At 67.1% G+C, this 112697-nt stretch carries 100 protein-coding genes and 1 pseudogene (2 of these 101 only partly in view); 50 read left to right on the plus strand and 51 right to left on the minus strand.

What is annotated here, in order from left to right; translation table 11 throughout:
- The 3 genes from AB4Y92_RS08050 to AB4Y92_RS08060 form a co-directional block, all read left to right on the plus strand.
- Positions 1–1180: the 3' portion of a M20/M25/M40 family metallo-hydrolase gene (locus tag AB4Y92_RS08050; RefSeq protein ID WP_441819143.1), read on the plus strand. It extends 749 nt beyond the left edge of the window; the window shows 1180 of its 1929 coding nt (coding positions 750–1929); the start codon falls outside the window, past its left edge; its stop codon occupies positions 1178–1180.
- A 179-nt stretch (positions 1181–1359) separates the two neighbouring features.
- Positions 1360–1998, plus strand: coding sequence for an outer membrane beta-barrel protein (locus AB4Y92_RS08055; protein ID WP_441819144.1), 639 nt, complete (start codon positions 1360–1362; stop codon positions 1996–1998).
- Positions 1999–2161: 163 nt separating this feature from the next.
- Positions 2162–4576, plus strand: coding sequence for a M66 family metalloprotease (locus tag AB4Y92_RS08060; RefSeq protein WP_441819145.1), 2415 nt, complete (start codon positions 2162–2164; stop codon positions 4574–4576).
- 144 nt (positions 4577–4720) lie between these two features.
- Here the strand turns inward: AB4Y92_RS08060 and AB4Y92_RS08065 are convergent, their stop codons facing one another.
- Positions 4721–7222 (minus strand): peptidoglycan DD-metalloendopeptidase family protein, encoded by a 2502-nt coding sequence (locus AB4Y92_RS08065; protein ID WP_441819146.1) that lies wholly within the window; start codon positions 7220–7222, stop codon positions 4721–4723.
- 53 nt (positions 7223–7275) lie between these two features.
- On the opposite strand from AB4Y92_RS08065, the gene AB4Y92_RS08070 reads away from it, so the two are divergent.
- Entirely contained in the window at positions 7276–7611 is a 336-nt protein-coding gene (locus AB4Y92_RS08070) for a hypothetical protein (RefSeq protein ID WP_441819147.1), read from the plus strand.
- A gap of 355 nt (positions 7612–7966) precedes the next feature.
- On the plus strand, positions 7967–10846 hold the full coding sequence (locus AB4Y92_RS08075) for a protein kinase domain-containing protein (RefSeq protein WP_441819148.1): 2880 nt from the start codon (positions 7967–7969) through the stop codon (positions 10844–10846).
- Between the two features lie 31 nt (positions 10847–10877).
- On the opposite strand, the gene AB4Y92_RS08080 is transcribed toward AB4Y92_RS08075, so the two are convergent.
- Positions 10878–11531 carry an ECF-type sigma factor gene (locus AB4Y92_RS08080; RefSeq protein ID WP_441819149.1) on the minus strand — a complete coding sequence of 218 codons (654 nt, stop codon included), beginning with the start codon at positions 11529–11531 and terminating at the stop codon, positions 10878–10880.
- A gap of 756 nt (positions 11532–12287) precedes the next feature.
- On the opposite strand from AB4Y92_RS08080, the gene AB4Y92_RS08085 reads away from it, so the two are divergent.
- Both AB4Y92_RS08085 and AB4Y92_RS08090 read left to right on the plus strand, forming a co-directional pair.
- Positions 12288–12668, plus strand: a complete 381-nt coding sequence (locus tag AB4Y92_RS08085) for a helix-turn-helix domain-containing protein (RefSeq protein ID WP_441819150.1) — start codon at positions 12288–12290, stop codon at positions 12666–12668.
- A gap of 224 nt (positions 12669–12892) precedes the next feature.
- Positions 12893–13189 carry a hypothetical protein gene (locus tag AB4Y92_RS08090; RefSeq protein WP_441819151.1) on the plus strand — a complete coding sequence of 99 codons (297 nt, stop codon included), beginning with the start codon at positions 12893–12895 and terminating at the stop codon, positions 13187–13189.
- A gap of 91 nt (positions 13190–13280) precedes the next feature.
- On the opposite strand, the gene AB4Y92_RS08095 is transcribed toward AB4Y92_RS08090, so the two are convergent.
- The 5 genes from AB4Y92_RS08095 to AB4Y92_RS08115 all read right to left on the minus strand — a co-directional run bounded on the left by AB4Y92_RS08095 (position 13281) and on the right by AB4Y92_RS08115 (position 20388).
- Positions 13281–13610 carry a hypothetical protein gene (locus tag AB4Y92_RS08095; RefSeq protein ID WP_441819152.1) on the minus strand — a complete coding sequence of 110 codons (330 nt, stop codon included), beginning with the start codon at positions 13608–13610 and terminating at the stop codon, positions 13281–13283.
- A gap of 218 nt (positions 13611–13828) precedes the next feature.
- Positions 13829–15196 (minus strand): peptidyl-prolyl cis-trans isomerase, encoded by a 1368-nt coding sequence (locus tag AB4Y92_RS08100; protein ID WP_441819153.1) that lies wholly within the window; start codon positions 15194–15196, stop codon positions 13829–13831.
- The gene (locus AB4Y92_RS08105; RefSeq protein WP_441819154.1) at positions 15193–16233 is read right to left on the minus strand and encodes a hypothetical protein; all 1041 of its coding nucleotides are present in this window, start codon (positions 16231–16233) and stop codon (positions 15193–15195) included. The genes AB4Y92_RS08100 and AB4Y92_RS08105 overlap by 4 nt, the downstream gene beginning before the upstream one ends.
- 92 nt (positions 16234–16325) lie before the next feature.
- Entirely contained in the window at positions 16326–18722 is a 2397-nt protein-coding gene (locus tag AB4Y92_RS08110) for a glycoside hydrolase family 3 N-terminal domain-containing protein (protein ID WP_441819155.1), read from the minus strand.
- Between the two features lie 244 nt (positions 18723–18966).
- Positions 18967–20388, minus strand: coding sequence for a carbohydrate-binding protein (locus AB4Y92_RS08115; RefSeq protein WP_441819156.1), 1422 nt, complete (start codon positions 20386–20388; stop codon positions 18967–18969).
- A 447-nt stretch (positions 20389–20835) separates the two neighbouring features.
- Here AB4Y92_RS08115 and AB4Y92_RS08120 point away from each other — a divergent pair, with 447 nt between their 5' ends.
- Positions 20836–21120, plus strand: coding sequence for a hypothetical protein (locus tag AB4Y92_RS08120; protein WP_441819157.1), 285 nt, complete (start codon positions 20836–20838; stop codon positions 21118–21120).
- Positions 21121–21296: 176 nt separating this feature from the next.
- On the opposite strand, the gene gcvA is transcribed toward AB4Y92_RS08120, so the two are convergent.
- Positions 21297–22241 (minus strand): transcriptional regulator GcvA, encoded by a 945-nt coding sequence (gcvA, locus tag AB4Y92_RS08125; RefSeq protein ID WP_441819158.1) that lies wholly within the window; start codon positions 22239–22241, stop codon positions 21297–21299.
- Between the two features lie 136 nt (positions 22242–22377).
- Between gcvA and AB4Y92_RS08130 the strand changes: the two genes are divergently transcribed.
- Positions 22378–23202 carry an MBL fold metallo-hydrolase gene (locus AB4Y92_RS08130; RefSeq protein WP_441819159.1) on the plus strand — a complete coding sequence of 275 codons (825 nt, stop codon included), beginning with the start codon at positions 22378–22380 and terminating at the stop codon, positions 23200–23202.
- Positions 23199–24074, plus strand: a complete 876-nt coding sequence (locus tag AB4Y92_RS08135; protein ID WP_441819160.1) for an MBL fold metallo-hydrolase — start codon at positions 23199–23201, stop codon at positions 24072–24074. Before AB4Y92_RS08130 ends, AB4Y92_RS08135 begins: the two co-directional genes overlap by 4 nt.
- Before the next feature lie 26 nt (positions 24075–24100).
- Here the strand turns inward: AB4Y92_RS08135 and AB4Y92_RS08140 are convergent, their stop codons facing one another.
- The 5 genes from AB4Y92_RS08140 to AB4Y92_RS08160 all read right to left on the minus strand — a co-directional run bounded on the left by AB4Y92_RS08140 (position 24101) and on the right by AB4Y92_RS08160 (position 32569).
- Entirely contained in the window at positions 24101–25783 is a 1683-nt protein-coding gene (locus AB4Y92_RS08140; RefSeq protein ID WP_441819161.1) for an AMP-binding protein, read from the minus strand.
- Between the two features lie 4 nt (positions 25784–25787).
- Entirely contained in the window at positions 25788–26969 is a 1182-nt protein-coding gene (locus AB4Y92_RS08145) for a lipid-transfer protein (protein WP_441819162.1), read from the minus strand.
- A complete protein-coding gene (locus AB4Y92_RS08150; RefSeq protein ID WP_441819163.1) occupies positions 26966–30034 on the minus strand; it encodes an SDR family NAD(P)-dependent oxidoreductase in 3069 nt (1022 codons plus the stop codon). The genes AB4Y92_RS08145 and AB4Y92_RS08150 overlap by 4 nt, the downstream gene beginning before the upstream one ends.
- Before the next feature lie 28 nt (positions 30035–30062).
- On the minus strand, positions 30063–31214 hold the full coding sequence (locus tag AB4Y92_RS08155) for an acyl-CoA dehydrogenase family protein (protein WP_441819164.1): 1152 nt from the start codon (positions 31212–31214) through the stop codon (positions 30063–30065).
- Positions 31215–31339: 125 nt separating this feature from the next.
- A complete protein-coding gene (locus AB4Y92_RS08160) occupies positions 31340–32569 on the minus strand; it encodes a CaiB/BaiF CoA transferase family protein (protein WP_441819165.1) in 1230 nt (409 codons plus the stop codon).
- Between the two features lie 96 nt (positions 32570–32665).
- On the opposite strand from AB4Y92_RS08160, the gene AB4Y92_RS08165 reads away from it, so the two are divergent.
- The 5 genes from AB4Y92_RS08165 to AB4Y92_RS08185 all read left to right on the plus strand — a co-directional run bounded on the left by AB4Y92_RS08165 (position 32666) and on the right by AB4Y92_RS08185 (position 37319).
- Positions 32666–33769 carry an AraC family transcriptional regulator gene (locus AB4Y92_RS08165; protein ID WP_441819166.1) on the plus strand — a complete coding sequence of 368 codons (1104 nt, stop codon included), beginning with the start codon at positions 32666–32668 and terminating at the stop codon, positions 33767–33769.
- Positions 33770–33831: 62 nt separating this feature from the next.
- Positions 33832–34560 carry a hypothetical protein gene (locus AB4Y92_RS08170; RefSeq protein WP_441819167.1) on the plus strand — a complete coding sequence of 243 codons (729 nt, stop codon included), beginning with the start codon at positions 33832–33834 and terminating at the stop codon, positions 34558–34560.
- A gap of 75 nt (positions 34561–34635) precedes the next feature.
- Complete coding sequence (locus AB4Y92_RS08175) at positions 34636–35457, plus strand: AraC family transcriptional regulator (RefSeq protein ID WP_441819168.1); 822 nt, start codon at positions 34636–34638, stop codon at positions 35455–35457.
- 147 nt (positions 35458–35604) lie between these two features.
- Positions 35605–36111, plus strand: a complete 507-nt coding sequence (locus AB4Y92_RS08180; protein WP_441819169.1) for a GNAT family N-acetyltransferase — start codon at positions 35605–35607, stop codon at positions 36109–36111.
- Between the two features lie 158 nt (positions 36112–36269).
- Complete coding sequence (locus AB4Y92_RS08185) at positions 36270–37319, plus strand: saccharopine dehydrogenase family protein (protein ID WP_441819170.1); 1050 nt, start codon at positions 36270–36272, stop codon at positions 37317–37319.
- A gap of 1 nt (position 37320) precedes the next feature.
- Here the strand turns inward: AB4Y92_RS08185 and AB4Y92_RS08190 are convergent, their stop codons facing one another.
- From AB4Y92_RS08190 to AB4Y92_RS08240, 11 genes are all read right to left on the minus strand, one after another.
- On the minus strand, positions 37321–38652 hold the full coding sequence (locus tag AB4Y92_RS08190) for an ATP-binding protein (protein WP_441819171.1): 1332 nt from the start codon (positions 38650–38652) through the stop codon (positions 37321–37323).
- Entirely contained in the window at positions 38649–39389 is a 741-nt protein-coding gene (locus AB4Y92_RS08195) for a response regulator (protein ID WP_215060219.1), read from the minus strand. Before AB4Y92_RS08195 ends, AB4Y92_RS08190 begins: the two co-directional genes overlap by 4 nt.
- Before the next feature lie 107 nt (positions 39390–39496).
- The gene (locus AB4Y92_RS08200) at positions 39497–40054 is read right to left on the minus strand and encodes a thioredoxin family protein (RefSeq protein ID WP_441819172.1); all 558 of its coding nucleotides are present in this window, start codon (positions 40052–40054) and stop codon (positions 39497–39499) included.
- 19 nt (positions 40055–40073) lie between these two features.
- Positions 40074–40796, minus strand: coding sequence for a cytochrome c biogenesis CcdA family protein (locus tag AB4Y92_RS08205; protein WP_441819173.1), 723 nt, complete (start codon positions 40794–40796; stop codon positions 40074–40076).
- A gap of 3 nt (positions 40797–40799) precedes the next feature.
- Positions 40800–41591 (minus strand): alpha/beta hydrolase, encoded by a 792-nt coding sequence (locus tag AB4Y92_RS08210; protein WP_441819174.1) that lies wholly within the window; start codon positions 41589–41591, stop codon positions 40800–40802.
- Positions 41592–41905: 314 nt separating this feature from the next.
- Positions 41906–42562 (minus strand): ferric reductase-like transmembrane domain-containing protein, encoded by a 657-nt coding sequence (locus tag AB4Y92_RS08215; RefSeq protein WP_441819175.1) that lies wholly within the window; start codon positions 42560–42562, stop codon positions 41906–41908.
- Positions 42559–43353, minus strand: a complete 795-nt coding sequence (locus AB4Y92_RS08220; RefSeq protein ID WP_441819176.1) for an HvfC family RiPP maturation protein — start codon at positions 43351–43353, stop codon at positions 42559–42561. Before AB4Y92_RS08220 ends, AB4Y92_RS08215 begins: the two co-directional genes overlap by 4 nt.
- Entirely contained in the window at positions 43346–44203 is an 858-nt protein-coding gene (locus tag AB4Y92_RS08225) for an HvfB family MNIO-type RiPP peptide maturase (protein ID WP_441819177.1), read from the minus strand. The genes AB4Y92_RS08220 and AB4Y92_RS08225 overlap by 8 nt, the downstream gene beginning before the upstream one ends.
- Before the next feature lie 67 nt (positions 44204–44270).
- Entirely contained in the window at positions 44271–44696 is a 426-nt protein-coding gene (locus AB4Y92_RS08230) for an HvfA family oxazolone/thioamide-modified RiPP metallophore (protein WP_441819178.1), read from the minus strand.
- Between the two features lie 116 nt (positions 44697–44812).
- A complete protein-coding gene (locus AB4Y92_RS08235; RefSeq protein WP_441819179.1) occupies positions 44813–45499 on the minus strand; it encodes an HvfX family Cu-binding RiPP maturation protein in 687 nt (228 codons plus the stop codon).
- A gap of 89 nt (positions 45500–45588) precedes the next feature.
- Positions 45589–45804: a hypothetical protein gene (locus tag AB4Y92_RS08240; RefSeq protein ID WP_441819180.1), complete on the minus strand. Its 216-nt coding sequence runs from the start codon at positions 45802–45804 to the stop codon at positions 45589–45591.
- Here AB4Y92_RS08240 and AB4Y92_RS08245 point away from each other — a divergent pair.
- Positions 45803–46414, plus strand: coding sequence for a 3'-5' exoribonuclease domain-containing protein (locus AB4Y92_RS08245; protein WP_441819181.1), 612 nt, complete (start codon positions 45803–45805; stop codon positions 46412–46414). The genes AB4Y92_RS08240 and AB4Y92_RS08245 overlap by 2 nt on opposite strands.
- Positions 46415–46452: 38 nt before the next feature.
- On the opposite strand, the gene AB4Y92_RS08250 is transcribed toward AB4Y92_RS08245, so the two are convergent.
- Positions 46453–47082 carry a LysE family transporter gene (locus AB4Y92_RS08250; RefSeq protein ID WP_441819182.1) on the minus strand — a complete coding sequence of 210 codons (630 nt, stop codon included), beginning with the start codon at positions 47080–47082 and terminating at the stop codon, positions 46453–46455.
- 64 nt (positions 47083–47146) lie between these two features.
- On the opposite strand from AB4Y92_RS08250, the gene AB4Y92_RS08255 reads away from it, so the two are divergent.
- Complete coding sequence (locus AB4Y92_RS08255) at positions 47147–48064, plus strand: LysR substrate-binding domain-containing protein (RefSeq protein WP_441819183.1); 918 nt, start codon at positions 47147–47149, stop codon at positions 48062–48064.
- Between the two features lie 13 nt (positions 48065–48077).
- On the opposite strand, the gene AB4Y92_RS08260 is transcribed toward AB4Y92_RS08255, so the two are convergent.
- The gene (locus AB4Y92_RS08260) at positions 48078–49013 is read right to left on the minus strand and encodes an AraC family transcriptional regulator N-terminal domain-containing protein (protein ID WP_441819184.1); all 936 of its coding nucleotides are present in this window, start codon (positions 49011–49013) and stop codon (positions 48078–48080) included.
- A gap of 231 nt (positions 49014–49244) precedes the next feature.
- On the opposite strand from AB4Y92_RS08260, the gene AB4Y92_RS08265 reads away from it, so the two are divergent.
- On the plus strand, positions 49245–49988 hold the full coding sequence (locus AB4Y92_RS08265) for an SDR family oxidoreductase (protein ID WP_441819185.1): 744 nt from the start codon (positions 49245–49247) through the stop codon (positions 49986–49988).
- A gap of 124 nt (positions 49989–50112) precedes the next feature.
- Here AB4Y92_RS08265 and AB4Y92_RS08270 read toward each other — a convergent pair whose 3' ends face one another.
- Positions 50113–51639, minus strand: a complete 1527-nt coding sequence (locus AB4Y92_RS08270) for a TIGR04222 domain-containing membrane protein (RefSeq protein ID WP_441819186.1) — start codon at positions 51637–51639, stop codon at positions 50113–50115.
- A 445-nt stretch (positions 51640–52084) separates the two neighbouring features.
- Positions 52085–52897, minus strand: a complete 813-nt coding sequence (locus AB4Y92_RS08275; protein ID WP_441819187.1) for an isocitrate lyase/PEP mutase family protein — start codon at positions 52895–52897, stop codon at positions 52085–52087.
- Positions 52898–53376: 479 nt separating this feature from the next.
- Between AB4Y92_RS08275 and AB4Y92_RS08280 the strand changes: the two genes are divergently transcribed.
- The gene (locus AB4Y92_RS08280; protein WP_057943263.1) at positions 53377–54024 is read left to right on the plus strand and encodes a response regulator; all 648 of its coding nucleotides are present in this window, start codon (positions 53377–53379) and stop codon (positions 54022–54024) included.
- A 142-nt stretch (positions 54025–54166) separates the two neighbouring features.
- Here the strand turns inward: AB4Y92_RS08280 and AB4Y92_RS08285 are convergent, their stop codons facing one another.
- A complete protein-coding gene (locus AB4Y92_RS08285; protein ID WP_441819188.1) occupies positions 54167–57799 on the minus strand; it encodes an Rne/Rng family ribonuclease in 3633 nt (1210 codons plus the stop codon).
- Between the two features lie 498 nt (positions 57800–58297).
- On the opposite strand from AB4Y92_RS08285, the gene AB4Y92_RS08290 reads away from it, so the two are divergent.
- Entirely contained in the window at positions 58298–59254 is a 957-nt protein-coding gene (locus AB4Y92_RS08290) for an RluA family pseudouridine synthase (RefSeq protein ID WP_441819189.1), read from the plus strand.
- A 16-nt stretch (positions 59255–59270) separates the two neighbouring features.
- On the opposite strand, the gene AB4Y92_RS08295 is transcribed toward AB4Y92_RS08290, so the two are convergent.
- The 3 genes from AB4Y92_RS08295 to AB4Y92_RS08305 are packed head-to-tail and all read right to left on the minus strand — an operon-like array spanning position 59271 to position 60630.
- A complete protein-coding gene (locus tag AB4Y92_RS08295) occupies positions 59271–59813 on the minus strand; it encodes a hypothetical protein (protein ID WP_441819190.1) in 543 nt (180 codons plus the stop codon).
- Positions 59814–59840: 27 nt separating this feature from the next.
- On the minus strand, positions 59841–60281 hold the full coding sequence (locus AB4Y92_RS08300) for an energy transducer TonB (RefSeq protein WP_441819191.1): 441 nt from the start codon (positions 60279–60281) through the stop codon (positions 59841–59843).
- Between the two features lie 7 nt (positions 60282–60288).
- Complete coding sequence (locus tag AB4Y92_RS08305) at positions 60289–60630, minus strand: 4a-hydroxytetrahydrobiopterin dehydratase (protein ID WP_057943258.1); 342 nt, start codon at positions 60628–60630, stop codon at positions 60289–60291.
- A 143-nt stretch (positions 60631–60773) separates the two neighbouring features.
- Between AB4Y92_RS08305 and AB4Y92_RS08310 the strand changes: the two genes are divergently transcribed.
- Together AB4Y92_RS08310 and AB4Y92_RS08315 are read left to right on the plus strand one after the other, a co-directional pair.
- Positions 60774–61370: an NfuA family Fe-S biogenesis protein gene (locus AB4Y92_RS08310; RefSeq protein ID WP_057943257.1), complete on the plus strand. Its 597-nt coding sequence runs from the start codon at positions 60774–60776 to the stop codon at positions 61368–61370.
- A gap of 19 nt (positions 61371–61389) precedes the next feature.
- Positions 61390–63147 carry a hypothetical protein gene (locus tag AB4Y92_RS08315; RefSeq protein ID WP_441819192.1) on the plus strand — a complete coding sequence of 586 codons (1758 nt, stop codon included), beginning with the start codon at positions 61390–61392 and terminating at the stop codon, positions 63145–63147.
- Between the two features lie 331 nt (positions 63148–63478).
- Here the strand turns inward: AB4Y92_RS08315 and AB4Y92_RS08320 are convergent, their stop codons facing one another.
- Together AB4Y92_RS08320 and AB4Y92_RS08325 are read right to left on the minus strand one after the other, a co-directional pair.
- Positions 63479–63937: a c-type cytochrome gene (locus tag AB4Y92_RS08320; RefSeq protein WP_441819193.1), complete on the minus strand. Its 459-nt coding sequence runs from the start codon at positions 63935–63937 to the stop codon at positions 63479–63481.
- Positions 63938–63945: 8 nt separating this feature from the next.
- Positions 63946–64335: a c-type cytochrome gene (locus AB4Y92_RS08325; RefSeq protein ID WP_057945472.1), complete on the minus strand. Its 390-nt coding sequence runs from the start codon at positions 64333–64335 to the stop codon at positions 63946–63948.
- A 373-nt stretch (positions 64336–64708) separates the two neighbouring features.
- On the opposite strand from AB4Y92_RS08325, the gene AB4Y92_RS08330 reads away from it, so the two are divergent.
- The 3 genes and pseudogenes from AB4Y92_RS08330 to AB4Y92_RS08340 all read left to right on the plus strand — a co-directional run bounded on the left by AB4Y92_RS08330 (position 64709) and on the right by AB4Y92_RS08340 (position 72542).
- On the plus strand, positions 64709–65869 hold the full coding sequence (locus AB4Y92_RS08330) for an efflux RND transporter periplasmic adaptor subunit (protein ID WP_441819194.1): 1161 nt from the start codon (positions 64709–64711) through the stop codon (positions 65867–65869).
- Between the two features lie 108 nt (positions 65870–65977).
- Positions 65978–69436: pseudogene (locus AB4Y92_RS08335) on the plus strand (efflux RND transporter permease subunit); the annotation flags it as partial.
- Between the two features lies 1 nt (position 69437).
- Positions 69438–72542, plus strand: a complete 3105-nt coding sequence (locus tag AB4Y92_RS08340; protein WP_441819195.1) for an efflux RND transporter permease subunit — start codon at positions 69438–69440, stop codon at positions 72540–72542.
- Between the two features lie 487 nt (positions 72543–73029).
- On the opposite strand, the gene AB4Y92_RS08345 is transcribed toward AB4Y92_RS08340, so the two are convergent.
- Together AB4Y92_RS08345 and AB4Y92_RS08350 are read right to left on the minus strand one after the other, a co-directional pair.
- Positions 73030–74235: a TraB/GumN family protein gene (locus tag AB4Y92_RS08345; protein WP_057943251.1), complete on the minus strand. Its 1206-nt coding sequence runs from the start codon at positions 74233–74235 to the stop codon at positions 73030–73032.
- 105 nt (positions 74236–74340) lie between these two features.
- On the minus strand, positions 74341–74943 hold the full coding sequence (locus AB4Y92_RS08350) for a TetR/AcrR family transcriptional regulator (RefSeq protein WP_441819196.1): 603 nt from the start codon (positions 74941–74943) through the stop codon (positions 74341–74343).
- 156 nt (positions 74944–75099) lie between these two features.
- Here AB4Y92_RS08350 and AB4Y92_RS08355 point away from each other — a divergent pair, with 156 nt between their 5' ends.
- Complete coding sequence (locus tag AB4Y92_RS08355) at positions 75100–75744, plus strand: glutathione S-transferase family protein (protein ID WP_441819197.1); 645 nt, start codon at positions 75100–75102, stop codon at positions 75742–75744.
- A gap of 144 nt (positions 75745–75888) precedes the next feature.
- On the opposite strand, the gene AB4Y92_RS08360 is transcribed toward AB4Y92_RS08355, so the two are convergent.
- The 4 genes from AB4Y92_RS08360 to AB4Y92_RS08375 all read right to left on the minus strand — a co-directional run bounded on the left by AB4Y92_RS08360 (position 75889) and on the right by AB4Y92_RS08375 (position 79139).
- Positions 75889–76815 carry an alpha/beta hydrolase gene (locus AB4Y92_RS08360; RefSeq protein ID WP_441819198.1) on the minus strand — a complete coding sequence of 309 codons (927 nt, stop codon included), beginning with the start codon at positions 76813–76815 and terminating at the stop codon, positions 75889–75891.
- A gap of 20 nt (positions 76816–76835) precedes the next feature.
- On the minus strand, positions 76836–77450 hold the full coding sequence (locus tag AB4Y92_RS08365) for a TetR/AcrR family transcriptional regulator (RefSeq protein ID WP_215058066.1): 615 nt from the start codon (positions 77448–77450) through the stop codon (positions 76836–76838).
- Between the two features lie 223 nt (positions 77451–77673).
- Complete coding sequence (locus tag AB4Y92_RS08370) at positions 77674–78255, minus strand: GNAT family N-acetyltransferase (RefSeq protein ID WP_441819199.1); 582 nt, start codon at positions 78253–78255, stop codon at positions 77674–77676.
- Positions 78252–79139: a carbon-nitrogen hydrolase gene (locus AB4Y92_RS08375; protein WP_441819200.1), complete on the minus strand. Its 888-nt coding sequence runs from the start codon at positions 79137–79139 to the stop codon at positions 78252–78254. The genes AB4Y92_RS08370 and AB4Y92_RS08375 overlap by 4 nt, the downstream gene beginning before the upstream one ends.
- Before the next feature lie 45 nt (positions 79140–79184).
- On the opposite strand from AB4Y92_RS08375, the gene AB4Y92_RS08380 reads away from it, so the two are divergent.
- The gene (locus tag AB4Y92_RS08380) at positions 79185–79760 is read left to right on the plus strand and encodes a hypothetical protein (RefSeq protein ID WP_441819201.1); all 576 of its coding nucleotides are present in this window, start codon (positions 79185–79187) and stop codon (positions 79758–79760) included.
- 85 nt (positions 79761–79845) lie between these two features.
- On the opposite strand, the gene AB4Y92_RS08385 is transcribed toward AB4Y92_RS08380, so the two are convergent.
- The 3 genes from AB4Y92_RS08385 to ykgO all read right to left on the minus strand — a co-directional run bounded on the left by AB4Y92_RS08385 (position 79846) and on the right by ykgO (position 81522).
- On the minus strand, positions 79846–80883 hold the full coding sequence (locus tag AB4Y92_RS08385) for an agmatine deiminase family protein (protein WP_441819202.1): 1038 nt from the start codon (positions 80881–80883) through the stop codon (positions 79846–79848).
- Positions 80884–80887: 4 nt separating this feature from the next.
- Positions 80888–81217 carry a hypothetical protein gene (locus tag AB4Y92_RS08390; protein ID WP_441819203.1) on the minus strand — a complete coding sequence of 110 codons (330 nt, stop codon included), beginning with the start codon at positions 81215–81217 and terminating at the stop codon, positions 80888–80890.
- Positions 81218–81396: 179 nt separating this feature from the next.
- Positions 81397–81522: a type B 50S ribosomal protein L36 gene (gene ykgO / locus AB4Y92_RS08395; RefSeq protein WP_010342887.1), complete on the minus strand. Its 126-nt coding sequence runs from the start codon at positions 81520–81522 to the stop codon at positions 81397–81399.
- A gap of 290 nt (positions 81523–81812) precedes the next feature.
- Here ykgO and cmk point away from each other — a divergent pair, with 290 nt between their 5' ends.
- The 8 genes from cmk (at position 81813) to galU (ending at position 90432) form a co-directional block, all read left to right on the plus strand.
- Complete coding sequence (gene cmk, locus AB4Y92_RS08400) at positions 81813–82505, plus strand: (d)CMP kinase (protein ID WP_441819204.1); 693 nt, start codon at positions 81813–81815, stop codon at positions 82503–82505.
- A gap of 206 nt (positions 82506–82711) precedes the next feature.
- On the plus strand, positions 82712–84397 hold the full coding sequence (rpsA, locus tag AB4Y92_RS08405) for a 30S ribosomal protein S1 (RefSeq protein WP_057943243.1): 1686 nt from the start codon (positions 82712–82714) through the stop codon (positions 84395–84397).
- 246 nt (positions 84398–84643) lie between these two features.
- Positions 84644–84946 carry an integration host factor subunit beta gene (locus tag AB4Y92_RS08410; protein WP_057947915.1) on the plus strand — a complete coding sequence of 101 codons (303 nt, stop codon included), beginning with the start codon at positions 84644–84646 and terminating at the stop codon, positions 84944–84946.
- 178 nt (positions 84947–85124) lie between these two features.
- Positions 85125–85412, plus strand: coding sequence for a lipopolysaccharide assembly protein LapA domain-containing protein (locus AB4Y92_RS08415; protein ID WP_441819205.1), 288 nt, complete (start codon positions 85125–85127; stop codon positions 85410–85412).
- Positions 85413–85414: 2 nt separating this feature from the next.
- Positions 85415–86590, plus strand: coding sequence for a lipopolysaccharide assembly protein LapB (lapB, locus tag AB4Y92_RS08420; protein WP_057943241.1), 1176 nt, complete (start codon positions 85415–85417; stop codon positions 86588–86590).
- 3 nt (positions 86591–86593) lie between these two features.
- Entirely contained in the window at positions 86594–87586 is a 993-nt protein-coding gene (locus tag AB4Y92_RS08425) for a lipopolysaccharide biosynthesis protein (protein WP_441819206.1), read from the plus strand.
- 36 nt (positions 87587–87622) lie between these two features.
- Positions 87623–89533 (plus strand): polysaccharide biosynthesis protein, encoded by a 1911-nt coding sequence (locus AB4Y92_RS08430; protein WP_057943239.1) that lies wholly within the window; start codon positions 87623–87625, stop codon positions 89531–89533.
- Positions 89533–90432, plus strand: coding sequence for a UTP--glucose-1-phosphate uridylyltransferase GalU (gene galU, locus AB4Y92_RS08435; RefSeq protein WP_441819207.1), 900 nt, complete (start codon positions 89533–89535; stop codon positions 90430–90432). The genes AB4Y92_RS08430 and galU overlap by 1 nt, the downstream gene beginning before the upstream one ends.
- Before the next feature lie 19 nt (positions 90433–90451).
- On the opposite strand, the gene AB4Y92_RS08440 is transcribed toward galU, so the two are convergent.
- Entirely contained in the window at positions 90452–90973 is a 522-nt protein-coding gene (locus tag AB4Y92_RS08440) for a hypothetical protein (RefSeq protein ID WP_441819208.1), read from the minus strand.
- Between AB4Y92_RS08440 and AB4Y92_RS08445 the strand changes: the two genes are divergently transcribed.
- The 3 genes from AB4Y92_RS08445 (at position 90966) to AB4Y92_RS08455 (ending at position 93178) form a co-directional block, all read left to right on the plus strand.
- Complete coding sequence (locus AB4Y92_RS08445) at positions 90966–92261, plus strand: NAD(P)/FAD-dependent oxidoreductase (RefSeq protein WP_441819209.1); 1296 nt, start codon at positions 90966–90968, stop codon at positions 92259–92261. The two genes, AB4Y92_RS08440 and AB4Y92_RS08445, sit on opposite strands and share 8 nt — an antisense overlap.
- A complete protein-coding gene (locus tag AB4Y92_RS08450; protein ID WP_441819210.1) occupies positions 92258–92632 on the plus strand; it encodes a tRNA-binding protein in 375 nt (124 codons plus the stop codon). The genes AB4Y92_RS08445 and AB4Y92_RS08450 overlap by 4 nt, the downstream gene beginning before the upstream one ends.
- Positions 92633–92881: 249 nt before the next feature.
- Positions 92882–93178, plus strand: a complete 297-nt coding sequence (locus tag AB4Y92_RS08455) for a hypothetical protein (RefSeq protein ID WP_441819211.1) — start codon at positions 92882–92884, stop codon at positions 93176–93178.
- A 245-nt stretch (positions 93179–93423) separates the two neighbouring features.
- Here AB4Y92_RS08455 and AB4Y92_RS08460 read toward each other — a convergent pair whose 3' ends face one another.
- The 5 genes from AB4Y92_RS08460 to AB4Y92_RS08480 all read right to left on the minus strand — a co-directional run bounded on the left by AB4Y92_RS08460 (position 93424) and on the right by AB4Y92_RS08480 (position 99240).
- Positions 93424–94158: a methyltransferase family protein gene (locus AB4Y92_RS08460; protein ID WP_441819212.1), complete on the minus strand. Its 735-nt coding sequence runs from the start codon at positions 94156–94158 to the stop codon at positions 93424–93426.
- A 98-nt stretch (positions 94159–94256) separates the two neighbouring features.
- A complete protein-coding gene (locus tag AB4Y92_RS08465) occupies positions 94257–94649 on the minus strand; it encodes a hypothetical protein (protein WP_441819213.1) in 393 nt (130 codons plus the stop codon).
- A 43-nt stretch (positions 94650–94692) separates the two neighbouring features.
- A complete protein-coding gene (locus AB4Y92_RS08470; RefSeq protein WP_441819214.1) occupies positions 94693–95898 on the minus strand; it encodes an acetyl-CoA C-acyltransferase in 1206 nt (401 codons plus the stop codon).
- A gap of 174 nt (positions 95899–96072) precedes the next feature.
- Positions 96073–98448 carry a 3-hydroxyacyl-CoA dehydrogenase/enoyl-CoA hydratase family protein gene (locus AB4Y92_RS08475; RefSeq protein ID WP_441819215.1) on the minus strand — a complete coding sequence of 792 codons (2376 nt, stop codon included), beginning with the start codon at positions 98446–98448 and terminating at the stop codon, positions 96073–96075.
- A gap of 171 nt (positions 98449–98619) precedes the next feature.
- Positions 98620–99240: a TetR/AcrR family transcriptional regulator gene (locus AB4Y92_RS08480; protein ID WP_057943231.1), complete on the minus strand. Its 621-nt coding sequence runs from the start codon at positions 99238–99240 to the stop codon at positions 98620–98622.
- 398 nt (positions 99241–99638) lie between these two features.
- On the opposite strand from AB4Y92_RS08480, the gene ndk reads away from it, so the two are divergent.
- The 12 genes from ndk to aroQ all read left to right on the plus strand — a co-directional run bounded on the left by ndk (position 99639) and on the right by aroQ (position 111482).
- Positions 99639–100064, plus strand: coding sequence for a nucleoside-diphosphate kinase (ndk, locus tag AB4Y92_RS08485; protein ID WP_441819216.1), 426 nt, complete (start codon positions 99639–99641; stop codon positions 100062–100064).
- Between the two features lie 139 nt (positions 100065–100203).
- A complete protein-coding gene (rlmN, locus tag AB4Y92_RS08490; protein ID WP_441819319.1) occupies positions 100204–101391 on the plus strand; it encodes a 23S rRNA (adenine(2503)-C(2))-methyltransferase RlmN in 1188 nt (395 codons plus the stop codon).
- On the plus strand, positions 101378–102241 hold the full coding sequence (pilW, locus tag AB4Y92_RS08495) for a type IV pilus biogenesis/stability protein PilW (protein ID WP_441819217.1): 864 nt from the start codon (positions 101378–101380) through the stop codon (positions 102239–102241). The genes rlmN and pilW overlap by 14 nt, the downstream gene beginning before the upstream one ends.
- Positions 102238–103083 (plus strand): helix-turn-helix domain-containing protein, encoded by an 846-nt coding sequence (locus AB4Y92_RS08500; protein WP_441819218.1) that lies wholly within the window; start codon positions 102238–102240, stop codon positions 103081–103083. The genes pilW and AB4Y92_RS08500 overlap by 4 nt, the downstream gene beginning before the upstream one ends.
- A 135-nt stretch (positions 103084–103218) precedes the next feature.
- Entirely contained in the window at positions 103219–103848 is a 630-nt protein-coding gene (locus AB4Y92_RS08505; RefSeq protein ID WP_441819219.1) for a YfgM family protein, read from the plus strand.
- A 17-nt stretch (positions 103849–103865) separates the two neighbouring features.
- The gene (bamB, locus tag AB4Y92_RS08510; protein WP_441819320.1) at positions 103866–105083 is read left to right on the plus strand and encodes an outer membrane protein assembly factor BamB; all 1218 of its coding nucleotides are present in this window, start codon (positions 103866–103868) and stop codon (positions 105081–105083) included.
- 466 nt (positions 105084–105549) lie between these two features.
- Positions 105550–106950, plus strand: coding sequence for a ribosome biogenesis GTPase Der (der, locus tag AB4Y92_RS08515; RefSeq protein ID WP_441819220.1), 1401 nt, complete (start codon positions 105550–105552; stop codon positions 106948–106950).
- 37 nt (positions 106951–106987) lie between these two features.
- Positions 106988–107548, plus strand: coding sequence for an NADPH-dependent FMN reductase (locus AB4Y92_RS08520; protein WP_441819221.1), 561 nt, complete (start codon positions 106988–106990; stop codon positions 107546–107548).
- Between the two features lie 107 nt (positions 107549–107655).
- Entirely contained in the window at positions 107656–108246 is a 591-nt protein-coding gene (gene mobA / locus AB4Y92_RS08525; RefSeq protein WP_441819222.1) for a molybdenum cofactor guanylyltransferase, read from the plus strand.
- Positions 108247–108295: 49 nt separating this feature from the next.
- Positions 108296–109516 carry a molybdopterin molybdotransferase MoeA gene (locus AB4Y92_RS08530; protein ID WP_441819223.1) on the plus strand — a complete coding sequence of 407 codons (1221 nt, stop codon included), beginning with the start codon at positions 108296–108298 and terminating at the stop codon, positions 109514–109516.
- A gap of 153 nt (positions 109517–109669) precedes the next feature.
- Positions 109670–110806 (plus strand): molybdopterin-synthase adenylyltransferase MoeB, encoded by a 1137-nt coding sequence (gene moeB / locus AB4Y92_RS08535; RefSeq protein ID WP_441819224.1) that lies wholly within the window; start codon positions 109670–109672, stop codon positions 110804–110806.
- A 136-nt stretch (positions 110807–110942) separates the two neighbouring features.
- On the plus strand, positions 110943–111482 hold the full coding sequence (gene aroQ, locus AB4Y92_RS08540) for a gamma subclass chorismate mutase AroQ (RefSeq protein WP_441819225.1): 540 nt from the start codon (positions 110943–110945) through the stop codon (positions 111480–111482).
- A gap of 410 nt (positions 111483–111892) precedes the next feature.
- Here aroQ and AB4Y92_RS08545 read toward each other — a convergent pair whose 3' ends face one another.
- Both AB4Y92_RS08545 and AB4Y92_RS08550 read right to left on the minus strand, forming a co-directional pair.
- Entirely contained in the window at positions 111893–112261 is a 369-nt protein-coding gene (locus tag AB4Y92_RS08545; protein ID WP_235114476.1) for a RidA family protein, read from the minus strand.
- A gap of 109 nt (positions 112262–112370) precedes the next feature.
- Positions 112371–112697 carry the 3' portion of an alpha/beta hydrolase gene (locus tag AB4Y92_RS08550; protein WP_441819226.1) on the minus strand. The gene runs 453 nt beyond the window's last position, so only the last 327 of its 780 coding nucleotides appear in the window; its start codon lies beyond the right edge, outside the window; the stop codon is at positions 112371–112373.

Here is a 112697-nt window from a genome sequence, read left to right on the forward strand (position 1 = left end):
GGGCGCCGACGACGATGCCTCCGGCGTGGCCACCCTGACCGAGGTGATCCGCGTCGCGCTGGCGAACGGCTGGAAACCCAAGCGCACGGTCAAGTTCATGGCGTATGCGGCGGAAGAAGTGGGCCTGCGCGGCTCCAACGCCATCGCGCAAAAATTCAAGACCGATGGCGTAAACGTGGTGGGCGTGTTGCAGCTGGACATGACCAACTACCGCACCGGTACGCCGGAGACCATGCAGCTGGTGACCGATTACTCCAACGCCGACCTCAAGACATTTGTCACCGACGTCTTCGATGCGTACCTGGCGCCGCTGGGACTGACCCGCGGCACCATCACCTGCGGCTACGGTTGTTCGGATCACGCCTCCTGGACCAGCGCGGGATTCCCCGCGGCGATGATGTTCGAGTCCGGCACCGATGCCGGCAAGAACACGCCGGCGTTCAAGGGCTATAACCCGTATATCCACAGCAGCGGGGATACGCTGGCCAACATGGGCGAGTCGGCGGTGCCGAGCGTGCCGCTGGCCAAGCTGGCCCTGGCCTTCATGGGCGAACTGGCCAAGACCGGCAGCGCCGCACCGGCCAACACGCCGCCGGTGGCGAATTTCACCAGCACGGTGAGCGGGCTGAAGGCGACCTTCACGGACAAATCCACCGACAGCGACGGCTCCATTGCCTCGCGCAGCTGGAATTTCGGCGACGGTACGAGCTCCACCGCGACCAACCCGAGCAAGACCTACACCGCGGCCGGCACCTACACCGTCACCCTGACGGTCAAGGACGACGACGGCGCCAGCCACACCAAGACCGCCTCGGTCACCGTAACCGCGGCGCCGTCCCCGGTGACTTACCGCAACGACGGCGACTACGCGATCAACGACAACACCACCGTGGACAGCCCGGTCACGGTTTCCGGCCGCACCGGCAACGGCCCGGTCGATGCTTCGGTGACCGTGAACATCGTGCACACCTACATCGGCGATCTGAAGGTCGACCTGGTGGCGCCGGACGGCTCGCTCTACAACATCCACAACCACACCGGCGGCGGCACCGACAACATCAACAAGATCGTGACGCTGAACCTGTCCAGCGAAACGTTGAACGGCACATGGAAGTTGCGCGTGAACGACAACGCCGGCCAGGACATCGGCAAGATCGACAGCTGGAGCCTCAAATTCTAACGGTGCGAGCGTAGTAGCGCCGCGGCCCGGTCACGGCTTATCCCCCCGTGACCGGGTCTTTTGTTCCCGCGCCCTGCATGAGCATTGATTTCCTGCTCCCTGCAGGGACGCGAAAGCGATGTGTGCCGGGCGATGACTTCCCTCGAAACCCCTGAGCCATTCACGCTATGAAAAACTGTTTGACGACACTTCTTGTGCTGACCGCGGTTGCGACATCGTCTGTCGCCGCCGCGCAATCGCGCAGCTACACCTATCTGGACGCGGGATACGGAAAGCAGTCGATCGAGTCCGCCAACTCGGATCCGCTGCTGCGGCTGGACGACATCGAGGCGACCGGCGGTTACCTCGCCGGCTCGACAGACCTGGGGCGCGGCGTATTTCTGAGCGGCGGCATCCATAAAGGCAACGGCGATATCAAGTTGAGATCCGGGCCGCAGGTGTTGACCAAGTTGAACGTGGACGTGCAGCAAGTCGTCGTCGGCCTGGGATACCGGCGCGAAATCAACGAACGCCTGGATTGGACCGCTGAATTGGCTTACCTCGATACCCGTTTCGAGTATGAGAACCGCGCGATTTTATTCACGGATAAACAAGATGGCGGCGATGCCCGCCTGGCGATCGGTCTGCGCGGCGAATTGACCGAGCGCCTGGAGGCGTGGGGCAAGCTCAGGTACACCGACGGCGATACCTACGAGGCAGAGGCCAGCGTAGCGGCAGGCGCGTTGCTGAAGTTCAACGACATGTGGGGATTGACCGCTGAAGCCGAGGCGGGCGCCGGCAACAGCCAATACAGCGTCGGCGTGCGGATCGCTTTTTAAGCAGGCACTCGCAGGCGTTGGCGGCGTGCCGCAGGCCGAGTCCGTCACCCGCGGCATGCCAGGACGAAAAAGGGGCGGGCATGGGGACGCGGCTGGCAAGCCATTCCGACGATTGCATCGCGCAGGCCACGGCGCCTGCGCCTTTACTCGGCAGAACTACCGAATGTCCAGATTCGATTTCAAGGGGAAATGCATGAACGTTCCGCGTTTTAACATTATCGCGCTGTCCATTCTTTCGGCGTTGCTGGTTACCGGTTGCGGCGGCGGCGGCGGGGGCAAGCAAAAGTCGCCGGGCTCCGGAAATCCGGGGAATCCGGCGCCCGGGGCATCGGTGCCTGCGGCGCCCGCCGGATTGGCCGCCACCGCAGGTGTCGGCAAGGTCACTTTGTCGTGGACGTCCGTATCGGGGGCGACGACATACAACGTCTATCAAGGGCTGTCGCCCGGGGCCGAGAATTCGGTGCCGGTGCAAAGCAACGTCGCGGGTCTGAGCGCCACGGTGACGGGACTGACGCCCGGCGTCGCCTACTATTTTGTCGTGCGCGCGGTAAACGCGGCCGGCACCAGCGCCGTGTCGAATGAGGCGAGCGCTACGCCGCAGGCTCACGAGCCCACCACTGCATTGGAGGTCAAGTCGCTGGAGCTTGCGCAGACGCACGTGCTGCCGGCCAATGGACGTAGCTGGACCTTGAGCGCGGCGAGCGAGAGTTATCACGCGATCGGCGGCCGCGCCGCGCTGGCATTGCTGCGCCTGTCGGCGGCCGATGGGGCCAACGTGCGTGTGGAAGGGTGGGCGAACAAGGCTTCGCTCGGAACCGTACCGGTTGCGGCGCCTTCCTCGCTGCCGCCGACCGAGTCCGCCGGGCCGCGCTATGCAAGCGATGCATACAGCGCCGAGATCCCCGCCTCCTGGATGACCCCGGACCTGCAACTGCGCGTGGTCGCCGACAACTATCAACCCGGAGCCTGGACGTCCGCGCTTGTCGGCGCCGACAGTGAGGCGGTACTTCGTGTGTTGCCGTTCTACTTGTACGGCGCTAACCCGGACAATTCGTTCCCCCTTGCGAAGGTGGGCGTGCCCAGCCAAGACAGCATCAATGAAATCTATGCCGTATGGCCCGTGGCCCGTGTGACAGCGAAAAATCATGGGGCGAAGGCCATCGTCTGGCCGACGATGGTGATCGGTCCTCGCGAGGGGCATGCCGCGTACGTGGCCCATAGCAGAGACGATCAACTCGATGGCTACGCCACGATGTCGTCGGTACTCAATGTTCTGGGCGGACTGCTCGACGCCAACGGCGAAAGGCCGGCTTCCGTGCAGTATTACGGGCCTTTGATCATGTTCAATGCCGCGGGAACCTACGAGGGGCCGGGAGGCGGACTGGGCGGCGGAGAAGTCGGTACGGGCGACCCCAGCTACACCGGAGTTTTTATCCACGAGCAAGGTCACGCCATGGGCCTGCCGCATCAGGGTGGCGCCTACACCGACGGGAAATATCCGTACGTGGTGGGCAGCCTGGCCGGATCGCTGTGGGGCTACGACCAGATCAACAAACGTTTTCTCGGCACGTTCGTGCCCACCAGCGCATCGCGCTACGCCAAGTGTCGCGGCGATACCTTCAACGGTAGCACCCCTCGCCAGATCGACGGCCAAGGGCGCTGCGTGAGGCAAGATCCGATGGAAGGCGGGAGCGGCGATCAGGCGGCCGGAAACAGCTTCACGATGTTCTCCGATTACAGCACCGGCATGCTCCAACGACACTTCGAAGGCCGCACGACCCTCGACACCTCGGGCGCACACTCCTACAGCGGCGGCGGCATCATCGAGGACGCTTCCTTCCCGGGCGGTTACCGCCGTTGGGACACGATCGATCGGCGTTGGGTGAATGTCGAAGCGGTCACTACCGACCGCGGAATCTTCGGCCTCGACGGCAATTTGCCGCAACAGCGAAACGTGCCTGTGCACGCGATCGTTCTGACCTACAGCTATGCGGGCACCACGGGGGTATCGCAGTTCTATCCGACCTTGTCGTTCACGGGCAATCTGCTTCGGTACATCGACCCGACCGACGCGACCCAGCGCGCCAGCATCGTACCCGGTCGCGGAACCTATCCCTGGTATTGCTCGAATGGAGGTTGCGACTACACCATTCGCGTCACTTATTCGGACGGAAAGCAGCGGCACGTACTGATCCAGGACGGCTTCAGGCCGTTCAACCAGGACAGCGGTGCGCCGCCGGCCAGCGCGAGCGATCCTTTGAAGAGCGACAGCTACCGGACCTGGGTCGTCAACGTTCCGGCCCCGCAGGCGATCCGCAAACTGGAATTGCTGGATACGCCCAAGGTGTGGGAGGGCATGCCCGCCTCGCCGCGCGTGCTGGTCACAAGGGATTTTCCGGCTCCGCTGGCGCCCAAATCCATGCAGTCGGCCGCTTGCGGCGAACTTGCGACGGTAACCGCACCGGCTGAAGCCCAAGCCGCTTCGCCTTGTCCGATGGCAGCGGCCGCATTGCCCGCGCAGACGCTTGAACTTCAAGAGCAAGCCAAGCGGCTGATTCGGAGCAGGGGAAAGCGTTGATCGCCCGCGGATCGCGCTGAGTTTCGACAAGGCCGGCTCCACAAGGCCAGAAGCTACCGTCGCAGCGGTAGCTTCTGGCTTCATCGAAGACTGCGGTGCCCGGCCGCTGAGCTGGCCTGAAACCGGAGCAGATCGCCGCCTCGTTTAAGCCATCCTCAAGGCTCCGCGCGTCTGCTGCTGGATCTGCTCATCGTCCTGCGGCGGATTCTGCCGGTCGGCGTCATGCAGCCTGTGCAAACTGTCCGGCAACGGCTGCCGGGCCGCCTGCGCCTTATCGACGTTGGCATGCACGACATCCACCGGATTGCCGGGATTGGTCCATACCGCGAACAAGTTTCCGTTCGTCGGGCTGGCGACCACGTCGTGGATTTCCTTGATCGGCGGCACGCTGTTCCTCGCGCTCAAAGCCAGCGCGCCGGCGATGCGCTCTTTTTCGTCTTCGTTGCGATAGCCGCCGGCCTCCGGGCCCAGCTTTTCCAATCCGCGCATCGCCTGCGCGAAGAGGGGATGCGCTTGTTCCGCCTTGGGACCGGGGCCGCGCTGCTCCTGCGCTCGGCCGGCCATGCCTGGATTTTCGGAATCGTACGGGGAGGCGCCGCGGCTTGGCGAGAAAGTATTCGGCAATGCCTCCGACTGCCTGGAAGCGTAGTCGGTATCCGATCGGCGATTTTGCGGCTGACCTTCGCTGGCCGCGATGGTGTCGGGCTTGGATTGTTTATCGAAGCGGCCGTCGTTGAGATCGGTGACCCATTTGTCCGTCACGTCCTTGGGCGCTTCGATGTGGACGTGAGCGCCTTCGGAGTCGCCGGTATTGCCTTGCTTGCCCACGACCTGGCCGTATTCGACGCGGTCGCCTTTTTTAACGTCCACTTCGGACATGTGGTACATGTAAGCCAACTTGCCGTCGTCGCCTTTGATAACCACCGAGTTGCCGGCACCGCCGCCGTACTCGCCAGCGACCATCACTTCGCCCGACATCGGCGCGGGAATCTTCTGTTGCTCGGCATTGGCGGAATTCCCCAACACGACATCGTTCACGCTGAGCTCTTGCGGCACCCCGTACTCGCTGCCGCGCGTGCGCGACACATCGCCGTCGTGGTGCGGCTCCAGTTTCCCGGGTTCGGTCAGCGGCGTGCCTGAGCTGTTTTTGACTTCGTAGGGCGCGTACGTGGGAACGTCCTGCGGTGGCGGCGCATCGTCCATCTGCCGCGGCGTGCCCTTCGTCTGCACCGGGCTCGGCGGTTGAGCGGTTTCCGCGGTCGATGTCGCCGCGCCGTCGGAGTTCTCGGACGATCCAGGAGTTGCGACTTTCGCCTGCGGATTTTCGGGTGATTCTTGCTGCTTGGCCTGAAGATGCTGATCCAGCGCGGAACCGGGCGTTACCAACGGCGGCGGGTTCTGGCTCTGCGCTTCCGCGGTCGGAGACGCGGCATCGGGTTTTTGTGGTGTCCGTCCTTCACGCCAAACCTCGGCGAACCCGGTCGGGTGTTGGCCGGAATTTTCATTGGAAAATTTTTCCAGCTCAGCCGGCGTCATGCTGGTGATCTGCGGCCGCGCGGGATCGCCGACGAGGAAGTTGCCCTTGTCGTCCCGGCCCGCGACATAGATGAAGTGGCCGCCGCCGCCGGGCAGTCCGCCGTTGAGTACGACGCTGTGACCGCGGTCGACCGCCGCGCCCACCGCGGCCGCGGAACCGTCCGGATTGAACTTGGACTCCATTCCGGCTTCCTTCGCCGCATTGGCGACCAGCGAAGCGTTGCCCGGGACGCCGTCGTTCGGATTGGCGCCGGTCAACTTCACCATTTCATCCAAGGTCGCATCATCCGCGGGCCGCATTCCCCATGAGGCCATCGCCATCGTCAGCGAGGTCGGACCGCATTGCCAATTACCGGGCTGCGGCTTGTACCACTGGTTGTGATCGAGATTCGGGCCGGCGACTTCATCGACCGCTTTCGCTTCCGTCGCCTCGCCGCTGCCCGGTTTGCCGGGCGTGAGCGTGGGGCCGCCGACATGGGGAGTCGGGGAGGGCGACGGATTCTCCTGCGCTTTCTCGGACAAGGAAACGCCTTCGCCTACCGCGCTCTGGGCGCGGCCTTGGTACGCGCGCCGGTCATCGATGCCGGTGAGCCCGCCGTTGATGCGCCGGGTGACTTCTTCGAAGTCGCCCGCATCGGCGGCGGAATTGATATCGCGTTTGTTCCAGTACCACGCCGCCGCTTTCGCCGCGACATTGGGATCGCTCGCCAGTTCCGGATTGCCCACCAGGTCCAGGCCCAGCGCCTGACCGGCCGCCTCGTAGTTGGAACGGCCCGTCAGCTGGATGAAGCCGCGTCCCTTGAAGCGCGCGCCGTCGCCCGGTTCGGTATTGCCCAGGTCCTTGCGGCCTTCGTACTGGGTGCCGTCGGCATATTCCTCCAGCGTATTGAAACCGTCGGTTTCCTGCGCCAGTTGCGCCAGGAACATGGATTGGCGTTGCGGGGTATTGGCATCGGCCGCGGTCATCGCCTGAGTCAGCGGACCGGCCAATTGGGTCGCGCGCTCCAGGCTGAGAGTGGGCGCGATCTGCCGCACTTGCTCCGGCGTGAGCCCGCCGATGGAGGGAGCCGGCGACATCGCGATATCGGGTGATTTGTACTGGACATTCATGGCGGAACCTCTAAGGTTTCGGGCAAATGTGGATTCACCTTCTGGAGAACGACATGACTATCGTGCGCAGAATGATGGCGTTACTGGTGCTGATGACTCTCGGCAATTCGGGCTTCGCCGCCGAGCCCGCATGCGCGAGCGAGGCTCGCGCGCAGGCGAAACGGCTGCTGACTTTTCACGTCGGGGAAGACGACCGCATCTCGATCGATTCAGCGGTCAAAAAGCGCACCTCCATACGCAATCCTGCTAACGCGAAGCAGCAATTCGCGGTTCTGGAGGTGTGGGGGCGCGTCTACAAAGGTTCGTACCGGATGCGTTTGATCTATAGCGAGGCAGGCCAGGGCTGCACGCTGATGGGGCAGGAAATCCTCGAACACGCGAGCCTGTAAGCGATCCATACTTCGCCTGGTGTTGTTATCGATACCCTTGCTTCGTAACAAGGCGGATCGACAGGACATCGCCGCGACGCGAGATCGCCCGGAAGTGATTCGTGAACGATGAAATGTGACGCGGTCGAAGTTTCAGGCGCTGCCGGCGGTTCGCAGCGCGTCATCGGCCCTCACGGTGCCTCCGGCGCGCGTGTCCTGTTTCACGCGGGTATCGCGAACTGGATAAGCACGAACCCCGACGTGCCCGGCGCACGCCGCGATGCCCGGCTACATCGGCTTCGCGTTGTTCCGGGATGACCGGGGGCCGTACCCTGCCGCGGCGGTGCCGTGGTCCTGTTCCCTTATCGGAATGCGCATGTCCTCTCTCGAAGTCCGCGCTCTGGCCGAATTCGATGCCGTGGCCGATCTGGATGCGGCGCATCGCAAACAGGCGCTGGAGGTATTGCGCGCCAACGATCCGGAATTGTTCCAGGCGGTGAGTTCGCTGCTGCGCGCCGACGCGCTGGAGGGCGCGCTGGAAACCTCGCCGCTGAACATCCTGGCCCAAAGCCAGCCGGCCCGCGGCGGGGCTGACGATGCGTCGCAATCGGATCAGCGCATCGGACAGTCGCTCGGCCCCTGGCGCATCGAAGCGGTGCTGGGCACCGGCGGCATGGGCACGGTGTACCGCGCGCTTCGCGACGACGGGCAGTACGCGCAGGCCGTCGCGATCAAATGCGTGCGCAGGGAAATCTCCTCGCCGGTGCTGGCCGAATCCATCCGCAACGAACGCGATGCGCTCGCGCGCCTGGATCATCCCAACATCGCGACCTTGCTCGACGGCGGCATCGACGCCGGAGGGTATCCGTGGCTGGCGATGCAGTTGGTCGATGGCCAGCCGATCGACGCCTACTGCGATGCGCGCCAACTGGACACGCGCACGCGCGTGACGCTGTTCGATCAGGCCTGCGAAGGCGTCGCCTATGCGCATAGCAAGGTCACGCTGCATTCGGACATCAAGCCGTCCAACATCCTGGTCGGCGCCGGCGGGCGCCCGATGCTGATCGACTTCGGCCTGTCTTCGCTGAACCTGGGCGCCGCCGGCGCGGCGCGTCCGGGCGTGGCGATGACCTGGGGTTACACCGCGCCGGAGGTGATGGCGGGCGAGGGCTACAGCGTCGCCAGCGATATCTACGCGCTGGGCGCGGTGTTGTACCGATTGCTGTGCGGGCGATGGCCGCCGGCGCAGGCCGAACTGCGCGCCGCGGGAATAGCGAGGTTCGACACGCAACAATCGCCGAGCCGGCTCGCCAGCGAGGCGACGATCGACGCGGCGAAACTGCGTTCCTGCGATACGGTCGCGGCCTGGGCGCGCGAGTTGTCCGGCGATCTGGATCGCATCGCGATGGCCTGCGTCGATCCGGAACCGCGACGGCGTTATCGCTCGGTGGCGGAGTTGCAGATCGATCTGCGCCGCTGGCTGCAGACCCGTCCTCTGCTCGCGCGCGAACGCGAAGCCGGCTATCGCGCGCGCCTGTTCCTGCGCCGCAACCGCATCGCGGTCGCGGTGTCGGTGGCGATGATCGCCGCGCTGGGCGCGGTGTCCGGATTGGCCTACAAACACAGCCTTCAGGCCGCGCACGAAGCGCAATCCACCCGCGAAGTGCAGCGCCTGTTCGAAGACACCCTGGGCGAAATGACGCTGACCAGCCTCGGCCATTCGCCGCTGGTGTCGGGCGACATGCTGCACGTCGCCGAACGGCGTTTGCGCGAGCGCGGCAGCGCCGACCCGGCCTCGGTGCGCGCGCGCGGCCTGATCGCGCTGGCCAAGAGTTACACCACGCTGGGCGATTACCAGCGCGCGTTGAACCTGGTCAAGGAAGCGCGCGCGCTCGGCATGGACGATCCCGAGCAACGCGCCTTGACCCAGGCCACGCTGGCCCATCTGTTCAATGTCCAATCCCGTTATGCGCAGGCCGAGCAGGCGGTGCGCGAAGGTTTGCTGGACGCCAGCGCGGCCGATCTGAACGGCCGCGCGCACGTCGTATTGGCCCTGGACGTGGAACTGGCGCGAGCGCAATGGGGCAGGGCGCAGCTCACCGAGGCCAACGCGACCTTGAACCGCGCCCTGGGCATGGCCGAATCGCTGGCCGCGCGCAATCCCGTGCCTTTGGCCGAGTTGCTGACCCAGCGCGGCGAATGGCGGACGCAGTTGTTCGAATTCGAATCGGCGCGCAGCGACCTGCAGCGCGCGGTCGCCCTGGCGGACGGGCGCGACGCGGTCGTGGCCGACTCGGCGCGCGCCGAACTGGAACACACCTTGTTCGCCATGGACGAGCGCGCGCAGGCCCTGGCCATCGCCCAGCGCCTGCTGGCGAACCGGCGCCGCCTGTTGGGTCCGGCCCATCCGGAAACCGGCAAGGCCTGGGCGGTGCTGGCCGAGGCGCAGTACGCCAATGCGCAGCTGGCGCCATCGCTAGAGTCCGCCCAGACCGGCGAGCGGATTCTGCGCGATGCGCTGGGGTCGCAACATCCCGAGGTAGCCGATGCGATGCGCATGGTCGCGGCGGTGCATTCGCAGACCGGCGAAACCCAGCTGGGTATCGATGAAGCTCGCAGAGCGCTGTCGATCATGCTGCGCGCGCATGGTCCGTCGCATCAGCGCAGCATCCGCGCGATGATCCATCTGGGCAGCGCGCTGGCGGTCAAGGCACTGGAAACGCCGTCCGAACGCCCCTGGCACGAAGTCGTGGACCTGTATCAGCGCGCGGTGACCGAAGGCGAGAAGCAGGGCCTGCCGATGCTGGTGTATCGGGTCTATCTGATCCGCGCGCAATTGCGCATCGGCCGCACGCAAGGCATCGAAGCAGAACTCGGGCGGGTGATCGCCGGGCTGACCCGCGCGCGCGGCGCCGGCAACGATCGCGTTCTGCAGACGCGCTACGTGCTGGTCGAACTGCTGCTGCGGCAGAAACGCGACAGCGATGCCGGACGCGAGCTGACGGCCTTGCTGCGCGACGCCGACACGGCGCCGCCGAGTCTGGCGGTGGATGTGGTGCGCTTCAACAGCCACGATGTGCTGGGCGATCTGGCCTCATCCGCGGGGCAGATCGCGAGTGCGCGTGAACACTGGCAGCGCGCTTACGAGATCGGCTTGCGCATCGCCGGGCCGAAGGAGGCGTCGATCCGTCAGGTGGGAGAGAAGCTGGCTCGGCTCACCTCCGGCGCCGGCGCGCAGGCGCTGGCCAAACACTGAACCGGCGCGCGGCCGTCGCTCGATACGCGGCCTAGATGGTGATGTCGCCGCCCTCGTGCCCCAGCCGCATCAGCAGATAGGCGCGTGCGCGCCGCCAGTCGCGGCGCACGGTGCGCACGTTGAGCGAGAAACCATCGGCGATCTCCTGCTCGCTCAAGCCGCCGAAGTAACGCAGTTCCACGACCTGGGCCAGACGCTCGTCGAAGCCGGCCAGGGAGTCGAGCGCCTGATCCAGTGCCAGCAACTGCTCCAGGCGGGCTTCGGAACCGGACTCGGCATGATCGTTCAGGGCGGTGAAATCGATCGCGCTGCCGCGTTTGTCCGCCAGGGTGCGGCGCGCTTCGTCCAGCAGCACGAAACGCATCGCGCGCGCGATCAGCGAGGTGAGGTGCGCGCGGCTTTCCACCGGCAGCTCCGAATGCGCCAGACGCAGCCAGGTTTCGCTGATCAGCGAGGTCGGCGACAGGCGGGGCCCGCCCTGCTGGCGAATCTGCGAACGCGCGATGCGATGCAAATCCGCGTAGAGCAGGCTGTAGATGCGCTGCCAGGCATCGGCCCGTCCGTCGTGCGCGGCGGCCAACAGCGCGGTGACGCTGTCGCCGCCGTCGGCCGGCGGCAGCGCCGTTGCGGCAGCGTCGGCGCGGTTGGCCGGATGCGCCAAGGGAGAGTGATCGCTTGCGATCATGTGGTGGACTTGCCTCGTTCGTAAAAAAGAGCGGCGGGCGCATTTCGCCGGGACCGCCCATTCCTGTCGTCTCGCCGGACATCGCCCGCGGGCATTCGCCGTTTATAGCGAACCCTGAGCCTGTCGTACTTGTCCCCCATGACCATTTGGCCATCATCACGGTCGTCGATACCGGTGTTTTGTGCGATGGTCCGCGAAAAACCACGGGCAGGATCACACTTCCCCGATAAATATCAGCAGATCGGCCGTCCGATTCTCTCGGCCGGCGATTTTCAAGCCGTTGATCGTGCGCCGGGCGAATGAGGCTGCGTGAGAGGTCCCGTCCGTCGATCGCCGGCATCGAACAAGCGCAGATCCAGTCGCAGGCGAGTCGCGATGAAGCGCAAGCGCATGCGACTGCGCTGATTTTCCAGCCGCGGCTAACGTTCCCTAACACTCGCTCACCGCGGTTTGCTTGTTGCCTCAAGTCATCGCGTCCCGATTCGAAGGCGAACGTGTCCAATACGGCCGCGCGAATCGCAGCGAACGAAGCGATGCGGATCGCGGGCTAGGGCGCATGCCGACGATATTCGCTCAGCAAAAACAGCGACATACGAACCGGCAGGTTTCGGAAAGGCGACCGGACGAAGCGAAGGGCACCGTGATCGCGACGGATCAATGACGATCCGCGCGACTCCCGCGGTTCGTCGAACCATCGCGCAATGCGACAGCGACGACGCGGGACATTTCGGCAAGCCCTACACCCGAGGCTCTTCCATGGACGACTCCACCACACCCGATCAGATCGCAGGACCCGAGTTCTACGCCGTATCCGTCCTGAGCAGCGCAAGCCTGCAGGACGAGGAACCCATCGCCGCGACCGACCACCGGGTCGGATTGTTGGACCGCGGCCAGGTCGTGTTGGACGGCGCGGTGCTGCGCCGGTTGCGTCAGGATCGGTTGCTGAGCCAGCAGGATCTGGCCGACGAATGCTGGCGGCGCAATATCCGCGTTTCCATCGCCACGATAAAACGGGCCGAATCCGGCCGCGCCGTGCGTTTTCGCATCGCTCACGCATTGGCGCGCTGCTTCGAAGTCCCGGTCATGCAGATCGTTCGCTGCGAGACGACTCCTGTGGCCACGGCGATCAACGGCTAGGCCTGCGAAAAGCGCCCGAACTGATACGCGACTGCGCCGGCAATGACGCTGTTTATCCGACGGGCGAGGCGAATACTGCGATGGCGATGCGGACCTGCAGCAACGGCATCCGCTCGCAGCATCGCGCAATCGGAATCTCCTGTCGGACCGGTAACCGTGTTCCTTCTGAGCCGATCGCATCGTTCATCCGCGCAACATCATCCACTTCGGAAAAGGATTCCCCAATGGCTACGCCCATTAAAGTCACCGCCTGCGACAACGAGCTCTACATCATCGCCTCGACGCCGGCCGGTTCGTCCGAAATCTGCCACATCAGCTCCGGCAACAACGATCCGGTCAGCTACGCCGTCAATCTGGGTTCGGTGCTGGCGCCGGGCAAGTACAGCCTGACCCTGGTCGGCATCAACTGGGGCGGCCCGGCCGCGTTCAACGTCATGGTCGGCACGACGCCGCTCACCTTCAGCAATCCGAACGCGCCGATCGGCGTGGTCTGGAACCAGACGGTGGCCGTCACCGTCTAAACGACGGTACGTCAACCTGTGATTCAACGCAGCCGGCCACGCACGTGGGCCGGCTGCGTCGCGTTGCGCGTGTGAAACGTCGCGGCCGCGATTATTTCGGTTGCGAGTCGCGCGATGCTTCGCTGCGCAATGCGATCTGCCGTGCTTCCAGGTGGCGGATCTTGTCCCGCGCCTCATTGATGGCGGCCGGCGGCGCACCGGCCGCGATCGCCTGGGCGAGCAGGGCTTTCCACTTGGGCAGCTCCTGCTCGGCGGCCATCAGGTAATCCTCGCGAAGCCGTCGCTGGCCGCGCAGTTCGTACTCGCGGTAGCGGGCCGGATCGCTGAGATCCCACGCGGTGGCGCCGGGCGCCTGCGATTCCGGCGTGGGTCGCTCGATCGGTGGCGCGCGATCGTCGCCGTGCTCGCGCGCCGCGGCCATCGTCTGCCAAGCCGGTTGCGGCTGCGGCGGGATCGGCGCTGCGGAGGGTTGGGCGAAGTCCGATAGCGAGGCGGATGCAATCTGCGCGCTTGCGTGCGCCGACGGATCGATCGTTGCGGACGGTTCCTGCGAGGGCTCGCCTGCGACGGGCGCGTTCGGCCTGATCAGCCACCACGCCGCGCCGGCGATCAGCAGTGCCGCACCGGCCAGAGGCCATTTCACGGCCCGCCGTCCAACATCTTCGGCGCGGCGCGCAGGCCCAGCGCATCCAGGTTGATATCGACACGCGCTTCAGACAAAAGCCGCGCGCTCAGACCGGCGAAGTTCGACGCGGCGCGCTGCCGCGCAATGGCCTCGCTGGCCGCGAACCGCACGGTTTCGCTGTCGGCCGGATGCAGGCCGGTCACGCGCCGGTCCACCTTGACGATGACCCAACCCGGCGCGGCCGTTCCGGCTTCCGGCTCGCGGATCGGCGGCGACGCGGCGCCGGGCGGTTGCATGAAGGCGAGCTGCGCGATCCACGAACGGCGGGTGGCATCGCTGTCGATCCATTTCGCGATGCCGTCGCCGGCGCCGCGTTGCCGCGCCAACTCCTCGAAGCGCGCGCCTTGCGCGAGCTTGACGGCGACGGCGCGCGCCTGGGCCTCATCGGCGAAACGCACCGTCCGCGCCAGCACCTTTTCGGTACGCGTGAACTCGGCCTTGTGCGTGTTGTAGTAGCCGGCAATAGCCGATGGCTCGACGCCGCGCTGCAGGCGCTCGACTTCGGGACTGCTGTAATGCGGGTCTTCGCCGCTGCCCAGCAGACGCGCCAGGGCATTGCGGCGATTGCGATCGGCCACCAGTTGCCGCAGCTGCTCCACGCCATCGTCGCCGAGGCCGCTGTTCTGCCGGGCCCAGCCCAGCACAAACCGGTCGCGCGCCAACTGCCGGGCCTGCTCCATCGCGAATCCGACATCGAACCGATACAAGGCATTGCGCCCTTGCACGTCCTGCCGTTCCCAGATGTCGTGCAGGGTGACGCGATACGACTGCGTACCCACGCGGCCGTCGATCAAGGGCACCTCGCGCAACTTCGCTTCGCGCGCGGCGGGCAGGCGATCGTCCAGGCGCAGCTTGCCGCCGGTGTCGAGCAGGGCGACCAAGCGTTCGCGCGTAAGCGGATGGCGTTTGACGATGAAGCTGTCGGCCGCCCCCATCGCCTTCGTCAGGGGCTCGCGAAACGCCGCCTGCAAGGTCGTCACCAGCGAAGCCTCGACGGTAGCCTGCGGAGAAAATCGTACACGCTCGCCGGCGAACAACTTCGCATCGTCGTACTGGCGCCGTGCATAGGCGCCGAGCACGCGATCCTGCGCCGCGGCCGCCGCCACCTGCGCCGGCGTGACCTCGGGTTTTTGCTCGCGCACCACGCGCAGCAGCGCGTCCAGCGCGGGCCTGGACAAGGTCCAGTCGTTGACCCGCAGCGCGACGCGCGGTTGCGTCAGCGTGCCATCCACCGGCACGCCGGGGGCCGCGAACGCCGGCGCGGCGAAGAACGCCGCGCCGGCAACTGCTGTGATGAGCGCATTCGCCCAAGACGACTTCACGGCGACAGACGCTCCGCGGCGCGGTCGAGCACGCGTACCACCATCGCGATGGCGTGCGGAACCGTCTTGCGCGACACCTCGAGGCGATCGGCGTAGGCGGTGGAGGACAGCACCACCGCGCCGTTCTGGTAGGTGTACGCGCCGAGCTGATACATCAGCGGACGCACATCGGTGGCGGTGGCCGGGAGCGCGGATATATCGTTCAGCGCCAGCTTCACCAGCGCCGGATCGTTGAGCTTCTCGGTGTAGTAGTAGTTCTCCACCCAGCCTTCGTAATCGGAGTGGTTGTTGCCCGAGGTCGACCACGTATGCTGCGGCACGCTGACGTCGGTGGTGTGCAGCACGAAGCCCAGCGACTGCGCGGTGGGGCTGGCGAGGAACTGCGTGAACCAGTATTGGCCGAGGTTGGAAATCGGCTGGAACGGCATCTTCTGGAAGTCGGCGTACATCGACGCGCTGGAGGTGCTGCCGATGCGGTACTTGCTCTCGGTCACGCCGTAGGTGTTGTAGCGGCTGGTTTCGCCGAACCAACCCTTCATGCCGCCGCTGCCGTCGTCCAGATGGTCGTTCCACAGCCAGTCGGCGGCCAGGTTGTCGATGTCGCCCTTCATCACGCTGCGGTCGTAGTTGTAGCCGCCGTAGGTGTTGCCGTGCACGTCGCGGCTGTTGGCGTGATCCTGGAAATGCCAGTACGAGGTGTAGTTGACCAGCGACGCGGTGGTGCCCCACAGCGGCGCCTTCACGCAGTCGCCGGTGAGCGCGCCGCAGATGTAGGTGTCGGAGAAATCGTCGACGTCGTAGGCGCCCTGGCCGATCGCGGTGGCGAAGCTGTCGATGGTGTAGCCCGCCGCCTGCACGCCGGCCAGCAGCCGGTTGTAGTTGGTGATGCTCGGATTGGCCTTCATGAAGGCCACGGCGTCGAGGACGATACGGCGGTGGACTTCCTGCTTGTGCGCCTGCGCGGCGGTGCTGGCGAGCAACAAGCCGGCGCAGCCGACCGCTGCAATGTGACGAAGAGCACGGGAAAACACGGGCATGGCCATAATCTCCGGACAGAAAATTTCCGGAATGATGATCAGTGCATGTGACGGACCCGCGTCAGACTCCGCAGCCCGGGCTGCGGCGCGACTCAGGGCAGCACTTCGAATTCGCTTTTCTGGCGGATGTCCTCCGAGCCCGAGCCGATCATCACCCGGAACGTTCCGGGCTCGACCACGCGATGCATCCGGCGATCCCACAGCGCCAGATCGTCGGGCTTCAGCGTGAAACGCACGGTGCGGGTTTCGCCCGGGCGCAGATGGATTCGTTCGAAGCCGCGCAGGTTCTTTTCGTAAGTGGTGACCGAGCTGACCAGGTCGCGCGTGTACAGCTGCACCACTTCGTCGCCGGCGCACTGTCCGCTGTTGCGCACATCGACGCTGACCGACACCTCGCCGCCCATGGCGACGCGCGTCGGATCGGTACGCAGATTGCTGTAGTCGAACGTGGTGTAGCTCAGACCATGGCCGAAGCTGTACAGCGCGCCGTTGACGCGCGACTTCTCGCCTTCCCACTGCGCATTGGGTTTGCTCGGAAAATTGAACGGTATCTGCCCGGCGGTTTTCGGGAAGGTGACCGTCAACTTGCCGCCGGGGTTGTAGTCGCCGAACAGCACGTCGGCGATCGCGCTGCCGCCGTGGTCGCCGGGAAACCAGGCTTCGACGATGGCGGGCACGTGCTTGTCGGCCCAGTTGATCGACAGCGGCCGTCCGTTGATCAACACCAGCACGACCGGGGTTCCGGTCGCCTGCACGGCTTGCAGCAGTTCGTTCTGGCGGCCGGGCAGGTCCAGGCTGGTGCGCGACAGACTTTCGCCGACGGTGCGGTCCGAGTCGCCGAGCACGACGATGGCGACGTCCGCGCCCTTGGCCGCCTGCACTGCGTTAGCGATGCCGGCGTTTTCTTCCGTGGTCAGCGGTTCGGGCAGGATCTCGATCTGCGGCCAGTTGGCGCCGCTGGCCTCGACGCCCTTGGCGTAGCGCACCGTGGCGCCGCCGCCGAGCTTGTCGCGGATGCCCTGCAGTACCGTCACCGTGGCGCCGCCGGAGGGGCCGTAGTGGCGGTGCGCATAGCGATCGTCGTCGGCGTTCGGCCCGATCACCGCGACCGTGCGCAGCGCCTTGCGCAGCGGCAATGCGCCGCCCTCGTTCTTCAGCAGCACGATGCTTTCACGCGCGGCCTGCAACGCGACTTGCCGGTGCTGCGCCGAGTTCACCAGCCGCGCGGTGGCCTGCGCATCCTCGATGTACGGCCGATCGAACAGACCGATGCGGAACTTGACCCGCAGGATGTCGCGCACGCGCGCATCGATGGTCGCCATGGGCAATCCGCCGTCGCGCACCAGCTCGCGCAGCGGCAACAGGAAGTTGTCCGGCCGCGTGAAGTTGGTGCGCACGTTCAATCCCGCCTCGACCGCCTGCCGAACCGCGTCCTTGGGATCGGCGGCGACCGCGTGCTTGGTATGCAGGTACTCGACCGACTCGCTGTCGGAAACGACATAGCCCTTGAAGCCGAAATCCCCGCGCAGGCGCTCGGTCAGCCAGTAATGGCTGCCGGTGACGGGAATGCCGTCGTAGTCGTTGTACGAACTCATCACGCCCAGCAGGCCGGCTTCGCGAATGGCGGCGGCGAACGGCGGCAGGAAAATGTTCTCGACCTCGCGCGGGCTGGTCTGCGGATCGGTGCGCGCTTCGCCCTCGCGCGCGCCCTTGTTGTTGCTGTAGACGGCGAAATGCTTGGCGGTCGCGGCGACCGTCATGTCCTGCTGCAGGCCCTTGACCATCTCCACGCCCAGGCGCGAGACCAGATACGGGTCTTCGCCGTAGACCTCCTCCATGCGTCCCCAGCGCTGATCGCGGGCGACATCGAGGATCGGCGCGTACACGTTGGTATAGCCCAGCGCGCGCGCTTCCAATCCGGTGATGCGGCCGATCCGCCGCACCAGCTCGCGGTTCCAGGTATGGCCGATGCCAAGTTGCGAGGGGAAATTCGTTCCGGCGTAGGACTCGACCCCGCGGATGCCTTCGTTGGTGAAGTCGACCGGAATGCCCAGGCGCGTGTCTTCGATGAAGAAGCGCTGCACCTGGTTCATGGCCCATACGTGCTTGCGGATATCGGTGGCGTAGACGCTGGCCGATCCGCTGCCGAAGCCGTTGAGATGTTCGTCGATATTGCCGATGCCGTCCTTCCAGATCGACTGCCGCCACTGCGGTGTCGGCACTTCGTCCTTGAGGATGCGGCCATAGCCGTACAGCGTGGCCATCTGCCCGGTCTTCTCGTCGGCGGTCATCCGCGCCAGCAGGTCTTCCACGCGCGCGTCGATCGGCGCGCTGCGATCTTCGTACACGTCCTTGCGGCCGTTCTTGTCCAGATCGATCCAGCCGTCGCGATAGAGCCCGGCCGTCTCGCCCGCCGACAGCGGCAGGGCGAGCGCGGCCGCCATGCAGGCGGCGATGGCGGCGGGCAATCGATACGGCTGGTCTTTCATGAGCGGGCCTCGGATGTGATGGAACCTAGATTAGCGTTTCGTCCGTAACGCAGGATCGCCGGCCGTTGCGCGTCGCAGCATGGGGCCGTGATATCGCCGGCACTCCGGCATGCAAGCGCGGAACCGATCTTGCCGCAAGAATTCGCGGAGGTTCGGCGGCCCTCGAAAAAAAGGCTTCCGGGTATTTCCCGGAAGCCTCGTTTCGTAGCGTTCGGGCGGCAAACGCCGGTTTCGTCGCGACAATTCACAGCCGGGTGATGCGAATCCAGTTGATGTTCCAGCCGCCTTGCTGCGCGTAGACGCCCAGGTTGTACGTCCCCGCGGCCACGGTGACCGTGTGCGCGACGGTGGTCCAGTTCTGCCAGCCGCCGGTCGCCGGCACCTGCGCCTGGCCCAGCAGGATGCCGCCGGCGTTGAGGTCGAGCGACAGCGCGCCGCCGCTCGGGCTCGCCACCCGATATTCGATCCGATAGCTGCCGCTGGCGGGGAAGGCGATGTTGTTGTACGACATCCAGTCGCCGGTTTCGATCCAGCCGACGTTCGAGCCGCCTTCCGAGCACGCTTCCACCTGCACGCCGTTCTGCGCGCTGAAGTTTTCCGCTTCCAGCGTCAGCGCCCATGGCTGGTTGGCGCGCGCGATCACCAGCGAGGTGGCGCGATCGTTGAAGCCGTCATCGACCAGACAGGCGGTATCGGCGCTCTTGGTGAGGCTGGGACCGGTGAAGTTGTCGTCCTGGTACAAGGTCGCCTGATAACCGGCGGTCACGCGCAGCGACGACAGATCGTCGTTCTGGATGCCGCGCGCCTGCAGCTGCGACAAGGTGTAGCTGCCCTCGGGCAAGGCCACGGCGTAGCCGCCGTAGTTGCAGTGTTGGAAGCCGGTGGCGACGCCGTTGCCGCCGGCACCGGCGCTGTACACGCGCACGTAGTCCACTTCCATCTTCGCCGGCAGACGGCTTTCATCGACATTGAAACCCGGCCAGTTGCCGCCGATGGCGAAGTTCAGCAGCAGGAAGAAATCGCGATGGAATTCTTCCGTGCCGTTGACGCTGTTCTGGATATTGGCCTCGTGGAACTTGTTGCCGTCCACGTACCAGCGGATCGCGTTGGCGTCCCACTCCACGGTGTACAGGTGCCAGTCGGCGACGCTGAGCGCGGTATTGCCGCCGTACTGAGCGTAGTTGCCGTTGTTGTCGCGCCAGTGGATGGTGCCGTAGGTACGATCCTCGTTGTTGACGTGCTCCATGATGTCGATCTCGCCCGAATCGGGCCAGCCGACCTGCGGCAAGTTCGCGCCCAGCATCCAGAATGCCGGCCATGCGCCCATGAACGAGGGCAGCTTCATCCGCGCCTCGATCTTGCCGTACTTGAAGGTGCGGATGCCCTGGGTCTTCATTCGCGCCGAGGTGTAACGGAAGCCGCCGAAATCCTCGCGGCGGGCGGTGATGACCAGGGCGTTGTTCTCGATGCCGGCGTTCTCGCGGCGGTAGTACTCCAGCTCGTTATTGCCCCAACCGCCGCTGCCGTTGCCGGTTTCGAACACCCAGTCGGGCTTGATCGATCCGTCGAATTCGTCGCTCCATACCAGTTGCCAGTTCTGCGCCCAGGCGCCGCCGGCGAAGCTGCAGGCGACCAGGAAAATCAGGCTCTTTATCAGTCGTTTCATGAGGTGGTGTCCTCGTGGGAGTCGGGAACGTCGCATCGCATCGCGATGGGCGCGGCCCTCTCGGGCGGGCCGCGACGGCGTGCGGATCTCGCCGCCGCGCGGCGACGGCGGCCCTGCGTGCGGTCGCGGATAGATTCGATCCTATGCGGCCGCATGGCGCTGCGCAGGGCGTCGCAACACCTCGCACGGTTGCGGGCCGATGCGTGACGCATGCACGTTTGATGGGGCGGGGCGGTGGATTCGCCGCTTCGGTCGGTTTCGGCGGGCGCCGCGCGGCCGGATTCGAACTGCGATGACCGGCACTTCGCAGGCCCTGGCCCGTGCCGTTGGCGCCGCGATAATTCCCTCACGCATGCCGGCAAGGCTTCGAAGCCGCCGGCCCGCGCGGCCACGCGGCGATGTCTGCGCGGTCAGAACCTGCAGTCAACCCGACCAAGGAGAAGGATCGTGAGAAGACTCAACCGCAAACTGTGCGGCGCCGTTGCCGCCTTGACCCTCGGACTGGGCGCGGCCACCAGCGCATTCGCGTGGCCGCCGCCGGGACATCCCTATGTCCAGATGGTCTATTACTACCGCGACGGCGCCGTCGTCGGCATGCGCTTCGTCAGCTACGGCTGCGAGTATCCGCAACCGCCGGGCTGGGGCGAAGAAACCGACGAGGCGCGCGGCGGCATACGGCTGGATTGCTATGGGCCGGCGCCGGTGGAAAGCGGGCCCGGCGCAGTGCGCTGAATAGGCTCGCCTATGGCTGTTGGCGGCGCTTAAACACCTGGTCACAGGAGTGCCAGTTGAACCCCTCTCCCGCTTGCCATTCGAGGTAATTTCCTTCGGAGCGCGGGAGAGGGGCGGAGGGCACTTGGGTCGATGATGTAGCGGCGCCGCGGCTCGCTCGCGGCGATGCCATCAATTCAACCTGCGCCTTCGCCTATCGCGGTCTGCGAATCCGCGCCGGCCGCTTCCTCGCGCAGCCAACGGCAGAAAGCCTCGACGGCCGGATTGCCGTCGCCGCCATCGAGCGGACGCACGATCCAGAACGCATACGCATTAGCCAGGACGCGATCGAACGGCGCGATCAGGCGCCCACGCTGCAAATCCTCCGCGACCAGCGGACCCACGCCGAGGGCGACGCCGTGTCCGGCGATCGCCGCTTCCTGGGCCAGATAGATGCTGGAGAAGACCGGGCCGCGCGTCGCGTCCATGCGCGTAACGCCCGCCTGTTCCAGCCATGCGGCCCAATCCGGCACGCCGGCGCGGCCGATGGCGCTTTCGTCGTGCAGCAAGGTGTGGCGCAGCAGATCGTCGGGCCGCATCAGCGGCGGGCGGCCGTCGTCCGGCCGCGACGGCGCGCAGACCGGGAACACCGGCGCGTCCAGCAAATGTTCGGTGCGCACGCCGTTGTAAGCGCCGGGCCCGTAGCGCAGGGCGATATCGATGCCGTCGCGGACGAAATCGGCTTGTTCGTTGCCGGTTTCGATGCGCACCTTGACCTCGGGATGATCGCGATGGAACCGGTGCAGCCGCGGCGCGAGCCATTTCGCCGCGAACGATTCCATCGTGCTCACGCGCAGGTCGGCGTGGGCGGGCGCGGTGGCCCGGTCCAGGGCCAGATTGATCAGCCCGAACAACTGCGTCAGCGACGCGGCCAGCGCCTCGCCCTGCGCGGTCAGTTCGACCGCGCGATGGCCGCGATGGAACAGCTTCACGCCCAGGTGCGCCTCCAGCCGCTTCACCTGATGGCTGACCGCGGCCGGGGTGACGAACAGCTGCGCGGCCGCGGCCTGGAAACTCAGGCACCGCGCCGCGGCTTCGAAGGCGCGCAGGGCGTTGAGCGGGACAGGGTGCAAGGACTTCACGATCGCATCGAACCTGCGGGTGCCGGAGCCGGCATCCTATCAAGTTAGTTTTCCTAACGCGGCGCGGAAAATATCTCGTTTGTCAGCGCCGCCGGCGCTGGAAATGATGGGGCCACCGAAACGGCGGACGCGCATCATGAGATTGGAAGAACTGGCCGGCGACGTGCTGATGTTCGTCGGCGACGACCACGAGTCGGTGGCCACCGCGATCCTCGACGGCGAGCAGGCGCTGCTGATCGACTCGCTGGGAAGCCAGGACGATGCGCGCTGGCTGCGCCGGGTGCTGTGCGAGGACCTGCGCAAGACGGTGCGGGTGATCGTGGCGACTCATTTCATGAGCGATCACATGGCCGGACTTTCGCTGTTCCCGGACGCGCTGACCATCGCCCATCGCCATCATCGCCATACTTTTCTTTCGCAGAACCGGCGGGTCGATGCGTTCTATCGCGAACCCCGGGTGGTTTTCGACAGCGCGATGAGCCTGCGCTGGGGCCGGCATGAGCTGAGTCTGATCCACAACCCCGGCAAGACCATGGACCACATCAGCGTGGACGTGCCCGGCGCCGATCTGGTCTGCGTCGGCGACAACATCGTCGGCAATATCGTCTATCTGTCCAAGGCCGATCCCGAGCTGATCCGCGCCGCGATCGGCCGTATTCGCCAGTTCGGCCGCGGCACCATCGTCGGCGGGCATATGGGTAAGTTTCCGGCGGCCGTGCTCGACAACGCGGTGCATTATCTGGACCGGCTGCAGCACCATGTCATGCAACTGCGGCTCGATGTCGCCGCGGACGAAGCCGATGCCCGCATCGCCTCGATTCCCATCGAAGCCTGTCTGGCGCCGTCGGTAGAAGCCAGCGCGTTCGAGCGTGAATGGCATCGACGCAATCTGGACGTCGTCATCGCCCAATCGGTGTTCGCCTTCGACGCCGCGCTCGCGGCGCGGGCGGTGCGGGCATGAACCGCGAAGACACGATGTCCGGCCGCGGCATCGGGCGCCGGCAATTCCTGTGCGGCTGCGCCAGCCTCGCGGCGGCGAGCTTGCTGCCCGGCGATGTGTTCGCCGCCGGCAATGGCGATGAACTGAAAATCCAGCGGCTGGCCTGGGCCGGCATCCGCCTGCAATTGCCGCAGGCGACTTTGTTCATCGATCCGTTGATCAATCCCGACGCCTGGGGCGCCGCGCTCAAGGACCGCTTGATTCCGGTCGGCGATGCGGTGGGCGATACCTATGTCGCGATCACCCACGCGCATCCGGATCATTTCGATCCGATGGCCGCGGCGCAGGCGCTGAGCAAGGGCGGGGCGCTGGTGTATCCGGCGGGAATCCAGCCGCAGCCCATGCCCGAAAAAGCCCGGGCGCGGCCGAGCGCGTTGTGGGAGCCGCAACTGCTCGGCGACTTCACCGCCACCGCCGTTCCGGCGTCGGACGGTTACGGCGATCCGCAGGTGTCGTGGGTGGTGTCGGCCGGCGGCCGCCGCATCTTTCATGGCGGCGACACGCTCTGGCACGGGCACTGGTGGCGGATCGCGCGCCAGTTCGGCCCGTTCGACGCGGCATTTCTGCCGGTCAACGGCGCGCGTTTCGGCTGGCGCAAGCCGGTCAGCGGCCTGCCGGGCGTGCTGACGCCGGAGCAGGCGGTGGCGGCCGCGACCATCCTGGGCGCGCGCCGTCTGATTCCCATTCACTACGGCATAACGGGCATGGACGAGGAGTATCGGGAGGTGGCCGATCCGATCGGCTCGTTGCGCAAGGCCGCACGCGCGAAATCGGCTGCGGCGATCGCGATACAGCCGATGGCGCCGGGAGAATGGTTGGACTGGGGTGTCTGAAGCGCGTCAGTGAGGCGAAGACGCGCTCAAGCCACCGCGTCCTGCCAGACGACAGTCTCGGCGCGATCCTCCATGCCGTCGGCCACCCACGCGGCATAGCGCTGCTCGACCACGTCGCGGCGCACCTTCATCGCCGGGGTCATGATGCCGTTGTCGATGCTCCACGCCTCGCCGACGATGCACAGGCGCGCGATCTTTTCGTGATTCTCCAACTCCGCGTTGACCCGTTCCATCTCCGCGCGCAGCTCGCTTTCCAGTTGCGCGCGCGGTTTGCCGCGCGCCTGCGCCGCCAGCGTCAGCAGCATCACCGGCTGGGTCAGGCCGGCGCCGACCAGGCACAGCTGATCGATGTCGGTGTTGCGCGCCAGCGCGCCTTCGATCGGCGCCGGCGCCACATACTTGCCTTTCTGGGTCTTGAAGATGTCCTTGAGCCGGCCGGTGATGTAGAGATAGCCGTCTTCGTCCACGCGGCCCTTGTCGCCAGTCTTGAGCCAACCGTCGTCGGTGAAGCAGGCAAGCGTCAGCGCCGGTTCTTCGTAGTAGCCGATCATGATGCCGGGATGGCGCAACTGGATTTCGCCTTCGCCCGACAGCCGGAACCCCGAGTCGGGCATCGGTCGCCCGACCGAGCCGAAGCGTTCTTCGCCGGCGATATTGAGCGAGCAATAGGCGCCCGATTCGGTCGGGCCGTAGCCTTCCTGGATCGTCACCCCGAGTTTGTCCCGGAACCACGCCAGCGTGGACGGCGCGATCGGCGCGGCGCCGCTCAGGCAGAAGCGCGCGCGATCCAGGCCGATCGCGCGTCGCAGCTTGCGCCGCAGCAGGCGATTGAGCAGCGGCACGGACAGCAGCAGATCCAGCCTGCGCTGCGGCAGCTTCTGCAGGATGCCGGCCTGCAACCGCGTCCAGACCAGAGGAACGCCCATAAAGCGGGTCGGCGCCACTTGCGGCAATTGTTCGGCGAGTTTGTCGAACGATTCCAGGAAATGCACCTGCGCGCCCCACAGCAGGCTGGCCATTTCCACCGCCATGCGTTCGAGGAAATGCGCCAGCGGCAGGTACGAGAACAGGCGTTCGTCCTCGCCCGGCAGTGGCGTGACTTTGTCGAAGGCGCTGCGCAAGTAACGCAGATTGCGGCCGGACAGCAGCACGCCCTTGGGATCGCCGGTGGTGCCGGAGGTGTAGATCAGCAGCAGCGGCCGTTCCGCCGCGGGTGGGTGGTACTGCTGCAGCGGTTGCGCGCCGGCGCCGAATTCGTCCCAGTCGCGCTCGCCGTGCGGCGCGCTGTCGTAGGGCAAGCGGATGGTGAGGATGCCCGCCGGCACGGCGGCGACGAAATCCTCGCCGTCGCTCATCGGCCCAAGAAACAGCGCCTTGGCCTGCGAGTGTTCGAGCACGTAGCGGGTGATCTTCGCGGACTGCTTCGGATACAGGCCGACCGGCAGATAGCCGGCCATCTGGATCGCCAGATCGGCCAGCACCCAATGCGCGGTGTTGAGTCCGCTGATGGCGATGCGGCTGCCCGGTTCCCAGCCCTGCGCGCGCAACGCCGCGGCCATGCGCGCGACTTCGCCGGCCGCTTCGCGCCAGTTCCACACACGCGTGCGGCCTTGGCCGGGTTGAAACAACCACGGATGAGAAGGGCGCAGGCGCGCCCACTGCAACAAGGCTTCGACCGGCAGGGCTTGCGAATCCGGGCGCGCGATCATGGGCTCAGTCCCGGCGATACATCGTGACCACGCAGGCGCCGCCCAGGCCCAGGTTGTGCTGCAGGGCGGTGCGCGCGCCCTCGACCTGGCGTTCGCCGGCGGTGCCGCGCAATTGCCAGGTCAGTTCCGCGCATTGGGCCAGTCCGGTCGCGCCGAGCGGATGGCCCTTGGACAGCAGGCCGCCGGACGGATTGACCACGTAGCTGCCGCCGTAGGTGTTGTCGCCGTTGTGGATGAACGATTCGGCCGCGCCTTCCGCGCACAGGCCCAGGGCTTCGTAACTCAGCAGCTCGTTGGCGGTGAAGCAGTCGTGCAGTTCGATCACGTCCACGTCCTGCGGGCCGATGCCGCTGCGCTCGTACACCTGGCGCGCGGCTTCGCGGCTGAGGTCGTAGCCGACCATGCGGATCATGCTGCCTGCGTCGAAGCTGGAGGCGTAGTCGGTGGTCATGCTCTGCGCGGCGATGCGCACCGAAGCGGTGATGCCGTGGCGACGCGCGAAATCGGCCGAGCACAACACCGCCGCGGCCGCGCCGCAGGTCGGCGGGCAGCATTGGTAGCGCGTCAGCGGGTCGAAGACGTCCTCGGAGGCGAGGATCTGTTCGACGCTCAAGGGCTGGTTGAACAAGGCATAGGGATTGCGCGCGGCGTGGCGGCGCGCCTTCTCGGCGATCTTGGCGAAGGTGTCCTTGCGAGTGCCGTGGCGCCAGCGGTACTCGCGGCCGGCGCCGCCGAACATCTGCGCGGCCACCGGCGCGGCGTTGACGCCCTGCAGATCGGCCATCACCTGCGCGTGCCGGCCCAGCGGCGTTTCGCGATCGTCGTACTTGGAGCCCAGCGCGCCTTTCTCCATCTTCTCGAAACCCAGCGCGAGCACGCACTCGGCCGCGCCGCTTTCGATCGCCTGCCGAGCCAGCCACAGCGCGGTCGAGCCGGTCGAGCAATTGTTGTTGACGTTGACCACGGGGATGCCGCTGAGCCCGAGTTCGTAGACCGCGCGCTGGCCGCAGGTCGAATCGCCGTAGACATAGCCGACGTAGGCTTGTTCGATGCGTTCGAAGCCGATGCCGGCATCATTCAGCGCGGCGCGGCCGGCGTCGCGCGCCATCTCGTAGTACTCCGGGCTGGCGCCGGGCTTGGCGAAGCGGGTCATGCCGACGCCGATGACGTGAACGTGCTGGCTCATGCCTGGGTGTCCTCGTGGATGGGGGCGGTCGCGGGCGGTGCGGCGGTGCGCGCTTGCGCGGGCGCGGCGGCGAGGCGGTCGAGCGCGTGCGCCAGTCGCAGGTCGCCTTCCACGCGCAGACGGCCGCGCTGGAACAGGTCGGCGGCGTGCGCGCTGCCTGCGAACAGCGCGGCCAGGTCTTGATCGGCGAGCAGGAAGGTCGCCGCCGCCGTATCGATGGCTGCGGATTGAATCAACGGCTTGGCGCCGCGCAGATCCACGCTCCAGTCCGAGCGCGGATCTTCGAGCCGGAACGCCAGCGCTTGCCCGTGCCACTGCGGCGGCGCGTCGTCGCGGGTTTGCCAACGCGCGGCCAGCTCGGCGAACAGCCGCGCGATGTCGGAGGTGCGCGGCGCAGCGGAATCGACGCTTGCCGGTGGCGTCGCATCGGCCGCGCCGGCCGATCGCTCCGCCAGCACCGCCTGCAACAGCGCCGGATCGATCTTCTGCAGGAACATCAGTTTCTGCGAAGCCATGATGTTGCCGGCGATCTTCAACTTGCCGCCGAAATACAGCTTCTGCGCATCGGCGCGGCGGGTGCTCATGGCGACGAAGTCGGCGTCGTCCAGTTCCAGGGTCGCGTCGGCGCTGTCGCCCGCGCCTTCGACGACCGTGCCGTCGCCGGACTTCAGGTCCAGCAGCCATTGCGAATCGGGGTTGCGCAGCTGGAACTGGAAGCGGGTGCGTACCTGATCGCCCAGGCCGGGGTTGTGCGCGATATGCCGGCGGATGGCTTCGAACAGATCGGCGGATGTCGCCACGGCCGGCGTGACGGCCGCTGCAGGCGCGGCGTCGATCGCAGGCGGCGCGGCCGCGTCCCGCGCCAGCACGCGCGCATACGGCTCGGCGCCGATCGCATGCAGCGCGGCCAGTTTCTGCGACGCCATCAGATTGCCGCCGATCTTTAGTTTTCCGCCGAAGTACAACTGCTGCACCTCGCCGATAGGCCGGGTCACCAGCGTTTGCACATGCTCTTCGTCGAGTTCCAGCGTGCAGTCGGCGCGTTCGGCCACCCCGGCCCGGCATTCGCCCGCGCCGTTGCGCAGGTCCAATACCCAATCCGAATCCGGCTTGTGGACCTTGAACTGGAACACGGTCGCGACTTGCCGGACCAAATCTGGATGTTCGCGCAGATAGTCGCCGATGACTTCGAAGGCTTGCGCGGCGCTGAGGTGGGTCGCTGTGGCCGTTGCGGGCTGCGCCTTCTGTGCGGTGTTCGCCACCGGCGCATCGACCGCTTCGCGCAGTTCCATCGCGGCATGGCTCACCACCAACGTGTCGCGCTCCTTGGTCCGGGTTTCGAAGACGAAGCGACGCTCGCCGTCGCGCCAGATCCGCGTGACCAGCGTTTCGCCCGGAAACACGCTGTCGGCGAAACGCACGCGGATGCTTTTGAAGCGGCGGCCGTCGTTGTCGGCGAAGCTGCGCAGCACATGGCGGGCGACGAAACCGTAGGTGCACAGCCCGTGCAGGATCGGCCGGTCGAAGCCGAAGGCGCGCGCGAACGCGGGATCGGCGTGCATCGGATTCCAGTCGCCGGACAAGCGGTAGAGCAGGGCCTGATTGGGATCGGTGCGTTCTTCGATCACCGCATCGGGTTCGCGATCGGGCGCGGCGTTGCGTTCCGAGCCCGGCCCGCGCTCGCCGCCCCAGCCGCCGGTGCCGCGCACGAACAGACTGATCTCGTTGTAGGCGAGCTTTTCGCCGCTTTCGTCGAAACTGTCGCAGCCGATCACCACCACCGCATGCGGGTTCTTGTCGTAGGCGGTCTTGAAGGCGTAGCGATGGGTCAGGCGCGCCTTCGGCGGCAGCGGCCGCAGCAGTTCGGTGTATTGCTCGCCGTGCAGGATGCGGTCCAGGCCGTAGTTCAGGCCTCTCAAACCGCGGCCGTCGCGGGTGAGGTTGAGGAAGGTGTTGAGCGCCGGCATCACCGCGTAGGTGGGCACGGCCTGGAATTGATCGCCCAGTTCGTAGACGTAACGCAACTCCTGCGGGTCCAGCGCGTCGCGCGCGGCGCCCACGCCGAGCGCGTACAAGGCCAGATCGCGTTCGTCGTAGCTGGATTCGGCCTCGATGCTGTCCTGCGAGGCCGCATCGAGGTCGATGAATTCGTTGCCGCCCAGACGCGGCTTGGCCGCGCCTTCGAGAATCGGCGCGACCGATTCGGTGGTCGTGGTCGGATAGCTGGACGCGCTGAAGTCGGCGATCTCATCCCAACGCGAGCGCACTTGTTCCGGGCCGAACCCGGCCTGGGGAAAGAACACGCCGCCGCTGCGCTGCCAGCGCAACTTGCCGATGTAACCGGCGCCGACTTCGAACAAGCCCTTGGTCTGTTCGCATTGCTCGTGACACAGCCACGCGACCAGCGCGGTGACCGATTCGGGCTTGAGCAGGTCCAGCACCTCCTGCGGCAACACTGTGGACAGCAGGCGTGAGGCCGCGACCGGCGCGATCACGTTGACATGGATGTTGCGCGCTCGGCCTTCCTCGGCCAGGGTCTGGGCCAGCCCGACCAGGGCGAGCTTGGCCGCGCTGTAATTGGCCTGGCCGAAGTTGCCGTACAGGCCGGCGGCCGAAGTGGTCATGACGATGCGGCCGTACTGCTTGTCGCGCAGGATCGGCCACGCCGCCTGGGTCACCCGCATCGAGCCGAGCAGGTGCACCCGGTAGATCAGGTCCCAGTCCTGCTCGCTCATCTTCTGGAAGCTGACATCGCGCAGGATGCCGGCGTTGTTGATCAGGATATCGACGGTGCCGAAAGCGTCTACAGCCGCCTGCACGATCGCCGCGCCGTCCTCGACCGAGTCGTAATTGGCCGCGGCCTCGCCGCCGGCCGCGCGTATCTGCGCCACCACCGCATCGGCGGCGTTGGTGCCGGCGCCGCCGCCGTGCGCGCCGCCGCCCAGGTCGTTGACCAGCACGCGCGCGCCGCGTGCGGCCAGCGCCAGCGCGTGCGAACGGCCGAGCCCGGCGCCGGCGCCGGTGACGACAGCGACCTTGCCGTCGAATCGAAGTGTTTCGGTCATTGCGAGGTTCTCCGCGATCGGCCGTCGCTCACAGCGAGCGGGCGATGATTTCTTTCATGATTTCGTTGGTGCCGCCGTAGATGCGCTGGGCGCGGGCATCGACGTAGGCGCGCGCGATCGGGTACTCCAGCATGTAGCCATACCCGCCGTGCAGCTGCACGCATTCGTCCACGACCTTGCACAGAAGATCCGAGCACAAGTATTTCGCCGCCGCCGCCGCGTCGATGGGCAATTCGTCGCGCAACACCAACTCGGTGCAGCGATCGACGAACACCCGCGCCATCGCGATTTCCGACTTCATCTCGGCCAGCTTGAAACGGGTGTTCTGGAACGCCGCGACCGGGCGGCCGAAGGCCTGGCGTTGCTGCACGTACTCGCGGGTCAGCGCGAACGCGGTCTCGGCGCCGGTGATCGAGGTGATGGCGATGATCAGCCGTTCCCAGGCCAGTTCCTGCATCAGCATCATGAAACCCTGGTTCACGCCGGCCTCGCCGCCTAGCACGTTGCGCTTGGGCACGCGCACCTGGTCGAAATGCAGCGGCGCGGTGTCCTGGGCCTTGAGGCCGACTTTCTTCAGCGCCTTGCCCTTGACGAAGCCGGGCCGGTCGGCTTCGACCAGGATCAGGCTGATGGCCTTGGCGCCGCGTTCCAGTTGATCGTCCATGCGCACCGCGACGATGGCCAGATCGCATTGCAGGCCGTTGCTGATGAACATCTTCGCGCCGTCGATGACATAGTCGTCGCCGTCCTCGCGCGCCACGGTGCGGATGCTCTGCAGGTCCGAACCGGTGCCGGGCTCGGTCATGGCGATGGCGCCGACGGTTTCGCCGCTGGCCATGCGCGGCAGCCAGGTACGTTTTTGCTCTTCGCTGCCGTAGTGCAGCAGATAGTTGGCGACGATGTCGGAATGCACGACGAAGCCCACGCCGCTGGCGCCGGCGGCGAGTTGTTCCTCCATCATCACCACGCTGTGCAGGCGGTCGCCGCCGGCGCCGCCGTATTCGGCCGGAATCGCGCAGCACAGCAGGCCCAGTTCGCCGGCGCGGTTCCACAGTTTGCGGTCGATCTGTCCGGCGTCTTCCCAGGCATCGTGGAACGGGACCACGTCTTCGGCGAAAAAACGCCTGGCGCTGCTGCGGAATGCGTCGTGGCCGGCGTCGAACAAGGTTCTTGCGAGCATGCGTTACTCGGCGATGGTGGAAGGCGGTGGATGGATACGATCTTGCGTGGCGGCGGGAATTGCGGTGAGTCGGCGGCGCGCCAGATCGCTTAGCTTTTCAGGACAAGGTGGGCGGATGGCTGCGCTTACTCGCTCATCGCTTCTCTCCATTGGTTTTTCGGCGCGATGCTTTTAAATATCGCCTCGTTGTCCGCGCCAAGCTCCGGCGTCTCGCCGCTGCGGGTGCGAGCGTTCTCGTAGCGGATCGGGCAGGCGAAGGCGGGCTTGCCGCGATAGTCTTCGACCATGCCGCGCGCCAGCACCTGTTCGTCGCGCAGGCTCTCGCTCAAGGTCAGCACCGGCGAGACGCAGCAATCGACCGCGTTCAAGCGTTGCAGCCAGTAGTCGCGATCGCGCAAACGGAACAGCAGCGCCAGGCCGACATGCAAGGGCGCCAGCCGGCGCTTGAGCCGATGCGGGTCGAGCGGTGCGCGCGGCGCTTCGCCCGGCGCCGCGGCGGCGCCGTCCAGGCGTACCGAGCGGGCTTCGCGATCGACGCGGTCGAAGGCCCAGCGCAGCGTTTTCGGCGCGCAATCGCGCAAGGCCGACAGCAGGATGCGGAAGAACTTCGGTTCCAGCGCCGCCACCGCCAGATGGCGGCCGTCGCGGCAGCGGTAGATGCGGTAGTTGGGCAGCCCGCCGGTCAGCATGCCGTCGCCGCGCGCTTCGCTTTCGCCGCGATCGCGCAGGCTCGACAGCGCGATCTGTTGCAGCGCCAAGGTACCGTCGAGCATCGCCACATCGACCATGCAGCCTTGCCCGGACTGGCGCGCGCCCAGCAGCGCGGCGAGCACGCCGGTGGCCGCGGTCAGCGAGCCGCCGGCGATGTCGGCGATCTGCACGTTGGCCAGGCCCGGCGGCGCGCCGGCACGGCCGAGTTGATCGAGCACGCCGGCGTAAGCGCAGTAGTTCATGTCGTGGCCGGCGCGGTCGCGATAGGGGCCGGTCTGGCCGTAACCGGTGATCGCGGCATAGACCAGACGCGGATTGATCCGCTTCAAGTCCGCGTAGCCGCAGCCGAGCTTGTCCATCACCCCGGGGCGAAACGATTCGATCACCGCGTCGCTGCCTTCGACCAGCCGGTGAAACGCGGCCATGTCGTCGGCGCGCGACAGGTCCAGGCTGACCGAGCGCTTGCCGCGATTGACCAGCGCGAACAGTTCCGGGCTGAGCCGGCGCGCGTAGTCGCCGCCGTCGGGATGCTCGATCTTGATCACCTCCGCGCCCAGTTGGGCCAGATACAAGGTGCACAGCGGGCCGGGCAGCAGGCGGCTCAGGTCGAGCACGCGCACGCCGGCCAGCAGGGGATTGCTCATGGATCTCTCCGCGGCCCGCGGGCTGGGACGGTTGCGGGCCAACGGATTCAGTTTCGCCGCGAGCCGGGCGTTGCAATCAGTACCGAGCATGTCAACATGATTAGCATTAAGGGCCACGAGGGACCGATGCGCGCCACCACGCCCCTGTCAGCACGCGGTTCCGCCGAACGCCGCCGTCCGCGCGCGCCATTGCGCAATTCGCTGCCGGCCGCGTATCTGCGCAAGATGCTGGAACTGGCGGCCGAGCGCGGCGTGGACCCGGCCGAGCTGCTGGTCGGCAGCCGGTTGACGCTGGAGTTGCTCGACAACCCCAACCTGCGGGTGATGGCGCGCGACGCGGCCTATGTCATGCGCCGCACGGTCGAACTCAGCGGCGACGCCGGCCTGGGCATGGAGTTCGGCCTGCGCACGATTCCCAACGCGCACGGCTACCTGGGTTACGCGGCGATGAGTTGCCGGACCCTGCGCGATTCGCTGAGCCTGGTGATGAGCTACGTGCACCTGCGCCAGCGCGACGTCAGTCTGCATCTGCTGGAGCAGGGCGACATCGCGATCCTGGAAGCGCGCGATACGCACGATCTGGGGCCGTGGCGGCATCTGATCCACGAATCGATCCTGATCGGCCTGTCGCGCATGAGCGGCTTCATGCTCGGCGAGGCGCAGCCGGAGTTCGAACTGTGGTTCGACTGGCCCGAGCCGGAGTATTACCAGCGTTTCCGCGGCCGTATTCCGCAGGTGCGTTATTCGATGCCGGCGGTGCAACTGCGATTGCCCAGCGCCTATCTGGAGCGGCGTCTGGTCACCGCCGATCAAGTCGCCGTGCGCGAGGCCACCGAACAGATCCAGCGCGAAGCGGCGACGGCGAATCTGTCCGAGGTGACCTTGCTGGAACGCGTGCGCGGCGAACTGGCGCGCGCCGGCAACGGTTATCCCAGCCTGGAACAGGTGGCCTCGCATTTGTTCATGTCCGGCCGCACCCTCAAGCGCAAGCTCGGCGAGCATGGCGTGGGCTTCCAGGAACTGCTCGACGATGCGCGCCAGCGCGACGCGATGCGGATGCTGGCCGACCCGGACATCGACATCCAGCGCATCGCCGCGGCGCTGGGCTATCAGGATCCGCCGTCGTTCACCCGCGCGTTCCGGCGCTGGACCGGCACCACGCCGAGTCAGGCGCGCGAAGCCTTGCTGCGGCGCGACTGAGCGATGAGGCGCAGCGACAATCAGGACGAAGGCGGCGTGTTGGCCGAGGCGACGCAGGGACGATGAAGACCGGACACAAACTCGCCGCGGCCGTCGCGGTTTTGCCTTTGTCGCTGTTGATGCTGCGCATCACCGGCAGCGCCTGGTGGCTGCTGGGATTGCCTTTCAGCTTTTGCGCCGGCTGGTTGTACGCCAGCGATCTGCATGCCGAACTGGTGCGCGCCACCGACATGAAGGTCTGGTCGTGGCGGCGATTGCTGCTGCAACTGCCGCAATACATCGCCGCCACGGTCCTCGTGCTGGGCGGCGTCGCCGGTCTGGCGTGGCTGCTGTGGACGTTGTGGCAGGGCGGCGACATCGGCCTGAAGCACGGACTGATCCGGCTGGCGGGAGCCGTGATCGCGATACTCGGCGGTGTCGGCATGTTCGTGCAGGGCATCCGCGGCCCGCCGCCGACGGTCAAGGAATGGTTCACGGTCAGTTTCGACGATACGCAGGTGCGCATACGCGCCCGGCCGCCGCGCGAGTCGGCGGTGGATGCGAGCTTCGCCTGGGCCTCGATCGTGCGGGTGATTTTCCAGGATGGCGGCATCGGCGGCAGCGATGTTCTCTTCATCTTTACCGACACCGCCGAGAACGCCTTCGTCGTGCTGACCGAAGGCGAGGGCGGCTCGGAGTTTTTCGGCGCCCTGTGCGGGCGCGGCTACTTTCCGCCGGAAATCTCCGCGCAGGCGATACGATCGAGCGACGGCGGCTGCTACGTCTGGCCGCCGCTGGAAACCACGCGCTGAGCGATCGCTGTTTCAACGGCCGTGGCGCGGTAGGATGCGAACGAACCGTCCTCCCGCACGTCACCGCGTTGGCCCATGCCCGAACAGATCCGCTACCTCGCCACCGCGTTAGCCGGCATCGATGCGATGAGCGCGGTGACGGCGCGCGCTTATCCGCGCCATGTCCATGATCAATACGGTATCGGCGTCGTCGATGCCGGCGGCCACGCCTCCGCCAGCGACCGCCGCCAGGTCGAGGCCGGGCCGGGGCAGTTGATCTTCGTCAACCCCGGCGAGGTCCACGATGGCCGCGCGATCGGCGGACGGCCGCGGGCGTGGCGGATGCTGTATCTCGATCCGCAAATGGTCGATCAGGCCCGGACCCAGATCGCCGACGGCGCGCGGCGGCCGTTGACCTTCGCCGCGGCGGTGTTCGGCGATGAACGCGTGCGGCGCGTGTTCGAATCGGCCTATACGGTGTTGACCGGATCGGCGGCGATGAGCGGATCGGCCGCGGCGATGGCGCGCGAAACCGCCTTGCTGCGTTTGCTTGCGGCCAGCGACGTCAACGCGACTACACCGGCGCGGGTGGCCGCCGGCGCCGCCGCGCCGGTGCGGCGCGCGCGCGAACGCATCGAGGCCGAACCGGCGGCGGAACTGTCGCTGGCCGAGCTGTCCGCCGAGGCCGGCGTCAGCCGCTATCAATTGATTCGCGGCTTCGCGCGCGAGTTCGGCCTGACCCCGCATGCCTACATCGTGCAGCGGCGCATCGCCCTGGCGCGGCGGCTGATCCGGCTCGGCCACTCGGCGGCCGACGCCGCGTTGCAGGCCGGTTTCTGCGACCAAAGCCATCTCAACCGTTGTTTCGTGCGCCAGTTCGGCGTCACCCCGAATCGGTACGCGCGTCACCTGGGCTGAGCGCGCACTTTTATCCAAGACCGCGGGCGCGGCGATGCGGACAGTGGGGCTCCGATCACACGAGCCCGTACTCATGCGCAACCGCCCCCATCCGCATTCCGCGCCGTCCTTCCATCCAGCTCCGCGCGCAGCGGCGGGGAGCCGGCAATGAACCCGATCCGCCCCTGCCGCGCCGACGAAGAAGAGGCGATCCTCACGATCATCAACGCCGCCGCCGAGGCCTATCGCGGCGTGATCCCGGCCGACCGTTGGCATGAACCGTACATGCCGGCGCGGGAACTGCGCGAGGAGATCGCCGCCGGCGTGGCGTTTTCCGGCTATGAACACGAAGGCGAGTTGCTCGGCGTGATGGGCATCCAGCCGGTGCGCGAGGTCGATCTGATCCGCCACGCCTACGTGCGGCCCGGCCGCCAGCGTTCCGGCGTGGGCGCGGCGCTGCTGCGGCATCTGCGCGAGAACGCCCAGCGCCCGGTCCTGGTCGGCACCTGGGCCGATGCCGCCTGGGCGATCGCGTTCTATCAGCGCAACGGCTTCGTTCTGGTGGCGCAACCGCGCGCGGCCGCGTTGCTGCGCAGTTACTGGAATATTCCCGAGCGGCAGATCGATACCTCGGTAGTGTTGGAGCTGCCGTGTCGCGATGGGGTTACTCGATAGGCAGCGCGCGGCGGTGGTCGGCCTGCGTTCGATGGAACAAGCGCTCCACCGACAGGTCGCCAGCGCAGTTCGGGCGAGGAACTAAATATTTCGACAGCGCCGCCGACCGCTCTGGTGTCTTCTATGCTTGTCCTTTTTACCGGCACCCAGAGAACCCAATGTCCATCGATCCCGCGGCTGCGCAACACCTCTCGAACTCCCGGCGCGTAAGCGTATTCGGCGCTTACGGTCATACCGGACGGTTCACCGTCGCGCATCTGCTCGCGCGCGGGTGGGAGCCGATCCTGGCCGGCCGCGATGCGGCCAAGCTGGCCGCCCTGGCGGAAGATTTCCCCGGGTTGGAGCAGCGAGTGGCGACCGTCGATGATCCGGCTTCGCTCGATCGCGCGCTGGAAGGGGCCGTCGCCGTGCTCAACTGCGCCGGGCCCTTCAGCGAATCGGGCGGGCCGCTGATCGAAGCGGCGCTGCGCGCGCGCATCCACTATCTGGACACCGCGGCCGAACAGCAGCCGGTGATCGCCGCGTTCGAGCGCTATCACGATGCGGCTGTGCAGGCCGGCGTCGCCGTGATTCCGGCGATGGCGTTCTACGGCGGTCTCGCCGATCTGCTCGCCACCGCGGCGGTGGGCGATGAAGCCGGCGCGGATGCGATCGATATCGCCATCGCGCTCGACAGCTGGCACCCCACCGCCGGCACGCGCCTGACCGGGCAGCGCAACACCGCGCGGCGGCTGGTGATCGGCGAGGGCGCGTTGCAATTTATCGCCGATCCGGCGCCGACGCGCGAATGGGCCTTCGCCGCGCCGTTCGCCAATCAGGACGTGGTGGCGTTGCCCTTCAGCGAAATCCCGCTGATCGCCCAGCACCTGCGCGTGGCCGAGGTGCATTCGTATCTCAATCTGACGCCGCTGAAGGATCTGCGCGATCCCACCACGCCCGCACCGGTCGCGGCCGATGCGCACGGCCGCTCGGCGCAGCGCTTCGCGATCGAAGTGGAAGTCCGCGCCGGCGCGCGGCAGCATCGGGTCGCGGCGCAGGGGCAGGACATCTACGCGGTCACCGCGCCGCTGCTGGTCGAGGCCTTGGAACGCATCGTCGATGGACGCCGCAGCGGCGACGGCGTGATCGCACCCGGGCAGGCCTTCGATGCGGCCGATTTCCTGCGCGCGCTGGCGCCGGAGTACCTCAGCCTCAGCGGTCTGGATTGAATCAGGCCTTCGCCGAGGGCAGCGACAAGGTGGCGCGCAAACCGCCGCCTTCGCGGTTTTCCAGGACCAGCTTCGCGTTCAACGACAGCGTCAGCTGCTGAGCGATGGCCAATCCCAGGCCGGCGCCGCCGCTGTCGCGGTTGCGCGAGGCCTCCAGGCGATAGAACGGTTGCAGCACCGCGTCGAGTTCGGGCTCCGGAATGCCGGGGCCGCGATCGAGCACGCTGACGGCGATGCCGCCGTCGGCGGCGCGCACGACTTCCACCTCGGCCGCGCCGGCGTATTTGACGGCGTTGTCGATCAGATTGCCGATCACCCGGCGCAGCGCGTGCGGGCGGGTAAAGATCGGCGCGCCGACGCATCCGGCCAGGACTACGTCCTTGCCGGTGTCCTGGTAATCGAACACCAGGCTGTCGAGGAACGCGTCCAGATCCAGTTTGAGCGACGGCTCGGACGCGCCGTGGGCGCTGCGCGCGTAGGCGACACCTTCGCGCACCAGATGCTGCATTTCGTCGAGATCGTCGATCAGCTTGGCGCGCAGCGGCGATTCGTCCATGGTTTCGGTGCGCAGCTTCATGCGCGTGATCGGCGTCTGCAGATCGTGCGAGATCGCCGCGAGAATCTGCAAGCGCTCGCGCAGGTAGGCGGCGATGCGGTCCTGCATCGCGTTGAACGCCGACACCGCCTTGGCCACTTCGGTCGGGCCGCCTTCGCGCAGCGGCTTGCCGCCGCCGCTGGGGCTCAGCGATTCGGCGGCGTTGGCCAGCCACGCCAGCGGCCGCGTCGCCAGCCGCACCGCCAGCCAGGTGATCAGCAACAGCAATCCCAACTGGATCGCCAGTACGTACGGCAGCCATTGCGCGATCGGCATCGTCGAGGGCGTGACTTCGATCGTCAGCGGATGGCCGTCGCCCAGGGTCAGATGAACCTGGAAACGCTCCGGGCGTCGCGAGACGGTATCGGCGCGCACCGGATAACGCGGCCCCAATGCCGAACCGATCAGGCGGGTGATGTTCTGCGCGCGTTCGCTGAGTTCGGCGCTGCCCGGCTCGCCGGCACTGAGCACGTAACGGTAGGTGCGGCGAGTGAGGTGCGGCAGGAATTCCGCGCGTTCGGCGGCGGGAATGCGGTCGAGCACGGCGACCGAGGTGATCACGTCCTGCTCCAGATTGCCGAGCATCATCGAGGTGGCGGTGACGTAGCGCTCATAGAACAACAGGCCGAACGACAACCCATGCGCAAGCAGCAGGCCGGCGAACAGGATCAGGTACAGCCGCGAGGCGATGCTGCGCGGCAGCCATTTCGACGGCGCTTTGGCGACCGCGGCGTTCATGCCTCGTCGCCGACCAGGGTGACCGGCATCGAGAACACATAGCCCTCGCTGCGCACGGTCTTGATGTAGGTCTGCTCGCGCGCGCCGTCCTGCAGGCGCTGGCGCAGGCGGCTGACCAGCAGGTCGATGGAGCGGTCGAAATGCTCCGCGTCGCGGCCCTGGGTCAGGTTCAGCAGTTGATCGCGGCTGAGCACGCGCTGCGGATGATCGAGAAACACCCGCAGCAGACGGAACTCGGCGCCGCTGAGCGCGATGACCGTGTCCTGCTCATCGAGCAGATGGCGCGCGCTGGTGTCCAGTCGCCACTGCCCGAATGCGATCAGCCGGCTGGCTTCGCTGATCTGCAGGTTCGGCGGCAGCATGCGGGTGCGGCGGATCACCGCGTTGATGCGCGCCAGCAGCTCGCGCGCCGAGAACGGCTTGACCACGTAATCGTCCGCGCCCATTTCCAGGCCGATGATGCGGTCGGTGGCGTCGTCGCGCGCGGTCAGCATCAGCACCGGGATCGAGCGGTGCTTGCTCGCGCGAAGATTGCGGCACAGCACCAAGCCGTCTTCGCCCGGCATCATCACATCCAGCACGATCAGATCGACCGCGTGGGTGTCGAGCACCGCGCGCATTTCCCGGCCGTCGGCGGCCGCGGTGGTGCGCAGGCCGTTCTTCTGCAGATAGTCGGCGACCATTTCGCGGATGTCGCGATCGTCATCGACGATCAGGATGTGATCGAGCTGTTTCATGCGCAAATCCCGCCGGTGAAGAGGACGCCAGGCCCGGACTCGGCCTGTTCGCGATTATGCCCCAGCAAGCGCAGACGCCGCGGCGCCTGCGCTGCTGCTGCGCCGGCTCAGCGCGCCTGCAGCAATTGCTGGATCTTGGCCTCGGTCTGGGCGTAGCCGCCTTCGCCGAAGTGCTCGTAGACCACGTGGCCGTCGCGATCGATCAGGTACAGCGCCGGCCAATAGCGGTTGTGGTAGGCGTTCCAGGTGGCGAAGGCGTTGTCCTGCGCGACCGGGTACTCGATGCCGAAGCGCTTCACCGCCGCATCCACGTTACGCGCGATCTTCTCGTAACCGTATTCCGGCGTATGCACGCCGATCACGGTCAGGCCGGCGGGCTGATAGCGCTGGTGCCACTGCTTCATGTAGGGCATGACGTGGATGCAGTTGATGCACGAGTAAGTCCAGAACTCGACCAGAACGACCTTGCCGCGCAAACCGGCCATGGTCAGCGGCGGGCTGTTGATCCAGCGGTCGATGCCTTCGAACTCCGGCGCCTTGGGCGCGGGCAGGGTCTGGGTGCCGTGCACCGGTTCGGCGTGGGCGCCGGGCGTGCAGGCGCCGGCGGCGACGCACAGACACAGCGCGCAGAAGATGGGTTTGAGCAGGCTCAGGGTCTTGTTCATGGTGAATTCCTTCGTGGAGTCAAAGTCCGGTGGAAACAGCGGGAAGCCATTGCGTGGCCCAGGCCGAGAAGGCGACGTCGTACTGCAGCAGTTGCAGCACCGCGACCGCGACGGCGATGGCGCCGAAGGCGCGGCGGATCGGCAGCGCATGGCGGTTGAAGAACGCCAGGCGCGACGACACCCAGTGGCCGCCGTAGGCGATGGCCAACAGCGGCACGCCGGCGCCCAGCGCGTAAAGGCCGAGCAGGGCGGTGGCCTTGGCCGGCGCCTGCGCCGAGGCGGCCAGGGCCAGCACCGAGGCCAGGATCGGCCCGGCGCAAGGCGTCCAGACCAGTCCGAGCGAGGCGCCGACCAGCAGCGCGCCACCCTTGCCGGTGCGCGGCGCGGTTTGCGTCGAGGTCCGCGCGGCGCGACTGGACAGCCGCTGTTGAACCTGCGCGGCGAGCCAGTCGAACGGCGCCGACCACCAGCAGGCCAGTCCGGCCAACAGCAGTAGCACGATGGCGGCGTTGCGAATGCCGTATTGCAGTTCGCCGGAGAACGCCGACAAGGCCCCGATGGCGATGCCGCCGGCGGCGAAGCTGGCGGTGAAGCCGGCGATGATCCACATCGGTTCGGCGCGGCTGCGTCCGGAGGTGGTGGCCAGCACGATCGGCAGCACCGGCAGGATGCAGGGCGAGGCGATGGTGGCCAGGCCGGCGACACCGGCCAGGGCGTATTCGGCGATGCCGTGCGCGAACATGGCTCAGCCTCCCTCTTGCACGCTGTCTTGCGTCTTGACGCCGGCCGCTTCGAGAATCGCGAACGCCACCTCGCGCGGTTGCGACAGCGGCGCGACATGGCTGGAACTGGCCGAACTCACCTGCGCGTGGATGCGCTGCGCGGTGGCGGCCTGCAGTTGCGGCGCGATCATGCGGTCGTTGCGCGCGATCACGTACCAGCTCGGCTTGGTCCGCCACGCGGCTTGGGTGACCGCTTCGCCGAACGCGCTGGCCTTGATCGGCGCCTGGGTGCTGAACAACAGGCGCGACTCGCGCGGCTTGAGGTCGGGGGCGAAATCGCGCGCGACGCCGGCCTGGCTGAGCCACAGGAATCCGTCGCGGTTCTGCAGGCTGCTCAGTCCGGGCGGAATCGGGAAATCGCGGCCTTGATCGGCGCTGTTCTGGCCGACATCGGGGGCGAACGCGGCGACGTAGACCAGCGCGCTGACCTGCGCATCGGCGCCGGCCTGGGTGATGACGGTGCCGCCCCAGGAGTGGCCGACCAGCACCACCTTGCCCGGCGCGGATTTGATCGCGCGACGGGTCGCATCGACGTCGTCCTGCAACGAGGTCAGCGGGCTGTGCACCGCGATCGACGGCACGCCCCAGGAATTCAGGATGGCGATGACCTTGTTCCAGCTGGCGCCGTCGGCGAAGGCGCCGTGGACCAGGACCACGGTCGCGGGCGCATTCGCATCGCTTTTTTCCGCGGCGGCGCTGGTGGTGGAGAACAACGATGCACAAGCCAGGGCGCTGAACAGTACGGTGCGGAACATGGGGGAATCTCGTTGGGAGTGAGCGGCTATTGCAGCGGCGCGGCGTATCGGCGGTGTTTCGCGGCGGCCGGGTTTTGTAAGCGAAGCTGTCGTGCGCGGCGCGGTTACATTGGCTTACACAAGCCCGCGTGCGCGGCGTGCGCACGCGGTGCCGGCGTTGAGTTCAGACGGTCTCGAACTCGACATCGACGTTGCCACGGGTGACATGCGAGTACGGGCAGGTCTGATGCGCGGCTTCGACCAGCTGGTGCTTCCGCGCGTCGTCCAGGCCCGGCAGGATCACGGTCAACTTCTGGGTTGAGTGACGTGAGTTGCTACGCAGCTTCGGTTGGGTACTGAACGCCGCCGCGCGTTGCGGCCTGGCGGCGTTTGTTGGCTTGCGCGATCTTGCCGACCTGGCGGATCGCGATCGCCGCCAGCAAAATCCCGAACGGGATCGCATAGGCCGAATCCATCGGGATGCGCTTGAAATACGAGGACGCGAACACCGCCGCGATCACCCACATGCCGGTGGTGTGCAGACGCTTCCAGGCAACCGCGCTGAGGCGGCGCGCCACCGGTTTGAACGAGGTGACGGTCATCAACACGATGAAGAGGTAACCGACCGAGCCGGGAACATTCGCGAAACCGGTGCGGCCGGGCCAGAACTCCGGCGCAAGCCGGCCGTAGCTGTAGATCGCGATGGCATGCACCAGATGCGAGAACGCGAAGGCCAGACCGATGTAGCGGCGTTCGCGCAGCATGGCTTTCGACCACGGCGCCGGCACCAGGGCGACGAAGGCCGAGGCGGTGAAGGCGATCAGGAACAAGGCGAACGAGGTCCGGGCCGTGGCGCGGATGAGGCTGCGCACGCCTTCGACCGGATCTGCATGCGCCCACAAGATGGCGGCGGACATGGCCAGGATCAGCGCGGCGATCACGCCGAACAACTTCCAACCGCTGGTCAGCGGCGTCGTGGGTTGCAGGTTCATGGATCGCTCCGGATCGAAGTGGAAGAGGGCGGCGGCGCATCGTCCGCGGCGGTGCCGAGCACGATCCCTTGCTCGCGAAGCCGTTCCAGCAAGGCCAGCCCCTGCGTCTGCAGTTCGTCGGCATCGGCATCGCCGCCGGTTTCGTCCGCGAGCGCGCGCAGGTGGCGGCGGCCGGACCAGCGATGGTTGTGCAGCGACTGCAGCAACCGATAAGTCAGCGGCGCGATCTGCGCGAACTGCACGTCGTGCGCGGCGTCGCGATGCACCAGCAGCAAGGTTGGCAGCTGCGGAGGCGTGCGCGGTTGCAGATGCGGGCCGATCAGGTTCACCGGCCAGCGATAGCCCAGCGCGAGCGCCTGCGGCGACAGCAGCGGAATCGCGTCGAGCAGTTCGCCATCGGCGCGATGCGCCGGCGCGGGTGTATCGCTGAGTTGCAGATCGATCTCCACCCACTCGTAATGCGCCAGTTCCGCCAGCCATGGCGCGTCATCGCGCAAGGTCTCGTAGCGCTGCACGAAGGCGACGAACTCGGCGGCGATGCGGGTGAACAACGGCGTCTGGCTGCGGTGGTCGGCGTAGAACGCTCGCACCAGCGCGCGCCAGCGGGTTTCGTCCAGGGTCTGGCGGATCACCGGGAAGCTGCCGGCGAGCAGGGATTCGATCGAACCGAAGAACAACTCGCGATAGACCTGCAGGCGGCGCGCTTCGATGCCCGGCGGCGGCGCATGCCGGGCCGGATCGCGCAGATGGCGGGCGAGGGTGTATTGCTGTTCGCGCAGACGCTCAGTCATGGCCGGCCTCACGGGTGTCGGCCACGCTCATCGCCGCGGCCTGCATCGCGCGGATGCGATCGGTTTCGGCCAGCAGTTCGCTCAGCGGCGGGAAATTGAAATCGCGCTCCAGCAGGGTCGGGCGCACGCCGAAACGCGCGTAGGCCTGTTCGAGCAGGGACCACACATCGCCCTTGACCGGCGCGCCGTGGGTATCGACCTTCAGATCCTCGGCTTCGTCGTAATGCCCGGCGATGTGCATCGAGGCGATGCGTTGCGCCGGCAGCCGCGCCAGGAATTGGCCGGCGTCGTAGCCGTGATTGCAGGCGTTGACGAAAAGATTGTTGACGTCCAGCAGCAGATCGCAATCGGCTTCGGCCAGCACCGCACCGATGAAGTCGATTTCGCTCAGCGCCTGATACGGCGCGGCGTAGTAGGAAACGTTCTCCACCGCGATACGCCGGCCCAGCAGATCCTGCGCCTGGCGGATGCGGCCGGCGACGTGATGGATGGCTTCGTCGGTGAACGGGATCGGCATCAGGTCGTAGAGATGGCCGTCGTCGCTGCAGTAGCTCAGGTGCTCGCTGTACAGGCTCACTTTGTGGCGATCGAGAAATTCGCGAGTGCGGGTCAACAACACCGTATCCAGCGGCTGCGTGCCGCCGAGCGAGAGCGACAAACCGTGGCAGCTCAGCGGGAAGCGCGCGGACAACTGCGCCAGCGCTTCGCCGAAGCGGCCGCCGACGCCGATCCAGTTGTCGGGCGCGCATTCGAGGAAATCCACCGCGCCCTGATCCATCGTCAGCAGTTCGGGCAACAGGCCGCGGCGCAGGCCGAGACCGGCGTGGGTGGAAGCGTGGAAGTCGTTCATCGCGGCATCTCGCATGGAAGAAAAAGGCGCCCCTTCCCGGGGAGGGATAGGAAGGGGCGCAAGACGGTCAGGCCTGACCGCCGCACTTGCCCTCGCCGCACTTGCCTTCGCCCACCGACTTGCCGGCCGCCTTGCGCGCGGCTTCGACCGACTTCAGGGCTTCGGGCAGGGAAATGCTGCCGTTCTTGTCGGTGTCGATCCGGTCGAACTCGGCGGCGCGCTTGGGCGCGGCGGCGATGAATTCTTCGCGCGAGACCTTCTGGTCGTGATTGGTGTCGGTCTTGGCGAAGCTCTCTTCGCCGCATTTGCCTTCACCGCACTTGCCTTCGCCGGCCTTGGCGGCGTGGCCGGCCGAGGCGAGATACCCCTGGGCCAGCGGCTGCACGGCGAAGGCCGAACCGCTCAGGAACATGCCGCCGGCCAGGGCGACGCCGATCAGGCCGAGGCTGTGGTTGCGGGTCGAGGCGCGGGTGGTCGAATCGTTACGTGACATGGTGTTTCTCCGAAGATCGCGGCGATGCCGCAGGGGTGGGCGCCGCATGCGCGGCGAGGGGAAGAGAGTCGGTGCAGCGGCGGTTGCGGCCGCGCGATGCGGTGGACGGCGGCGGCTCAGCGAACCGCGGCGAAGGCATTCGTCATCGCGCCCGAATTGGCAGCGCGGCCGGGCTTGAACGCGATCAGGGCGACGCCGGCGGCGGCCATCGCGCCGCCGAGCCACGGCAGCAGCAGGCTCAGCGGCAAGCCGAAGGCCAGTGCGGTTACGCCCCAGGCCTGACGATCGAAGCCGCTGTTCGCGCCGGCGGTTCGCGCGGCGCTCAGCAGATGGTCGAGGCTGAGGCGGCCGCCGCCGTTGAGGATCAGCGGCAGCAACATCGCCAGATACAGCAGCGGCAGCTTGTAGTTGCCGTGGCCCTGGTCGCTGATCGCGTAGCCCTGCCACAGCTCGCTCAGACTCGACCAATCGCTGGGCCAATGCACGGCGTAGATGGCGACCACGATCAGCACCCACAGCGCGAAGGCGGCGTAGCGCGTGCCCAGTCCGAACAGCAGGGCGATGCTGGCGCTCAGTTCCAGCCAGGTGGCCAGGGTCCAGTTCACATCGGCACCGAGCAGCGAGAACGGCAGCGGAAACTTGTCGCCCAGATCGGCGAACCAGTTCTGGCCCAGCCACTTCTCGCGGCCGGCTTCGAAGAACTCCCAAGCCAGCAGCACGCGCAGACCGGTCGGCGCGAGCCAGCGGCCCACCGCATCGATGCGCGGGGTGAGGGAGGAGAGGGTGGAAGGCAGATACCGCATGGTTCGCTCCTGAAAGGCCGGCCCGGTTGGGATGGGGCTATTTCGGGGCGTCGCGGTATCGTCAGGGTGTCGGCGCAGGCGGGGATTTGTCAGCCAAACGCACTAATGCGGCGGTTGGATACATTCGGATACAAAGCCCGGCCGAGGGTGGCGGCGCTGCACTTGCGGATGGCTGCGGTCGCGGCCGGATCAAGTCGGACCCGGCGGCCGACATGCCCGATCAACGCCGAGGCGCAGGCATAATCCTGTGCGGCGTCGCATTTCGACAGCCGCGATCGTTCCGCTTGCAGGGATACAACGTTCATGGCGAAGGAAATCTACGTATCCACGGATATCGAATCCGACGGGCCGATTCCGGCGGCGAATTCGATGCTGAGTCTGGGGTCGGCGGCGTTTACCGCCGACGGCGAACTGATCGCGACGTTCTCGGCCAACCTGCTTGAGCTGGAAGGCGCCGCGGGCGATCCGAAAACGCTGGCCTGGTGGGCCGAGCAACCGCAGGCCTGGGATGCGGCGCGGGTCGATGCCCGGTCACCGTCGGACGTGATGACGCAGTACCTGGCTTGGCTCAAGGACCTGCCGGGCAAGCCGGTGTTCGTCGCCTATCCGGCCGGCTTTGATTTCAGCTTCGTCTACTGGTACCTGATCCGCTTCACTGGCGAGAGTCCGTTCAGTCATTCCGCGTTGGACATGAAGACCTTGGCGATGGCCGTGCTCGATCTGCCGTATCGAGATACCAGTAAGCGCGCGATGCCGCGACATTGGTTTTCCGACGATCCGCATACCCACATCGCCCTGGATGATGCGATTGAGCAGGGGCGGCTGTTTTGCAAGATGCTCGCCCAACTCAAGGCCGACAGCGCGGCGCTGAAGCAATTTCGCGCCGAGGCCGCGCGTTCGGCCGACCCGACGTGAGCGCAGTCGGCGATGCAGTACCGGATCACCGGCCCGGGTTATCGCCGCAAGGCCGATCCGGCCAATAAACCGCCGAAACCGATCAGCAGCGCGCCGAAGGCGCGATCGATCCCGTGCCGCCAGCGCAGCAGTCCGGCGCGGACCGCGCCATGCGAGAACAGCAGCGCGACCAGGGCGAACCACAGCACGTGGGTGGCGCTGACGAAGGCGCCGTAGCCGATCCGCTGTGCCAGCGGCGTCGCCGGTTGCACTACCTGCAGGAACAGGCTGACCACGAACACCGTGCACTTGGGATTGAGCGCGTTGGTCAGAAAACCGGTGCGCAGCGCGGCGGCGTCGGAGATCGCCGGCGGCGGCTCGGCGGGCAGGCCCACGGCCGGTGCCGGTTCGGCGCGCGAGCGCAGCATCTTCACGCCCAGGTAAATCAGGTACAGCGCGCCGAGAATCTTCAGCGCCGCATACAGGCGCAGCGATTGCTGGATCACCAGCCCGACTCCGAGCAGGGTGTAGGCCACATGCACCCACACCCCAAGGCCGATGCCGAGCGCGGTCAGCACGCCGGCGCGGCGCGACAGCAGCAGGCTGTTGCGCGAGACCATCGCGAAATCCGGCCCGGGGCTGATCACCGCCAGTACGGTGATGGTGACTACCGCTATCAATTCCTGCATCGGGTGCTGCGCCAAAGTTCGGGGATAAGGCTAAATTAGAGGCGATGGATCGAGGCCGCAAACCATGAATGATCACAAGCTTGGTGAGGAAAACTCACGCTACCGGCGCGGCGAGCTGCCGCCGCTGGGCGCGCTGCGCTGTTTCGAGGCCGCCGCGCGCCTGGGCAGCTTCACCCGCGCCGCGCAGGAACTGCATCTGACTCACGGCGCGGTCAGCCGCGCGGTGCGTTCGATCGAGGACGCGCTCGCGGTCGAATTGTTCCAGCGCCGCAGCCAGCGCGTGTTCCTGACCGCGGCCGGCGAGCGCCTGCGCGATGCCACCGCCGCGGCCTTCGACGTACTCGCCGCCACGGTGCGCGAACTGCGCGAGCCGCCGCGCAAACCTGCGCTGGTGCTGTCGTGCGAGCCGACCTTGCTGATGCGCTGGCTGATTCCGCGCTTGCCGGCGTTCCAGTCCGTGCATCCGGGGATCGGCCTGCAGTTGGTCGCCGGCGGCGGCCCGGTCGGGTTCGGCGAGATCGATCTGGCGATCCGCCGCAACGATTTCGATTGGGGCCGGCGCGTGCACGCGCAGTTGCTGTTCGAAGAACGGGTCGGCCCGGTGTGCAGTCCGGCCTATCGCGCGCGGCATCTGCGCGGCGAGGGCAGGCGCGCGCAGTGGGACGAATCGGCGGTGTTGCTGCACAGCGCGACCCGGCCCGGCGCCTGGGCCGATTGGGCGCGCGCGGCGCGACGGCGCGTACCGGCCGCGCAGACGCAGGCGTTCGAACATTTCTACTTCAGCCTGCAGGCCGCGGCGGCGGGCGTGGGCGTCGCGATCGGGCCGTGGCAATTGGTGCGCGACGATATCGAGGCCGGCGTGCTGGTCGCGCCGCAGGGGTTTGCCGCCGACGGCAGCGGCTATCACCTGCTTTCGCCGCAGGCGATAAGCGAAGGCTCGCCAGCGGCCGCGCTGCTGGTGTGGCTGCGCGCGCAGGCTTGAGCGGCGGCGCGGCTCAGTTCTGCGTGAAGCCGGCGGCGGTGCTCGCCGCGGAACCCTGGAAGCTGGGCGGCAATTCGCGCAGGCGGGCCACGTCGCGCAGCGGCGGTGCGCCGAACAATCGGCTGTATTCGCGGCTGAACTGCGACGGGCTGTCGTAACCGACCGCGTGTCCGGCGCTGGCCGCGTCCATCGCCTCGCCCAGCATCAGTCCACGCGCCTGCTGCAGGCGCAGTTGCTTCTGGTATTGCAGCGGGCTCATGCGCGTCACCGACTTGAAGTGCGCGTGCAGCGCCGAGGCGCTCATGCTGGCGTGCGCGGCCAGTTGCCTCATGTCGAAGGGTTCGCGGTAGTTGCGCTTGATCCAGTCGATGGCGCGGGTGACGTGGCGCAGCCGGCTTTCGCCGTGGGCGATCTCGCGCAGGCGCGTGGCCTGTTCGCCCTTGATCAGCCGGTACAGGATTTCGCGCTCGATCAGTGGCGCCAGCATCGGAATGTCGTCGGGCTGGTCGAGCAGGGCCAGCAGGCGTACCGCGGCGTCGAGCAGATCCGGCGTCGCATCGCTGAGCATGAGGCTGGGCCCCGGCGCGCTGTCGGTCGGTTCGGGCAGGCCCGATTCCAGCCACAGCGCGCTCAGCACCGCCGGGTCCAGGTCCAGGCGTAGGCACAGATAGGGTTCGTCCTCGCTGGCCTGGGCGATCTGGCCGAGGATCGGCACGTCCACCGACACCACCAGATAGCGGCGGCGGTCGTATTCGAAGATGCGGTCGCCGAGCATCACCCGCTTGCAGCCCTGGGCGACGATGCACACCGCCGGGCGATGCAACTCGTGGATCGCATCGACGCGGCGGCTGGAACGGATCAGTTGCACCCGCGGCAAGGCAGTCGGATGCAGACCGTCGATGCCGGAGTTTCGATCAATCGCCTGAGCCAGCCGTTCTACCGCTTCCATCGCGCGATGCCTGTCGAATAGGCCGAAACCCGAGGTTTTTCCTGGGATTCGGCGGGGTGGGGATGGCCGCGATGATCCGTCCGCGCGGCGGCCGCGGCAAGGGCTGGAACCGGGTCATGGAGGATCGTGCAAGAACCGGCCGCGATCGTTCTACCGCGGCCGCGGTCGCCATCCGCACAGTGGCGACCAAGCCGGACCACCCGCGTCCGCCCCCAAGCCAAGGATTTCGAAATGAGCACCCACCCCAACGTGCAAGGCAAGACTGTACTGATCACCGGCGCCAGCAGCGGCATCGGCGAGGCGACCGCGCGGCTGCTCGCCGAGCGCGGCGCGAAGGTCGTGATCGGCGCGCGCCGCACCGATCGACTGCAGGCCCTGAGCGAAACCCTTGCCGCCGCCGGCGCTACGCTGCGCTACCGCGCCCTGGACGTGACCGATGCGGAGGATTTCGCCGCCTTCGTGCGTTATGCGCAGGACGAGTTCGGCGTCATCGACGTGTTGGTCAACAACGCCGGCGTGATGCCGCTGTCGCCGCTGAAGGCGCTCAAGCTCGACGAATGGAACCGCATGATCGACGTTAATATCCGCGGCGTGCTGCACGGCATCGCCGCGGTGCTGCCGACGATGCAGGCGCAGGGCCATGGCCAGGTGATCAACGTCGCTTCGCTGGGCGCGCATTACGTCGTGCCGACCGGCGCGGTGTACTGCGCGACCAAGTTCGCGGTGTGGGCGATTTCCGACGGCCTGCGCCAGGAACATCAGGACATCCGCGTCACCACGATCTCGCCCGGCGTGGTCGAGTCGGAACTGGCCGACACCATCACCGACCCGGACACGGCCGAGGGCATGCGCGAATTCCGCCGCATCGCCATCGGCCCGGATTCGATCGCGCGCGCGATCGGCTTCGCGATCGAGCAGCCGGCCGACGTGGACGTCAGCGAAGTGATCGTGCGGCCGACGGCGGGATCGTTCTGAAGCCGTAGCCTCGACACGACGGGTCCGCGCCTGTATCGCGGGCCCGTCGATCGATTTTGGGGGCGCGGAGCAACGGCGATTGCTCGGCGCAATTTGCAGGTTTCGGTCGCCGTGGCACGCGGCATCAACCGCCGCCGCAGCCACCGCAACCGCCACAGCCGCCGCCGCAACCTCCGCCGCCGCCACCGCAACCGCCACAGCCGCCGCCGCAACCTCCGCCGCCGCCGTCGCCTCCACCGCCATCGCCGCCACCCCCGGCTCCGTCGCCGCCGCCTGCGTGGCTTCCGTGCGGGACGCGGACCTGGTGATAGTCGGCCAGAGGTGTGCCGATCAAGGCGATAGGCCCGGCGAGGGCGACGTAGGTCATGGCGTCGCCGGGTTCGCTGCGCTGACGCTGGCGTGCGCGGAACAGTTCCCACTCGCCGGCATGGCTGAGCAGTTCGTCCGGCTTGGACGGCAATCGGGTCAGGGTGATCAACACGGTGAGTATCGTCAGCGCGGTCAGGAATCCGACCGGGTGGTTATCGCTCAAGCCGATATCGATCTTGATCAGGCCCAGCAATATCAGCGCGGCCAGCGGTGCCATCGAGTACGCCTTCGCCTTGTGCTGCTGCTCCGGCGTGTTGGTCAGGCCCGAGTCCTGCAACTGCCGGTGCATGTGCTGATGCCGTTCGCGCAACGCCAGCAGGATGCTGGACAGCGCCTTGCGCGCGCGCACGACCTCATCCAGTGCCTCGCGCAGAATCGCCGGCAATGCATCCAGCTCCTGCGGCGACAACGCGCGCGGTCGCAGCCACACCCGTCCGGTGCGGCGTGCCTTGTCGGCGCGATCGCGGTCGAATTCGAGCGTCACCGCATCGCGTTCCAGTAGTTCGGCGACGATTGTATCGGCGACGCGTTCCGCGCCGCCGGCCAGATAGGCCAGCTCCCATCGGTCGGCCTTGCGCGAACCGCGATCGCCGCGATCCAGCGCGCGCCGCCGCAGCCAGGCGCCGAGCCGGTAGGCGGCGAACATCAGGGTGAGGTACCACAGCAGGAATCCTGGGCCACGCCAGTGCAGCGGATTGCCCTGTTCGTAACAGGCAGCGATAAGCAGATAGGCGGCTCCGGCGATCAGGCTCATGCGCAGCATCCAGGACAGGCCGTGCGCGGGTTCGCGCGCGGCGGCGCGGCCGATGACCGGTGTCGGCTTCGGTGTTGGTTCGATTTGCGGCGCGGGCCAGAACTTTTGCGGTGGCCGGCCGAAATAGCGTTCGTAGCTGCGCACGGTATCGGCGTACTGGCGCTGATGGCGCCGATCTTCCGAGACGCCGCCGCGCGAAGGCACATGATGCAGCCAGCGCTTGAGCGTGCGCCGGCAGAAGCTCAGATAACGCTGGGTGTCGGTGATGTGCGCATGCCACACCTCATCGACCAGCTTGCTCGGTGTGACCGGGTGCCCGGCGCTGATCGCGAGAAAACAGAAATGCCGGTATTCCTCGATCGCGGCCTGCGCGTCGGCGATATCGAGTTGCGCGTGCGTGGCGACGCGCAGAGTGAATTCATCCGAGTCCGGCTCGTCGAAACGATAGTCGCGCAGCCGTTGCCACAATTGCTGTTGAGCCAGTGTCCATTCGGCGCTGTCCGTCGCCGTCGTGTTCGGATCGTTCATGACAATCCTCCGCTAGTCCATCCATTGAACCGCTGTGCGATCGCTGCGCGGCGGTGCGGGGGTTTTGCGCTCGCCGTGCCAGCTTGGCCGGCAAGCTACGCGTCGCGCGGTTACGGCGAAATAGCCGGATCGGGCTAGCCGCTGGCTTGGATGGATGGCGAAAATTTAACGGGTGAATCGCATCATCGCGATGGAATAGATGCGCTGCGCGCGCGGCTCTAGTGGGAGGGGCTTCAGCCCCGATGCTTTTCGATCAGATGGCTCGATTGTGGAAAAGTCTGGCGACTTGATCGAAAAGCATCGGGGCTGAAGCCCCTCCTACAAAAGACTTCGTGGCTATGAAAGCGTTTGGCTAGTTGCTATTGGCTCGTAGCGACCGGGCTCGCGCAAAAGCCGCTTCCGCCTGCGCGAAACCACAGGCGGAAGCACTCACCCCGCGACGGCTTCAGCGATCCTGAAACAACGCATTGACCTGCGAATACGTCATCGCCTCGGCCGAGAGCGGCTTGCAGTCGCCGTCGCGCAGAAAACCGGCGGCCAAGGCGGCCATGCGCGCGTACATCGACTGGGCGATGTCCGAGCCGGCGCTCAGGCGACGCACGCCCCAGCGCTGCAGTTCGTCGGCGCCCGGCAGTGCGCTGCGCGCGAGCAGGTTCAAGGGCATGCCGGCCTCGGCGGCGATCGTGCGTACCGAGGCTTCATCGGTCAGCCCGGGCACGAACAGGCCGTCGGCGCCGGCGGCGCGATAGCGCGCGGCGCGGGCCAGGGTTTCCTCCACGCGCTGTTCCGGCGGCGCCAGGCCGCGCAGATACACGTCGGTGCGCGCGTTGAGGTACAGCGCCACGCCCAGGCGCGCGCTGGCGCGCTTGATGTGTTCGATCTTCGCGCACAGCAGCTCCGGATCGGCGCCGCCGTCTTCCAGGTTGATGCCGACCGCGCCGACATCGATCAGCCCGGCCACGGTCTCGGCGACCGCAGCCGGATCGTCGGAATAGCCGCCTTCGGCATCGACGGTGAGCGGCACCCGGATCGCGCGCGCGATGTCGGCCACGGTCGCGACCAGGCGCCGCACCGGCAGCACGTCGCCGTCGGGATAGCCGTGCGACCAGGCGACACCGGCGCTGGTGGTGGCGACGGCGGACGCGCCCAGGCTTTCGATCAGGCGCGCGCTGCCGGCGTCGGAGGCGTTGGCGAGCAGCAGCAGGCCGTCGTGGTGCAGGGCGTGGAAACGGGTGGCGAGGTCGGTTTGACGGTTCATGGCCGGTGGGCTCGGTGCGATAAGGCGGGCAGGATGCCACGCCGGCGCCGCCGCGACTCGCTGTTTTCGGCACTCGACGTACGCCGGGATTCATGCCGGCCGCGGGCCTGCGGGGACGGCCACGATTCGCGGCCCGGATCGGCCCGCGATGGCGTGCCTGCCCGGCGCCGCTACCGCTAAAACGACAGCCAACACCGGTTTCCGGCCATTCGTGCCGGCGATCCGGTCGCGGACGCCCAGCTGGGATACCATTGGCTCGCGCCTGTGGTAGCAACTCAGCCTAGCAATTGCCGAGTTGTGACACAGTTCATCAGTTGCGATCGCTATCGTCGCCGATGCACGCTTTTTCGCGGGAACAAATCTGCCGTTTATGCGGACCCGGGGCGTCGCCGTTGAGTCAATAAATATCAATGCCTTGCGCGGCCCTATGCTGCCGCGTAGCCTCGCGAGCGTGGGCTGAGCGTGTTTCTGGGGACGTTATGACCATCCGTGTATTCATCGTGGACGACCATGCGTTGGTGCGTACCGGCATGCGCATGATTCTGTCGGCGGAAACGGATATCGAAGTACTGGGCGATGTCGAGAGCGGCGAGGAAGCCTTGCCGCTGGTGCGCAAGCTCAAGCCCGATGTGGTGCTGTGCGACCTGCACCTGCCCGGCGTGAGCGGTCTGGAAGTGACCGAGCGCATCGTCAAGGGCGACCACGGCACGCGCGTGATCATAGTTTCGGTGCTCGAAGACGGGCCGATGCCCAAGCGCCTGCTCGAAGCCGGTGCGTCCGGTTATGTCGGCAAGGGCGGCGACGCCAGCGAACTGTTGCGGGCGATCCGCGACGTGGCGCGCGGCAAGCGCTATCTGGCCAGCAACATCGCGCAGAACCTGGCCCTGGCCAATCTCGACGGCGGCGCGTCGCCGTTCGATGAGTTGTCGCCGCGCGAGCTGGAAATCGCGCTGCTGCTGGTGCAGGGCTTCCGCCAGGAAGAAATCGCCAAGCGGCTGAGCCTGAGCGCGAAGACCGTCAACACGCACAAGACGCGCCTGTTCGAGAAGCTCACCATCACCGACAGCATCGCTCTGGCGCGACTGGCGGCGCAGTACGGATTGGCCGACCCGGCGCATTCGCTTTGATCGAGTAAGTTCGCGGCTTGATCGCCGCCAAAACATCGGCCGCTGCGTTTCATGCGGACAAAAAGAAACCGGCCGCGTGAGCGACCGGTTTTTTTTATTGCCGGCGATCGGTCGCGCGAGGCGACCGACCGGTGCCCGAGGATCAGGCGCGGCGTTCGTGCTGTCCGTCGTCCGGACCGCCGTCGTGCTCGCCGTCGCCGGCCTTGCCTTCCTCGTCCTGCGCCGCGTCGCTGGCGGCGTCGGCATTGACCGCGGCCGGATGGGGCAGGGTGTCGAACAGACCGCCGGTACGCGGCGTCAGCGGCGAGGCCTGTTCCGAGGCGATCGGTTCGATCTCCGCCGTGGGCGCGCTGGCGACGGGCGTCGCGAACGGCGCCGGAGCGGTTTCGATCGGCGCGACCACGATCGGCGCCGACTGGACCGGCAGGCCGATCGCGGCTTCCACGGCCGGCGAGGCCGTGGCGACGTTCGCGGCGGAGGCTTCAGCCTCACCCGGGTTTTCATCGCGCGGCGTCACCGCCGGCTTGATCACCACCGGTTCGATCACCGCGGTTTCGACCACGGTGGTTTCGACCACGGTGGGCGGCTCGACCACGACCGGTTCGACCACCGTCGGCTCGATGCGCGCCGACGGCTCGACCTTCTCCGGCTGCGCCGGAGCCGATTCGCGCGGCTGCGCGGCGACTTCGCTGCTGACCGCGGCGATGGCCGGCTTGGCGTGCTCGACCGCTTCCGCAGCGGCCTGGGCCGGCGTCGCCGCCGGAACGTCGGCGGCGAACGACAACGCGGGCTTGGCGAAACTGCTGGCCGGTGCCGTGAACGAGGTGGCGACGGCGGCCGGGGCCGGCGTGGCTGCCGTTTCATGGCGAACCGGTTCGGCCTGCGCGGAGGCAGCCGGTGCGGATTCGACCGGGGCGGACACGGCCGGAGCCGGTTCCACTGCAGCCGGTTCCACCACGGCCGGTTCGGCCGGGGCATGGTCGGTCGACGCTTGCTCGGCCGCGACCGGTTCGGCCGCAAACACGGCGCGTTCGGTCTTCACCGGCTTCGCCGTTTCGGCGTCGCCGTGCGCGTGTTCGCCGAAATGCGCGAACGAGGGCTTGCCGTCGGCGGCGCTTTCGCGCGAGGGCACGAAGGTGCTGCTCGCGGCGGTCGCGACCACGGCTGCGGCCGTGGCCGCAGGTGCGTTCTGCGCGCGCGGCGCAGCGGCGCCGGAGTCGTCGTCGAAGTCGAACTCGGGCTGCGAGCGGTGCGCGGCGGCCGGAGCCGCGGCGGGCTCGGCGCCCATGTCGTCTTCGTCGTCGAAGCCGTTTTCGTCCTGACCCTGACCTTCGCCCACGGCGCCGGCTTCACCGTTGCCGCGACGACGACGACGGCCACCGCGACGGCCGCGACGGCGACGACCGCCGCCTTCGCCCGCGCCATCGGCTTGTGCAGCATCGCCTTCGCGCGATTCGACGGTGGCGGCGTTCGCGGTTTCGGCGACGGCGGCCTCGGTCTTGAGCGTGGTGTCGTCGCTTACCGGCGGCGTCGCGAGCGGCGCGGCGACTGCAGCGGCGGCAGCGACGGGCACGGCGACAGCGGCGGCGGTTTCGGCCGCTGCATCCTGACGCGGTTGCTTGGGCTCGTTACGCGGCGCGCGCGGCGCCTGGCCGTTGCCGGCATTGGCCTGCGCGTTGCGTTCCTCGCCCTGCGGCTTGGGCTGCGGCGCCGGGTTCTGCTGCGCGTTCTGCGGCTTGGGCTGCTGCGCCTGCTTGGGCTGCTGCGGTTGCGGCTGCTTCTGCTTGGGCGGCTGGGCCTGGCCGTTCTGCGCGTTGGCGGCCTGCACCTGCACCTGCGGCTTGTCGCGGCGGGCCTGCGGCTCGCGGTCCTGGCGCGCTTCGTCGCGGCGTGCGCCGTCGCGTCCGCCCTTGCCGTTGCGCTCGTTGCGATCGTTGCCGCGGCGCTGGCCGTTGCCGCGATCGTTACGCTCGCCGCGGCCGTTGCGACCGTCCTGGGAACGGCCGCCGGCGGGTTCGGGCGTGGTCGCGGCCGGCTGCGGCGCGCCGCGGAAGATCCGCAGGATGCGCTCGACCAGGCCGATCGAGTGGGTCGGCGCGGCGACGGGCGCAGCGACCGGTGCCGGGGCAGGAGCCACCGCCACGGACGCTTCGCGCGGTTCCCGCAAGGGCGCCGGCTGGGTGGGTTTGACGTTGGTCACCGCCGGCGCATCCGGAATATTCAGATGCGCCTTGGTCAGTGCGTGCACCGGCAGCTTGCGCTGGGTGCCGCGCTGGTAGCTGGGCTTGGTGGTTTCTTCGCCGATTTCGTTCTCGCGCACCCGGGTGACTTCGTAGTGCGGGGTTTCCAGGTGCTCGTCGGCGACGATGACGATCGGCGAGTCGTGGCGCTGCTCGATCTCCATCAGCGCGCGGCGCTTTTCGTTGAGCAGGAAGTTGGCGATCTCGGTCGGCGCCTGCACCAGCACTTGTCCGGTGTTTTCCTTCATCGCGTGTTCTTCGGCCACGCGCAGGATCGACAGCGACAGCGATTCGACGCTGCGCATGCGGCCGTGGCCGTCGCAACGCGGGCACACCAGCTGGCTGGATTCGCCCAGCGACGGGCGCAGGCGCTGGCGGCTGAGTTCGAGCAGGCCGAAGCGCGAGATGCGCCCGATCTGCACGCGCGCGCGGTCTTGCTTGAGCGCGTTCTGCAGCTTGTTCTCGACCTCGCGCTGGTGGCGGTTGGACGACATGTCGATGAAGTCGATCACCACCAGGCCGCCCAGGTCGCGCAGGCGCATCTGGCGCGCGACTTCCTCGGCCGCTTCCAGGTTGGTGTTGAACGCGGTTTCTTCGATGTCGCCGCCCTTGGTGGCGCGCGCGGAGTTGACGTCGATCGCGGTCAGCGCTTCGGTCTGGTCGATCACCAGCGCGCCGCCGGAGGGCAGGCGCACGGTGCGCTCGTAGGCGTTCTCGATCTGCGATTCGATCTGGAAGCGGTTGAACAGCGGGGTTTCGTCTACGTACTTCTTGAGCTTGCGCAGGTTGTGCGGCATGACCTGCTCGACGAACTCGCGCGCCTCGGCGTACATCTCGTCGGTATCGACCAGGATCTCGCCGATGTCGGCGCGCATGTAGTCGCGCAGGGCGCGGATGATCAGGCGCGATTCCTGGTACAGCAGGAACGGGGCCGGCTTCTTCAGGGCCTCGTCGGTGACGGCCTTCCAGATGCTCAGCAGGTAGTCCAGGTCCCACTGCAGCTCTTCGGCGTCGCGGCCGACGCCGGCGGTGCGGATGATCACGCCCATGTCGTCGGGGATGGTGAGCTTGTCCATCGCCTCCTTGAGGGCGGCGCGGTCGTCGCCCTCGATCCGGCGCGAGACGCCGCCGGCGGTGGGCGAGTTGGGCATCAGCACCATGTAGCGGCCGGCCAGCGAGATGAAGCTGGTCAGGGCGGCGCCCTTGTTGCCGCGTTCTTCCTTATCGACCTGGACCACGATCTCCTGGCCCTCGCGCAACAACTCGCGCAGGCCGGCCTTGTTGTGGTCCACGCCGGGCTGGAAATAGTCGCGGGAGATTTCCTTCAGCGGCAGGAAGCCGTGGCGTTCGGCGCCGTATTCGACGAAAGCGGCCTCGAGCGAGGGCTCCAGCCGGGTGATGCGGCCTTTGTAGATGTTGGACTTCTTTTGTTCCTTGGACGGCTGTTCGATGTCGATGTCGTACAGGTTCTGGCCGTCGACGATGGCGACCCGCAGTTCTTCCGCCTGCGTCGCGTTGATCAGCATGCGCTTCATTGTTGCGTTCCTCGCGCGCTCTACCGCGCGGAACGCCATGGCGTTTCGCAATCTGGGAACACAGGCGCCTCCGTCGCGATCGTCGGCCGCAACGAATGCGGGCCGCCCGCGCGCCGGCGAGGCCTCCACTACCAGCGCTACATCACCACGGCACGCCGCGGGAGCGCTTCTTACCTATTAAAACTTTCGGGCCGGCGACGCGAACGTCGCACGGGGCGGGGCGGCGGTTTGGACCGGCTCAATCGAGCGTCAGGCCCTGGCGCCGCACAACTTTTGTTCATCGCGATGGTTTGACCCATCGGGCGAAGGCCGGTTCCGCCGGTCCGTCGCTGCTAACATGGCTACCCCGTGGGCAGTGGTTAGACGCGGACCGGAATCGCGAGAGGGGCTTTCGGCCCCGTACCGGGCCGCACGCTTGTCAGGCGTAATGGCTGGTACAACTCCCTGCGAAATCAAAACCTTATCTCGCGTCGCGAGTGTAACAGATAACGCTTCGGGATGACCCAGTCAGCAAACTCTGCTAATGCCGGTGCTCGTACCGTGCGCGTGCCCGATGACCGCGATGGACAGCGGCTCGATAATTTCCTGCTCGGCCAACTCAAAGGTGCGCCCAGGTCCTTGATCTACAAGCTGGTGCGTTCCGGCCAGGTGCGCGTGAACGGGGGCCGGGCCAAGGCCGAGCGCAAGCTCGAGGCCGGCGACGAGGTGCGCATTCCGCCCGTCCGTCTCAGCGAGCCGGGCGACAAGCCGATGCCGCCGAAGGGTTTCATGGACGCGCTGGACGCGGCGATCGTGTTCGAGGACGCGCGCCTGCTCGCCCTGAACAAGCCCTCCGGGGTAGCCAGCCACGGCGGCAGCGGGATCAGCTTCGGCGCGATCGAGACCCTGCGCGCCTCGCGACCCGGCCACACCCTGGAACTGGTGCACCGGCTCGACCGCGACACCTCGGGGCTGTTGATCGTGGCCAAGAAGCGTTCGGCGCTGACCGAGATGCAGGCCTTGATGCGCGAGGACGGCGGCATCGCCAAGCGCTATCTGGCGCTGCTGACCGGGCGCATGCCCGACGGCGTCATGAGCGTGGACGCGCCGCTGCACATCGGCCTGCGCCAGGGCGGCGAGCGCCATGTCCAGGTCCATCGCGACGGCAAGCCCTCGCTGAGCCACTTCAAGGTGCTGGAGCGGCGCGGCGGGCAATCGTATTGCGAGGTGCGGATCGAAACCGGCCGCACGCATCAGATTCGCGTGCATGCCCAGCATATCGGCCATCCGGTCGCGGGCGACGACAAATACGGCGAGGCCGAGGCCAACAAGCGCCTGCGCGACCAGGCCGGCCTGCGCCGCCTGTTCCTGCATGCATCGACGCTGGAGTTCGCGCTCGACGGCGGCCGCGAGCCGTACCTGCTCAACGCGCCGCTGGCGCCGGAGTTGATCGAGGTGCTCGACCGCCTGGGCTAAGCCGCCCGGCGGCGGATCATTTCAGGGTTTTCTGCCGGCGCTTGTGAGCGTGGCGCTCGTCGCCTTCGAACCAGCCCAGGTGGGTGCCGTCGTCGTCGTAGTCCACGATCCGGCCGTCCTTGACGATGACGCCGATGAGGTTGTTGGCGACGGTGTCGAACTTGATCTGGGCGAAGCGCGCGGCGTGGCCGTCGCTGATGTGGATCTCGGTGAGCCGGGCCTTGCGCCAGGCGTCTTGCGGGGAGGCCACGCCGAACTCGCGCAGGTGCGCCTGCAGCGAGGTTTCGCCGGGTTCGACATCTACGCCGTAGTCGGCGACCTGGAAGGAAAACAGGCATTCCTCCCACAGCAGCGATTCGATTATCGCCAGCGCCGCCGCCTCCAGCCGCAACACGTCCTCGACAGTGCGGGCCATGGCCTCAGTGACGACCGATTCCGCGCCGTCGGCGGGAAACAGGACGAAGTCCACCGGCCGATCGAACATCGGCACGTGCAATTCGAACTGCCCCAGCCCGATGTCCTCCCAGCGCACGAGCGCGGCGAGCCGTCGCTGATCCATGCCGCTGTCCAGCGCCGTGCCGCCCGCTTACAGGCCGCTGGGCACCTGTCCGCAATGCTCCGGCCGCGACGGCGGCGCGTGGAAGGTCACCGGCACCTGGATATCGGTGGCGACCGGCTTGCCGTTGCGCGTGGCCGCTTCGAAACGCCAGCTCTGCACGCCCTTGATCGCGGCATCGTCCAGCGCCTTGGTCTGGCTGCTGGTGAGCACGTTGACCCGGGTCGGCTTGCCTTCCACGCCGACGGTCAGCTGCAGCACCACCTTGCCGCCGATCTGGTCGCAACCGATTTCCGGCGGGTATTGCGGCGGCGGCGTGTCCACCGCGCGCAGCGGCGTGGACGGGATCACCGCTTCCTCGGGAGCGCGCTGACCGCAGCCGGCGATCAGCGCCGCGATCAGGCCGGCGGCCAGCGCCGGAGCCAGGCGCGGCGAAACGGTGTCGAACATGCGGCGAGCAGTTGCGTTCATGGGGTGATCAACCTGTCAGAGCTTCGGCCTTGGCCGCGCAGATGAAGTCGTTTTCGCTCAGGCCACCGACATCGTGAGTGGAATAGCGCACCACGCAGCGGTCGTAGTGGACGCCGAGGTCGGGATGATGATCCTCGCGATGGGCCATGAAGGCCAGTGCATTCACGAACGCCATGGTCCGGTAGTAGTTGTCGAAGCGGAAGGTCTTGGTGAGGGCGTGGCCGTCCTCGGCCAGCTCCCAGCCGGGCACTTCCGGCAGCAGCTCGCGCACGCGCGCTTCGCTCAGGCGGTGCTCGCTGCCGCGCAGGGGCGTGCAGTGGGCCTGGGGCAGGGGGATGAGGTCGTTCATGCGGAAGACTCCTGGCGGCCTGGCGCGGGCGCCGCGGCGTTGCGTTTGCGCCGGCGCGACACCATATGAACGGAATCGTATCGCCGACGGTCGTAGGATGCGTGCACGGCATCAGGCCGCACCGACCCCGCTAGAATAGCCCGATGATCAATATTTCCGAATCCGCCCAGACCCATTTCCGCAAGCTGATCGAGCGCGAGGCCCTGCCGGGCCTGGGCGTTCGCCTGTCGGCCGTTCACGCGGGCACGGCGCGCGCCGACGTGCGTCTGGAGTTCGCCGAGCCGGCCGATCTGGCCGGCGACGAGTGGGCGGTGGATTGCGACGGCTTCACTCTGTGGCTGCACGCCGACAGCGTGAAGTACCTGGACGGCGCCGAGATCGATTACGAGAACAAGGCCACCGGCGGCCAGTTGCAGATCCGCGCGCCCAAGATCAAGGGCGAAGTGCCGGCCGAGTCGGCCTCGCTGGTCGAGCGCGTGCATTGGCTGGTCGAGCACGAGATCAATCCGCAACTGGCCCAGCATCGCGGCAACGTCTCGGTGCAGGAAGTCACCGCCGACGGCGTGGTGGTGCTGCGCTTCGGCGGCGGCTGCCACGGCTGCGGCATGGCCGATGTGACCCTCAAGCAGGGCATCGAGACCACGTTGATGAGCAAGGTGCCCGGGGTGACCGCGGTACGCGACGCGACCGACCACGACACCGGCCACGCGCCGTACATGCCGCGCGACACCGCGGCCTGACCCCGGCGCGGCGCAGCCTATGCCCACCGCCGCATCGATCATCGAAGCCCTGCAGCGCAAGCTGCGGCTTTCGCTTCGGCGCGAATCGCCTCCGCCCGGGCAGTTTCCGCCGGGCTGGCAGTCGTGGCTGGATTCGCTGCGTCCGCAGCCCGGCGAAGTCACCGGCGCGACCTGCGATGCGATGGTCGCCGCGCTGGCGCAGCGGCCCTTGGCGCAGCCGCCGCGGCGGGTAGAGTCGCTCAATCGCTGGCAAGCCTTCGCGACCCTGTGGCGCCAGCAATGGCAGCCGCCGGCGCGCGAGGAGCGCGGCCTGCGCTGGGCCGCGGGCGTGGTGTCGCTGCTGTGGCATCTGCTGTTCGGCGGATTGCTGGTGTGGCTGATGTATCTGCAGTATTTCGCCACCCGGCCGCCGCCGCAGGGCGAGACCGTCACCATGGTCGAATACATCGGCGAAGGCACGCCGAAGGAACCCGGCGGCGGTCAGCAGCAACCCAGCGATCAGCCGCAGACCGAACCGGCGCCGCAGCCCACGCCGCAACCGCAGCAACAAACCGCGCAGGCCGCGGTGCCGCCGCCGCAGGTCGAGGTCAGCACGCCGCCGACGCCGGAACTGCAGGCGCAGTTGCCCGACGTGCCGCAGCGCGACGTGCCCGAGCCGCAGATTCCGCCGCCCACCGTCGAACAGCCGGTGATGGTGAGCAAGGACGTGCCCGATTCCCCGCAGATCTTCGTGCTGCCGCCGACGCGCAAGCGCGTGGAGGAAACCCTGCGGGTGCCGCAGATCGAGTCGGCCGCCCAGCCGGTGCACACGGTCGACGTGCCCGCACCAGTGCAGCCGCCGACGCTGGAAGTGCAGCAGCGCGACATCGCATTGCCGACCGTCGCGGCCAAGCCGCGCGAGATCGCCGTGCGCGAAGTGCCGGCGCCGCTGCCGCAACTGCAGGTGCGCGAGTTGCCGACGCGGCCGATCGAAACCCCGCAACTGCGCAGCGCCACGCCGCAAGTGCGCGTGGCCGAGATTCCGACGCCATCGATCCCTGCGCCGCCCGCGCCGGCCGCGACGCCGGCTCCGGCGCCGGCGGCCACACCCGCGACCGCACCCGCGACCGCACCGAGCGCGACGGCCACGACTTCGGCGCCGACGCCGGCAACATCCGCGGCCCCGGCCAGCACCACCGCGCCCAGTCCCAGCAGCGCCGCCAGCGCCGCGCCGGCTGCGCCTTCGCGCCCGCCGGCGGCGACCGCCGGCGCCGGGCCCAAGCCGACCCCGGCGCCGGGCACCTGGTCGGCGCCCAAGCGCGGCGACGATTGGGGCGATTCGGCCCGCAACCGTCCGGGCGCGCAGCGCGGCGACACGCCGGGCCTGTACAACAGCGACGGCAGCCTGCGCCTGGCCGATGCGCCGGGTTCGGCCTCGCCGGGTAAGCCGCCGGGCACGATCACCGAAGAGATCAAGGATCTCGATCGCGCCGGCACCTGGCTGCGGCGCAAGCCCACCGATTACGAACCGACCAGCCTGGACAAGTACTGGCGTCCGAACGAAACCCTGCTGGCCGAGTGGGTGCGGCGCAGCGTGCAGACGGTGATGATCCCGATCCCGGGCACGACCAAGCGCATCCAGTGCTCGGTGGTGCTGCTGATGGCCGGCGGCGGTTGCGGCATCAACGATCCCAACCTCAACGACCAGCCGGCCGAAGCCCGTCCGCCGCCGGATATTCCGTTCAAGAAGCATCTGCAGGAAGACAACGGCAGCGTTCGGCCGCCGCCGGGTGGGTAACCGCAGCGACGGACGAAAGCGTTCGGCCTGAAGCCCTGCGGCCCGACTGCTTTCGTTGTGAAGCCCCCTGCGTTGCTTGCGGGCGCGAGCGCGAGCAATCGCGGAAATCCAAGCGGGAGCATTCGCGCCTGCGGCGCTCATTCCCTCACCCCAGCCCTCTCCCGCAAGCGGGAGAGGGAGTCACAGCGCCCTCGTTGCCTAATCTGTCCTGCCTACGGCCCGTGCGACTCCGACCCAATCGGCCGCTCCAATCCCAAGACCCCAGACACAAAAACGGCCCGCAAGCGGGCCGTTTCCATGACCGAAGGCGCGGACAAGCCGCGCCCCAGGCTCAGTGGATACCGTGCAAATCGCGCAACTGCACATCCTTGTCGCGCGAACCGAAGTACGCGGCCAGATCGGCGATCTGCTGATCGTTCAGATTCTTGGCCTGGCTCGACATCAGCGCGTGCTCGCGGTCGCCGTCGCGGTACATCTGCAACGAGTGGGCGATGTAATCGTGGTACTGACCGGCCAGACGCGGGTAGGTCGGGTCGATCGGCGCATTGCCTTCGGCGCCGTGGCAGCTCACGCACGACTGCTTGGTCGGACTGCGCTCGCCGTCGCTGGCCAGCGCCTTGCCGTGCTCGATGTTGCCGGCCGGCAGGCCCGAGGACGAGGAGGTGTGGCCTTCGTTGCGATCGGCCGAGGAATGGCCGGCCGGGACTTCACCGCCGCCGGAGCAGGCGGACAGGGCGAGAGCGAGCGTGGCGATGGCGAGGCCGCTCTTGAGGAAGCTGGGATTCGTCATGGGGCGGCTCACTTGGCGCTGGAAAGGAAGGCGGCGATGTCGGCGATGTCCTGGTCCGAGAAGCTCTGGGCCTGGGCCTGCATCGTCGGGTGCTTGCGCGCGCCCTTCTTGTATTCGGTCAACGCGTTGACCAGGTACTCCTGCGACTGACCGACGATCTTGGGAACGTGGTAGTTCGGATAAGCGTTTTTATAGCCGGTAACGCCGTGGCAGCCCTGGCAGGTATAGGTGAGCTGGTGGCCGGTTTCCGGATTGCCCTTGATGGCCGGGGCGGCGGCGGGAGCAGCGGCGGGTGCGGCCGTTGCGGCGGGAGCCGGGGCCTTGGCGGGGTCCTGCGCGGCCGCGGTGGCGGCGAACAGGGTCAGGGCAAAGCAGGCGGCGATCGTCAGCGGTCGCATCATGTCGTAGTCCGCAATCTCGAGTGGCTAGCGAAAGGTGTGGCTGGCTCTGCGGGGCCGAAGCCGCGCACAAGTCCGCGAGTATAGCCGGCGAGACGATTGCAACGAAGTCGTCCATCGACGCATCCATACTGACGCCGGTCCCGGAACGCGCCGCAAGCTCGACCCAAGGCCGACTGGAACCCATGCAGATCAGGCACGCAAGCTGCGACCGACAGCGCTCGCGCTAACCGTGCCTCAGAATAAATGCATGGCTCCAGTCATCATGACCTTCGGCGGATGTTGGCTATCCGGGTCGGTGATATACCTATATACAACACCGGCATACGACCGGTAACCGACGAATATTTCTAGAACACTGGGGTCGTCTCGAATGCGTCAACTCACCAACAACCGCAACAGCGGTCCGGCAGTGCGCGGCACGGTGGCCTTGGCCGCCCTGGCCCTGGCTTGCACCCTCGGACTGTCCGCCTGCAAGGGCGGAGCGGGCGCCGCCGAGGCGCAGGCCAAGGAAGCCAAGGACAAGGTATCCGATGCGGTGCCGGTCGAGGTCGCGCAGGCTTCCCGGCGCGCGATCGCCGCCAGCTACACCGGCACCGCGCCGCTGGAGGCGCGCGCCGAATCGCAGGTGGTGGCCAAGACCTCCGGCGTCGCCCTCGACGTCATGGTCGAAGAAGGCCAACTGGTCAAGGCCGGGCAGGTGCTGGTACGGCTGGATTCGGCCCGCGCCGAGCAGCAGGCCGCGCAGACCAGCGCGACCATGCGCAAGCTGGAAGCCAATTACGCCCGCGCCCGGCAGATGGCCGAGCAGCGCCTGCTCAGCGCCAACGACGCCGACCAACTGCGCTACGACCTGGACAGCGCCCGCGCCGCCAATCGTCTGGCCACGCTGGAGTTGTCCTACGCCAAGGTCGAAGCGCCGATTTCCGGCGTGGTCGCCTCGCGTTCGATCAAGACCGGCAACTTCGTCCAGATCAACTCGCCGATCATCCGCATCGTCGATACCTCGCAGCTGGAAGCCACGCTCAACGTCCCCGAGCGCGAACTGGCCACGCTGAAGGCCGGCCTGCCGGTGCAGATGCTGGTGGACGCCATGCCCGGCAAGGTATTCACCGGCACCGTCGCCCGCGTCGCCCCGGTGGTGGATTCGGGCAGCGGCACCTTCCGCGTGATCTGCTCCTTCGAAGGCGGCGGCGTGCTGCAGCCGGGCATGTTCGGCCGCCTGCGCATCGACTACGACAACCGCGCCGACGCCCTGGTGGTGCCGCGCGCGGCGCTGCTGGACGACGAAGGCGATCCGGCGGTGTTCGTGGTGCGCGGCAAGAAGGTCTCGCGCGTGCCGGTCAAGCTGGGTTATCTGGACGGCGCCTGGGCCGAGATCCGCTCCGGGGTGAAGCTCGGCGAGCAGGTCGTGGTCGCCGGCAAGACCGCCTTGCGCGAAGGCACCGAGGTGCTGCTGATCAACACCAAGCCGGCCACGGTCGCCGCGGCGGACAAGCCTGCTGCCGCCAAGCCCGCTTCCGACAAGCAATAAGCGCACCGCTTGCGGTCCGACGCGGCCGGTCTGCGGCCGCGTCCTTCGAAACTCTTTTGAACGTGGGGACTGACTGTGGCTCAGCTTCCGGACACGACGTCCTTTAACCTGGTGGAGTTTTCCACCCGTCGCCGCGTGACCGTGGCGATGGTGACGATCACCTTCCTGCTGTTCGGCGTGATCGCGCTTAACAGCCTCAAGGTCAATCTGCTGCCCGACCTGAGTTATCCGACGCTCACGGTGCGCACCGAATACACGGGCGCGGCGCCGACCGAGGTCGAAACCCTGATCACAGAGCCGCTGGAAGAAGCGGTCGGCGTGGTCAAGGGCTTGCGCAAGTTGAAGTCGGTTTCGCGCACCGGCCAGAGCGATGTCGTGCTCGAGTTCGCCTGGGGCACCGACATGGACCAGGCCAGCCTGGAGGTGCGCGACAAGATGGAGATCGTGCAGCTGCCGCTGGAGGCCAAGAAGCCGGTGCTGCTGCGCTTCAATCCGTCCACCGAGCCGATCCTGCGCATCGCGCTGTCGACCAAGGGCGGCGATAAAGTCAGCGAGAGCGAGGCGATCCGCCAGCTCACCGCGCTGCGCCGCTACGCCGACGACGATCTGAAGAAGAAGCTCGAACCGGTCGACGGCGTCGCCGCGGTCAAGGTCGGCGGCGGCCTGGAGGACGAAATCCAGGTCGATATCGACCAGCAGAAGATTTCCCAGCTCAACCTGCCCATCGACACCGTCATCCAGCGCCTGAAGGCGGAGAACATCAATATCTCCGGCGGCCGCCTGGAAGAGGGCGCGCAGCGCTATCTGGTGCGCACGGTCAACGAATTCGCCAGCGTGCCGGAAATCCGCGAGATGCTGGTGACCACGCAGAAGGCCGGCGGCAACGCCGCGGCCGACGCGGCGGCGGAAATGGCGCGCGTCGCCGCGGCCTCCGGCTCGGCCGACGCGATGGCGGCGGCGGCTTCGGTGCAGAGCGCGAACTCGGGCGACCAGTCCACCGCCGCCGGCGGCAAGCCGGTGCGGCTCAAGGACATCGCCGACGTCCGCCAGGGCTACAAGGAACGCGAGGCGATCATCCGCCTGGGCGGCGTGGAAGCGGTGGAACTGGCGATCTACAAGGAAGGCGACGCCAACACCGTGTCCACCGCCGATGCGATCCAGGCGCGGCTGGCGCAGATCAAGTCGCAGATTCCGCCGGACGTGGAACTGACCACGATCGACGACCAATCGCAGTTCATCCGCCACGCCATCAGCGACGTCAAGAAAGACGCGGTGATCGGCGGCTTCCTCGCCGTGCTGATCATCTTCCTGTTCCTGCGCGACGGCTGGAGCACGTTCGTGATCGGCCTGTCGCTGCCGGTGTCGATCATCGCCACCTTCTTCTTCATGGATCGGCTCGGCCTGAGCTTGAACGTGATGTCGCTGGGCGGTCTGGCGTTGGCCACCGGCCTGGTGGTGGACGATTCGATCGTGGTGCTGGAGTCCATCGCCAAGGCGCGCGAACGCGGGCTGGGGATACTCGAAGCGGCGGTGGTCGGCACGCGCGAGGTCAGCATGGCGGTGGTCGCTTCCACCTTGACCACCATCGCGGTGTTCCTGCCGCTGGTGTTCGTGGAAGGCATCGCCGGCCAGTTGTTCCGCGATCAGGCCCTGACCGTGGCGCTGGCGATCGCGATCTCGCTGATCGTGTCGATGACCCTGATTCCGATGCTGAGCGCCTTGCGCGGCCGCCCGGCGCTGGGGTTCCAGGAAGAACCGCCGCATCCGCGCTGGCAGCCCAAGAACGGCGTGCTGCGAGTGCTGGCGTGGTTTCCGCATGCGATCGTGGTGGCGGTGCGTTCGGTGTTCTTCGGCATCGCCTGGCTGGTGGTGCGCGTCTGGCGCGGCGTCGCCGCGGTGGTCGGCCCTGTCATGGGCAAGGCCAGCGATATCGCGATGGCGCCGTATGCGCGCGCCGAACGCGGCTATCTGAAGCTGCTGCCGGCGGCGATGGGCCATCGCGTGCTGGTGCTGGGGCTGGCGGCGCTGGCGTTCGCCGCGACGCTGGCGGCGGTGCCGCTGTTGGGCGCCGACCTGATTCCGCAGCTCGCCCAGGACCGCTTCGACATGACCGTCAAGCTGCCGCCGGGCACGCCGCTGCGCGAAACCGACAAGCTGGTGCGCGAGATCCAGGAAAAGCACGCGAAAGACCCGGGCATCCATGCCTGGTTCGGCGTCAGCGGCAGCGGCACGCGGCTGGACGCCAACCCGACCGAGAGCGGCGAGAACATCGGCAAGATCACCGTGGTGATGGCCGACGGCGGCAGCAAGCAGATCGAAGCGGAAGAAACCGAACGCCTGCGCCGCACCATGCAGGGCCATCCGGGCGCGCAGGTCGATTTCGCCCGTCCGCAGCTGTTCAGCTTCTCCACGCCGCTGGAAATCGAACTGCGCGGCCAGGATCTGGAAACCATCCAGCGCGCCGGCCAGCAGATGGCCAAGATGTTGCGCGGCAGCGAGCACTTCGCCGACGTGAAGTCGACGGTGGAGCAGGGTTTCCCCGAGATCCAGATCCGCTTCGACCAGGACCGCGCCGGCGCGCTCGGCCTGGCCACCCGCGACATCGCCGACGTGGTGGTCAAGAAGGTGCGCGGCGATGTCGCCACCCGCTACAGCTTCCGCGATCGCAAGATCGACGTGCTGGTGCGCGCGCGCGAATCCGATCGCGCTTCGATCGAAAGCATCCGCCGTCTGATCGTCAATCCCGGCAGCAACCGTCCGGTGACTCTGGAATCGGTGGCCGACGTGATCGCCACCACTGGCCCCAGCGAAATCCACCGCGCCGATCAGGTGCGCGTGGCGATCGTGTCGTCGAACCTGCGCGACATCGACCTGGGCGGCGCCATCGCCGAAGTCGAGAAGCTGGTGCGCGAGCAGCCGTTGAGCCCGGAAGTGCGCATGCACATCGGCGGCCAGGGCGAGGAGCTGCAGCAGTCGATCAATTCGCTGTTGTTCGCGTTCGGCTTGGCGATCTTCCTCGTTTACCTCGTGATGGCGTCGCAGTTCGAATCGCTGCTGCATCCGTTCGTGATTCTGTTCACCATCCCGCTGGCATTGGTCGGCGCGGTGCTGGCGTTGTTGCTGACGCGTTCGGCGGTGTCGGTAGTGGTCTTCATCGGTTTGATTCTGCTGGTGGGCTTGGTGGTGAAGAACGCCATCATCCTGATCGACAAGGTCAATCAGTTGCGCGAGCACGGCATGCCCAAGCGCGAGGCCTTGATCGAAGGCGCGCGTTCGCGACTGCGCCCGATCATCATGACCACGCTGTGCACCTTGTTCGGCTTCCTGCCGCTGGCGATCGCGACCGGCGAGGGCGCCGAAGTGCGCTCGCCGATGGCGATCACGGTGATCGGCGGCCTGCTGGTGTCCACGCTGCTGACCTTGGTGGTRATCCCGGTGGTCTACGATCTGCTAGACCGCCGCGGCGACGAGTACTACCGCAATCGCGTGCGCAAGGCGCAGCGCGAAGCCGATGCGGCCAAGGACCGGATCGGCCACGACAACGACCCGCTGGCCGAGGCGCACTGACATGAGCAGCGTTGCCGAGATCAGCATCAAGCGGCCGATCACGACCATCATGCTGTTCGTGTCGATGTTCGTGATCGGCTTGATCGCGGCGGTGCGGCTGCCGCTGGAGTCGCTGCCGGACATCTCCGCGCCGTTCCTGTTCATCCAGCTGCCTTACGACGGCTCCACGCCGGAGGAAGTCGAGCGCACGATCATGCGTCCGGCCGAGGAAGCGCTGGCGACGATGACCGGCATCAAGAGCATGCAGGGCAACGCGACCGCCACCGGCGCCTCGATCTTCCTGCAGTTCAAGGACTGGGACCGCGACATCTCGATCGCGGCCTCGGACGCGCGCGAGCGCATCGACGCGATCATGGACGATCTGCCCGACGGCTTTCAGCGCTACTTCGTGTTCAAGTGGTCCAGCTCCGATCAGGCCGTGCTGCAGGTGCGACTGGCCGGCGACATGGACCTGAGCCGCGAATACGACCTGATCGACCGCGAGTTCAAGCGCCGGCTCGAACGCATTCCCGGCGTGGCCAAGGTCGAGATCGGCGGCGCGGCGCCCAACGAGGTCGAGATCGCGATCCTGCCCGACCGCATGGTCGCGCACGACGTGGACCTCAACACTCTGACCAAGAAACTGCAGGCGCTGAACTTCTCGATTTCCGCCGGCGAGATCGAAGACGGCGGGCGCCGCCTGCGGGTGCAGCCGATCGGTCAGGTGATCGACCTGGAGCAGTTCCGCAACCTGGTGATCAGCACCTCCGGCCTGAAGCTGCGCGACATCGCCGACATCCGCCTCAAGCCCGCGCGCCTGGACACCGGCCGGCGCCTGGACGGGCGTCCGGCGATCGGCCTGGACATCTTCAAGGAACGCAGCGCCAATCTGGTGGAAGTTTCCAAGCTGGCGCTGGCCGAGGTCGAGGCGATCCGCGCGCAACCGGCGCTGAGCAACATCGAAATCAAGGTGGTGCAGAACCAGGGCGAGGAAGTCACCGACTCGCTGCTCGAACTCGGCGAGGCCGGCGCGATCGGCCTGCTGCTGTCGATCGCGGTGCTGTTCTTCTTCCTGCGCCATTGGCCGTCGACGCTGATGGTGACCCTGGCGATTCCGATCTGCTTCGTGATGACCCTGGGCTTCATGCACTTCGTCGGCGTGACCCTCAACGTGTTGTCGCTGATGGGCCTGCTGCTGGCGGTGGGCATGTTGGTGGACAACGCGGTGGTGGTGGTCGAGAGCATCTACCAGGAACGCGAGAAGATGCCCGAGCAGCCGCAGCTGGCCTCGATCATCGGCACCCGCCACGTCGCCATCGCGCTGTCGGCCGGCACCTTGTGCCACTGCATCGTGTTCCTGCCGAACCTGATCGGCGAGACCAACAACATCAGCATCTTCATGTCGCAGATCGCGATCACCATCTCGGTGTCGCTGCTGGCGTCGTGGCTGGTCGCGGTCAGCCTGATCCCGATGATCTCGGCGCGAATGAAGACGCCGCCGGCGGTCAACAAGACCACCGGCCTGATCCCGCGCCTGCAGCGCAACTACGCGCATTTCCTGCGCTGGACATTGGAACATCGCGGCCTGAGCGTGATCGGCATCATCCTGGTGGTGGCGCTGAGCATCGTGCCGATGATGATGACCAAGTTCGACATGTTCGGTAACGACGGCGGCAAGGAAGCTTTCATCGCCTATCACTGGAAGGGCAACTACACCCGCGATCAGATGTCGGCGGAAATCCTCAAGACCGAGCAGTTCCTGGAGCCTCGGCGCAAGGAATTCCACATCAAGCAGATCTACTCGTTCTTCAGCGAGAACAACGGCGGCAACGCCGGCACGCGCCTGCAGTTCGTCGATGGCGAGGTGGAAAACACCAAGGCCATGACCGAGCGCATCAGCAAGGTGCTGCCCAAGTCGGCCAAGGCCGAGATCGTCGTCAGCCTGGACGGCGGCGACGGCGGTGGCGGCGGCGGGCAGGACGGCAAGAGCGTGCAGGTGCAACTGGTCGGCGATTCGACCGAGACGCTGTCGGAACTGGCCGGCGACATCGTGCCGATCCTGTCGCGGCGTCCGGAGCTGCGCGATGTGCGCGTGGACGTGGGCGATCGCAATTCCGAGCTCAACGTGCGGGTGGACCGCGAGCGCGCGGCCTCGTTCGGTTTCAGCGTCGAGGAAGTTTCGCGCTTCGTCGGCCTGGCCCTGCGCGGCGCCCAGTTGCGCGATTTCCAGCGCGGCGAGACCGAGGTTCCGGTGTGGGCGCGTTTCGCCGGCGCTGAGAAGTTCGGGATCGAGAACCTGTCCGAGTTCACCGTGCGTTCGCCCGACGGCCGCAGCGTGCCGCTGTTGGCGATGGTCGATGTCAACGTGCGCCCGACCGCCAGCCAGATCAACCGAAACAACCGCCAGACCACGCTGACCATCCAGGCCAACCTCAACGCCAAGACCACCACGCCCGAAGCGCGCAAGGCGATGGAAGAGACGTTGAAGAAGGTCGCGTTCCCGGCCGGCTACAGCTACACCTTCGACGGCAGCTCGTTCGAGCGCGACGACGACGCCGGCAAGCAGATGATGATCAATCTGGTGCTGGCGCTGGTGATGATCTACGTGGTGATGGCGGCGGTGTTCGAATCGCTGCTGTTCCCGGCGGCGATCATGAGCTGCGTGGTGTTCTCGATCTTCGGCGTGTTCTGGCTGTTCTGGCTCACCGGCAGCTCGTTCACGATCATGGCCTTCATCGGCATCCTGGTGCTGATGGGCGTGGTGGTGAACAACGGCATCGTCATGGTCGAGCACATCAACAACCTGCGCCGGCGCGGCTTGTCGCGCAACGAGGCCCTGGTGGAAGGCAGTCGCGAACGTCTGCGTCCGATCATGATGACGATGGGCACGGCGATCCTGGCGATGATCCCGATCTCGCTCAGCGACACGGTCGTGCTCGGCGGCCTGGCCTATTCGCCGATGGCGCGCGCCGTCGCCGGCGGCCTGGCGTTCTCGACCGTGGTCAGCCTGCTGTTCCTGCCGACGATCTACGCGATCCTCGACGACATGCGCGAAGGCACCTCGGTGCTGGTGCGCCGCGCGCGCGGCAAGCCCGCGCGCGGTGGTGAGGCGCCGGCGTTGGCGTAATTGCCGGCAGCGGCGCGGTCTCGATGAAATGCAGTTCCCCCCTTTGAAAAAGGGGGCAGGGGGGATTCGCTTCTACCCGCGCAAACTCATCGACCCGTGTCAAACGCGCAAAGCGAATCCCCCGCGCGACGGTTTAACCTGAAACGAACCACCGTCAGGCGCTCGCCCCCTTTTTCAAAGTGGGCACCGATTCAAAGGGGGGCGTCGAATTCCGACAGCAGCGCCGCCTCGATGAGAGGCAGTTCCCCCCTTTGAAAAGGGGGCAGGGGGGATTTGCTTCTACCCGCGCAAGCTCATCGACCCCGTCGAACGCGCAAAGCAAATCCCCCGCGCGACGGTTCAACTCGAAACGAACCACCGTCGGGCGCTCGCCCCCTTTTTCAAAGTGGGCACCGATTCAAAGAGGGGCGCCGAATTCCGGCAGCAGCACCGCCTCGATGAGAGGCAGTTCCCCCCTTTGAAAAAGGGGGGCAGGGGGGATTTGCTTCTACCCCACCAACTTGCTGGCAATCCGAAACCCAGCCAACCAAACCCCGATACCCGTACCGATATTGGTCAGCATGAAGTTCAGCACCACGCGCGCCACTCGATTGCGATACCAGCCCTTCACCGTCTGCGCGTCATCGCGCAAGGCCATGAAATCGCCGTAAGCCGGCTTGCGTCGATGCACTTCCACCAACGCGCTCAGCGCGCCAGTAGGCACGCCCGGGCGGAACGGTTTGAGCGGCGCGACCACCGCGGCGGTGATGATGCTCAAGGGATGGCCGCCGGCGATCAGGCAACCCAGCGCGGCCAGGCCGCCGGTGAACAGCACCCACTGCAGCAGCAGGTCCGCGCCCATCGCCGCGCCGCCCTTCCAGAAGCCCCAGCCGATGCCGGCCAGGATCAGCGAGGTGATCACGATCATCACCCACGGCACCTTGCTCTTGGTCTGCACCTGCTCCAGCGCGGTACGCTGCGCGATCGGGTCTTCCTTGTCTTCGCGCAGATGCTTGGCCAGACCCTGCAGATGGCCGGCGCCGATCACCGCCAGCACTTCGCGCGACTCGCCGACGGTTTCGCGCAGGCGCGCGGCCATGTAGCTGTCGCGCTCGGCGATCACGGTTTCGTACAACTGCGGGCTCTCGGCGGCGAACTCGCCGAAGCTCGATTCGAGCATGTCGCCTTGCTTGAGCTTCTCGATTTCTTCCTCGCCGACCTCATCGGCGGCGAACAAGCTGCTGATCAGGCCGACGCCGAGCTTGGCCCGGCCCCAGAAACCCAGCCGCTGCGAAGCGCGGCGGAAGGTCAGACCCACTTCGCGGTCGATCAGATGCACCGGCAGCTCGCGCTGGCGCGCTTCCAGCACCGCGCGCTTGAGTTCGGCGCCCGGCTCGATGCCCAGTTGTTCGGCCAATCGGCGCTGATACGCGGCGAGGGCCAGATTGGCCGCGAACAGCGCGGTCTTGCCCGAGCGGATTACCTGGATCAGGTCGAGCTTGGCCAGCGCGTCCGGATCGGTCAGCGCCTGCAGGCGCTGGGCGTCGAGCTCGACCGCGACCGCGTCGTACCGGCCGCTGCCGATTGCATCGCGGACCGCATCGACGCTGGCCTGGGAGACGTGCGCGGTGCCCAGCAGGGTGTAGCGGACGCCGTCTCGTTCGACGATGGCATGCGGTTGGCCTTGCAGGCCGTCGTTCAGCGGTTCATTCATTCGGGATCGGGCTTCTGGGCTCGCGCGGCGAAGTGCTGTGCCGGAGCACAGAAAGGCCCGCAGCATAGAGGCTGCACGGGGTGCCGGCAAACCTGCGACGGCGGTCTAGGCGTGGCCCGGGGGCGGCTCATCCGGGCCGGTCTGCATCGCGCCATCGGCCATCGCCAGAACCTGCGACAGGGCGGTCTGGCGGATCTGCCGGCTCAGATCGGCGTCGCCGACCGCGCGCGCCAGCATCGCGCCGCCGACGCACAGCGTCGCCATCGTCAGCGCGCGTTCGCGCGCATGCTCGCTTTCGCCCAGCGAGCGCTGCAGCAGCCCGATCAGGCTGTCGAGCACCTGGGTGTAGGCCTGGCGGACGCAATCGTCGCCGCGGGCGACCTCGGAGGAGAACGAAATCAGCGGACAGCTGTGGTCGATATCGGCCTGATGCCGGTCCGACAGGTATTCGGCCGCCAGTTGCCGGGCATCGCGGTGGGTCGGCGCGCCGCCCAGGCCGGGCGAGCAATGCAGGATGTGGCTGACGACCTCGGAGTACAGATCCTGCTTGCGCTGGAAATGGTTATAGAAGCCGCCGCGGGTCAGGCCGGCCTCGGCCATGATCTGGTCGATCGAAACTTCGGAAAACCCGTGCCGGTTGAACAAGCGCCGGGCCGATTCGACGATGCGCGCGCGGGTCTGGGCTTTGTGTTCCAGGGAATAGGGCATGGCGGCGGGCGAGGGAAGCCTGAGACGGGTTCGATTTCGGAGCCGGGCGGGTGAAACCCCGGCCGCGACCGGTTTAGCACGATTCTAATTATGTTCTTGAACATATTAATACCCGCCGCAGAATCCGCCTGTCCTTCCGCCACGAGGAATTCCGCAATGCAAGCAATGACGCTGTATTACTGCGAAACCCCCAATGCGCGACTGGCCTGCGCGGCCGCGCGTCAGCTCGGCGCTCCGGTCGAGTTCGTCCATGTCGATCTCAAGACCGGCCAGCAGCGCCGGCCCGATTTCCTCGCCGTCAATCCGAACGGCAAGGTGCCGGCGCTGGTGCACGGCGACACCGTGCTGTGGGAAGCGCCGGCGATCGTTTCCTATCTGGCTCAGACGATGGGGTCGGACCTGTGGCCGGCCGAACCGGCGCGGCAGGTCGAGCTGCTGCGCTGGATCAACTGGAGCACCGCCCACTTCAGCCGTCATGCCGGCGTGCTGTTCTTCGAGCGGGTGCTGAAGGCCGAGTTCGGACTCGGCCAGCCGTCGGAGCCGGCGATCGAAGAGGCGACCAAGTACTTCCTGCAATTCGCCAAGGTGCTCGACAGCCAACTCGAAGGCCGCCGCTATCTGCTCGGCGAGACTCCGACCGTCGCCGATTTCGCCGTCGCCACCATGCTGCCGTGGGCGCAGCAGGCGCGGATGCCGCTGGAGGATTTCGCCCGGGTCCGCGACTGGTATGCGCGCATCGACGCGTTGCCGGGCTGGCGCGATCCGTATCCATCGCGCGCGGTGGCCGAAGCCGCGGCCTGAGCGCGGCGTTAGAACAAAAGCGAACGGTCTGGCCGAAGCCGGAGGGGTGGAGCCCCGGCCAGACCGGTCGCGTCGTGCTCGTCGGCCTTAGTTGCTTGATGAGCCGCGCGGCTTGAACAGCGCGGCTCGAACGACGCCGCTGCGTCAGGCGAAGCCGTAAGGCAGGTTTTCGCTCGAAACCACTTTCTCGCCGACCTGCTCGCCGTGCAGGAACCGCAGCGCCGCGCCGATCACGCTGCCGTCGTCGGCGATGCGGTTGTGGCCCAGCCCCTGCGTGCTCAGCAGGCGCGAGTCCGGCCAGTAGCGCGCATAGCGTTCGCCTTCCGACCACGGCACTTCGCGATCGTCCAGGTCGTGCACGATCAATGCCGGACTGGCGATGGTCGGCGCATTGCGATGGGCCTGCTGCGAATCGAAGCTGATGCCGATGTGCGATTCGTAATAAGCGAACATGCGCCGGCAGATATCCTCGCCGACCCACAAAAAGCGCGCGAAACGCTTCACCGCGGCGACCGGATCGGCGGCCGGCGCGATCAGCACCACGCGTTCGGCGCGCATGCCGCGCGCCATCGCCAACAGCGCCGCCGCGCCGCCCAGCGAATGGCCGATCACCAGCGCCGCCGGGCCGTAGTGCTCCCCAACCGCGAACAGATGACGGGTGAAGTCGGGCAGGGTGGCCAGGCGCCCGCCGCTGCGGCCGTGGCCGAGCTGATCGAAGGCGACCACGGCGTAACCTTCCGCGCGCAATTGCGGCAACCACTTGGCCACGCGGGTGCCGTGGCTCGACCAGCCGTGCGCGAACAACACATACGGCTGCTGCTGCGGATCGCCCCAGATATAGGTGGCGATGGCGTGGCCGTCGATCTGCAGGGTCTCCTCGCGCGCGCCGAAGGTCGGCGCGGCCAGGGCGCGCCGGCGCGAGGACGCGAACGGCGTGCAGAACAGCGTCGCGGCGCGGTGCATGGTCGCGTTAGGCGCCAGCCATGCGCCGAGCAGGAAGCCGAAACGCAGCCGGTACAGCTTGATTACATTACGAACGGTCGTGCTAATTTTGGCGATAAGCGGATACATGACGGAACCTCGTCGGTCGCTCAGGCGGTGGGGGAGGAAGCGTAGGAGCGGATCAGGCGCTCGAAGGCGCGACGGCCGCGTTCGGTGGCCGAGTCGTAGCCGAACAGGCCCGAATCGTGGTGCACGACCAGGGCCAGTCCGTAGATTTCGAACGCCAGTTGCGCGGTATCGGTGTCGGCGCCGAGTTCGCCGCTGTCGATGGCCAGCTGCACGGCCTTGCCCAGGACCTGATACCAGCGTTTTTGCTGATCGACCACCGCGGTGCGCAGGGCGCCGGGGCGGTCGTCGTACTCGCTGACCGCGCCGAGCAGCACGCAGCCGCCCTCGGTGTGGCGGGCCCAGTCAAACCAGTTGTCGGCGATGGCGCGCAGCCGCGGCAGGCCGCGAGGTTGCTTCAGCGCCGGCATCATCACGTAATCGACGAAGCGCTGGCTGGCCATGTCCAGCACCGCCAGCTGCAGGTCTTCGCGCGAGCCGAAGTGGGCGAACACGCCGCTCTTGGACATGCCCACCGCGGCCGCCAGCGGGCCGATCGACAAGCCCTCCAACCCGGCCGAGCAGGCGATGCCGTAGGCCTGGTCGAGGATGGCCTCGCGGGTGGCGGCGCCTTTATTGGTGGCGGTCAGAGCTGACATGGGGTGAAAATAGCACGTCCGTTCGTTTCATTGCGACCGTTCGTCGGCCGAACGGGCAAAGTCAGCATAGCGAGTTCGGGGTGCCGCAGCCGGCCTGGGCGGCACGCAGAATGTGTTCAATTGTGTTTGGCCGAGGCCAGCGCCGCCGCGTTGGGCGCTGTTGCGGGATACGGGCGGCGCGAGCCGCGACAGCGCGCTCAGCCGCGCGACTTGTGCCAAACGCCTAGCGCAGCGGCAGCCCGGGCACGTTTTCATCCGGCTCGCCGACTTTGCCGTCGCCGAGCGCGAGCACCATCTGCACGGTATCGAGCCAGCGCCCGTGCTTGCGGCCGATGCCGGGAAACACCCCGGCCAGCTGGAACCCGAGCCGCTCGTGCAGGCTCACCGAGGCCGCGTTGCTGCCGTCGCCGATCACCGCGACCATCTGCCGGAAGCCCAGCGCGGTGCAGTCCTGGATCAGCTGCCGCATCAGCGCGCGGCCGACGCCGCGGCCGTGGCAGGCCGGCTCGACATAGACCGAGTTCTCCACCGTCCAGCGATAGCCGATGCGGGTCCGGTACGAGGTCGCATAGGCATAGCCGGCGAACGTGCCGACGTTGGCATCGACGAATTCCGCGACCAGGTACGGATAGCCGGCTTCGACGATCGCGCGCCAGCGGCGACGCATTTCGGCGTCGTCGGGCACGTCGTACTCATAGGTCGCCACGCCCTCGCGCACTTCGCGGGCATACAGCGCGGCGATCGCGGCCAGATCGGCCTCGACGGCCGGGCGCAGCCGCAACTCGGGGCGCGGCGCGGCGCTCAATCGCGATACCGCTTGAGCAGGTCGCCGTAGGCGTCGATGCGGCGGTCGCGCAGGAACGGCCAGATCCGCCGCACGTGCTCGCTGCGGCCCAGATCGACCTGCGCCATCACGATTTCCGGCTCGGCGGTCTTCGCTTCGGCGAGGAACTCGCCCTGCGGCCCGAGCACATGGCTGGAGCCCCAGAACTGGATGCCCGAAGCGCCGATCGGCGAGGGCTCGTGCCCGACCCGGTTGACGCTGAGCACCGGCAGGCCGTTGGCGACCGCGTGGCCGCGGTGGCTGAGGATCCAGGCCATGCGCTGGCGGTCTTTTTCGTCCTGCTGATCGTCCGGGTCCCAGCCGATCGCGGTCGGGTACAGCAGCAGCTCGGCGCCGGCCAGCGCCATCAGCCGCGCGCCTTCCGGGTACCACTGGTCCCAGCACACCAGCACGCCGAGGCGGCCGACCGAGGTCTGGATCGGCTCGAAGCCGATATCGCCCGGGGTGAAATAGAACTTCTCGTAGAAGCCCGGATCGTCCGGGATGTGCATCTTGCGGTACTTGCCGGCGATGGAGCCGTCGGCTTCATAAACCACCGCGGTGTTGTGATACAACCCGGCCGCGCGGCGCTCGAACAGCGAGCTGACCAGCACCACGCCGTGCTGCTTGGCCAACGCGCCCAGGCGCTGCGTGCTCGGGCCCGGGATCGGCTCGGCCAGATCGAATTCGGCCACCGATTCGTGCTGGCAGAAATACGGCCCGTTGTGCAGTTCCTGCAGCAGGACCAGCTTGGCGCCCTGCTTGGCGGCTTCGCCGACGCGGCTTTCGATGTTGGCCAGGTTGGCCTCGCGCGAGCCGTGGTCGCGGTCCTGGATCAGGGCGACGGGGAGGGTGGTGTGCTTCATCGAATCGGATCCGTTTTCACTGGACGCTATGGTAGCTTGCCGGCCATGAGCGGACTCACTCGCAGCCCACGCGGCCGGCGCTTTGCAACGGTCGCATTGACGGCGCTGGCGCTGTCGTCGTCCGTCCAGGCCGCGGCCGGCGAAGCCGCAGCTAGCCGCTATTCGAGCCTGCTCGAAAAAGATTGCACGGCCGCGCCGGTGTCGAAGGACGAGGAAGGCCAGGGTGGCAGCTCGGTCTGCCCGGGCGTGGACGGCTATCGCTTGCAGGTGCACGACGGCGATGCGCGCATGTCGATCGACGTGGTGACGCCGGCCGGCAAGACACTGCCGCTTGAGTTCTGGAACACGGTGGGTTCGGGGTTCAGCAGCCTGGGCAACAGCGCCGAGTGGCGCTATCCGGCGTCCGGCGTCCGCGCCCCGAAGGCCTTGATCGTGCGCCTGAACATCAGCGAGAACCCGGAGCGGTCCGAGCTCACCACGTCCTATCTGGTGGTCAGCAAGCTCGGCGCCGACAGCGCCTGCGTGATCGCCAAGGTCGCGCCGGGCAAGGGGCAGAACGAGGCGGCACGCAAGGCGGCGGACGCCGCGCCCGCGGCGCCGTGTCTGCGCTCGAAAGACTGAGGCCGCCCGCCGCCGGGCGGGCACAGGTCGAATCGATTCTGGCCGGTCGAAGGGCGGGGCGCCGAAGCGGCCCCGCTCAAGCCGGTCAGCCGGCGACCACGCCCTGCGGCAACTGCATGGTCACGCAATGCAGGCTGCCGTTCTGCCAGATCAAGGGCCGGCAGGGCACGGCGACGATCTCGCGATCCGGGAAGGCCTGCGCCAGCACCGCCTGGGCTTCGCCGTCGCGGGCGTCGCCGTAGGCCGGCATCAGCACGGCTCCATTGATGATGAGGAAGTTGGCGTAACTGGCCGCCAGCCTTCGGTTTTCATCGATGATCGGCTGCGCCCACGGCAGCGCGAACAGGCGGTAGGGCCGGCCGTCGCGGGTGCGCAGGGCGGCCAGCTCGGCGGCCATGGCCTGCAGCTCTGGGTAATGCGAATCGGCCGGGTCGTCGCAACCCTGGTAGACGATCGCGTCCTCGGCGGCGAAGCGGGCCAGGGTGTCGATATGAGCGTCGGTGTCGTCGCCTTCCAGGTAGCCGTGATCCAGCCACAGCACCCGGTCCTGCTGCAGCCAGGCCGACAGCTTGGCGGTGAGCGCTTCGCGGCTGGCGTCGGGGTGGCGTTCGTGCAGGCATTGCCAGGTGCTCAGCAAGCTGCCCGCGCCGTCGGTTTCGATGCCGCCGCCTTCCAAAGCAAAATCAATGCTTTGGCGATCACTCTTCGAGAAAATTCCCTGATCGTGCAGGCGCTCGACCAACAGATCGTCCTGGCTGGCGTCGAACTTGCCGCCCCAGCCGGTGAAGCGGAAATCGAGCAGGCGGAAGCCGTCGCCGGCCTTGAGCGTGATCGGGCCGGAGTCGCGCAGCCAGGTGTCGTCGTAGGGCGCATCGATGAAGCGCACCCGCTCCATGTCGATGCGCGCCGAGGACAGGCGCGCGCGGGCGTAGGCCTGGACGTCGTCGTCGGCCACGCAGATCAGCACGGGTTGGAAGCGGGTGATGGCCGCGACCAGGGCGATGTAGGTCTCTTCGACCTCGCCCAGGCGTTGCGCCCAGTCGGTGTCGGCGTTCGGCCACGCGATAAGGACCGCGGACTGGGGTTCCCACTCCGCGGGGAAGCGCAATGCGTTGTTAGTCATAACCTCAAAGGATAGGCGGTTTCGGCCCGACTTCGTTGGCGTCGGCCTTGTTCGCGACCACGTCGATCACCCGGCTCTTCTCGAAATACACGGTGAAGGCCGGATAGACCCAGCGGTTGATCTGCGGCCACTGCTTCTTCTGGCCGCCGCGCGCATCCAGGCGCTGAGTGGGCTCGCCGTAGCGGGCCTTGACCTGGTCCATGCTCTGGCCGCGCGAGGGCAATGCGGACTTGCCCTCCTGCTGCACGCGCTGGATCAACAAAGTCTCGGCCGAGGCGGCGCCGGAGAGGGCGAGCAGGGCGAGCAGCGGTGCAACGGCAATGCGCAGTTTCATGGCAAATCCACCTCGTCAAAGGACGCGGGATTCTAGGCACAAGGTGACGCTTAGCGGCAGCGTGCGGCCGTCACGGTTTTGCGAAGCTGGGGACGAAAGGGGTGGAATAACGAAGAAAGCCGCCTTGCGGCGGCTTTCTACTTGAACCTCGGACGGCGGCGGGAGGCCGCCGGCGAGTCTTAGCGCTGACGCGCCTTGAAACGCGGGTTCGACTTGCAAATCACGAAGACCTTGCCGCGGCGGCGGACGACTTTGCAGTCGCGGTGACGGGCCTTCGCCGACTTCAGGGAGGACAGGACCTTCATGACAGACCTCGGCAAAAAATAGGTGGAAGAAGCGGGTGGAAAAGTTAGCCCGCGATTATAGAGGACAAATCTTCGCCGGATCAAGTGCTTGCGTAGAAAAAATCCAGCCGGCGCCGGCGAAGGGTCTTGGAAAGCGGTAATTGCCCGGATAAAGCGGGCCGGCGCAGCGCCGGATAGGCCGGTCGCGGCGGCGATCGCGGCCCGGTCCGGGCGGCGCGAGCGCGGCGCAGGATAGCCGATCCATCCGCCGCCGAATCGAAACCGCGTCCGGCCGCCGCATAATAGGCCGCATGAACAGCGCATCTTCCGACAACAGCAGCATCCCCGTCCTCACCATCGACGGGCCCTCGGGCTCGGGCAAGGGCACCATCAGCCGCCTGGTCGCGCAGCGACTGGGCTGGCATTACCTGGATTCGGGCGCCTTGTATCGGGCCGTCGGCGTCGCCGCCGGCTGGGCCGACCTGGACCTGGCCGACCCGGCCGCCCTGGTCCGCTGCGCCTTCGACACCCGCATCGGCTTTCGCGACGACCCCGGCGGCGAGCTGCGGGTGCTGGTCAACGAGCAGGACGCCACCGACGAATTGCGCACCGAAACCGCCGGCGCGGCCGCCTCGGCGATCGCCGCGATCCCGGAGGTCCGGGCCGCCCTGAAGGACCGCCAGCGCGCCTTCCGCCAGCCGCCGGGGCTGGTCGCCGACGGCCGCGACATGGGCACGGTCATCTTCCCGGACGCCCCGTTCAAGGTCTTTCTGACCGCCAGCGCCGACGAGCGCGCGGAAAGGCGCTATAAGCAGTTGAAAGACAAAGGGGTTTCAGTTACTTTAGATGGTCTGCTGCGGGAGATTCTTGCCCGCGACGCCCGTGACGCCCAGCGCGCGGTGGCTCCCTTGCGACCGGCCGAAGACGCTGTTCGCATCGACACCACCGGGCTTGGAATCGACACGGTAGTCGAACAGGTGCTGGCGTTGTTGCCTGCGCGCTGAACGACGCGGCGCGAGCGGGGCGCTGTCGCAGCGGAAGGCGTTACCCCAACCATCCCATCGCAATTCCGCGATGGATCAACCACAACACATGATGCAGTTCCATCGCATCACATAACGGGTGGGTCGACCACGTTCTGCTTGCGTTGCCACGACGGCAACGATGTCAAACGGTGCGATCCGTGTGTTCAACTGAGATATTCAATCCAATGACCGAATCATTTGCCGAACTGTTCGAAGCCAGCCAGCAATACCTGGCCAAGCTGAAGCCGGGCGCGATCGTCACCGGTACCGTTGTGGAAGTCCGCAGCGACGTGGTGGTGATCAACGCGGGCCTGAAGTCTGAAGGCATCGTGCCGATCGAACAGTTCCGTAACGACGCCGGCGAGATCGACGTCGCCGTGGGCGACGAAGTCAAGGTCGCGCTCGACTCGATCGAGAACGGCTTCGGCGAAACCGTACTGTCGCGCGAGAAGGCCAAGCGCGCCATGGTGTGGGACGAGCTCGAAGAGGCGCTCGAAAAGAACGAAACCATCACCGGCCGCATCAGCGGCAAGGTCAAGGGTGGTTTCACCGTCGACATCAAGGATGTCCGCGGCTTCCTGCCCGGTTCGCTGGTGGACGTGCGCCCGGTGCGCGACTCGGCCTACCTGGAAGGCAAGGAACTCGAGTTCAAGCTGATCAAGCTGGACCGCAAGCGCAATAACATCGTCGTCTCCCGCCGCGCGGTGGTCGAGAGCGAGTACAGCGTCGAGCGCGAACAGCTGATGGAGAAGCTGCAGGAAGGCGCGATCCTCAAGGGCGTGGTCAAGAACCTCACCGATTACGGCGCGTTCGTGGACCTGGGCGGCATCGACGGCCTGCTGCACATCACCGACATGGCGTGGAAGCGCGTGCGTCACCCGTCGGAAGTCGTGGAAGTCGGTCAGGAACTCGACGTGCGCGTGCTCAAGTACGACCGCGAGCGCAACCGCGTCAGCCTCGGCCTCAAGCAACTGGGCGAGGATCCGTGGGACAACATCGCCCGTCGCTACCCGGCCAACACCCGCGTGTTCGGCAAGGTCAGCAACGTCACCGATTACGGCGCGTTCGTCGAGATCGAGCCGGGCGTCGAAGGCCTGGTCCACGTGTCCGAAATGGATTGGACCAACAAGAACGTCAACCCGTCCAAGATCGTGCAGGTCGGCGACGAGGTTCAGGTCATGGTGCTGGACGTCGATGAAGAGCGTCGTCGTATCTCGCTGGGCATGAAGCAGGTCACCTCGAACCCGTGGGAGACCTTCGCGGCCATCCACAAGAAGGGCGACAAGGTCGAAGGCCAGATCAAGTCGATCACCGACTTCGGCATCTTCATCGGCCTGGACGGCGGCATCGACGGCCTGGTGCACCTGTCGGACATCAGCTGGAACACCACCGGCGAAGACATCGTGCGCAACTTCAAGAAGGGCGACACGCTGGAAGCCGTGGTTCTGGCCGTCGATCCGGAGCGCGAGCGCATCTCGCTCGGCGTGAAGCAGCTCGAACAGGACCCGATGGGCCAGTACGTGGCTTCCAACGCCAAGGGCACGATCGTCAAGGGCGTGGTGAAGGAAGTGGACGCCAAGGGCGCCACGATCGAACTCGCCGACGGCATCGAAGGCTACGTCGCCGCGCGCGACATCGCCAAGGAACGCGTCGAGGATGCCTCGCAGTACCTGAAGGTCGGCCAGGAAGTCGAAGCCAAGATCATCGGCACCGACCGCAAGGGCCGCAGCATGCAGCTGTCGATCAAGGCCAAGGACGAAGCCGAGCAGCAAGAGGCGCTGGCGGACTACAACCGTCACTCCGAAGCCGCCACCGGCACCACCAGCCTCGGCGCGCTGCTGCGCGAGCGTCTGGGCGGCAAGTCCGAGTAATCGCGGTATCGCCTGCCGTCCCGGTCCTGCCGGGGCGGCGGCAACTGGTAACAACGGCGCCGCTGGCCGGCGCCGGTTTTTGCAGTCAGAGGTAAGGTAGTGCGGTCCGGCGGTTGCCGGTCGGCGCTACCTCCGCCAGGGCGGCCCGGCCAAGCCGGTCCGCTCCGGCCTGCGGCAGGGGATCGCGCATGAGCGCGGTGCCGCATCTTCTTCAACGACCTTCTATAAGGCCAGGCAACACTCCGCATGACCAAATCCGAGCTCATCGAGATCCTTTCGCAGCGTCAGGCCCACCTCAAGGGCGACGATGTGGATCTGGCGGTGAAGGCCTTGCTGGAAATGATGGGCGGTGCCCTGTCGGCCGGCGAGCGGATCGAGATTCGCGGGTTCGGCAGCTTCTCGCTGCACTACCGTCCGCCGCGCCTGGGCCGCAACCCCAAGACCGGCGAATCGGTCGCGCTGCCCGGCAAGCACGTGCCGCACTTCAAGCCCGGCAAGGAATTGCGCGAGCGCGTCAGCGGCGTCACGCCGTTGGACGAAGAAGGCTGACAGCGGCGCCACGCCGCGGCTGCCTCGCCAGGCACCGGCAGCGAGTCGATCTCGCGTCACGGTTTCCGGCTTCCCGACCCCTTCCTGCTTCACCCCGTGTCTATACGCGGTGTCCATCCGTGTCCGTTAAGCTAGGCGCGACACGCACGAGATCGTGCACGACTGATCGGAACCCCACATGCGCGTGATCCGTCTCCTCATCGCCCTGGTCTTTCTGGCCACCGGCGCGATCCTGGGCGCCCTCAACCGGCAACTGGTCAGCATCGACCTGGGCATCGGCTTCATTCCGGCGACCTCGCTCGGCATCGCCCTGATCGTGGCGCTGCTGATCGGCGCCTTGATCGGCGGCCTGGCCATCAGCGCCAGCGTCGTGCTGCCGCTGCGCCGCCGTCTGGCCCGCGCCGAACGCGACGCGCGCGGCGGCCCGGCGAGCAGCGCGCCGACGCTCACCGGCCCCGAGGTCTGAGCATGGAATTCATCAGCCAGTGGTTCTGGTTCTTCCTGTTGTTGCCGATCGCCGCCGTCAGCGGCTGGGTGATCGGCCGACGCGGCGGCGAACGCCATAGCGACAACCAGGTCAGCCGCCTGTCGACCACCTATTTCCGCGGCCTGAACTACCTGCTCAACGAGCAGCCCGACAAAGCCATCGAGTTGTTCCTGCATATCGCCGAACTCGACAAGGACACCTTCGAAACCCAGGTCGCGCTCGGCCATCTGTTCCGCCGCCGCGGCGAGGTCGATCGCGCCATCCGCCTGCACCAGGCGCTGGTGCAACGGCCCGGGCTGAGCGATCAGCAGAAGGTGCAGGCGCTGCTGGCGCTGGGCGAGGACTACATGCGCTCGGGCCTGCTCGATCGCGCCGAAACCGTCTTCAGCGATCTGGTCGCGCTGGACATGGCGCCGCTGGCCTTGCGTCATCTGATCGGCATCTACCAGTCCGAACGCGACTGGGACAAGGCGATCGAGAACGCGCAGCGCTTCGAGGCGGCGACCGGCGAGCCGATGGGCAAGCTGATCGCCCAGTTCGAATGCGAGCTGGCCGACCGTTATCGCGCCGCCGGCGACAGCGACGCGGCGCGCGCCGCGGTGAAGCGCGCCTACGAGGCCGACGCCAATTCGGTGCGCGCCGGCATGCTGGAAGGCCGGATCGAAGTCGAGGCCGGCAACGACACCGCGGCGATCCGTGCCTTCGAACGGGTGGCCCGCGCCGATCCGGACTATCTGCCCGAAGTGCTGCCGGCGCTGCTGAGCTGCTACGAGCGCAACGGCGATCCCACCGGCGCGCGCGCGTTCCTGGCCGAGATGTGCGAGCACTACCGCGGCATCGCGCCGGTGCTGGCGCTCACGCGCATGGTCGAGGCCGAGGACGGCGTGCCGGCCGCGCGCGCGTATCTGGCGCGCCAGCTCAAGGACCGCCCTTCGGTGCGCGGCGAGGCCGCGCTGATCGACCTGACCCTGGCCGAGAACGCCGACCCGCTGGCGACCCTGCACGATCTCAAGCACATCACCGACCAGTTGCTGGTGCGCAACCCCAGTTATCGCTGCAACCGCTGCGGCTTCGGCGCGCGCAGTCATCACTGGCAATGTCCCAGCTGCAAGGAATGGGGTTCGATCAAGCCGCTGCTGAATTACGCGGTGGTCTGAGTCATGGGGTCATGGATCGCGATCTTCGCGGCGCTGGGCGCGGCGGGCACCTGGCTGGCGCGTGCCTACGCACTAAGCCGCAATATGGTCGACGAACCCGGCGAGCGCCGCAGCCACGCCGTGGCTACGCCGCGTGGCGGCGGCATCGCCATCGTCGCGGCACTGTTGGTCGCGGCGATCGCGCTGAGCCTGCGCTTTCCTTCCTACGCGCCGAAGGCGCTGGCGTTCGGGCTCGGCCTGAGCCTGGTCGCGGCGATCGGCTGGGTCGATGACCACCGGCCGCTGTCGCCCTGGCTGCGCCTGGGCGTGCATGCGCTGGCGGCGGCCTTGCTCGCGTTCGTGCTCTGGCATGGCGGCAGTCCGAACTGGCTGGTGCTGGCCGCGTTCGTGTTGGCGGTGGGCCTGACGAATGTGTGGAACTTCATGGATGGGATCAACGGCCTGGCCGCTTCGCAGACCGTCCTGGTCGCGCTGGCGGTGGCGTGGATGGGCGGCGGGGAGGTCTGGCGCTGGCTGGCGCTGGCCCTGCTGGCCGCCAGCCTGGGCTTCTTGCCGTTCAATTTCCCGCGCGCGCGGATCTTCATGGGCGATGTCGGCAGCGGCGCGATCGGCTTTGCCGTGGCGGGGCTGATCGTGCTGGGGGCCGACGCGGCCCGGCCCTGGCGCGGCATGACCCTGGCGTTGCTGCTGATCCCCTTGGCCGCATTCATGGTCGATTCCAGCCTGACCTTGCTGCGCCGGGTAGGGCGCGGCGAGCGCTGGTGGACCCCGCACACTCAGCATGCCTATCAGGTGTGGGCGAGGCGTATCGGTCACGCCCGAGTCACCTTTGCCTATGCGGTTTTCACGGGGCTGGCCGTAGCCTCCCTAAGCCTTGTGACCGAAGTCCGATTCGGTTTCATGCTGTGTATGGGAGCCGGGTGGTATATATCCGGCGCTTTTTTTTGGTGGCTGATCCAACGGACCCAAACCGGTTCCGGCGGCGCGGACAGCTGAGCGAACCGACGATATGTATTGCAGGCGAGGCAGGGAATGAGCTCATTGCGTGATCGACTCAAGAGCGGACTGCCCCGATTGGCGGTGGTCGCGCACGATCTCGCGATGGTCTGGCTGGTCTGGCAAGCCCTGCACAAGCTGCGCTTCGGCATCGTCGCCACGCCGCCGCCCCTGCCGCTGTGGTCCACCGAGATCGCCCTGGTCCTGGCCGCGCAAGGCCTGGTGTTCTGGCAGGTCGGTCTTTACCGCGGCCTGTGGCGCTTCGCCGGCGTCCCCGATCTTTGGAACATCTTCAAGGCCTGCATGCTGGGCCTGTTCGCGATCGTGCTGGGCCTGTTCCTCTACAACCGCGTCGACCAGGTGCCGCGCACGGTGCTGGTGCTGTATCCGCTGGTGCTGATGGGCATGCTCGGCGCGCCGCGCCTGCTGTACCGCGCCTGGAAGGACAGCCGTATCGACAACGCCAACTCGGTGTCGGTGCGCATCCTGATCCTCGGCGCCGGCCGCGCCGGCGAAGCGCTGGTGCGCGACCTGCGCCGCTTCGGCACCTATCACCCGGTCGGTTTCCTCGATGACGCCGCGCGCCTGCGCGGCAGCAAGGTGCAGGGCGTGCCGGTGTTGGGCAAGGTCGATGACGTCGCCGAAATCGCCCGCGAGACCGCGGCCAAGCTGCTGGTCATTGCGATGCCTTCGGCCGACGCCAACGCGATGCAGCGCATCGTCATGGCCTGCGAACGCACGGCGGTGCCGTTCCGCATGGTGCCGCGCCTGCAGGACGTGCTGGAAGGGCGTTCGTTGCCGGGCGAGCTCAAGGAAGTCGCGATCGAGGATTTGCTCGGCCGTAAGCCGGTGTTGCCGGATTGGAAGGCGATCCGCGGCTGGTTGGGTTCGCGCTCGGTGTTGGTCACCGGCGCCGGCGGTTCGATCGGTTCGGAACTGTGCCGCCAGTGCGCGCGCCACGGCGCCGGCCGCATCGCTCTGATCGAGATCGACGAACTGGCCCTGGTCACCACCGAGACCGCGCTGCGCCGCGATTTCCCCGACGTCGAATTCATTCCGATCCTGGGCGACTGCGGCGACAAGGCCGTGATCGAATACGCGCTCAAGCTGGCCGAACCCGACGCCGCTTTCCACGCCGCCGCCTACAAGCAGGTGCCGCTGCTGGAAGCGCAGTTGCGCGAAGCGGTGCGCAACAACGTGCTGGCCACCGAGACCGTCGCGCGCGCCTGCCGCGCCGCCGGGGTGGGCACCTTCGTGCTGATCTCCACCGACAAGGCGGTCGATCCGGTCAACGTGCTGGGCGCGACCAAGCGCTTGGCTGAGATGACCTGCCAGTCGCTGGCCGACCAGCGCAAGACCCGTTTCGTCACCGTGCGCTTCGGCAACGTGCTCGACTCGGCCGGCAGCGTGGTGCCGCTGTTCCGCGAACAGATCCGCAGCGGCGGCCCGGTCACCGTCACCGATCCGGAAGTCACGCGCTTCTTCATGACCATCCCGGAGGCCTGCCAGCTGATCCTGCAGGCCTCGGCGATCGGCACCCACGAAGCCATCTACACCCTCGACATGGGCGAGCCGGTGCCGATCCGCCTGTTGGCCGAGCAGATGATCCGCCTGGCCGGCAAGCAGCCGGGCCGCGACGTGGCCATCGTCTACACCGGCCTGCGCCCGGGCGAGAAGCTGCACGAGACCTTGTTCCACGCCGACGAGCGCTACCGCCCGACCGTGCATCCCAAGATCCTGCAGGCCGAGCCGCGCGACGTATCGACCAGCTCGCTGGAGCATTCGCTGCAGCAACTGCGCGAGGCCTCGATCCGTTACGACCGCGAAGCGCTCGGCATCTTGCTGCGCATCGCGGTTCCGGAGTTCCAACCGGTCGGTGAACACCCGGATTACAAGGAATCGGCTACCGTGGTCGCATTCCCCGCCCGTAACGCCAGGAAGATTTAATGGCTGCACGCATCCGCAAAGCCGTTTTTCCCGTCGCCGGCCTCGGCACCCGATTCCTTCCCGCCACCAAGACCGTTCCCAAGGAAATGCTGCCGATCATCGATCGGCCGCTGATCCAGTACGCCGTCGATGAAGCCATCGAAGCCGGTTGCGATACGCTGGTGTTCATCACCAATCGCTACAAGCACGCGGTCGCGGATTACTTCGACAAGGCCTACGAGCTCGAACACAAGCTCGAACGCTCGGGCAAGCTGGAACAACTCGAACTGGTCCGCAACGTGCTGCCGCCGGGCGTGCGCGCGGTGTTCGTGACCCAGGCCGAAGCGCTGGGCCTGGGCCATGCGGTGTTGTGCGCCAAGGAAGTGATCGGCAACGAGCCCTTCGCGGTGCTGCTGCCCGACGACGTGATCTGGAATCGCGGCCCCGGCGCGCTCAAGCAGATGGCCGACGCGGCCCAGGCCACCGGCGCCAGCGTGATCGCCGTCCAAGACGTTCCGCATGAGCAGACCGGCAGCTACGGCATCGTGGCGACGGAGAGCTTCGACGCGCGCCAGGGCCGCATCACCGCCATCGTCGAAAAGCCCAAGCCTGAGGTCGCGCCCAGCAATCTGGCCGTGGTCGGCCGCTATGTGCTCAATCCGGGCATCTTCGAGCTGCTGGAAAACACCACGCCGGGCGCCGGCGGCGAGATCCAGCTCACCGACGCGATCGCGACCTTGCTCCAGCGCGAGACAGTCAACGCCTACCGTTTCCAGGGCACGCGTTTCGACTGCGGCACGCATATCGGTTTGATCGAAGCGACGATCCGCTACGCGCTGGATCACGAAAAGCTCAGCGACTCGGCGCGGCAGCTGATGCAGAACGCGCTGGCCGAACTGGGCGTGGAAGACCTGGAATAAGCCGGCACGGCGCGGCCGCTCAGCTTAGCCAGAACCACACCCCCAACGCCGCCGCGGCGCACAGCCCGGCGGCGTTTTTCGCTGTGCGGCCCAGCCGTTGAGTGCGCCGCGACCAGTCCTGGGCGGCGCGATCGCGGAGCACGCGCACATCGCGATAGGTTTTCCATTCGCGCGGCGGAAAGCGGTTTTCCGCCTGCGCGGCCGCGCCCAGGCGACGCAGGCTGCGGCCCCACAGGGCCAGCGGCAGCGACGGCGCGAACACCGCCCCGGCGATCGCCCAGCGCAGCCAGCGCCGCGCCTGTTCGGCGTCGCCGGCCTGGACGTGGCTCTGCACGATCTGCAGCCACCCGTGCAATTGCCACAGCCCGATCGCGCACAGGCCGACTATCGTCGACAACAGCCATAGGCTGCGTCTGCGGTAGGCTAAGTCGGCGCGGTGGATTTCCATCGTCTCGATCCCGGCAAGCGACGGCACGGTCCGCGATGGACGGCGCTGCGGTCGCTGGCCGCCATCAAACCGTTCCGACCCGTCCATGTCCATACCCGCCGAAAACTATTACCGCGCCAGTGTCGGCCACGACCGCCGGTGGCCGCCGCTGGAAGGCCCGGCGCAGGCGAGGGTGTGCGTGATCGGCGGCGGCTTCGCCGGGCTCAACACCGCGTTGGGACTGGCCGAACGCGGCCTCGACGACGTGCTGCTGATCGAGGCGCAACGCATCGGCCACGGCGCCTCCGGACGCAACGGCGGCTTCGTATTCGGCGGCTTCTCGCGCGGTGAGGACGCGCTGCTGCGCGAACTGGGGCCGCAACGCGCGCGCGCGCTGTACGCCGGCAGCCTGGAGGCGGTCGAGCTGATCCGCTCGCGCATCCATCGCCACGGCATCGACTGCGACGCGACCGAGGCCGGCATTATCTGGGCCAACTGGTTCCGCGATCCGGACGTGCTGCGCTCGCGCCAGCGGCTGCTGGCCGAACACTACGACACGCACTGGCAATGGTGGCCGCGCGAGCGTCTGCGCGAACGCGTGCGCAGCCAGCGCTATCACGATGCCTTGTTCGAACCGCAGGCGTTTCACTTTCATCCGCTCAAGTACGCGCAGGGCATCGCCGCGCTCGCGAGCGAGCGCGGCGTGCGCGTGCACGAGGGCACCGCGGCGCTCGCGCTCGAACGCGGCCCCTCGGGCTGGCGCGTGCGCACCGAGCGGGGCGAGATCCACGCAGAGCAGGTGGTGCTGTCCTGCGGCGGCTATCTGGCCGGGCTGCGGCGCGAAGTCGATGCGGCGGTGATGCCGATCGCGACCTATGTGATGGTGACCGAGCCGCTCGGCGATCGCCTGGACAGCGCGCTGCGCACGCGCGCGGCGGTTTACGACAGCCGCTTCGCCTTCGACTATTACCGGCCGCTGGCGGACACGCGGCTGCTGTGGGGCGGACGCATCTCGGTGCTCGAGCGCTCGCCGCGGCAGGTGCAGCGCCTGCTCTATCGCGATCTGCTCAAGGTGTTTCCGCAACTGGCCGGGACCCGGGTCGATTACGCCTGGTCCGGGCTGATGAGTTACGCGCGCCACCAGATGCCGCAGATCGGCCGGGTCGATGACGGCCTGTGGCTGGCGCAGGCCTTCGGCGGCCACGGCGTCGCTCCGACCACCTTCGCCGGCGAAGTGCTGGCCGCGGCGATCGCGCACGGCGACGAGCGCTGGCGCGAACTGTTCCATTACGGCCTGGTCTCGGCGATGAAACCCGCCGGTCTGCTGGCCGCGCAGCTGAGCTACAGCTGGGCGCAGTTCAAGGACCGCTGGAAAGACATGACAGAAGGAAGCAAGCGATGAGTCACGGCAATGCGGGCGAGGGCGGCGGCGAACAGACGCACGGCCTGATCGCGTGGAGCGATTTCGAGAAGGTGCTGATCTGCGCCGGCACGGTCACCCAGGTCGAGGAATTCCCGCAGGCGCGCAAGCCGGCGTGGAAGCTGTGGGTGGATTTCGGCCCGCACGGGCTGCGCAAGACCAGCGCGCAGATCCGTCATCTGTATTCGGCGGATCAGCTGCTCGGACGGCAGATCGTCGGGGTGATCAATTTCCCGCCCAAGCAGATCGGGCCGTTCGTGTCCGAGTTCCTGCTGACCGGTTTCCCGACCGAGGAGGGCGTGGTGATCACCACCATCGAACGGCCGGTGCCCAACGGAACGCGGCTGGCCTAAGGCCGCCGCGCGGTGCGGGGCTTAAGCGCCGCTAAGCGCTCAAGCTTGCGCCGTTGCTGCGGTTTGGCTACGGCGGCAGCACAACTTAAGAGCCCGATTGCGGCTCTCAGGCCACGCCAATACGAAGCCAGCCGCAAATTAATCGGGTTCATTAAGTAAATTTAATGCCGCCAACACGCAATAGCGGCGGATCGGTTGCTAGCATCCGGCTGCGATCCACATTCCGGTCGCGTTCCAGGGAGATTCGCCATGCGCCGTACGCTCGCCGTTTCGCTCGCTTCCCTTCTTCTGTCCTTGAGCCTCGGCGCCGTCGCCGCGCCGCAGCCCGCGCCCGCCACCCAGCCCGCACCCGCGACCAAGTCGGCGCCGGCCGCAGCCACCACCGCCGCCAAGCCCGCCGCCGCGGCCCCCGCCAAATCGGCGCCGGCCAAGGCCGCGACCGAACGCTGCCGCGACGACAAGGGCAAGTTCATCGCCTGCGCCAAGAAGGCCGAAACCAAGCACTGCCGCGACGCCAAGGGCAAGTTCACCGCCTGCCCGAAGTAAGCCGCGCCGCATCGGCCTTCGTTGTATTCGCCAGATCGCCGGTCGCGCGCGAGCGCGGCCGGCACTGACGACCCGCTCCGGCGGACGATCAGCGTCCGCCGGAGTTTTTTCGTAAGTTCCGGGCCGTCGCCGAGGCGGGGGAATCGCCCGACGGATCGGCTACGCAAACCGATGTAATTCGCGCTCAGCGAAGACGATCGCGGCCGCGAAGCGGCGAATGCGAACCCAAGCGCGTCCAACGCGATTCAGAACACGCCCGGCACCAGCCACCAACTGCGCTTCTTGTACGCGGCCCATTGCGGATAACGCGACATGCTGGCTTCCTTCATCGCCATGTTCACCGCGAACAGTCCCAGCCATACCCAGGCCAGCACCAGCGCCGGCAGCCAATGCCAGACCATCAGCGCGAAGCTGCCGTAGATCATGATTTCGCCGAGATAATTCGGGTGGCGGACATAGCGGAACATGCCGTCGTCGATCAGGCCGCGGCGCAGGCGCAAGGTGAAATACTTCTGCGCATCGGCGGCAATCATGATCGCGCAGCCCAGAATGCACAGGCTGATGCACAGGCAGAACCAGGCCGCGTCCGGCAGCGGATAGTCGGGCCGTGCCGTGCCGGAGATCAGCAGCCAACCGAACACCCAGTACCAACCCAGCACACTCAGGAACGAGTTGATGCCGCCGCCGATCGTCACCTTGACCTGCCAGCTCGGGTCTGGAAACGCCAGGTCCTTGATGATCCAGACCAGTCCGTAACTGCCGTGCATCGCCAGGTAGATCCACGCCGCGGTGGAGGTGTTGTGGTAGCAGGCGATCAAGGCGCCGAGAAAGACGAAGGTGCCGGCCTTCTGGAAATTCACCACCCAGGCGAGTTTCCACGGCCGCGGGCCGCCGAGGAAATCCTGCGACAAGTAAGTGGTGAGGCGGCGCATCGCGACAGCCCAGGCGGGCGGGGCGGACGGCGAGACTGATTCGCTCATGGGTGGCCGGTTCCGAAGGGCGTGCGTATCGACGCCGCATCCCATCATGCCGCCAGCGCCTGACACAGGGGCGGATGCGGCCAAATGCGCGTTGCGGATCAGTGCAGGCGTTCGTATTCGCGTTGCTCTTGCCAGAGCAGCAAGGTGCGGACGAACGAGATCAACAACATCAAGTGGAACAGCACGCTCCATATCAGGCCGGTCAACATGCCTTGAATGCTCAAGACTTTGTCCTGGCCGTAGATTTCGACGAATCCCGACCATAGCGCTATCGCAAGCACCACAGGCCCAAGCAACGATGCCAGCTCCCAACGCAGGAAGCTGGCGCCCAGACTGGCGAGGATGCCGAACCAGGCCATCGTCGCGTTGGGGCCGCCGCTGAACAGCAGCAGGCCCATGACGCCCGCCCCGTGCCCCGCGAATACGGGCACGGTGCAGTAAGCCAGGATCAACGCAACGGCCACAGCGAACGCGCTGGGTTTGAAGGTCATGGCCACGGCCTCCCTGGCCGTTGCGTGATCGGACGGCTTGAGCTTACAGCGACTCGAACACGCCCGCCGCGCCCATGCCGGTGCCGATGCACATCGTCACCAGGCCGTACTTCTGCTTACGGCGCTGCAGGCCGTGCACGATGGTGGCGGTGCGGATGGCGCCGGTCGCGCCGAGCGGATGGCCGAGCGCGATCGCGCCGCCGAGCGGATTGACCTTGGACGGGTCCAGGCCGCTGTCGCGGATCACCGCCAGCGCCTGCGCCGCGAAGGCTTCGTTAAGCTCGATCCAGTCGATCTGGTCCTTGCTCAGGCCGGCTTGCTTCAGCGCCTTGGGAATCGCCGCGATCGGGCCGATGCCCATCACTTCCGGACGCACGCCGGCGACCGAGAAGCTGACGAAACGCGCGAGCGGAGTCAGGCCGTAGTCCTTCACCGCCTGGCCCGAAGCCAGCAACACCGCCGCGGCGCCGTCGCTCATCTGCGAACTGGTGCCGGCGGTAACGCTGCCGCCGAACTGGCCGTTGCGGAACACCGGCTTGAGCTTGGCCAGCGCGTCCAGCGACGCGTCCGGACGCGGGCCTTCGTCGAGCTCCACCAGGGTCTTGCGCAGCTTGATCAAATTGCCGGACAGATCGGGTTGGTGCGAGATCACTTCATACGGGCTGATTTCGCTCTTGAACTCGCCCGCCTGCTGCGCGGCGATGGCCTTCTGGTGCGAAGCCAGCGCGAACGCGTCCTGGTCCTCACGCGAGATCTTCCATTCCTCGGCGACCTTCTCGGCGGTGATGCCCATGCCGTAGGCGATGGCGACGTGGTCGTCGTTGAACACCGACGGCGACAGCGCGACCTTGTTGCCCATCATCGGCACCATCGACATCGACTCGGTGCCGCCGGCCAGCATCAGGTCGGAATTGCCCAGGCGGATCTCGTTGGCCGCCAGCGCCACGGCCTGCAGGCCCGACGAGCAGAAGCGGTTGATGGTCTGCGCGGCGATGGTGTTGGGCAGGCCGGCCAGCAGCACGCCGATGCGCGCCACGTTCATGCCTTGCTCGCCCTCGGGCATGGCGCAGCCGATGATCGCGTCGTCGATGCGGTTGACGTCGATGCCCGGCGCCTGCGCGATGACCGACTTCAGCACATGCGCGAGCATGTCGTCGGGACGGGTATTGCGGAACACGCCGCGCGGGGCCTTGCCGACCGGGGTGCGGGTGGCGGCGACGATGTAGGCGTCTTGAACTTGCTTGCTCATGGCTTTCTCCGAAAGCCGGGAATCGGGAATCGGGAATCGGGAATCGTCGAAGCAAAGGCCCGGCGATGTTCCGATTCGATTCTTGCTCCCGGTTTTTTTCTATATGGGGGCAGGGCAGGGGAAACGGGAGAAGAAGCCGTGCTTCTGCGATTCCCGATTCCCCATTCCCGATTCTCAGTTCCTAAGCGGCTTGCCAGTCTTGAGCATGTACGCGATGCGCTCCTGGGTCTTGGGCATCTGCGCCAAGGCCACGAAGTGTTCGCGCTCGAGCTTGAGCAGCCATTCCTCATCGACCAGCGCGCCGCGATCGACTTCGCCGCCGCAGATCACGGTGGCGATGCGGGTGGCGATCTCGTAGTCGTGCGGCGAGATGAAACGGCCTTCCAGCATGTTGACCAGCATCATCTTGAAGGTGGCGATGCCGACATCGCCGGCGACCTGGATGCGGCGGCCGGGCAGGGGCGGGCGGTAGCCGCTTTCGGCCAGCGCGCGCGCCTGCGCCTTGGCCACGTGCAACAGCTCGAAGGCGTTGAACACGACGCGGTCGCCTTCGCGGGCCAGCTTGAGCTCGCGCGCTTCGAAGGCCGAGGTCGAGACCTTGCCCATCGCCACGCTTTCGAACGCGGTCTTGAGTTCGGCGAACACGTCGCCGCCCGGACCGGCCGCTTCGGAGGCGCGCACCGCGAATTCCTTCAGACCGCCGCCGGCCGGCAGCAGGCCGACGCCGGCCTCGACCAGGCCGATGTAGCTTTCCAGCGCCAACACGCTGCGCGCCGAATGCATCTGGAACTCGCAACCGCCGCCGAGCGCGAGGCCGCGCACCGCCGCGACCACCGGCACCAGCGAATACTTGATGCGCTGGCTGGTGGCCTGGAAGTTCGCGACCATCGCCTCGAAACCCTTCAGGTCGCCGGCCTGCAGCAGGCCCAGCGCACCGGACAGGTCGGCGCCGGCCGAGAACGGCTCCTTCGGCTGCCAGATCACCACGCCCTTGAACTTCTTCTCGGCGATGGCGATGGCTTCCTGGATGCCGTTGAGCACATGGTCGTTGACCGTGTGCATCTTGGTCTTGAAGCTGATCACCGCGATGTCGTCGCCGTCGTCGGCCCACAGGCGGATGCCGTCGTTCTCGAACACGGTCTGGCCCTGCGAGAACTTCTCGCCGAGCAGCGCATCGGGGAAGCGCTGGCGCGCGTACACCGGGTTGGACGAACGCGGCACCTGGGCGTTGCGGCCCGGGCTGTAGCTGCCGTCCTTGCCGTGCACGCCTTCGCGGCCGTCGAACACCCAGTTCGGCAGCGCCGCGCTGGCCATGGCCTTGCCGGCCACGATGTCTTCCGCGATCCAGTCGGCGACCTGCTTCCAGCCTGCGGCCTGCCAGGTTTCGAACGGGCCCAGCGACCAGCCGTAGCCCCAGCGCATGGCGAAATCGACATCGCGCGCGGTGTCGGCGATCGATTCCAGATGGAAGGCGCTGTAGTGGAAGCTGTCGCGGAACACCGCCCACAGGAACTGCGCCTGCGGGTTGGTGCTGGCGCGCAATGCGGCGAACTTCTTGGCCGGATCCTTTTCTTTCAGCAGCGCGGCGATGTCGGCATCGAGTTCGCCGGCGCTGACGCGGTAATCCTGAGCCTTCAGGTCGAGAACGAGGATGTCCTTGCCCTTCTTGGTGTAGAAACCGGCGCCGGCCTTCTGGCCCAGCGCGCCTTTCTCGACCAGCGCGGTCAGCCACTTGGGCGACTTGAAGTAGGAATGCCACGGATCGTCGGGCAGGGTGTCGGCCATGGTCTTGATGACGTGGGCCATGGTGTCCAGGCCGACCACGTCGGCGGTGCGGTAGGTGGCCGACTTCGGACGGCCGATGGCCGGGCCGGTCAGCGCATCGACGGTGTCGAAGCCCAGGCCGAATTGTTCCGTGTGGTGCATGGCGGCCAGCATCGAGAACACGCCGACGCGGTTGCCGATGAAGTTCGGGGTGTCCTTGGCGATCACCACGCCCTTGCCCAGGGTCGTGGTCAGGAAGGTTTCCAGGCCTTCCAGCACCGCGGCGTCGGTGGTCTTGGCCGGGATCAGCTCGGCCAGGTGCATGTAGCGCGGCGGGTTGAAGAAATGCACGCCGAGGAAGCGGTGGCGCAGCTGCTCGGGCAGCACTTCGGAAAGCTTGTTGATGCCAAGGCCCGAGGTGTTGGAGGCCAGCACGGTGTGATCGGCCACGAACGGGGCGATCTTCTTGTACAGGTCCTGCTTCCAGTCCATGCGTTCGGCGATCGCCTCGATGATGAGGTCGCAGCCGCGCAGCTGTTCCAGGCCGGTGTCGTAGTTGGCGGCGGTCAGGCGCTCGGCCAGGGCCTTGCTGGCCAGCGGCGCCGGGCTGAGCTTGGCCAGATTGGCGATGGCCTTGGCGACGATGCCGTTGGGGTCGCCTTCTTTCGCGGCCAGGTCGAACAGGACCGTATCGACGCCGGCATTGGTGAGGTGCGCGGCGATCTGGGCGCCCATGACGCCGGCCCCGAGGACCGCGGCGCGACGGACTAGCAATTGGTTGGACATCGTCTACAACTCCTTGAAGGAATTCGAGAATCTGGGACGTGGCGAGGGGAGGTACTCACGCGGGCACTGGCTGGATCCAGCGCGGGCTCGCTGAGCGCGGGCGGGTGGGATTCGCCGGTGCACTGGGCACGCCGGCGGCGCCGGTCCCCGCCGGGACCGGGCCTGCGCCGCTCAGCTCTTGAAGCCGGCGGCGGCGAAACGGATCAGTTCGCGGGCAGCGCGTTCACGATGCGCCGCCTCGGTGACACCGGCGGGACGCTTGATCAGGCCGAAGTCGGCCATGGCGTAGGTCAGCGAGCCGGCCAGGAAGTCCAGGCGCCAGTACAGCTCCTCCTTGGTCAGCCCGGGCACCGCCACGGCGATGGCCTTGGCGAATTCGCGCAGCACGTGGCCGTAGTGGTCGGACAGGAACTTGCGCAGGCTGTCGTTCTTCTCGGCGTAGGCGCGGGCGATCACCCGCACGAAGGCGCCGCCGCCGTTGCGGTCCTGGGCCAGGGCCAGGGCGGGTTCGACGAAGGCGGCCAGGATCGGCTCCAGTTCGCCCGGATGCTGGGCGACGGCGGCCTTGAGCGCGCTCATGCGCTGCTCGGTCATCTCGTCCATGCGCCGGCGGAACACCTCGTTGACGAGGTTTTCCTTGCTGCCGAAGTGGTAATTGACCGCGGCGATATTGACGTCGGCGCGGCTGGTGACCTGGCGCAGCGAGGTTCCGCTGAAGCCGAACTGGGCGAACAGCTCTTCGGCGGCGCCGAGGATGCGGTCCTTGGTCGAAAAATGCGCGGTAGTGGACATGCGGTCGGGCGGACTCCGGAAACAGTGGGGGACGGCTGGCGGCGGTCTTGAAGCGGCGGCATGAATCAAACGCTTGTTTGATGCTAGTCCCCGGGGCGAGGGCGCGTCAATCCGCCCGCCTGACCGGATCGGTCGGTTCGCGGGCCGGCCGGGGCGCCGGCAATGTGTCGTGGTTTGCACAATCGTGTGCCGGCCCTGCCGGAGCGATCCCGGTCTCATCGCGAAACCGACTTCGGTGTCGCCCGAAACCGGTGTGCCATCGCATCCCGGGTGTGGCGACGGGCTCGCGGTTACATGTAGAATTACGGGAGCCATATCGGCTAAACCCGCGTTTCGTCGCGGGTTTTCTGTTATTCTCAGGGCCGACCGTAAGCGGCCCGCCTACCCGGAGACTTTCCATGGCGCTGGAGCGCACCCTGTCCATCATCAAGCCCGACGCCGTCGCCAAGAACGTCATCGGCGAGATCTATTCCCGTTTCGAAAAGGCCGGCCTGAAGGTCGTGGCTTCCAAGATGAAGCACCTGTCGAAGCAGGAAGCCGAAGGCTTCTACGCCGTGCATCGCGAGCGTCCGTTCTTCGCCGCCCTGGTCGAGTTCATGATCAGCGGTCCGGTGGTGATCCAGGCGCTGCAGGGCGAGAACGCCGTGCTCAAGCACCGCGATCTGATGGGCGCCACCAATCCGAAGGACGCAGCGCCGGGCACGATCCGCGCCGACTTCGCCGACAGCATCGACGCCAACGCCGTGCACGGTTCGGACAGCCTGGAGAATGCCGCGATCGAAATCGCGTACTTCTTCCCGGCCACCGACGTGTATCCGCGCTAAGCCACGCAACGAGTACGAAGTGAACGATATCCGCGACACCGCAAACGATCTTCCGCTCGCCGGCGACACGCCCACGACGGACTCCGCTGCGCGCGCGGACATCGAGATCGTGAACGTTACCGGCAAGACCACGGCGCCGATGTCCCTCGGCGCCATGGTCCCCGACAACGGCAAGACCAATCTGTTCGACCTCGACCGTATCCAGCTCGAAGACTTCTTCGAGCAGACCCTCGGCGAGAAGCGCTATCGCGCGCACCAGGTGATGAAGTGGATCCATCACCGCTACGTCACCGATTTCCACGACATGACCGACCTGGGCAAGGTGCTGCGCGCCAAGCTCGAAGCGCATGCGCAAGTGCGCGCGCCGATGGTCGTGTTCGACAAGCCTTCCACCGACGGCACGCACAAGTGGCTGCTCGGCATGGACCCGAAGAACGCCATCGAGGCGGTCTTCATCCCCGACAAGGGCCGCGGCACGCTGTGCGTGTCCTCGCAGGTCGGTTGCGCGCTGAACTGCCAGTTCTGTTCGACCGCGACCCAGGGCTTCAACCGCAATCTTTCCACCGCCGAAATCATCGGCCAGGTCTGGGTCGCGGCGCGCCACCTCGGCAACGTCCCGCATCAGCAGCGCAAGCTCACCAACGTGGTGATGATGGGCATGGGCGAGCCGCTGGCGAATTTCGACAACGTCGTGCGCGCCATGAGCATCATGCGCGACGACCTGGGCTACGGCCTGGCCAACAAGCGCGTCACCCTGTCCACCGCCGGCATGGTGCCGATGATCGACAAGCTCGGCGAGGTCAGCGACGTGTCGCTGGCGGTATCGCTGCATGCGGCCAACGATGAGCTGCGCAGCCAGCTGGTGCCGCTCAACAAGAAATACCCGATCGAACAACTGATGGACGCCTGCGTGCGCTACGCGCTGCGCAAGCGCGGTACCTCGGTCACCTTCGAATACACCCTGATGAAGGGCGTCAACGACCAGCCGACCCACGCGCGCCAGCTGGTGCGCCTGCTGCGCCAGTTCGACAACGCGGTGCAGATGAAGGACGCGGCCAAGGTCAACCTGATCCCGTTCAATCCCTTCCCCGGTACGCGCTTCGAGCGCCCGGACGAAGCGGCGATCCGCGCCTTCCAGAAACTGCTCAACGACGCCGGCATGATCGCGCCGGTGCGGCGCACCCGCGGCGACGATATCGACGCGGCCTGCGGCCAGCTCAAGGGTCAGGTCATGGACCGCACCCGGCGCCAGGCCGAGTTCCGCAAACAACTGCAAGCCCAGGGCTTGGATGGACAGAGCACGGATGTGGGCGATGCCGCGGCTTGATTCACCGTTTCAACCTTCGCAAGGCCGCGGCGTTCGCGCCGCCCGCTGGGTACTGCTGTCGGTCTTGGTCGTGCTGGGCGCGGGCGCCTGCAACCGCCTGAGCTTCATCAAGCCGAACCTGCAGCGCCACGACTTCGAGCACACCGGCCCGACCTACGATTTCAAAGACAAGCCCAAGAGCGCCGACGGCAAGGGCGCGGCGACCGGCCGGGCGTTGTCGGCGCAGCGTTACCTGGAAGCCGGCGACGTGCCCAAGGCCCGTGAAGAACTCAAGCAGGCGCTGAAGTACGACCCCCGTTCGGCCGAGGCCTACAGCCTGATGGCGTTGCTGGCCGAGCGCGACAACCAGAACGCCGAGGCCGGCGGCTACTACCGCAAGGCGGCCGAGTACGCGCCGACCCGCGGCGCGGCGCTCAACAATTACGGCGTGTGGCTGTGCGCCAACCAGCGCGCCAGCGAGGCGATGGGGTATTTCGACCGCGCCCTGGCCGATCCGCAGTACTCCACCCCGGCGGTGGTGCTGGCCAACAGCGGCGCCTGCGCCGACAAGCTGGGGCAGGGCGAACGCGCCGACGCCGATCTGCGTCTGGCGCTGTCCATCGATCCGAACAGCTCGATGGCGCTGGGCGCGATGGCCAAGCGCCAACTGCGCCTGGGCAACGCCTTCGAGGCGAGGGCGTTTTCTGAACGGCGATTAGCCGCTGGGCCTATTTCAGCTGAAGCGCTGATGACTGCGTCACAAATCGAACAAAAACTCGGCGACACGGCAGCCGCCGCGAGATACGTTCAGCGAATGAGGGCGGAGTTCCCTGACGCGCAGGGCTCCGAATCGGGGGATGGCGGTAAGTGATGATGCAGTCGAACGAATTCGCGACTGAGGTCGGCGGAAGCTGTGGCGCGCGTCTCAAACAGGCTCGCGAGACAGCGGGGCTGTCCATCGAAGACGTGGCCGCACGGCTGAAAATGCCGTCGCGTGTGGTCAGGTCGCTGGAAAGCGACGACATCGCCAGTATCGGCGCGCCGGTCTTCGTGCGCGGTCAGCTGCGCAGCTATGCGCGCCTGGTCGGCATCGACCTGGAAAGCCAGCTCAGCGGCACGCCGATGGCTTCGACCGCGCCGTCCGAGCTGGTCAGCCACACCCACACGCCGCGCTACCGCCGCGTGTTCGAGCAGACCACGCGCCGCGCCGTCTACATCGTCATGACCGCGGCCATCGCGGTGCCGATCTGGATCGCCACGCGTCATCCCAACAGCAATTCCACCGTGCAATCGCTGGACATGGCGGCGTTGCCGGCCGGTCCGGCGGGCGCCGCGCCGTCGCAAACGGGCGGTGCCACGCAAGCCGATTCGACGCCGCCGCAGCGCACGCCGCTGATCGCCTCGATGACGCCGCCGCTGCCGCAGGCGCAAACGCAAGCCCAGGCCGGCAAGACCCTCGATTTGAAGTTCAGCGGCGACAGCTGGGTGCAGATCGTCGGCACCGACGGCAGCAAGCTGGAAGAAGGCATCCTCGGCGCAGGCCAGGAGCGCAGCTACAACCCGGGCGACGTCGCCAGCGTGCGTCTGGGCAACACCTCCGCGGTGGAAGTCCGCAACGCCGGCCAACCGGTCGATCTGGCACCGTTCAGCCGCGCGAACGTCGCGCGCTTTACGCTATCCTCTGACGGTTCCCTCGCGCCGGTCTCCGACTGACCCGCGCTGCGGGTCCGCGAACACCTTCATCGGCCCGACGCTGCATCGAGTGCGGCTTCGGGCCGGTCCATTACGGCCCATTCCACCGCGCCCGCGCGGCGGCGGGCCGTTCAGCCAGCTTACCGACGGCGCATCATGGCGATTGACGACCTGCTCGACGAACACGAACAAAGCGAACGCGTACTGTCCTGGTTGCGCGCCAACGGCGCCGGCCTGATCGGCGGCATCGCCCTGGGCCTGGCCGCGATCGGCGGCTGGAAGTGGTGGGGCAACCACCAGCTCGAAGAGCACGGCAAGGCCGCCACGCAGTTCCAGGCCGCGACCGACGCGGTCGATGCCAAGGACAAGGCCGCCGCAGCCAAGGTCAAGGCGCTGCCGGACGGCATGTACCGCACGCTGGCGTCGCTGGATCTGGCCAAGTCGCAGGTCGAGACCGACCAGCGCGACGCCGCCATCGCCACCTTGCAGGGCATCAAGACCGACGACGCGGCGATCGCCGAGATCATCAACCAGCGTCTGGCGCGCTTGCTGATCGACGCCAAGAAGCCGGCCGATGCGATCAAGCTGCTCGACAAGTCGAGCTCGCCGATGGCGATGGAAGTCCGCGGCGACGCCCAGCTCGCACTCGGCAAGGCCGATCTGGCCCGCAACGACTACACCGCCGCGCTCGGCAAGCTCGATGAAGCCTCGCCGCGCCGCCGCCTGCTCGAACTCAAGCTCACCGAAGCCGGCGGCACGCCGGTCAAGCCCGAGGCCAAGTCTTAATGATCCAAGCCCAGAAGATGTCCTCCGGCGGCGCCGTCGTGCGCGCCACCGCCGCTGTCGTGTTGTGCGCCTTCGCACTGAGCGGCTGCTCCACCGTCAAGGGCTGGTTCGGCGGCAAGAAGAAGGACGACGGCAAGCCGAACGAGCCGACCGAACTCACCGATTTCACCCCCAGCGTCAAGGTCGACAAGATCTGGTCGGTCAACGCCGGCAAGGGCGAGGAGCGTATCGGCGTGGGCCAGGGCCCGACCGTCGCCGACGGCCGCGTCTATGCCGCCGCGCTCAAGGGCGGCGTGCACGCCTACGATCTGCAGAGCGGCAAGGAAGTCTGGCACTACGTGCCCAAGCGCAAGGACAAAGACAAGAAGGACAAGGACATTCGCCTGTCCGGCGGTCCCGGCGCGGGCGAAGGCCTGGTCGTGATCGGCGGCCTGGACGGCGAAGTGATCGCGCTCGACGCGGCCACCGGCGCCGAGAAGTGGACCGCCAAGGTCACCAACGAAGTCATCGCCGCGCCGAGCATCGGCCTGGGTCTGGTGTTCGTGCGTTCCAACGACGGCCGCGTCACCGCGTTCGACGCCGCCAGCGGCGAGCGCCGCTGGTTCTGGAACCACGAAGTGCCGATGCTGTCGGTGCGCGGCAACGGTTCGCCGGCGGTGGGCCCGGGCTTCGTGTTCGTCGGCAACGACGACGGCACGGTCAGCGCGCTGGCCTCCAGCGACGGCCACACCACCTGGGACCAGTCGGTGTCGCAGCCCGAAGGCCGCAGCGAGCTCGACCGCATGGCCGACGTGGACGGCACCCCGGTGCTGGAAGGCACCACCTTGTACGCGACCAGCTTCAAGAAGCAGACCGTGGCGATCGACGCGCCGAGCGGCCGTCCGCTGTGGTCCAGCGAGCACGGCGGCGTCGGCCGTCTGGGCCTGAGCAGCGACAAGCTGATCGTCAGCGATCCGTCCGGCACGGTGTACGGCCTGGACAAGAACGGCGGCAGCGCCCTGTGGTCGCAGCCGTCGCTGGCGCGCCGCAACCTGACCGGCGCGGCGGTGCAGGGCGATTACGCCGTGGTCGGCGATTTCGACGGCTACGTGCACTGGATGAAGCTGGACACCGGCGAGTTCGCCGCGCGCGCCCGCGCCGGCGGCAAGCCGCTCAAGGCAGCTCCCGTGGTCGCCGACGGCGTGCTGATCGTGCAGAACATCAAGGGCGAGCTGACTGCGTTCAAGCTGCAGTGAAGTGAGGCAGGGAACGGGTCATCGGGAATAGGAACGGACGGTTCGGCGCGGTTTCACCGCTGCGCGGCCTTCGTTCCGGTTCCCGATACCTCGTCCCGGCATGCGCGGCCCGGGCGGCAAACAGCCGTTCCGGGCCGTTCGTTTTATCGATATCCGCCCGCCGGGGGCCGTCCGGCACTCGCGGCGATCCGGGCCCGGAGCCCGGTCAGCCCGGCGCGCGAAAGCGTCTTCGCGCCCGCTCTGGCACTATGGCGGCCTGTTTCATGACGGCCGGCCTCGCAGAACCGGTTTCATGGCCACCGGATTCCCGCCGATCCGGCGGCATGACGGCGGTTCGGCCATGGTCTGCTCCGCAAACCCGCTCTACATGAATTAGTTCCGTCGGGATCCGAAGGCCGACGCCGCTGCCCGCAGCCGCGCACCTTCCATTCCCGATTCCCCATTCTCCATTCCCGGCTTCAAACACATGCTGCCCCTAGTCGCCCTCGTTGGCCGTCCCAACGTCGGAAAATCCACCCTGTTCAATGCCCTCACGCGTACCCGCGACGCGCTCGTCCACGACGAGCCCGGGGTCACCCGCGATCGCCACTACGGCGTGTGCCGGCCCGAAGGCCAGCGCCCGTTCGCGGTCGTCGATACCGGCGGCATCGCCGGCATCGATGAAGGCCTGGCCGGCGCCACCGCGCGCCAGGCCCGCGCCGCGGCGGAGGAAGCCGATCTGGTCCTGTTCGTGGTCGATGGCCGCGAAGGCGCCTCGGCCCTGGACGACGAAATCCTGGCCTGGCTGCGCAAGACCGCGCGGCCGACTTTGCTGGTGGTCAACAAGACCGACGGCCTCGATGTGCGCGCGGCGATCAATGACTTCGCCCGCTACGGCATCCGCGACGCGATCGGCGTGTCCTCGGCGCATCGCCAGGGCATCGACGAACTGCTCGCGGAAGTGTTCGCGCGCCTGCCCGAGGCCGGCGTCACCGCCGAACTCGACAACGATCCCAACCGCATCCGCGTGGCCTTCATCGGCCGCCCGAACGTGGGCAAATCGACCCTGGTCAACCGCCTGCTCGGCGAAGAACGCATGATCGCCTCCGAAGTGCCGGGCACCACCCGCGATTCGGTCGCGGTGGACATGGAGCGCGACGGCCGCCTGTACCGGCTGGTCGATACCGCCGGCGTGCGGCGTAAGTCCAAGGTCGAGGAAGCGGTCGAGAAGTTCTCGATCATCAAGACCTTGCAGGCGATCGAGAACTGCCAGGTCGCGGTGGTCATGCTCGACGCCGGCGAAGGCGTGACCGATCAGGACGCCAGCGTGCTCGGCTACGCGCTCGACTCCGGCCGCGCGCTGGTGGTCGCGGTGAACAAGTGGGACGGGCAGACCGAGTACCAGCGCCAGCAGACCGAAAACCTGCTGATGCGCAAACTCGCCTTCGTCGAATGGGCCGAGAAGATACGCATCAGCGCCAAGCACGGTTCGGGCCTGCGCGAGTTGTTCGCCGCGATCCATCGCGCGCACGCCTCGGCCACCACCGAAATCGGCACCAGCGAAGTGACCAAGGCGATGGAAGTCGCCTACGAAACCAATCCGCCGCCGGTGGTGCGCGGACACGTGGCCAAGCTGCGTTTCGCCCATCCGGCCGGATTGAATCCGCCGACCTTCGTCGTCCACGGCACCCGTCTGCGCACGCTCGCCGACAGCTACAAGCGCTATCTGGAGAACTTCTTCCGCAAGCGTTTCAAGCTGGTCGGAACGCCGGTGCGGTTCGTGTTCAAGGACAGCACCAATCCGTACGAAGGCAAGAAGAACGTGCTGACCGAGCGCCAGGTGGCTAAGAAGAAGCGTTTGATCCGGCATGTGAAGCGCGGCAAGTAAACCCGGTGCGCATCGTATCGGGCGCGTCCGCGTCGTCATGAAACTGCTGGGCCTGTGTGGCAGTCTGCGCGCGCGGTCCTACAGCGCGGGTTTGTTGCGCGCCGCGGCCGCGTCGGCTCCGGACGGGGCCTCGCTGGCCCTGTTCGAACGCGAAGGCCAGTTACCTTTGTTCAATCCCGACCTGGAAACTCAGGCGCCCGACGTCGTCGTGGCGCTGTGGGATGCGGTCACCGCGGCCGACGCGATCGTGATCGTCAGTCCCGAATATGCGCACGGCCCGACCGGCACGATCAAAAACGCGCTGGACTGGTTGGTCGGCCATCCGCCGTTCGCCTACAAACCGGTGGCGCTGTTCAATCCCGCATTCCAGTCGTATCACGCTGACGAGGCGCTCAAGGAAACCCTGCGCACGATGTCGGCCGATCTGATCGACGACGCCTGCGTGCGCATCCCGGTGATCGGTTCGGGCGTGGCTTCGGATCAGATCGCCGGCGCGCCGGCCTTCGCCAGCGCGCTGGATGCTGCATGGCGCGAGATCCTCGCGCATGTGCGCGCTGCGCAGCGGCTTCAGCGTGCACTGGGGGAAAGCGCGCGCTGAAGCACGTTCTGGCGCATGCGGCGGGAGCGATCGCATACGAGGTGCCGGCTTGCGCGCCAGCGAGGCACAATGCCGGCGAATCCGCTTAGCAGAGCCGTTCGCCCCTCATGCTCATCCCTCGCGCCGATCTGTGTCTGGGCCTGTTAGCCGGCGGCCGCGCGTCGCGGCTGGGCGGCATCGACAAGGCCTGGCTACGGCGCGACGGCGAAGCGCAGGTGCTGCGTCTGGCGCGCGCCTATGCGCCGCGGGTCGCGCAGGTCCTGGTCAGCGCCAATCGCGATCCGCAGCGCTATGCCGCCAACGGTCTGCGCGCCATCGGTGACGCTACGCCCGATTTAGGCCCGCTCGGCGGACTCCACGCCCTGGCCTCGGCCTGCGCCACGCCCTGGTTATTCACGCTGCCGGTGGACGCGGTGAACCTGGACGAAAACCTGCTGCCGGCGCTGATCGCCACGCAGGCCGGGCAGGGCGCCTACGCGATCGACGACGACGGCGTGCAGCCGCTGTTCGCGCTGTGGCCGGTCGAACCGCTGCGAGCGGCGCTCGCCGAAGCGCTGCAACGCCGCGCACTGGCGGTGCGCGCGCTGCAGGCCGCACTCGGCATGACCGCGCTGCGCCTGGATGGCCTACGCTTCGGCAATCTCAACACGCCCGAGGATCTGGCCGCGGCCGGCTTCATCGCCGATCCGGATCCGTGACGCCCACATTCACCCGTTGCGCGCCGCGCGACCGCAGAGCGATACGCCCATGACCGATTTCCCGACCGGCCTGTTGTTCGACGAGGCGATGACGATCCTCGCGCAAGTCGCCGCCGAGCACCGGCTCAACGCCGAAACCCTGTCCTTGCCGCGCTGCCACGGCCGCGTGCTGGCCCAGGACGTGGACGCGCCGCTGTCGCTGCCGCCGTTCGACAACAGCGCCATGGACGGCTTCGCCCTGCGCCAGGCCGATCTGGACGGCGAGCACACCGCGTTGAACCTGATCGGCGAACAGTTCGCCGGCGTCGCCGCGGGCCTGAGCCTGGGCGCCGGCCAATGCGTGCGCATCACCACCGGCGCGCCGATGCCGGCCGGCGCCGACACCGTCGCGATCAAGGAAAACGTGCGCATCGACGGCGACCGGGTGATCGTGCCTGCGCTGGCGCGCGGCCAGAACGTGCGTTACGCCGGCGAGGACGTGGGCGAGGGCGAGCGCGTGCTGCGCGCCGGGCAGGTGCTGACGCCGGCACGCGTATCGCTGGCCGCGTCGATGGGACTGGCCTCGCTGAGCGTGCGGCGGCGGCCGACGGTGGCGGTATTCACCAGCGGCGATGAACTGGTCGAACCGGGCATGCCGCTGGCGCCGGGGCAGATCTACGACAGCAATCGCGATCTGCTGATGGGCCTGCTGCGCGCCGACGGCCTGGAGCCGACCGCGTGGCCGCGTCTGCCCGACGACGCCAAACAAGTCGAGATCGCGCTGCGCGACGCGGCCTGCGCCTTCGATCTGGTGTTCACCTGCGGCGCGGTCTCGGCCGGCGAAAAAGACCATATCCCGGCGGTGCTGCGCGAATTCGGCCGCATCCATTTTTGGAAAGTGAAGATGCGCCCGGGCATGCCGCTGTTGTTCGCCAGCATGGATCAGGCGCGCATGCTCGGCCTGCCGGGCAATCCGGTGTCGGTGATGGCGACTTACCTGAGTTTCGGCCGCGCCTTGATCGACGGTCTGCAGGGCCGCGCCGAGCCGCGCACGGTATTGCGCGCGCGGCTGGTCGGGTCGATCGAGAAGACCCATCCGCGCCGCGAGTTCATCCGCGCGCGCCTGCTCAGCGACGACGACGGCGTGCTGCGGGTGGACCCGAATCCGGCGACCGGCTCGCACCGGCTGCGCGCGGCGGCCGATTCGGATGCGCTGATGGTGGTGCCGGAAGGGCCGCAGCGCCTGGGCGAGGGGACGGTGATGGATGTGTTGCCTTATGCGCTTGGGTGAGGTGCCGCGTTTGCGAGCCACTGGCTCGCGCGGCACCGAACGCCCGAACGCTATGCGTTCGGGCCGGGGGATGAGGGGCGTCGCGCGCCCCAACGCAACACAGCATCGCGCCCCATGCCCGCCGCCGCTCCCGCCACAGGCGATAATCCCCGCATGAGCATCGAATCCATTTCCCCGGCGCAGGCGCGCCGGCGGCAACAGGCCGGCGCGATCCTGATCGATGTGCGCGAAGCGCACGAGCGCGCCGCCGGCCACGCCGAACACGCGCGGGGCATCGCCAAGGACGTCCTGGAAGCCGACCCGCACGCGAGCCTGCCCGACCACGAAGCCGACATCCTCCTGATCTGCCAATCCGGCGCGCGTTCGCTGCGCGCCGCGCAGACCCTGCTCGACGCCGGCTATGCCCGCGTGGCCTCGGTCGAAGGCGGCACCACGCGCTGGCTCGCCGAAGGCCTGCCGATGACGGTGCCGCAACAGTCCGAGGACGAACGCGACTTCCACGACCGCTATTCGCGCCATCTGCGCCTGCCCGAGGTCGGCGAAGCCGGCCAGCGCAAGCTGCAGGCCGCGCGCGTGGCGATGGTCGGCGCCGGCGGTCTGGGCTCGCCGGCCGCGTTTTATCTGGCCGCGGCCGGCATCGGCACACTGGTGCTGGCCGACGACGACGTGGTCGATCGCAGCAACCTGCAGCGGCAGATCCTGCACACCGAGGCCCGCATCGGCGTGTCCAAGGTCGAATCGGCGCGGATCGCGCTGGCGGCGCTCAATCCGCGGGTGAAGGTCGAGACCTTCGCCGAGCGCATCGGCTCGGACAATGTCGAGCGCCTGATCGGCGCGGCCGACGTGGTCTTCGACGGCGCGGACAATTTCCCGGTGCGCTATCTGCTCAACGATGCCTGCGTGAAGCTCAGCAAGCCGCTGGTGTACGGCGCGATCCATCGCTTCGAGGGCCAGGTCAGCGTGTTCGACGCCGGTCGCCATCGCGGCGTATGTCCGTGTTACCGCTGCCTGTTTCCGGAACCGCCGCCGCCGGAAGCCGCGCCCAATTGCGCCGAGGCCGGCGTGCTTGGGGTGCTGCCGGGCGTGGTCGGGCTGATCCAGGCGACCGAGGTGATCAAGCTGATCCTGGGCCTGGGCGAATCGCTGGCCGGGCGCTTGCTGCACTTCGACGCGCTGGGCATGCGATTCCGCGAGACCCGGCTGCGGCCGGACCCGGAGTGCCCGCTGTGCGCGGCTGGGCGCGAGTTTCCGGGGTATATCGACTATCAGGCGTTCTGCGCGGCGCAGTGATGGCTGCGGGTTCGCGTAACACGAGAGAGATCGGATGATGGCGAAACCTTCGATTGGAGATGCCGGCGCGGGCCGTAGCGATGCGAGCGTGATTGACGGGAATCGCTTCGCTGGCCGACGTGAGCGAACGTCGTTCGTGCTCGCCGTCGCCGGGTTGTTCGCGTTGAGTTTGTACGCGTTCCGCAGCGAGGCCGTCGAAGCGCCGAGCGCGATGACGCGTCTGGCCGAACTCAGCGCGCAGCGCGTGCTGCTGGCCGATACGGTCGCGGCGAGCAAGCGTCAGTCGGGCAAGCCGGTCGAGGATGCGGCGCGTGAGCAGTCGCAACTGGAACAACTCGGCGCGCAGGCCGCCGCGCGAGGTTTGGCGCGCGAACAGGCCACGGCGTTCTTCAAGGCGCAGATCGAGGCGAACAAGTTGGTGCAGTACCGTTTGCTGGCGCAGCCGTCGCGCAAGCCGGCCGCGGCGATCGATCTGGGGCCGGTGCGGCAGCGGCTGGATGGGATCAATGCGGAGTTGCTGGACGCGCTGGCGCCGGCCTTGGCGGAAGCGAAAGAAGAAGGTTGCGTCGTGCGTGCTGATGAAGCGCAGCGGCAAGCGGCGCGGCGGCATCGGCTCGACGATCTGCACCGCATCGCGTTGACGCGCGCGTTCGGCGATTTGTGCGCGATGCCTTGAACTCGGCGGTGGTGGGATTGCCCCATCGCTCCCGCAAGCGCATAAGCCGATTCAATTAAAGCGCGATCGAATCGCGAGGTCTGTTGTGGGAGGGGCTTCAGCCCCGATGCTTTTCGGTCAGTCGCCTTGGATCAGTGCAATCTGATCGAACCATCGGGGCTGAAGCCCCTCCCACAATAGACTTCGCAAGTTCGCGCCCGGGGTTGCCAGGTCGCGCCTGGTAACGCGACCTGAGCTTGCGGATCGTCATCGAATTCCAGACTGCAAACTCTCGAAACTCCGACTCCCGACTCCCGACTCCCGACTCCCGAATCCCGAATCCCGAATCCCGAATCCCGAATCCCGAATCCCGAATCCCGAATCCCGAATCCCGAATCCCGAATCCCGAATCCCGAATCCCGAATCCCGAATCAGGCCGCCGCCACCGCCTCGATCTCGATCATCCAGCCTTCCTCGTACAACTCGGCGATGATCACTGTCAGCGCCGGCGTGTGCTTGCCGAGGATTTCATGGCGGATTTCGTAGTTGCGCTGGCGCAGGCGGCGCTCGGTGAGGTAGGTCGTGACCTTGACCAGATTGCTGAAGTCCATGCCGGCCTGCTTGAGCTGCTGCTCGACGTTGGCCCAGGCGCGCCGGCATTGGCCGTCGAAGTCCTTCGGCAGGACGCATTTCTCGCATTGCGGCAATTGGCCGCTGATGAACAACAAGCGCTGGAAACCGCTGATCTCGTGCGCTTGGGCATACGAAACTTCGGTGGGCTGGATCGCGTTGCGTTCCATGATTGCGCCTTCGTGGTTGTACCGCGTTGGAAAGTGAGCGGCGAGGGCGAAAGCGCGGCCGGGCACTGTCCCGGCCATGGCTGTCGAGGGCTCGCGCTCGCCGTTTCGCTCAGTCGATGAACTCCTTCAATGCCTGACCGTACTCCGGATACAGAGCGATGTTGTGATGGTCCGCGCCTTTCAGCTGGACCACGTCAACGCCTTGCGGACGGGTCTGCAGCGAATGGATCAGACGGGTGGTGTTGGCCGGCGGGATCACGTCGTCGGCGGTCGCGCGCACGACCAGGATCGGGCCGAAATAGCCGCGCAGATTGGCGACGGAGTCGTAGCGGTCACGCACCAGCCAGCGCGTGGGCAGCCAGCGGTAATGCGCCTGCGCGGTTTCGCTGAGGCTGTCGAACGGGGTCACCAGCGCCAGCCGCTGAACCGGACGCTT

The organism is Lysobacter sp. TAB13, assembly GCF_052113885.1.
GTDB lineage: Bacteria > Pseudomonadota > Gammaproteobacteria > Xanthomonadales > Xanthomonadaceae > Lysobacter > Lysobacter gummosus.

Bases quoted from the DNA above. Each gene is read 5' to 3' on its own strand.
- AB4Y92_RS08060 (WP_441819145.1), top strand. From the start codon at position 2,162: ATGTCCAGATTCGATTTCAAGGGGAAATGCATGAACGTTCCGCGTTTT.
- AB4Y92_RS08065 (WP_441819146.1), bottom strand. From the start codon at position 7,222: ATGAATGTCCAGTACAAATCACCCGATATCGCGATGTCGCCGGCTCCC.
- AB4Y92_RS08070 (WP_441819147.1), top strand. From the start codon at position 7,276: ATGACTATCGTGCGCAGAATGATGGCGTTACTGGTGCTGATGACTCTC.
- AB4Y92_RS08075 (WP_441819148.1), top strand. From the start codon at position 7,967: ATGTCCTCTCTCGAAGTCCGCGCTCTGGCCGAATTCGATGCCGTGGCC.
- AB4Y92_RS08080 (WP_441819149.1), bottom strand. From the start codon at position 11,531: ATGATCGCAAGCGATCACTCTCCCTTGGCGCATCCGGCCAACCGCGCC.
- AB4Y92_RS08085 (WP_441819150.1), top strand. From the start codon at position 12,288: ATGGACGACTCCACCACACCCGATCAGATCGCAGGACCCGAGTTCTAC.
- AB4Y92_RS08090 (WP_441819151.1), top strand. From the start codon at position 12,893: ATGGCTACGCCCATTAAAGTCACCGCCTGCGACAACGAGCTCTACATC.
- AB4Y92_RS08095 (WP_441819152.1), bottom strand. From the start codon at position 13,610: ATGGCCGCGGCGCGCGAGCACGGCGACGATCGCGCGCCACCGATCGAG.
- AB4Y92_RS08105 (WP_441819154.1), bottom strand. From the start codon at position 16,233: ATGCCCGTGTTTTCCCGTGCTCTTCGTCACATTGCAGCGGTCGGCTGC.
- AB4Y92_RS08110 (WP_441819155.1), bottom strand. From the start codon at position 18,722: ATGAAAGACCAGCCGTATCGATTGCCCGCCGCCATCGCCGCCTGCATG.
- AB4Y92_RS08115 (WP_441819156.1), bottom strand. From the start codon at position 20,388: ATGAAACGACTGATAAAGAGCCTGATTTTCCTGGTCGCCTGCAGCTTC.
- AB4Y92_RS08130 (WP_441819159.1), top strand. From the start codon at position 22,378: ATGAGATTGGAAGAACTGGCCGGCGACGTGCTGATGTTCGTCGGCGAC.
- AB4Y92_RS08135 (WP_441819160.1), top strand. From the start codon at position 23,199: ATGAACCGCGAAGACACGATGTCCGGCCGCGGCATCGGGCGCCGGCAA.
- AB4Y92_RS08140 (WP_441819161.1), bottom strand. From the start codon at position 25,783: ATGATCGCGCGCCCGGATTCGCAAGCCCTGCCGGTCGAAGCCTTGTTG.
- AB4Y92_RS08145 (WP_441819162.1), bottom strand. From the start codon at position 26,969: ATGAGCCAGCACGTTCACGTCATCGGCGTCGGCATGACCCGCTTCGCC.
- AB4Y92_RS08150 (WP_441819163.1), bottom strand. From the start codon at position 30,034: ATGACCGAAACACTTCGATTCGACGGCAAGGTCGCTGTCGTCACCGGC.
- AB4Y92_RS08155 (WP_441819164.1), bottom strand. From the start codon at position 31,214: ATGCTCGCAAGAACCTTGTTCGACGCCGGCCACGACGCATTCCGCAGC.
- AB4Y92_RS08160 (WP_441819165.1), bottom strand. From the start codon at position 32,569: ATGAGCAATCCCCTGCTGGCCGGCGTGCGCGTGCTCGACCTGAGCCGC.
- AB4Y92_RS08165 (WP_441819166.1), top strand. From the start codon at position 32,666: ATGATTAGCATTAAGGGCCACGAGGGACCGATGCGCGCCACCACGCCC.
- AB4Y92_RS08170 (WP_441819167.1), top strand. From the start codon at position 33,832: ATGAAGACCGGACACAAACTCGCCGCGGCCGTCGCGGTTTTGCCTTTG.
- AB4Y92_RS08175 (WP_441819168.1), top strand. From the start codon at position 34,636: ATGCCCGAACAGATCCGCTACCTCGCCACCGCGTTAGCCGGCATCGAT.
- AB4Y92_RS08180 (WP_441819169.1), top strand. From the start codon at position 35,605: ATGAACCCGATCCGCCCCTGCCGCGCCGACGAAGAAGAGGCGATCCTC.
- AB4Y92_RS08185 (WP_441819170.1), top strand. From the start codon at position 36,270: ATGTCCATCGATCCCGCGGCTGCGCAACACCTCTCGAACTCCCGGCGC.
- AB4Y92_RS08190 (WP_441819171.1), bottom strand. From the start codon at position 38,652: ATGAACGCCGCGGTCGCCAAAGCGCCGTCGAAATGGCTGCCGCGCAGC.
- AB4Y92_RS08195 (WP_215060219.1), bottom strand. From the start codon at position 39,389: ATGAAACAGCTCGATCACATCCTGATCGTCGATGACGATCGCGACATC.
- AB4Y92_RS08200 (WP_441819172.1), bottom strand. From the start codon at position 40,054: ATGAACAAGACCCTGAGCCTGCTCAAACCCATCTTCTGCGCGCTGTGT.
- AB4Y92_RS08205 (WP_441819173.1), bottom strand. From the start codon at position 40,796: ATGTTCGCGCACGGCATCGCCGAATACGCCCTGGCCGGTGTCGCCGGC.
- AB4Y92_RS08210 (WP_441819174.1), bottom strand. From the start codon at position 41,591: ATGTTCCGCACCGTACTGTTCAGCGCCCTGGCTTGTGCATCGTTGTTC.
- AB4Y92_RS08215 (WP_441819175.1), bottom strand. From the start codon at position 42,562: ATGAACCTGCAACCCACGACGCCGCTGACCAGCGGTTGGAAGTTGTTC.
- AB4Y92_RS08220 (WP_441819176.1), bottom strand. From the start codon at position 43,353: ATGACTGAGCGTCTGCGCGAACAGCAATACACCCTCGCCCGCCATCTG.
- AB4Y92_RS08225 (WP_441819177.1), bottom strand. From the start codon at position 44,203: ATGAACGACTTCCACGCTTCCACCCACGCCGGTCTCGGCCTGCGCCGC.
- AB4Y92_RS08230 (WP_441819178.1), bottom strand. From the start codon at position 44,696: ATGTCACGTAACGATTCGACCACCCGCGCCTCGACCCGCAACCACAGC.
- AB4Y92_RS08235 (WP_441819179.1), bottom strand. From the start codon at position 45,499: ATGCGGTATCTGCCTTCCACCCTCTCCTCCCTCACCCCGCGCATCGAT.
- AB4Y92_RS08245 (WP_441819181.1), top strand. From the start codon at position 45,803: ATGGCGAAGGAAATCTACGTATCCACGGATATCGAATCCGACGGGCCG.
- AB4Y92_RS08240 (WP_441819180.1), bottom strand. From the start codon at position 45,804: ATGAACGTTGTATCCCTGCAAGCGGAACGATCGCGGCTGTCGAAATGC.
- AB4Y92_RS08250 (WP_441819182.1), bottom strand. From the start codon at position 47,082: ATGCAGGAATTGATAGCGGTAGTCACCATCACCGTACTGGCGGTGATC.
- AB4Y92_RS08255 (WP_441819183.1), top strand. From the start codon at position 47,147: ATGAATGATCACAAGCTTGGTGAGGAAAACTCACGCTACCGGCGCGGC.
- AB4Y92_RS08260 (WP_441819184.1), bottom strand. From the start codon at position 49,013: ATGGAAGCGGTAGAACGGCTGGCTCAGGCGATTGATCGAAACTCCGGC.
- AB4Y92_RS08265 (WP_441819185.1), top strand. From the start codon at position 49,245: ATGAGCACCCACCCCAACGTGCAAGGCAAGACTGTACTGATCACCGGC.
- AB4Y92_RS08270 (WP_441819186.1), bottom strand. From the start codon at position 51,639: ATGAACGATCCGAACACGACGGCGACGGACAGCGCCGAATGGACACTG.
- AB4Y92_RS08275 (WP_441819187.1), bottom strand. From the start codon at position 52,897: ATGAACCGTCAAACCGACCTCGCCACCCGTTTCCACGCCCTGCACCAC.
- AB4Y92_RS08280 (WP_057943263.1), top strand. From the start codon at position 53,377: ATGACCATCCGTGTATTCATCGTGGACGACCATGCGTTGGTGCGTACC.
- AB4Y92_RS08285 (WP_441819188.1), bottom strand. From the start codon at position 57,799: ATGAAGCGCATGCTGATCAACGCGACGCAGGCGGAAGAACTGCGGGTC.
- AB4Y92_RS08290 (WP_441819189.1), top strand. From the start codon at position 58,298: ATGACCCAGTCAGCAAACTCTGCTAATGCCGGTGCTCGTACCGTGCGC.
- AB4Y92_RS08295 (WP_441819190.1), bottom strand. From the start codon at position 59,813: ATGGATCAGCGACGGCTCGCCGCGCTCGTGCGCTGGGAGGACATCGGG.
- AB4Y92_RS08300 (WP_441819191.1), bottom strand. From the start codon at position 60,281: ATGAACGCAACTGCTCGCCGCATGTTCGACACCGTTTCGCCGCGCCTG.
- AB4Y92_RS08305 (WP_057943258.1), bottom strand. From the start codon at position 60,630: ATGAACGACCTCATCCCCCTGCCCCAGGCCCACTGCACGCCCCTGCGC.
- AB4Y92_RS08310 (WP_057943257.1), top strand. From the start codon at position 60,774: ATGATCAATATTTCCGAATCCGCCCAGACCCATTTCCGCAAGCTGATC.
- AB4Y92_RS08315 (WP_441819192.1), top strand. From the start codon at position 61,390: ATGCCCACCGCCGCATCGATCATCGAAGCCCTGCAGCGCAAGCTGCGG.
- AB4Y92_RS08320 (WP_441819193.1), bottom strand. From the start codon at position 63,937: ATGACGAATCCCAGCTTCCTCAAGAGCGGCCTCGCCATCGCCACGCTC.
- AB4Y92_RS08325 (WP_057945472.1), bottom strand. From the start codon at position 64,335: ATGCGACCGCTGACGATCGCCGCCTGCTTTGCCCTGACCCTGTTCGCC.
- AB4Y92_RS08330 (WP_441819194.1), top strand. From the start codon at position 64,709: ATGCGTCAACTCACCAACAACCGCAACAGCGGTCCGGCAGTGCGCGGC.
- AB4Y92_RS08340 (WP_441819195.1), top strand. From the start codon at position 69,438: ATGAGCAGCGTTGCCGAGATCAGCATCAAGCGGCCGATCACGACCATC.
- AB4Y92_RS08345 (WP_057943251.1), bottom strand. From the start codon at position 74,235: ATGAATGAACCGCTGAACGACGGCCTGCAAGGCCAACCGCATGCCATC.
- AB4Y92_RS08350 (WP_441819196.1), bottom strand. From the start codon at position 74,943: ATGCCCTATTCCCTGGAACACAAAGCCCAGACCCGCGCGCGCATCGTC.
- AB4Y92_RS08355 (WP_441819197.1), top strand. From the start codon at position 75,100: ATGCAAGCAATGACGCTGTATTACTGCGAAACCCCCAATGCGCGACTG.
- AB4Y92_RS08360 (WP_441819198.1), bottom strand. From the start codon at position 76,815: ATGTATCCGCTTATCGCCAAAATTAGCACGACCGTTCGTAATGTAATC.
- AB4Y92_RS08365 (WP_215058066.1), bottom strand. From the start codon at position 77,450: ATGTCAGCTCTGACCGCCACCAATAAAGGCGCCGCCACCCGCGAGGCC.
- AB4Y92_RS08375 (WP_441819200.1), bottom strand. From the start codon at position 79,139: ATGAAGCACACCACCCTCCCCGTCGCCCTGATCCAGGACCGCGACCAC.
- AB4Y92_RS08380 (WP_441819201.1), top strand. From the start codon at position 79,185: ATGAGCGGACTCACTCGCAGCCCACGCGGCCGGCGCTTTGCAACGGTC.
- AB4Y92_RS08385 (WP_441819202.1), bottom strand. From the start codon at position 80,883: ATGACTAACAACGCATTGCGCTTCCCCGCGGAGTGGGAACCCCAGTCC.
- AB4Y92_RS08390 (WP_441819203.1), bottom strand. From the start codon at position 81,217: ATGAAACTGCGCATTGCCGTTGCACCGCTGCTCGCCCTGCTCGCCCTC.
- ykgO (WP_010342887.1), bottom strand. From the start codon at position 81,522: ATGAAGGTCCTGTCCTCCCTGAAGTCGGCGAAGGCCCGTCACCGCGAC.
- cmk (WP_441819204.1), top strand. From the start codon at position 81,813: ATGAACAGCGCATCTTCCGACAACAGCAGCATCCCCGTCCTCACCATC.
- rpsA (WP_057943243.1), top strand. From the start codon at position 82,712: ATGACCGAATCATTTGCCGAACTGTTCGAAGCCAGCCAGCAATACCTG.
- AB4Y92_RS08410 (WP_057947915.1), top strand. From the start codon at position 84,644: ATGACCAAATCCGAGCTCATCGAGATCCTTTCGCAGCGTCAGGCCCAC.
- AB4Y92_RS08415 (WP_441819205.1), top strand. From the start codon at position 85,125: ATGCGCGTGATCCGTCTCCTCATCGCCCTGGTCTTTCTGGCCACCGGC.
- lapB (WP_057943241.1), top strand. From the start codon at position 85,415: ATGGAATTCATCAGCCAGTGGTTCTGGTTCTTCCTGTTGTTGCCGATC.
- AB4Y92_RS08425 (WP_441819206.1), top strand. From the start codon at position 86,594: ATGGGGTCATGGATCGCGATCTTCGCGGCGCTGGGCGCGGCGGGCACC.
- AB4Y92_RS08430 (WP_057943239.1), top strand. From the start codon at position 87,623: ATGAGCTCATTGCGTGATCGACTCAAGAGCGGACTGCCCCGATTGGCG.
- galU (WP_441819207.1), top strand. From the start codon at position 89,533: ATGGCTGCACGCATCCGCAAAGCCGTTTTTCCCGTCGCCGGCCTCGGC.
- AB4Y92_RS08445 (WP_441819209.1), top strand. From the start codon at position 90,966: ATGTCCATACCCGCCGAAAACTATTACCGCGCCAGTGTCGGCCACGAC.
- AB4Y92_RS08440 (WP_441819208.1), bottom strand. From the start codon at position 90,973: ATGGACATGGACGGGTCGGAACGGTTTGATGGCGGCCAGCGACCGCAG.
- AB4Y92_RS08450 (WP_441819210.1), top strand. From the start codon at position 92,258: ATGAGTCACGGCAATGCGGGCGAGGGCGGCGGCGAACAGACGCACGGC.
- AB4Y92_RS08455 (WP_441819211.1), top strand. From the start codon at position 92,882: ATGCGCCGTACGCTCGCCGTTTCGCTCGCTTCCCTTCTTCTGTCCTTG.
- AB4Y92_RS08460 (WP_441819212.1), bottom strand. From the start codon at position 94,158: ATGAGCGAATCAGTCTCGCCGTCCGCCCCGCCCGCCTGGGCTGTCGCG.
- AB4Y92_RS08465 (WP_441819213.1), bottom strand. From the start codon at position 94,649: ATGACCTTCAAACCCAGCGCGTTCGCTGTGGCCGTTGCGTTGATCCTG.
- AB4Y92_RS08470 (WP_441819214.1), bottom strand. From the start codon at position 95,898: ATGAGCAAGCAAGTTCAAGACGCCTACATCGTCGCCGCCACCCGCACC.
- AB4Y92_RS08475 (WP_441819215.1), bottom strand. From the start codon at position 98,448: ATGTCCAACCAATTGCTAGTCCGTCGCGCCGCGGTCCTCGGGGCCGGC.
- AB4Y92_RS08480 (WP_057943231.1), bottom strand. From the start codon at position 99,240: ATGTCCACTACCGCGCATTTTTCGACCAAGGACCGCATCCTCGGCGCC.
- ndk (WP_441819216.1), top strand. From the start codon at position 99,639: ATGGCGCTGGAGCGCACCCTGTCCATCATCAAGCCCGACGCCGTCGCC.
- rlmN (WP_441819319.1), top strand. From the start codon at position 100,204: ATGTCCCTCGGCGCCATGGTCCCCGACAACGGCAAGACCAATCTGTTC.
- pilW (WP_441819217.1), top strand. From the start codon at position 101,378: ATGCCGCGGCTTGATTCACCGTTTCAACCTTCGCAAGGCCGCGGCGTT.
- AB4Y92_RS08505 (WP_441819219.1), top strand. From the start codon at position 103,219: ATGGCGATTGACGACCTGCTCGACGAACACGAACAAAGCGAACGCGTA.
- bamB (WP_441819320.1), top strand. From the start codon at position 103,866: ATGTCCTCCGGCGGCGCCGTCGTGCGCGCCACCGCCGCTGTCGTGTTG.
- der (WP_441819220.1), top strand. From the start codon at position 105,550: ATGCTGCCCCTAGTCGCCCTCGTTGGCCGTCCCAACGTCGGAAAATCC.
- AB4Y92_RS08520 (WP_441819221.1), top strand. From the start codon at position 106,988: ATGAAACTGCTGGGCCTGTGTGGCAGTCTGCGCGCGCGGTCCTACAGC.
- mobA (WP_441819222.1), top strand. From the start codon at position 107,656: ATGCTCATCCCTCGCGCCGATCTGTGTCTGGGCCTGTTAGCCGGCGGC.
- AB4Y92_RS08530 (WP_441819223.1), top strand. From the start codon at position 108,296: ATGACCGATTTCCCGACCGGCCTGTTGTTCGACGAGGCGATGACGATC.
- moeB (WP_441819224.1), top strand. From the start codon at position 109,670: ATGAGCATCGAATCCATTTCCCCGGCGCAGGCGCGCCGGCGGCAACAG.
- AB4Y92_RS08545 (WP_235114476.1), bottom strand. From the start codon at position 112,261: ATGGAACGCAACGCGATCCAGCCCACCGAAGTTTCGTATGCCCAAGCG.